80 protein-coding genes and 2 tRNA genes (1 of these 82 running past the window's edge) are annotated in these 115343 nt (G+C 69.4%); 26 read left to right on the forward strand and 56 right to left on the reverse strand.

Annotated elements, in window-relative coordinates; all coding sequences use genetic code 11:
- Positions 1–340: 340 nt before the first annotated feature.
- From DMH03_RS38455 to DMH03_RS38470, 4 genes are all read right to left on the reverse strand, one after another.
- Positions 341–1870, reverse strand: coding sequence for a S8 family peptidase (locus DMH03_RS38455; RefSeq protein WP_125796927.1), 1530 nt, complete (start codon positions 1868–1870; stop codon positions 341–343).
- Positions 1871–1897: 27 nt separating this feature from the next.
- A complete protein-coding gene (locus tag DMH03_RS38460; protein ID WP_125796928.1) occupies positions 1898–3358 on the reverse strand; it encodes a trypsin-like serine protease in 1461 nt (486 codons plus the stop codon).
- Positions 3359–3384: 26 nt separating this feature from the next.
- Entirely contained in the window at positions 3385–4926 is a 1542-nt protein-coding gene (locus tag DMH03_RS38465) for a S8 family peptidase (protein WP_125796929.1), read from the reverse strand.
- Positions 4927–5134: 208 nt separating this feature from the next.
- Complete coding sequence (locus tag DMH03_RS38470; RefSeq protein ID WP_233611838.1) at positions 5135–7882, reverse strand: AAA family ATPase; 2748 nt, start codon at positions 7880–7882, stop codon at positions 5135–5137.
- Positions 7883–8129: 247 nt separating this feature from the next.
- Between DMH03_RS38470 and DMH03_RS38475 the strand changes: the two genes are divergently transcribed.
- Positions 8130–9104, forward strand: coding sequence for a sensor histidine kinase (locus tag DMH03_RS38475; RefSeq protein ID WP_125796931.1), 975 nt, complete (start codon positions 8130–8132; stop codon positions 9102–9104).
- Positions 9105–9413: 309 nt separating this feature from the next.
- Here DMH03_RS38475 and DMH03_RS43085 read toward each other — a convergent pair whose 3' ends face one another.
- The 5 genes from DMH03_RS43085 to DMH03_RS38500 all read right to left on the reverse strand — a co-directional run bounded on the left by DMH03_RS43085 (position 9414) and on the right by DMH03_RS38500 (position 14701).
- The gene (locus tag DMH03_RS43085; protein ID WP_125796932.1) at positions 9414–10817 is read right to left on the reverse strand and encodes a WXG100 family type VII secretion target; all 1404 of its coding nucleotides are present in this window, start codon (positions 10815–10817) and stop codon (positions 9414–9416) included.
- Positions 10814–11152 (reverse strand): type VII secretion target, encoded by a 339-nt coding sequence (locus DMH03_RS38485; RefSeq protein WP_125796933.1) that lies wholly within the window; start codon positions 11150–11152, stop codon positions 10814–10816. Before DMH03_RS38485 ends, DMH03_RS43085 begins: the two co-directional genes overlap by 4 nt.
- Before the next feature lie 212 nt (positions 11153–11364).
- Positions 11365–11799 carry a hypothetical protein gene (locus DMH03_RS38490; RefSeq protein WP_233611839.1) on the reverse strand — a complete coding sequence of 145 codons (435 nt, stop codon included), beginning with the start codon at positions 11797–11799 and terminating at the stop codon, positions 11365–11367.
- On the reverse strand, positions 11796–13019 hold the full coding sequence (locus DMH03_RS38495) for a hypothetical protein (RefSeq protein WP_125796934.1): 1224 nt from the start codon (positions 13017–13019) through the stop codon (positions 11796–11798). Before DMH03_RS38495 ends, DMH03_RS38490 begins: the two co-directional genes overlap by 4 nt.
- A 92-nt stretch (positions 13020–13111) precedes the next feature.
- Positions 13112–14701: a helix-turn-helix domain-containing protein gene (locus DMH03_RS38500; protein WP_125796935.1), complete on the reverse strand. Its 1590-nt coding sequence runs from the start codon at positions 14699–14701 to the stop codon at positions 13112–13114.
- A gap of 254 nt (positions 14702–14955) precedes the next feature.
- On the opposite strand from DMH03_RS38500, the gene DMH03_RS38505 reads away from it, so the two are divergent.
- Positions 14956–16158, forward strand: a complete 1203-nt coding sequence (locus tag DMH03_RS38505) for a phosphatidylserine/phosphatidylglycerophosphate/cardiolipin synthase family protein (protein WP_125796936.1) — start codon at positions 14956–14958, stop codon at positions 16156–16158.
- Positions 16159–16368: 210 nt separating this feature from the next.
- Here the strand turns inward: DMH03_RS38505 and DMH03_RS38510 are convergent, their stop codons facing one another.
- The 5 genes from DMH03_RS38510 to DMH03_RS38530 all read right to left on the reverse strand — a co-directional run bounded on the left by DMH03_RS38510 (position 16369) and on the right by DMH03_RS38530 (position 29701).
- The gene (locus DMH03_RS38510; RefSeq protein WP_125796937.1) at positions 16369–18792 is read right to left on the reverse strand and encodes a glucan 1,4-alpha-glucosidase; all 2424 of its coding nucleotides are present in this window, start codon (positions 18790–18792) and stop codon (positions 16369–16371) included.
- A 179-nt stretch (positions 18793–18971) separates the two neighbouring features.
- Positions 18972–22268, reverse strand: a complete 3297-nt coding sequence (locus DMH03_RS38515) for a DUF6801 domain-containing protein (protein ID WP_125796938.1) — start codon at positions 22266–22268, stop codon at positions 18972–18974.
- Between the two features lie 557 nt (positions 22269–22825).
- On the reverse strand, positions 22826–23719 hold the full coding sequence (locus DMH03_RS38520) for an aminoglycoside phosphotransferase family protein (protein ID WP_125797046.1): 894 nt from the start codon (positions 23717–23719) through the stop codon (positions 22826–22828).
- Between the two features lie 111 nt (positions 23720–23830).
- Positions 23831–24952, reverse strand: coding sequence for an HAF repeat-containing protein (locus DMH03_RS38525; RefSeq protein WP_125796939.1), 1122 nt, complete (start codon positions 24950–24952; stop codon positions 23831–23833).
- A 1299-nt stretch (positions 24953–26251) separates the two neighbouring features.
- The gene (locus DMH03_RS38530) at positions 26252–29701 is read right to left on the reverse strand and encodes an indolepyruvate ferredoxin oxidoreductase family protein (protein WP_125796940.1); all 3450 of its coding nucleotides are present in this window, start codon (positions 29699–29701) and stop codon (positions 26252–26254) included.
- Positions 29702–29863: 162 nt separating this feature from the next.
- Here DMH03_RS38530 and DMH03_RS38535 point away from each other — a divergent pair, with 162 nt between their 5' ends.
- On the forward strand, positions 29864–30334 hold the full coding sequence (locus tag DMH03_RS38535; RefSeq protein WP_125787087.1) for an Lrp/AsnC family transcriptional regulator: 471 nt from the start codon (positions 29864–29866) through the stop codon (positions 30332–30334).
- A gap of 59 nt (positions 30335–30393) precedes the next feature.
- Here the strand turns inward: DMH03_RS38535 and DMH03_RS38540 are convergent, their stop codons facing one another.
- Positions 30394–31365, reverse strand: a complete 972-nt coding sequence (locus DMH03_RS38540) for a YafY family protein (protein WP_233611841.1) — start codon at positions 31363–31365, stop codon at positions 30394–30396.
- 57 nt (positions 31366–31422) lie between these two features.
- Between DMH03_RS38540 and DMH03_RS38545 the strand changes: the two genes are divergently transcribed.
- Positions 31423–33771, forward strand: a complete 2349-nt coding sequence (locus DMH03_RS38545) for an excinuclease ABC subunit UvrA (protein ID WP_233611842.1) — start codon at positions 31423–31425, stop codon at positions 33769–33771.
- Between the two features lie 62 nt (positions 33772–33833).
- Here the strand turns inward: DMH03_RS38545 and DMH03_RS38550 are convergent, their stop codons facing one another.
- The 3 genes from DMH03_RS38550 to DMH03_RS38560 form a co-directional block, all read right to left on the reverse strand.
- Positions 33834–34403, reverse strand: coding sequence for a hypothetical protein (locus DMH03_RS38550; RefSeq protein ID WP_125796941.1), 570 nt, complete (start codon positions 34401–34403; stop codon positions 33834–33836).
- 40 nt (positions 34404–34443) lie between these two features.
- A complete protein-coding gene (yidC, locus tag DMH03_RS38555) occupies positions 34444–35223 on the reverse strand; it encodes a membrane protein insertase YidC (protein WP_125796942.1) in 780 nt (259 codons plus the stop codon).
- Positions 35224–35292: 69 nt separating this feature from the next.
- Positions 35293–35649 carry a DUF6412 domain-containing protein gene (locus DMH03_RS38560; RefSeq protein WP_125796943.1) on the reverse strand — a complete coding sequence of 119 codons (357 nt, stop codon included), beginning with the start codon at positions 35647–35649 and terminating at the stop codon, positions 35293–35295.
- Between the two features lie 63 nt (positions 35650–35712).
- Between DMH03_RS38560 and DMH03_RS38565 the strand changes: the two genes are divergently transcribed.
- The 3 genes from DMH03_RS38565 (at position 35713) to DMH03_RS38575 (ending at position 39552) form a co-directional block, all read left to right on the forward strand.
- Positions 35713–37332 (forward strand): ABC-F family ATP-binding cassette domain-containing protein, encoded by a 1620-nt coding sequence (locus DMH03_RS38565; RefSeq protein ID WP_125796944.1) that lies wholly within the window; start codon positions 35713–35715, stop codon positions 37330–37332.
- 102 nt (positions 37333–37434) lie between these two features.
- Positions 37435–38448 (forward strand): YdcF family protein, encoded by a 1014-nt coding sequence (locus DMH03_RS38570; RefSeq protein WP_125796945.1) that lies wholly within the window; start codon positions 37435–37437, stop codon positions 38446–38448.
- A 282-nt stretch (positions 38449–38730) separates the two neighbouring features.
- Positions 38731–39552, forward strand: coding sequence for a class I SAM-dependent methyltransferase (locus tag DMH03_RS38575; RefSeq protein ID WP_125796946.1), 822 nt, complete (start codon positions 38731–38733; stop codon positions 39550–39552).
- Between the two features lie 4 nt (positions 39553–39556).
- Here DMH03_RS38575 and DMH03_RS38580 read toward each other — a convergent pair whose 3' ends face one another.
- A complete protein-coding gene (locus tag DMH03_RS38580) occupies positions 39557–41158 on the reverse strand; it encodes an ABC-F family ATP-binding cassette domain-containing protein (protein WP_125796947.1) in 1602 nt (533 codons plus the stop codon).
- 379 nt (positions 41159–41537) lie between these two features.
- Between DMH03_RS38580 and DMH03_RS38585 the strand changes: the two genes are divergently transcribed.
- Positions 41538–42335, forward strand: coding sequence for a DUF2382 domain-containing protein (locus DMH03_RS38585; protein ID WP_125796948.1), 798 nt, complete (start codon positions 41538–41540; stop codon positions 42333–42335).
- A 42-nt stretch (positions 42336–42377) separates the two neighbouring features.
- Here the strand turns inward: DMH03_RS38585 and DMH03_RS38590 are convergent, their stop codons facing one another.
- Both DMH03_RS38590 and DMH03_RS38595 read right to left on the reverse strand, forming a co-directional pair.
- On the reverse strand, positions 42378–44045 hold the full coding sequence (locus tag DMH03_RS38590; RefSeq protein ID WP_125796949.1) for a serine/threonine-protein kinase: 1668 nt from the start codon (positions 44043–44045) through the stop codon (positions 42378–42380).
- Positions 44042–44824, reverse strand: coding sequence for a hypothetical protein (locus tag DMH03_RS38595; RefSeq protein WP_125796950.1), 783 nt, complete (start codon positions 44822–44824; stop codon positions 44042–44044). The genes DMH03_RS38590 and DMH03_RS38595 overlap by 4 nt, the downstream gene beginning before the upstream one ends.
- 316 nt (positions 44825–45140) lie before the next feature.
- On the opposite strand from DMH03_RS38595, the gene DMH03_RS42745 reads away from it, so the two are divergent.
- Positions 45141–45791 (forward strand): hypothetical protein, encoded by a 651-nt coding sequence (locus tag DMH03_RS42745; protein ID WP_233611843.1) that lies wholly within the window; start codon positions 45141–45143, stop codon positions 45789–45791.
- A gap of 111 nt (positions 45792–45902) precedes the next feature.
- Here the strand turns inward: DMH03_RS42745 and DMH03_RS38610 are convergent, their stop codons facing one another.
- The 5 genes from DMH03_RS38610 to DMH03_RS38630 form a co-directional block, all read right to left on the reverse strand.
- On the reverse strand, positions 45903–46886 hold the full coding sequence (locus DMH03_RS38610) for a TerC/Alx family metal homeostasis membrane protein (RefSeq protein ID WP_125796951.1): 984 nt from the start codon (positions 46884–46886) through the stop codon (positions 45903–45905).
- A gap of 156 nt (positions 46887–47042) precedes the next feature.
- A complete protein-coding gene (locus DMH03_RS38615) occupies positions 47043–47846 on the reverse strand; it encodes an LLM class flavin-dependent oxidoreductase (protein WP_125796952.1) in 804 nt (267 codons plus the stop codon).
- A gap of 66 nt (positions 47847–47912) precedes the next feature.
- On the reverse strand, positions 47913–49163 hold the full coding sequence (locus DMH03_RS38620; protein WP_125796953.1) for a glycosyltransferase: 1251 nt from the start codon (positions 49161–49163) through the stop codon (positions 47913–47915).
- Positions 49160–49993, reverse strand: coding sequence for an SDR family NAD(P)-dependent oxidoreductase (locus DMH03_RS38625; protein WP_125796954.1), 834 nt, complete (start codon positions 49991–49993; stop codon positions 49160–49162). The genes DMH03_RS38620 and DMH03_RS38625 overlap by 4 nt, the downstream gene beginning before the upstream one ends.
- Positions 49990–51024, reverse strand: a complete 1035-nt coding sequence (locus DMH03_RS38630) for an alpha/beta hydrolase family protein (RefSeq protein ID WP_125796955.1) — start codon at positions 51022–51024, stop codon at positions 49990–49992. The genes DMH03_RS38625 and DMH03_RS38630 overlap by 4 nt, the downstream gene beginning before the upstream one ends.
- 447 nt (positions 51025–51471) lie before the next feature.
- Here DMH03_RS38630 and DMH03_RS38635 point away from each other — a divergent pair, with 447 nt between their 5' ends.
- From DMH03_RS38635 to DMH03_RS38650, 4 genes are read left to right on the forward strand one after another with little or no spacing between them, the layout of a single operon-like run.
- Positions 51472–52140 carry a hypothetical protein gene (locus DMH03_RS38635; protein ID WP_125796956.1) on the forward strand — a complete coding sequence of 223 codons (669 nt, stop codon included), beginning with the start codon at positions 51472–51474 and terminating at the stop codon, positions 52138–52140.
- A gap of 26 nt (positions 52141–52166) precedes the next feature.
- The gene (locus DMH03_RS38640; RefSeq protein ID WP_199749192.1) at positions 52167–53909 is read left to right on the forward strand and encodes a fatty acyl-AMP ligase; all 1743 of its coding nucleotides are present in this window, start codon (positions 52167–52169) and stop codon (positions 53907–53909) included.
- On the forward strand, positions 53906–58108 hold the full coding sequence (locus DMH03_RS38645; protein WP_125796957.1) for a type I polyketide synthase: 4203 nt from the start codon (positions 53906–53908) through the stop codon (positions 58106–58108). The genes DMH03_RS38640 and DMH03_RS38645 overlap by 4 nt, the downstream gene beginning before the upstream one ends.
- Positions 58105–59595: an MFS transporter gene (locus DMH03_RS38650; protein WP_125796958.1), complete on the forward strand. Its 1491-nt coding sequence runs from the start codon at positions 58105–58107 to the stop codon at positions 59593–59595. The genes DMH03_RS38645 and DMH03_RS38650 overlap by 4 nt, the downstream gene beginning before the upstream one ends.
- Here the strand turns inward: DMH03_RS38650 and DMH03_RS38655 are convergent.
- A complete protein-coding gene (locus DMH03_RS38655; RefSeq protein ID WP_125796959.1) occupies positions 59570–59989 on the reverse strand; it encodes a VOC family protein in 420 nt (139 codons plus the stop codon). The genes DMH03_RS38650 and DMH03_RS38655 overlap by 26 nt on opposite strands.
- Positions 59990–60078: 89 nt before the next feature.
- Between DMH03_RS38655 and DMH03_RS38660 the strand changes: the two genes are divergently transcribed.
- Positions 60079–60663, forward strand: coding sequence for a TetR/AcrR family transcriptional regulator (locus DMH03_RS38660; protein ID WP_125796960.1), 585 nt, complete (start codon positions 60079–60081; stop codon positions 60661–60663).
- A 147-nt stretch (positions 60664–60810) separates the two neighbouring features.
- On the opposite strand, the gene DMH03_RS38665 is transcribed toward DMH03_RS38660, so the two are convergent.
- The 7 genes from DMH03_RS38665 to DMH03_RS38695 all read right to left on the reverse strand — a co-directional run bounded on the left by DMH03_RS38665 (position 60811) and on the right by DMH03_RS38695 (position 69955).
- Positions 60811–60882, reverse strand: a tRNA-Val gene (locus DMH03_RS38665).
- A 35-nt stretch (positions 60883–60917) separates the two neighbouring features.
- Positions 60918–60992, reverse strand: a tRNA-Val gene (locus tag DMH03_RS38670).
- Between the two features lie 90 nt (positions 60993–61082).
- Positions 61083–62924: a serine/threonine-protein kinase gene (locus DMH03_RS38675; protein WP_125796961.1), complete on the reverse strand. Its 1842-nt coding sequence runs from the start codon at positions 62922–62924 to the stop codon at positions 61083–61085.
- A gap of 9 nt (positions 62925–62933) precedes the next feature.
- Positions 62934–64817, reverse strand: coding sequence for a serine/threonine-protein kinase (locus tag DMH03_RS38680; RefSeq protein WP_125796962.1), 1884 nt, complete (start codon positions 64815–64817; stop codon positions 62934–62936).
- A 46-nt stretch (positions 64818–64863) separates the two neighbouring features.
- Positions 64864–67092 carry a cation-translocating P-type ATPase gene (locus DMH03_RS38685; RefSeq protein ID WP_125796963.1) on the reverse strand — a complete coding sequence of 743 codons (2229 nt, stop codon included), beginning with the start codon at positions 67090–67092 and terminating at the stop codon, positions 64864–64866.
- 444 nt (positions 67093–67536) lie between these two features.
- Positions 67537–68652 carry a DUF6801 domain-containing protein gene (locus DMH03_RS38690; protein ID WP_125796964.1) on the reverse strand — a complete coding sequence of 372 codons (1116 nt, stop codon included), beginning with the start codon at positions 68650–68652 and terminating at the stop codon, positions 67537–67539.
- A 73-nt stretch (positions 68653–68725) separates the two neighbouring features.
- Entirely contained in the window at positions 68726–69955 is a 1230-nt protein-coding gene (locus DMH03_RS38695; RefSeq protein WP_125796965.1) for a DUF6801 domain-containing protein, read from the reverse strand.
- A gap of 487 nt (positions 69956–70442) precedes the next feature.
- Between DMH03_RS38695 and DMH03_RS38700 the strand changes: the two genes are divergently transcribed.
- Genes DMH03_RS38700 through DMH03_RS38710 form a run of 3 tightly spaced genes read left to right on the forward strand, consistent with a single transcriptional unit; the run spans position 70443 to position 72817 of the window.
- On the forward strand, positions 70443–71015 hold the full coding sequence (locus DMH03_RS38700) for a hypothetical protein (RefSeq protein ID WP_125796966.1): 573 nt from the start codon (positions 70443–70445) through the stop codon (positions 71013–71015).
- A gap of 46 nt (positions 71016–71061) precedes the next feature.
- A complete protein-coding gene (locus tag DMH03_RS38705; protein ID WP_125796967.1) occupies positions 71062–72276 on the forward strand; it encodes a lipase family protein in 1215 nt (404 codons plus the stop codon).
- A gap of 43 nt (positions 72277–72319) precedes the next feature.
- Positions 72320–72817, forward strand: a complete 498-nt coding sequence (locus tag DMH03_RS38710) for a GtrA family protein (protein ID WP_125797051.1) — start codon at positions 72320–72322, stop codon at positions 72815–72817.
- Between the two features lie 69 nt (positions 72818–72886).
- Here DMH03_RS38710 and DMH03_RS38715 read toward each other — a convergent pair whose 3' ends face one another.
- A complete protein-coding gene (locus DMH03_RS38715) occupies positions 72887–74083 on the reverse strand; it encodes a helix-turn-helix domain-containing protein (protein WP_125796968.1) in 1197 nt (398 codons plus the stop codon).
- A 281-nt stretch (positions 74084–74364) separates the two neighbouring features.
- Between DMH03_RS38715 and DMH03_RS38720 the strand changes: the two genes are divergently transcribed.
- The 4 genes from DMH03_RS38720 (at position 74365) to DMH03_RS38735 (ending at position 79727) form a co-directional block, all read left to right on the forward strand.
- On the forward strand, positions 74365–75585 hold the full coding sequence (locus DMH03_RS38720; RefSeq protein WP_125796969.1) for a helix-turn-helix domain-containing protein: 1221 nt from the start codon (positions 74365–74367) through the stop codon (positions 75583–75585).
- A gap of 342 nt (positions 75586–75927) precedes the next feature.
- Positions 75928–76917, forward strand: a complete 990-nt coding sequence (locus DMH03_RS38725; RefSeq protein ID WP_125796970.1) for an alpha/beta fold hydrolase — start codon at positions 75928–75930, stop codon at positions 76915–76917.
- Between the two features lie 339 nt (positions 76918–77256).
- Positions 77257–78447 (forward strand): helix-turn-helix domain-containing protein, encoded by a 1191-nt coding sequence (locus DMH03_RS38730; protein ID WP_199749198.1) that lies wholly within the window; start codon positions 77257–77259, stop codon positions 78445–78447.
- Between the two features lie 35 nt (positions 78448–78482).
- Positions 78483–79727, forward strand: coding sequence for a PucR family transcriptional regulator (locus tag DMH03_RS38735; RefSeq protein WP_125796972.1), 1245 nt, complete (start codon positions 78483–78485; stop codon positions 79725–79727).
- A 369-nt stretch (positions 79728–80096) separates the two neighbouring features.
- Here DMH03_RS38735 and DMH03_RS38740 read toward each other — a convergent pair whose 3' ends face one another.
- From DMH03_RS38740 to DMH03_RS42480, 12 genes are all read right to left on the reverse strand, one after another.
- A complete protein-coding gene (locus DMH03_RS38740) occupies positions 80097–80765 on the reverse strand; it encodes a hypothetical protein (RefSeq protein ID WP_125796973.1) in 669 nt (222 codons plus the stop codon).
- Between the two features lie 11 nt (positions 80766–80776).
- Positions 80777–81280, reverse strand: coding sequence for a hypothetical protein (locus DMH03_RS38745; protein ID WP_125796974.1), 504 nt, complete (start codon positions 81278–81280; stop codon positions 80777–80779).
- A gap of 5 nt (positions 81281–81285) precedes the next feature.
- Positions 81286–82386 carry an MCE family protein gene (locus DMH03_RS38750; protein ID WP_125787052.1) on the reverse strand — a complete coding sequence of 367 codons (1101 nt, stop codon included), beginning with the start codon at positions 82384–82386 and terminating at the stop codon, positions 81286–81288.
- Positions 82386–83363: an MCE family protein gene (locus DMH03_RS38755; protein ID WP_125796975.1), complete on the reverse strand. Its 978-nt coding sequence runs from the start codon at positions 83361–83363 to the stop codon at positions 82386–82388. The genes DMH03_RS38750 and DMH03_RS38755 overlap by 1 nt, the downstream gene beginning before the upstream one ends.
- Positions 83360–84364, reverse strand: coding sequence for an MCE family protein (locus DMH03_RS38760; protein ID WP_125796976.1), 1005 nt, complete (start codon positions 84362–84364; stop codon positions 83360–83362). The genes DMH03_RS38755 and DMH03_RS38760 overlap by 4 nt, the downstream gene beginning before the upstream one ends.
- Positions 84364–85374, reverse strand: coding sequence for an MCE family protein (locus DMH03_RS38765; protein ID WP_233611844.1), 1011 nt, complete (start codon positions 85372–85374; stop codon positions 84364–84366). The genes DMH03_RS38760 and DMH03_RS38765 overlap by 1 nt, the downstream gene beginning before the upstream one ends.
- Positions 85371–86384, reverse strand: a complete 1014-nt coding sequence (locus tag DMH03_RS38770) for an MCE family protein (RefSeq protein ID WP_125796977.1) — start codon at positions 86382–86384, stop codon at positions 85371–85373. The genes DMH03_RS38765 and DMH03_RS38770 overlap by 4 nt, the downstream gene beginning before the upstream one ends.
- Entirely contained in the window at positions 86381–87604 is a 1224-nt protein-coding gene (locus DMH03_RS38775) for an MCE family protein (protein ID WP_125796978.1), read from the reverse strand. Before DMH03_RS38775 ends, DMH03_RS38770 begins: the two co-directional genes overlap by 4 nt.
- Complete coding sequence (locus DMH03_RS38780; protein WP_125787047.1) at positions 87601–88440, reverse strand: ABC transporter permease; 840 nt, start codon at positions 88438–88440, stop codon at positions 87601–87603. The genes DMH03_RS38775 and DMH03_RS38780 overlap by 4 nt, the downstream gene beginning before the upstream one ends.
- A 4-nt stretch (positions 88441–88444) precedes the next feature.
- Positions 88445–89248, reverse strand: a complete 804-nt coding sequence (locus DMH03_RS38785; protein ID WP_125796979.1) for an ABC transporter permease — start codon at positions 89246–89248, stop codon at positions 88445–88447.
- Positions 89249–89250: 2 nt separating this feature from the next.
- Positions 89251–90024 carry a hypothetical protein gene (locus DMH03_RS38790; RefSeq protein WP_125796980.1) on the reverse strand — a complete coding sequence of 258 codons (774 nt, stop codon included), beginning with the start codon at positions 90022–90024 and terminating at the stop codon, positions 89251–89253.
- 304 nt (positions 90025–90328) lie between these two features.
- Positions 90329–91891 (reverse strand): DUF6801 domain-containing protein, encoded by a 1563-nt coding sequence (locus DMH03_RS42480; RefSeq protein ID WP_233611845.1) that lies wholly within the window; start codon positions 91889–91891, stop codon positions 90329–90331.
- A gap of 313 nt (positions 91892–92204) precedes the next feature.
- On the opposite strand from DMH03_RS42480, the gene DMH03_RS38800 reads away from it, so the two are divergent.
- Both DMH03_RS38800 and DMH03_RS38805 read left to right on the forward strand, forming a co-directional pair.
- Positions 92205–93149 (forward strand): ATP-binding cassette domain-containing protein, encoded by a 945-nt coding sequence (locus DMH03_RS38800; RefSeq protein ID WP_125796981.1) that lies wholly within the window; start codon positions 92205–92207, stop codon positions 93147–93149.
- On the forward strand, positions 93146–94000 hold the full coding sequence (locus DMH03_RS38805; RefSeq protein ID WP_125796982.1) for an ABC transporter permease: 855 nt from the start codon (positions 93146–93148) through the stop codon (positions 93998–94000). Before DMH03_RS38800 ends, DMH03_RS38805 begins: the two co-directional genes overlap by 4 nt.
- A gap of 147 nt (positions 94001–94147) precedes the next feature.
- On the opposite strand, the gene DMH03_RS38810 is transcribed toward DMH03_RS38805, so the two are convergent.
- The 5 genes from DMH03_RS38810 to DMH03_RS38830 are packed head-to-tail and all read right to left on the reverse strand — an operon-like array spanning position 94148 to position 106732.
- Positions 94148–95281 (reverse strand): glycosyltransferase, encoded by a 1134-nt coding sequence (locus tag DMH03_RS38810; RefSeq protein WP_125796983.1) that lies wholly within the window; start codon positions 95279–95281, stop codon positions 94148–94150.
- Positions 95278–96063 carry an alpha/beta fold hydrolase gene (locus DMH03_RS38815; protein ID WP_125796984.1) on the reverse strand — a complete coding sequence of 262 codons (786 nt, stop codon included), beginning with the start codon at positions 96061–96063 and terminating at the stop codon, positions 95278–95280. Before DMH03_RS38815 ends, DMH03_RS38810 begins: the two co-directional genes overlap by 4 nt.
- A 4-nt stretch (positions 96064–96067) precedes the next feature.
- The gene (locus tag DMH03_RS38820; protein WP_125796985.1) at positions 96068–96367 is read right to left on the reverse strand and encodes a phosphopantetheine-binding protein; all 300 of its coding nucleotides are present in this window, start codon (positions 96365–96367) and stop codon (positions 96068–96070) included.
- Between the two features lie 16 nt (positions 96368–96383).
- Positions 96384–100406, reverse strand: coding sequence for a beta-ketoacyl synthase N-terminal-like domain-containing protein (locus tag DMH03_RS38825; protein WP_125797053.1), 4023 nt, complete (start codon positions 100404–100406; stop codon positions 96384–96386).
- 8 nt (positions 100407–100414) lie between these two features.
- Positions 100415–106732 carry a type I polyketide synthase gene (locus DMH03_RS38830; RefSeq protein WP_125796986.1) on the reverse strand — a complete coding sequence of 2106 codons (6318 nt, stop codon included), beginning with the start codon at positions 106730–106732 and terminating at the stop codon, positions 100415–100417.
- 303 nt (positions 106733–107035) lie between these two features.
- Here DMH03_RS38830 and DMH03_RS38835 point away from each other — a divergent pair, with 303 nt between their 5' ends.
- Positions 107036–107836 carry an SDR family oxidoreductase gene (locus DMH03_RS38835; RefSeq protein ID WP_125796987.1) on the forward strand — a complete coding sequence of 267 codons (801 nt, stop codon included), beginning with the start codon at positions 107036–107038 and terminating at the stop codon, positions 107834–107836.
- 2 nt (positions 107837–107838) lie between these two features.
- On the forward strand, positions 107839–108804 hold the full coding sequence (locus DMH03_RS38840) for an aldo/keto reductase (RefSeq protein WP_125796988.1): 966 nt from the start codon (positions 107839–107841) through the stop codon (positions 108802–108804).
- A 167-nt stretch (positions 108805–108971) separates the two neighbouring features.
- Here DMH03_RS38840 and DMH03_RS38845 read toward each other — a convergent pair whose 3' ends face one another.
- The 3 genes from DMH03_RS38845 to DMH03_RS38855 are packed head-to-tail and all read right to left on the reverse strand — an operon-like array spanning position 108972 to position 112203.
- Entirely contained in the window at positions 108972–109532 is a 561-nt protein-coding gene (locus tag DMH03_RS38845) for a TetR/AcrR family transcriptional regulator (RefSeq protein WP_125796989.1), read from the reverse strand.
- Entirely contained in the window at positions 109529–110734 is a 1206-nt protein-coding gene (locus DMH03_RS38850) for an MFS transporter (RefSeq protein ID WP_125796990.1), read from the reverse strand. The genes DMH03_RS38845 and DMH03_RS38850 overlap by 4 nt, the downstream gene beginning before the upstream one ends.
- Positions 110735–110784: 50 nt before the next feature.
- Positions 110785–112203, reverse strand: coding sequence for an FAD-dependent monooxygenase (locus DMH03_RS38855; protein ID WP_125796991.1), 1419 nt, complete (start codon positions 112201–112203; stop codon positions 110785–110787).
- Between the two features lie 80 nt (positions 112204–112283).
- Here DMH03_RS38855 and DMH03_RS38860 point away from each other — a divergent pair, with 80 nt between their 5' ends.
- Positions 112284–112934: a TetR/AcrR family transcriptional regulator C-terminal domain-containing protein gene (locus DMH03_RS38860; protein ID WP_125796992.1), complete on the forward strand. Its 651-nt coding sequence runs from the start codon at positions 112284–112286 to the stop codon at positions 112932–112934.
- A 267-nt stretch (positions 112935–113201) separates the two neighbouring features.
- Here the strand turns inward: DMH03_RS38860 and DMH03_RS38865 are convergent, their stop codons facing one another.
- Positions 113202–115343, reverse strand: partial view of an exo 1,3/1,4-beta-D-glucan glucohydrolase gene (locus DMH03_RS38865; protein ID WP_125797054.1) — the 3' portion only. The gene runs 435 nt beyond the window's last position; 2142 of the gene's 2577 nt are visible here — the last part of the coding sequence; the start codon falls outside the window, past its right edge; it ends in the stop codon at positions 113202–113204.

A 115343-nucleotide genomic window follows, 5' to 3' on the forward strand; every position in this document is an offset into this window, starting at 1 on the left:
CTCGCGAGAGTGGCCGCCGAACTCAACGGCCGCCCCCGCAAAACACTGGACTGGCTTACACCCCAAGAAAAACTCAACCTGCTACTGTCCTAAATAGAGCATGTTGCGACGACCGCATGAATCCGCCGGCCCCTCACTACCTTCCGATGATGTGCTGGGCCCAGCCCAAGGCACCACTCACGGCTGACCGGTCACGCGTGTTCTCTCCGGTGCGCCCAATGTGGCATTGGTGGCGCTGAGCGTCCCCAATGCCACATTGGGGGCACCGCAACTCACATCGTGAAGGAGCGACGAAGTGGGGCCGGCATCGAGACCGGCCCCACCTCTCACCCCACCCTGGTCAGAACGTGAGGGTGAATCCGTCGATCGAACCGGTGTCGAACCTGTAGACGTCCTGGGCGCTCAGCTTCCAGGTCCCGTTGGCGTTCTCGCCGGAGGCGTCGACCGTGTAGGTCTCGTGCACTCCCGAAGCACTGCCCGTGCCGCCCGCGTTCTTGAGGCGGTAGGTCTTGCCGCTGGGCCCGATCAGGTCCAGCGCCAGGTCGGCGGTGTAGGTGTGGCTGATGTCCACCTTGACCGGCAGCGTCGAGGACGCCCTCCCGTCACATCCTTCCTGCGTGATCGAGCTCGTCACCGCGGCACCGGCGTCCGGAATCGCCACCGGGACGGTGTTCGACTTCGCGCCGCACGTCGGCGCCGGGCCGCCGCCACCGATGAACGAGACGTTCAGCAGTTTGTTCAGCGAGCCGCTGCCGGGATTCTTGACGACACCGTCGGACGCGTTGTTGACCAACGCGTCACGCACCTGCTTCGGCGTCGCGGCCGGGTTGGCCGCCAGGTAGAGCGCGGCCGTGCCGACGACGTGCGGCGTCGCCATGGAGGTGCCGTTCATGACCGCGGACCCGCCGTTGCTCGGGCTCAGCGACGTGATGTTGGAGCCCGGCGCGAAGATGTCCGTGCACGAACCGTAGTTCGAGAACGACGACCGGTTGTCGCTGGAGTCCGTGGCGTTCACCGTGATGGCTTCGGGAACCCTGGCGGGGCTGGTGTTGCAGGCGTCGGTCGACGCGTTGCCGGACGCGACGCCGTAGACGACGCCCGACGCGATCGACTTCTTGAGCGCGTCGTCACCCACACCGGGCGCGTCCATGGTGAGGCTCATGTTCGCCACGGCCGGCTTCTTCGCGTTGGCCGTCACCCAGTCGACGGCGTCGATGATGCCCGAGTCAGGTCCGGAGTTGTTGCAGCCCAGTACTTTCAGCCCGACGATCTTGACCTTCTTGGCGACACCGTAGGTCTTGCTGCCGATGGTGCCTGCCGTGTGGCTGCCGTGTCCGTTGCAGTCCTTGCCGTCACCGCCCATGAAATCCTTGCCGAGACTGGCCCGGCCTTCGTACTCCGGGTTGTCGGGGTTGATGCCGCTGTCGAGGTCGTACGCGGTGACGCCTTCACCGCTGTTGTTGTAGGTGTACTTCTTGTCCAGCGGCAGGGCTTTCTGGTCGACGCGGTCCAGACCCCACGTCGGGTTGGTCTGCGTGTCGGTGCCGCGAGCGGTGCCGTCCTGGTAGACGGCCTTGACCGACGGGTCCGCCGCGAGCCGCCGAGCCTGCTGCTCGGTCATCTTCTTGACCGAGAAGCCGTTCAGCGCCGCGGACCAGGTGGACCGCACTTCGCCGCCGAAGCGTTCGGTCAGCGAGACCGACGCCGCCTGCGCGGTCGCGAGGCCGTCCTTCAGTACCACGATGTACTGGTCGCCGTAGTGCTGCTTCGCCTGCACCACGACACCTTCGGCTTCGGCCGCGACGGCGTTTCCGATGCCCAGCGCCAGTAAGGGGGTCAACGCGCCCAGAGTCAGCAGTAATTTACGCATGGATTGTCACCTCGGTGATGAGTACGGTCACTGGACGGTGAGGGTGTACGTGGCGGTCGAGGTCTTGCCGGTACCGTCTTTCGCGGTGATGGTGATCGGGTAGGTGCCCGCCCGGTAGGGCGCGTAGATCCGCATCTCGGAACTGCCGCCGCTGGAGATGTTCTGCGGGGTGAAGAACGGGGCGATGGGCAGGCCCTGTCCCGAGGCCGAAAGAGCGATGGTGCCGCTACCGCCGGTCGCGGAAACCGTCGCGCTCAGGAATCCCGAGGCGCGAACGGTGCCCGACCCCGGGTTCACCGTCACCTTGAGGTCACCCGGCTGACTTCCGCCCTTCCCGACGGTCAGCGTCAGCGTGGTGGTCACGGTGTCGGTCGTCCCCTTGCCGGAGACGGTGATCGTGTAGTCCTTCTCCGGGGTGTTCGCGGCGGTCTCGATCGTCAGTTTCGCGGTGTCACCGGCGTTGATGGACGAGGGCTGGAAGGTCGCCTTGGCACCGTCGGGCAGCCCGGACGCGCTGAGCGCGACGTTCTCGCTGCCGTTCTTGCCCGGTTTGCTCGTGATCGACGCCGAAACATACTTGCCGGGGTCGACCTTCACCGAACCCGGAGAGGCCGCGAGGGTGAACTTGTCGGTGCTGGGCACCTCGCCGATCTGCTGCTTGACCCAGTCGCCCATTTCGTTGTTCAGGCGGCTGTAGACGCTGTACCACCGGAAGTCGCTGCGGCTCCACGACGTGATGCCGACGACGACGCCGTTGACGATGAACGGGCCACCGCTGTCACCGGGAAGGACGGTCTTGCGGCCGTCGGAATACCCGGCGCAGATCATCGTCGCCGGGTCGACGCCGTTCTCCACCCCGGTGCACTGGTTCGCGTTGACGATCGGCAGCGTCAGCTTCTGCAAAGTGACGTCGGCGGGGCTGTCGTTGTAGCTCTTCTTGCCGTAGCCCAGGCTGAAACCGTCCTTGCCCGGCGCCTCGAGGCCGGTGTCGGCGGAGGTGGCGACCTTCGCGTAGCCGCCGGCGGGGACGGGGATGTCGCCGTCGGTGGTGATGATCGCGACGTCGTAGCCGTTCCAGGGCTGGGTGAACTTCGGATGGAGCTGGTAGTCGACGGCCTTGAGCTGGGTGCCGCCGGTGCTCACCAGATCGTCCAGTCCATAGAGGACGGACTTCTCGCCTGCCAGTTCCTTGCAGTGCGCCGCGACCATCACCTTGCGGGGCGCCACGACGGAACCGCTGCAGCTCTGCCCCTTGGGCCGCGAGCCGCCCTCACGCAGGGCCGCGATGGCGAAGGGATAGTCCTTCACCGAAGCGGGCACGCCGCCGATGCCCAGGGCATGGGCACCGCCGGGAACCTGGACGTCACCGGTGGGAGCGATCGCCGACGCGGCCGGCTGGGGCGCCGCCCCGGCGGTTCCGCCGGCCACGGGTATCGACAGTGCCGCCACACCCAGTGCCAGCAGTCCGAGGACTCTTTTCCTTTTCACGGTATTTCCTTTCAGCAGGGAGGAAATCAGAAGGTCAGGCCGAAGCCGTCGAGCACGCCGGTGTCGAACCGGTAGACGTCCTGGACACGCAGCTTCCAGTCGCCGGAACGGTTCTCGCCCGAGGTGTCGACGGTGTAGGTCTTGGAGAGATCGACGGTGCTTTCGCCACCCGCCTGCTTGAGGTTGACGACCTGGCCGCTCGGCGTGACGAGGTCGATCTTGAGATCGCCCGTGTACGGGTGCTTGATCGCCACGGCCACCGAAGTGCCAGCGGTTCCCTTCGCATCGCAGGAACCGATGGTCACGGTGCTGCCCACGGCTTCACCGGCGTCCGGGACGGCGACGTCGTCGGTGCTGGTGCCGCCCGCGCAGGACGGCGTGCCTCCGCCGAGGAAACCGGTGTACAGCAGCTTGTTCGGCGACCCCTTCGGGTCGGAGATCTTGCCGGGGGTGGCGTTGTCGAGCAGTGCCTTGGTGACCTGCTCCGGGGTGGCCGACGGATTCGCGGTCAGGTAGAGCGCGGCCGCGCCTGCGACGTGCGGGGTGGCCATCGACGTGCCGCTCATCTGCTGCGTGCCGCCGCCGTTGCGGGTCGAGGTGATGTTGCTGCCCGGCCCGAACAGATCGGTGCAGGTCCCGTAGTTCGACGACTGCGAGGAGTTGAAGATCGACCGCTTGTCCTGGATGTCGCTCGCGGCGACCGTGATCGCTTCCGGCGTCCGGGCAGGCGAGACGTTGCAGGCGTCCTGCCCCTCGTTGCCCGCCGCGACCGTGACGGTGATCCCGGCCCGGACCGCGCCCTGGACCGCCTGGTCCACAGTGGACGTCGCACCGCCGCCGATGCTCATCGTGAGCACCGCGGGCTTCTTGGCGTTCTTGGTGACCCAGTCGATTCCCGACACGATCGTCGACCACGGCGCACTGGAGTTGCAGCCGAGCACGCGGACGGCCACGATCTTCACGCCTTTCGCGACACCGTAGGTCGTGCTGCCGACGGTTCCGGCGACGTGCGTGCCGTGGCCGTGGCAGTCCGAGGCGTCGCTGTCGTTGTCGACGAAGTCGTAGCCACTGCTCGCGCGCCCGCCGAACTCGGACTGCCGGTAGTCCGTGCCCGTGTCGAGCACGTAGACCGTGGCACCGTCGCCTTTGTTGGCGTAGCCGTACTTCTTGTCGAGCGGCAGATCCTTCTGGTCGACCCGGTCCAGGCCCCAGGTGGGATCGTTCTGGGTGTCGGTCGCGTGCGCGATGGCGTCCGGTTCGACCGATGCGACGGCCGGATCCGCGGCCAGCCGCCGAGCCTGCGCTTCGGTCATCCGGCTCGCGAAACCGCGCAGCGCGGCGTCGTAAGTGCGCGTGACCTGGCCACCGTATTCCGCCGCCAGCGACTCGGCGGCGGGCGACGGTCCGGTCTTCAAAGTGACGAGATAGGAACCTGGAATCGCGTCCGGCAGCCACGCCTGGACAATCGGCCCGGCGGGCGAGGCGATGGCGGGCACTGCCGGCAAGCCCAGGGCGAGTGCCAGGCCGGCAATGACCACGATCCTTCTTGGACGGAGACTTTCACGCATCGAGTCACTCCTGAAAGTGGGGAATCAACACCGGGAGACGTTGTGACAACAGTGAGTTCTCCACCGGACAGGAACAATAAGTATTGCACTCGGCGCGCTACTCAATTAAATGTCAACGCTTCAATAATCAGTGCCGTAAGCCCATTAAATAAGTGACCTCATCAAAGAAAAAACACATGCCAAGGCCAAATCGGAGCCGTTCGTCTGTTCAGGAGCGAGACAAATGCTCGCCGAGCACCGCACGCGAAGGCAGATCGAGTTTGTTCAACGCCCGGCTGATATGGACCTCGACCGTCCGCGCGGACAGAAAAAGCCGTTCCGCGATCTCGCGGTTACTGAGATTCTGCGCGGCCAGACGCGCCACTTCGAGTTCGCGCGGCGACAAGGCCTGGCCGTAGCCACGGCGACCACGCGACGGAGTGGTGGGATCGTGGCGCGCCAGGATCCGGCGGCATCGCTGCGCGTCGGCGACCGACTTCAAGGAACGGTAAATGGTTTCGGCCGAGGTCAACGCGCCAAGCAGTTTCCGGTGGTCGCCGAGTTCGGCATAACACTCACCGGCGAGTTCGCTCGCGCCGGCGGCGGCATAGGGGCGCGGCAAAGCCTGATAGGACAACGCCGCCTGGCTGAACAATTCGACCGCGTCGGCGGGCCGGGCCCTGGCGAGCATCCCCTGGCAGAAGAGAGCCGCCGCATGGGCGAGCGGCGCGTCCCGTCCGGCAATCCCCTCCTGGTACTCGGCGACCAGCCGTTCCGCCGCGTCGGTCTCCCCTCGGTCGACGAGAACCCGGACGGCGGGCGGGAGGAGTTCGGCCGCCCAGACCCAGTTGTTCTTTCGGCGCACACTCTCGAGTCCGCTTTCCGCGAGCCGTGCGGCGGCGGGAAGTTCCTTGGCCGCGAGGAGGACGGCCACCCGCCCCGCGAACGCCGACGCCCGCTGCGGGACGTTCCCGGCCGCGAGCGCGAAGGCGGTGTCGAAGTTCCGTGACGCCTCTTTGCGACGTCCGTTGCCCAGCTGGTACCAAGCCAGCGCGAGCAAGGGCTCCGCGGCGAGCGAACTTTCTCGGCCGACGCGGCCCACCAGCCCGAGGACCTCGGCCTCCACCTCAGGCCAGATGCCCATCGCGACGTCGAGCCGGAGGTCCGTCCCGGCCGCGAGCACTTCCAGGTAGGGCTGTTCCTCGTCGTGGACCAGCCGACGGGCGGTGGCGAGATACGTCCTCGCCACCGGGTAGTACCCGTTCCAGGCGGCCGCGTCGGCGAGGTTGATGTAGGTCCGGCTGACCTGCCTGCGCACCTCGGCGGACCGAGGCGAGGCCGGAAGCGTGCCGACGTCCTGCCAGACCCCGGGATCGGCCACCTGCATCCGTCCGGACACCCGGTTCGCGGTGACCGCGGCGATCAGTTCGACGTCGCGGGTGCCCTTGCTGGCCTGTTCGGCCTGGTCCAGCCAGCGCAGGTTCTCCTCGACCGGCACCGGCCCGACGTGCGGGAGAGCCAACGTGATCAGCCCGCGGGCGAGGAGCGCGCGCCGGCCGTCGAGATCCGCGATGGCCAGCTCGATCTCGGAACGGCCCGCGTCGACCTGCCCGATCTGGTTGATCAGGACCCGGCCGAGGTTGATCCGGATCTCGCCGCGCGCGGCCTTGCTCATCGGCCAGTCGTGCGCCGCCGTGCGCAGCAGCCGCAGCGTGGATTCGCCGATCAGTCCGTACGCGGTCTCCCGGCTGAGCCGCACGGCGAAGTTCTCCCTGCGCGCCCGAGAGAGCGCGGAGTCCCCGAGCGCGGTCTCGAGCAGCCGCACGGCTTCGTCCGGCCTGCCCTCGGCCGCCGCCTGGTCCACGGATTCCGAGACGTACCGCGCCCACTCGTCGAGCTCACCGGCCTCCCGGTGGTGGTACGCGACCCTCCGCGGTTCCGGCTCGTCCGAGCAGGCAAGCAGCCGCGCGGCGCCGGAGTGCAGCCGAGACCGCCGCGGGCCCGGGATGGCGGCGCGGACCGCGTCCGCGACCAGCGGACTGCGCACCGCGTACCGATCGTTTCCCAGGTCACGCAGGAACCCCGCGGCCATCGCCTGGAGCAGGTCGTCGACGATTCCGGCGCCGTCCGAGCCCGCCACGGCGGCGAGCGCCTTGCCACCCGCCGGCCTGCCGAGGATCACCGCGGCCGCCACGACCGCCGCGGCGCCTTGCTCCAGCACCGCGAACCTCGCGGCGAGTTCTGCCGCCCAAGCAGCGGGGGCGACCTTCTCCGAGAGCTTCATGGCGGCCTGCGCGTCGAGTCCGGAGATCGCTTCCAGTACCGCGGTGACCGCGGCGGCCACCCCTCCGGTTCGGCGATGGACCCGCTCGGCGAGCTCGCGCGAACCAGCCTTCGCCTCGACGTCCGCGATCCGCAGCGGCTTCAGAGTGCATCGCGCCGTCACCCCGGAGCGGGGAGGCCACCAGGCATCGCGAAGGGTCCGTTGCTGCAGCCGGAGTGCGGAGCCGGTCACGACGGCCAGCCGTTCGGACGGCCGGGCGGCCAGCAGCCGGAGGAGGTCCTGGGTCTCTTCGTCAGCCTCGTCCGCGTCGTCGACGATCAGGACCGTGCGCTCCGGCAAGGTCAGCAGTTCGCGGAGCGCACGGTGCACCAGGTGGCGATCCGAGCCGATCGGCTCCGGCAGGACGGCGCCGAGTTCGGGGAGCAAGGGGTGCAGGACCCCGGCGAGCGGCGACAGGCGACCGGCCATCCCCGTCCACCTGTCCGCGGCGGCTCCCAGCGCGTCGAGCAGCGGCGCGAGCGGCGCCGGATCGGGCTCCCGCACGCAGCGGAGCTCGATCACGGTCCGCTCCTGAGCAGCAGCGGAACGCGCCACCCGGCGGAGGAGGTCCGTCTTCCCGGAACCGGGTTCGCCTTCGACCACGACGAAGGCGAACGGCTTGGCGATCTCCCGTTCCACCCACGACAGTTCCACCACGGCGCCCCTTACTTCAGCGTGAACGACCCCGGCTCGGCAAGCATCACCCCGGACCACAGTGGTCGCCAGCTTGTGCGCAATAAGTCAGGGCACGTAGTGAATGAGCCGAGGGCGGACGTGCCCCGGTGTCACCGCCACTAGACTGGGTACGAAGAAGTCGGCAGTACGGGGTCAGCGTGGGTGCAGGGTTGGGACATGCCGGTGGCGCGCCGTGCGTCAACCTCCTGAACGGGGGTACCCGGTCATGGTGAAGGCGACCACGACAGCGGCGGGCACCGACCCGTTCGTCCACCCGGCGCTGTTCTACCGGGGGCCGGACGACTACCTGGCGGGCACTGTCCCGTTCATTTTGCGGGGTTTGGAGAGCGGCGAGCCGGTCGCGGTCTCGGTGCCCGGCCCCAACCTGGAGCTGCTGCGGACCGCCTTGGGCCGGGACGCCGAGCGGGTACGGCTGCTGGACATGACCGAGGAAGGCCGCAACCCCGGCCGGATCATCCCCGGCGTCCTCCGCGCCTTCGCCGACGACCACACCACCCGGCGGGTCCGCATCATCGGCGAGCCCATCTGGGCCGAACGGTCCGAGCTGGAGTACCCGGCGTGCGCCCAGCACGAGGCGCTGATCAACCACGCGTTCACCGGCCGCGAAGTCACCATTCTCTGCCCCTACGACGTCACCCGCCTCGACGCCCGCGCCCTGTCCGACGCCGAAGCCACCCACCCGGTCCTGATCGACTCCACCGGAGAGCGCGCCAGCACCGGCTACGACCCCGACCGCATCATCACCGGTTACAACACCCCGCTGCCCGTACCGGCACCGACAGAATCGGCCGGGTACAGCATCCTCGACGCCGTCACCGGCGAGGCCGCTTCCCTGGCTCACGCCCGCGCCGTGGCCCGTGACCAGGCCCGGCGTGCCGGCCTCACCGACGATCAAGTGGCGGACGTCCAGCTCGTGGTCGCCGAACTCCTGGCCAACAGCGTGGACCACGGCGGCGGGCAGGGACGGCTCGGCATCTGGTCCGAGGCGGGCGGACTGGTCTGCGAGGTCCACGACACCGGTCGCCTGACCGACCCGCTGGCCGGACGGCGGCCCGCCGCCCCCGGTCAGCTACGCGGCCGCGGGCTCCTGCTGGTCAACCATCTGTCCGACCTCGTGCGCGTCCACACCGGCCCGCAGGGCACCACGATCCGCGTCTGCTTCACCACGAAGCGTCACTGACTCTCGGCGCGACTTCGGGTCGTGTCTCGGGCGAGACGGTGGGCTGGGTGACGCGACACCGCACTCGCGTGCTCAGACCCGGATCTCGCGTGTTTAAAGACGTAACTCGCGTGTTTGGAGACGTAACTCGCGAGTGCGGCATCCAGACACGCGAGTTACGCCTCCAAGCACGCGAGTCACGCCTTACCTCACGCCGGCCAACCCGGGCGAAGTCATGCCGGGAGTGTCCCTTGTGGACGGTCGGGAAAGCGTCAGGCACCGTGGTGAGTCCGCCCACGACCCACTCGACCAGCGGGTACGCGGCGGGAATCAAGGGACCTCGTAGAACTTGTCGTAGTGACCCGGCGCGTAATAGAACTTGTCGTTGTCGTCCTTGACGATGCGGTCCGGCTTCGGCCTCTGGTTCTCCGGCAGCGGCTTTCCGCTGAAGTCCGTGTACTCGTCGGCGTCCCTGATGGGTTTCTTGTTTTCGTACCTCGGTGTCGGGTGGACGTCGAATTCGTAGTAGTTGCCGTCGTACGGTTTCGTGGGCTTGCCGTCAGGACCGAACGGTTGATCGGCGGGCTTGTTGCCGCCGCTCACCTTGCCGTTGTGCGGAAGCCTGCCTTCGTTCCCGACTTTGCCGCCTGCCTGACCGTGGTTCCCGTAGATCCTGCCGCCCCAGGTCGAGCCGGGGCCGGGGGTGGGCTTGTTCCCCAAGCCCAGCGAGTTGAGCTTGTCGTTGTCCACGCTGTTGTGCCAGGCGCCGAACTGGCCGCTGTCCTTGTGGTCGAGGATCCACCGTTTCATCTTGAGCGCGGCGTCTTTCTGCGCCTGGGTGAGCTCGTCGAAATTCCCGAGGTTCGGCGAAAGATCGGGCTGCGGTTGGGGCTGGGGCTTCTTCCCCTTGCCACCACCGCCTCCGCCGCGGGTGCTGCTGTACTCGCCGCCCGGTTTCGGACCGCGGGGTTTCCCTGCCGGTCCGGTCTTGCCGGTGTCGATCTTGCGGAGCGCCTTCTCCGCTTCGGCGAAGATGTTCTTCGCCTTCTTCATCAGCGGGGCGAGCGCGCTCATCGCCTTGACCAGCTTGGTGACGACGGTGGCGATCTTGGAAGCGGTCTTCGCGATGGCGGCGGTGACCTGCGGCAGCACCCAGGTCATGCCGAGGCCGAGCGTCGCCAGCACCTGCAGCGCCCAGCTGATCAGTTCGGCGATGGTGTCGCGGACCAGGGTGCGGACCGCGGTGACCACCTCACCGCCGATCCGGGTGCCGGAGGACGCGCCGCCGGCGGCCTGCTGGCACGCGCCGATCAAGGACGCGACATCCGCTCCCCTGGTGCGGTAGGCGTCACCGGCGTCACCGGCCCAGTTCGCGGTTTCGGCGACGACCATCGCGTCGAGGTCGGCGCTGATCGTGCCGAGTTCTTTGGCGACGTTCTGCCAGGTCTCGGCGTGCGCGGCGATCTCGTCCGGGTCTCCGGCGAGCGCGTCGAGTGCTTCCTTCAACGGTCCGACGTGCTCCATCAGCCAGCCGACCCCGGCGGCGAGGATGGTGCCGAACGGGTCGAGGGCGGCGGACACCGCGTCCATGGCGGCGCCGAACGCGCCGACCGCGACGGACGCCCAGTCACCGCTTTCGATGGACGCCTTGAGTTCGGTCGCGGATTCGAGCAGGGGAACGCCGGACACCGCGGTGGTGGAATCCTTCGGGGTGGCGACAAGGGGGTTGGTCATCGCGAGGCCTTCTCCATCGGAGTCGCCGGGATCGCGGCCTCGTACTGTTTGAACATGTCGACGCCCGCGGCGTCCTGCCCGGTGTAGGACTGTTCGGCGGTGCGCAGGTTGGCGGCGGTCGCCCGGACGCCGTCGATCGCGGCCTTGATCGAGTCGACCGTCTTCTCCTCCGCCGGATTGATGAACGGCGGGACGAACGCGCAGATCAGACCGTAGGCGTCGTCGGACATGGCCGCGGTGTTCGCCGCCGCCAGCACGGTGTCCAGCCGCTCGGCGATCCCGTCGACGTTCGCCGCGTGTTTGCCGATTTCCGCCGGTACGACCTGAAAGTTCATCCGTCACCCCTTCGAGACGTCCCGTATTCGGCACGCCGCTTCCGCTTGACCATCGTCACCCGGCCTTCGACGTTGGCACGTAACGGAAAACGCTCGTCATCCGTCGGGAGGCCGGGGAGTTCACGCGGCCACGATGCCATCGGGCTCCCGCCCGCGAGAAAGCTCTGTGCGAAGGGACAGCGTTCCTTGCACGAAAGGGCACCGGTCTTTTGTCAGAGTGGCTCCAGATAAGACCTCTCGGACCAATCGTCGTCCTCGTCGTCGCGAGGCGGACGGCTCGGCGCGGGCTGATCCTGTGCCACCGCGGAAAGCCCCTCGAGTTCGGCGACGACGGCGTCGACGTCCATAGTGGCCAGTTCGCCGACCTGCCGTTCCAAGGACGTCCAGGCTTCCGCGGCCAGCCGTCGGCGATCCTCGGCGGGCAGCGCGTCGATGACCTGCCACCAGCCTCGCGCCTCCTGGACGAACTCGTCCAGCACCGGGCCGTGCGCCAGCAGTTCGTACGGTTGCCGTCGCCCGGCGACGACCTCGCCCGCGAAGTCCCCGGCGGCACCGCCGGTCGCCGCCAGCAGCCGCATGACCGTCTGCCGTGCCCGGTCCCCGTCGGCGGAGTCGAACGGATCGTGGATCGTGCGTTCTCCTGTCACAGCAGCACACTCTTACGCTTGGCCGGGCAGTCGGCGTCCCGGTGTTCGTAGCCCTCCGGCCACTGCGGCGGATCGCCCATCGCGATGGTGGTCTCCAGCACCTCGTCGAGGGCCTTCTCCCCCGCGAACATGTGCGCCAGCCCGTACGCGGCGCTGATCAGCGTCTGGATGATCCCGACGATCTCGTTGAAGGACAGCACGAGATGGATGATGTCCAGCATCTCGCCTTCCTTCACGACTTCGACGAGCTTGCCGCGACGGCCGAGCTGGGACAGCGCTTCGCTGATGATCTCCACGACGCGCATCCCTTTTTCCAGGCCGAGTTTCTTGCCCTTGGTGAGGATCAGCAACGCGATGTCGATCGCCGAGCTGTAGCCGTGCCGGATCTCCTGCATCAGGTGGTAGGCGAGCTTCGCCAGCGCCTGGATCGCCAGGCTCGCGCCACGGAAGTACCGAGCCAGCTGCAACAGACTGGACCGGTAGGTGACCAGCCAGTTCTTGGCCCGATCGGCGCCCTCCCCCTCCCACGCGCCCTGGATCCCGAACCGGCCCTGGTCGATGTTGACCGCGGTGTTCTCCAGGCCGAGCGCGGCGTCGTTGTAGAGCACCGCCTGCCGCTGCAGCACGGTCCAGTCACCGACGAGCAGGTCGGCGATCATGGTGATGAAGTCCTTGTCGGAACCGGTGAGCATCTTGATCACTTCGGCGACGTCGCCGAGGGATCCGCCGAGATCGAGCAGTTTCTCGCGCTCCGCCTGTGCCTTCACCGGCCACCAGGCCGGGTCGGCGACGGCCGCCGGATCGGGCCCGCCGTAACCCACCGGGACGGCGTCGCGGAACGCCGCGGCACCGGCCGGGTCACGCACCTCGTCCGCGGGGACCCGCGCGGCGTCGGGCTCCGGGTTGAGCCGGTCCAGTAGTTCCGCCGCCCGCGCGTCCACCACGCCGTACCAGTGCGCCACACAGCGCAGTTCGTGTCCGCCGCCCGCGGCGAGATCGGCCGCGAACCGTGTCTGGCTCAGCGCCGTGCGCTGCCACTCGTCCAGTTTCGGCCAGGCGGCGGCGAAGAAACCCTCGCCGCTTTCGGTGTCGAATCCGGCACCGGCGCCGACCAAGCGGTCGAACCACTGGCGATAGGTGTCGACGCCCGCGCCCGCCCGCAGGACCAGGTCTCCGAGCGCGCGCACCGCGGCCGGCTCGACCGAGAACCCCTGCCCCATTCGTCCCCCTGTTGCTCCGAAGTACCCCTTCGACGTAGCTGAAGTTTGACAGGTTGCCGCGAAATGTCACATCACTGGAATGGAGTACCCGGTCAAGCGAGCCTGAGCAGGACCGGGCTCCCGGTGACGGTGACGTCGGCACCGGGCGTGACCGGCGCGCTCGTCCCGTCGAGTTGTTCGACCGAGGTGGTGCCGTTGGCCGCCGGGATCCGCGCGGACCGGTCGATGGTCCACCAGATCAGGAACGTCCGGCCGCCCTGATCGAACCGGCACTGCCACAGGTCGTCGGGCAGCCCCGCCGGGCGACCTTGTCCGCAGGAATGGATCCGGCTGCCCGCCAGCCACCGGTGCAGGCGCTCCACGTGGCGCGCCGCCTTCGTGTGCGGGCCGCCGACGGGCTGCAACACGATGGGGATCTTGGCGCTGCCCCAGTTGTAGAAGTACATGCGGCGGTATTGCGCGTAAAGCCCGGACAGGAAGAACCGGACCGCGTGCTGCGCGCCGCGATCGGCGTCCACCGGCCGCTGCCTGTTCACGTCGTACGCCGAGCCGGTGCTCCAGAGCCTGATGCCGGCACCGGCCTCGTGCAGAGCCTTCTCGATCTCGTTCGCCAGTGGCAGCATCGTCTCCGGCGGGTCGGAGTCGTTGCGGGGAGCCAGCTTCACCGCGCCGGCGTCGCAATGGTCGTAGCCGCCGAGCTTGGCGAACTGCCGCAATTTGTCGAACGCCACGGGATCCCAGAGCTCGCCCATGGACGGGCACACCACCGTCACCGCCGGGTCGACGGATTTGAGCACCTGGCTCGCCCGGCGTGTCATCTCCACCAGTTGCGCCGTCGAACCGCTGAAGAAGTCTTGGTGATTGGCCATGTCCCACAGCTCGTAGGCGTCGATCCGGCCGCGATACTGCTCGGCGACGGTGCGCACGAAACGTTCCCAATCCGCGAGGTCGTCGGGCGGGCCGGAGCGAGAGTCGTCGGTGTAGACCGATTTCGGGCTGTTCGGGCTCGCCCACGACGGGGTGCCGCCGAAGGTCAGGGTCACCGGGAGGCCCGCGCCGCGGGCGCCGGTCACGAGCCGTTCGAGGGTGTTCCAGTCGTACCGGCCACGGGCGGGTTCCAGGTTCTGCCACCGGGTGCGCGTGTTCCACAACCGGACGGACCCGACCTCGAAGGACGGCATCTGCCCGGTGTTCGAATTCGCCGTCACCCCGACGAATTCCGGATCGAGCGTGCGTGGCGCGTTCGTCCACATCGACGCCTGGATCGCGGCGGGCACCTGCCGATCGGTCGGGGTGGCCATGGCGCCCCCGGCGAGCAGGACGACCCCGAGTACCGCGACGAGCGCGAGGTTCGCCAGTGGCCGCCTGCGATCGGGCGACGTCGGTGTGTCCGCCGGCGCGTCGGCGTGCCGGATGACGGTGTCCGGGATGACGGCGTCACCCAGGTCCGCGCGCTCCCACAACCGGTACAGCTTCGCGAGTTCCTCCCGGTTCGCCCCGCACGCGGTCGCGATCGCCTCGATCGGCGCGAACGTCGCCGGAACACTCCGCCCGGTGCAGTAGCGGTGCACGGTCGACCGGCTCAGATGCACTTTGCGTCCGAGCAGTTCGTAGCTCAGCCCGCTCCGCTCTTTCCGCTCGGTGAGAAGTGCCGTCAGCGCGGCAACCGCCTCGCTCGCCATACCGCTGAGCCCCCTCCGCGTGACGTGCCGGTCTCCCGATTCAGCCGCCTGCCGGGAGCCCCTGAACGGAGAACAGTGTCCCACCGCCTGCCTCTCATCGCCGTGGGTTCACGCGATCGCATCTCCCGGCTCCGGCGTCACCGCAGGTCAGCGGCCGGGTTTCGTCCCACCGTCTCGTTTCCGGTGTTTTCGCTTGCCCGGACACCTCGCGCTGAGCAGCGTGGACCGGGAGGCAAGACAGGGGAGGAATCGGGATGAAATCGCACGGGAAACGGGTCGGCGCGCTGGCGGCCGCGCTGCTGATGACGGGCGCGGCAGGCGTCCCGGCCGCCGCCGCGTCCGCGCCGCCACAACTGACGACCAGAGCGGATTTCAACACTCCGGGCGGCGGGCAGATCGTCGAGCACCTGCGAAAGCTGATCGATGGGGCACCCGCGAACTCGACCATCAGGACCGCGCAGTTCCTTCTGCGGGACGAGCCGATCACGGACGCGCTCGCGGAAGCGGCGGAACGTGGGGTGCATGTCCAGGTCCTGGTCAACGGGAAGGCGACGGATCATCCGAACTACCAGGACCTGAAGAACCGGCTGAAGAAGACCGGCGACGAGAAATCGTGGGCGAAGAGCTGCGGGGACGGCCGAGGGTGCAACGGCGGGAACGCGATGCACAACAAGTTCTTCCTGTTCGAGCGAACGCTGGGCGCGGCGGCCGTGGTCGCGACCGGATCGGCCAACTTCAGCGAGAACACGACGGGCGGCAACGGTGGCTGGAACAGCTACTACACCGACGTCGGGAACGCCGGCCTGTTCGCAAGGTACAACGACTACTTCACCGACTTGCGCAAGGTCGCGGAAGGGGCCACGGCGAACCCCGACTACTACGAAGCCAACCCTCCCGTAATCACCGGGAACACCAAGAGCTACTTCTACCCGAGGCTCAAGGACGAGGGCAACGACACCGTCGAGAACTCCTTGAAGGAGGTCGGCTGCTTGTCGGAGAAGAGCAAGATCCGCATCGGGGTATGGTCACTCACCCGGATGAAGATCATCGAGCGGCTGCGGTTCCTGGCCGCCATGGGGTGCACCGTGGACATCGTCGCTTTGCGGATGACCGCGGGCGCCTGTGAAACGCTGATGAAGGGCCAGCCGGATCGAGTGCGGCTTCGCGGTTTCAAAGCCGGGAACGAGCATGGCATCCATGAGAAGAACATGATGATCGAGGGCGACTACCTCAAGCCGGGCACCAAGGTCGTCTTCACCGGCAGCCAGAACTTCAACAACCCGTCCTTGCACGAGAACGACGAGAACGTCATCCGGATCTTGGACAACGACGGGATCTACCGGAGTTTCGTGAAGAACTTCGAGCAGGTGGCCGACGCCTCCGACGAGGAGATCAAGTCCCCCGCGGACTGCGTGAAGATGCTCCCACCCAACGACCCCGACCCCACCGAAGGGTAAGCGGTTCTACCAAGGGGTCGTGAGTGGCAAAGGTCGTTCTAACGCTCTTTGCCACTCACGACCCCCTCTCGCAGCTGCGCAACGCACCCAAATCGGGCACCCTGATCCGAACTAGCGTCCCGTGTGGACAGTCGTGCCCCTCGGGTCCACCGCCGGTGACTTATCCGGCTTGATCCATTGAGGGCATCGGCTACCCGGTGACCGAGAGGGTCAGGGCCGCCAGGTGTCGTTCAGCGCCAGTGTGCAGCCACCCGAAGCGGTGCCGGCACGATTCGCGCCCGACTCCCAGACGACGTTGCCGCCTTCCTTGCGGATGTACTTGTACTGGAAGGCGGCGTCCTTCGGCAGCGTGACGTTCGCCGTCCACAAAGGATAGTCGGCCGAGGCCATCGGGACGGCGTTCGCCGGGTTCCACGCACCGAGTTCGGCGCGGTCGCCGACGACGAAGATGTTCTGGCCCCATGAAGTGGTGGCGTTCACCGTGAACTTCGCCGCCACACCGGTGCAAGCGGTGCTGTACCGCTGCTTGACCACCGTCGGTGTCTCGACCGGGGCGCCCGCGTCGATCGAGTGCGCCAGCCGGACGAACTGCGCCATCGACCAGGCCAGCGGCGTCGCCCCGCCGGTGCCTTCGCCGAAGGTGAAGCCGCCCGTGCTCGGCCGGTCCCAGACCTGTTCGGGGATCAGGTAGCCGGGATTCGCCGCGGCGGCCATGGCGGCGAGATGCGTTGTCGCCTGGCGGCCGTTGGCCAGTTCGTACTCGCCGCGTTCACCGGTGAGCAGCGGCCACAGCCGTCCGACACCGGCACCGGTGTAGGGGCCGCCGGAAGCGGTTTCGCCGTACCCGTCGTGGTTGTACCGGTACCACATCGGACCGTTCGGGGTGTTCACCTTGAGCGTCGAGTCCACCTCCGGCAGCGAGGCGGCGACGTCCGGATCCGCCGCCGGTTTCACGCCAAGGCGCACCAGATCGAGGAAGCCGGCGTCGATGATGGCGCGCTCGTCGTGGTTGCCGCCCCCGTTCTGCAGGAAGATGTTCTGGCCGTCGTCGGGATTGCCGTTGCCGTCGATGCGGTGGAAGTACCGGCCGTCACCGAGCGGCCCGGATTTGGTGAACGTCCAGGCGCTGACCTGCGACTGCCATCGGTCGGCGGTTTCGCGGTAACGAGCGGCGCCGTCGGTGTCCCCGTTGCGTTGGGCGATGTCGGCGGCGCAGATCAGCCCGGCGATCTCGGCGGCGATGGTGGACGGCGAGTAGCCGCCGTTCTCCTCCCAGCGTTCCTGCGGGGTGGACGGGCCGCGGGCGACGAGGAAGTCCGCGGACTTCTTCACCTTCGCCCACATCCCCGCGTCGAACCGGCCCAGTTGCCACGCGAGCACGATCGGGAAGGCGACCTCGTCCATCTGCAGGCTGGTCCAGCAGTTGGTGCCGTCGAGCCGGGTGTTCTGCGGGAACGAGCCGTCCGGCCGTTGCTGCACGGTGAACAGATAGTCGACCGAACGGTTGGCCGCAGCCGAATCGCCGGCCGCGATCTGCGCGGTCGAAACCTGGTAGAGATCGCGGGACCAGACGGCGTGATATCCGCAGTCCCCGGTGGTGTTCGCGTTCTTCGCCTCACCCCACGGATTGGTGAGCGACGCGACGTTCGCTCCCGGATACGTCTTGTCCTCGTGGGCCTTGAGGGTCATGAGCGCGACGTTGTACTGCGTGGTCAAGCCGGCTCCGATGATCGAACGAGGCACCGCGGCCAGCGAAGACAGGTAGCCGTTCCAGCCGGACCGGTACGCGGTTTCCGCCGCCGGGAAACCACCCGCGAGAGACGCGGACGCGTTCGCCGACGCGGCGCCGCGATCGCCTCCGAAACCGACCGCGAGGGTGAAAGTCGTGTCCGTACCCACGGGAATCTGCCCCAGCTGCACCAGGTTCCCCGGCGTGGAGGCCGAGTCGTACTGCGTGCCGAGGACGTGATCGGCGCTCAGGTCGACATAGCCGTCGCTCGCGGAACCGCTGTAGCCGCTGGTCGCCTTGACGAAACCGGTGGAGGCGGCCAAGGCGCTGGACACCGGCCCGTCCGAAGCGACCAGCTGCCCGCCGGAAGTGGCGCCGGTGTCCCCCATGCCGCTGTTGTTCAGGGACGGGTTGTACAGCGCGTACAACTGCAGCGGGCCTCCGCTGAGCACCTCGAACCGGGTCTGGATCAGCACGGTGGAGCGGGCCGGGTCGGCGGTGTGGGTCTTGGTGATCCGGTAACGGCCGTTGGTGGCGGTGTTGATCTGCCGGTAGCTCAGCGAACGCGGGTCGGTGAGCACCAGCTGTTTGGTGGTGTGATCGCGTTCGAGCTGGGTGAAACCGGCGCCGTCGGACACCACGTACTGCAGGTCCTGGACGTTGGCGACGTCCACGGTCGGGTAATAGATCTCGTGGCTGATGCCCTGGCCGAGGGTGAACCACACCTTCGACGCGGCGTCGGTGGCGGTCCCGAAACCTTCTTTACCCCCGGTCGTCCAGGCCGCTCCGGTGCCCGGCGCGCCGGGAGCGTCCGCCAGTGGCGCGGCGCTCGCCGGTACGGGTGCCACGAGAGCTGCCGCGGTCACCAGCGCGATCGTCGCGCGACGCCGCTTCGGAGATTTCATGTCGATCCTTCCCACAGGCTTCATCGACGGCAGGATTTGTTGTTAGCGGCAACTTATTCGCTGGCCGTCTCCACCGGCAGGGCCGATCGGAGTAACCCGGACCAATCGCGAGGGTGGTCCGGTCATGGATCCGGCCCCGCCGCGACATGCGACGGGGCCGGATCAGGGGTTCCGAGGGATCAGCCGACCGGGCGCGGCTTGAGGTTCACCTCCACCGTGTTGCCCGGACCGGAGGCGACACCGCTGACGATGTCGTTGAGGAATCCGCAGCCCTGCAACGGCGGCAGGGTGTAGGAACCGGTGAGCTTGCCACCGGCCAGCGGGTCGAAGCCGGCCTTCGACTGGAGCGGGATCTGGGCCGGCGTCTTCGTCTGGCAGGCCGGGCTCGCCGAGACCGGGAAACCGAAGACGCTGATCCGCGGCAGTTTGACGGTCACCGCCGAGGTCGACTTGAGCACCCCGGCCGCCAGCGTGCCGGTGGTCTTGCCCGCCGACGCGAACTCGATCTTCGCGTTGACCGGGACGAAACCCCAGAGCGTGAGGTTCGCGCTCGTCGGGTTCAGCGTGAGGTCGGCGTCGAAGGTCCCGTTCGCCAGCGTGATCGCGGCGTTGATACCGCCACGCAGGTCGATCGGGCCGGCGAGCTTCTTCAGCTGCGTTTTGCCGGTCAGGTCGTAGCTGTACTTGACGACCGGTGACGTGTTCGGCTGGGTTTTCGCCGTGACCGGCGAGGACGCGGCCGACTTGTTCCCCGCCGCGTCCTTGGCGACGACGGTGAAGGTGTACTCCGTGCCGGAGGCGAGACCGTCCACGGTCGCGGACGTCCCCGTCACCGTCTTGACCAAAGCGCTGCCGTTGTAGACGTCGTAACCGGTGACGCCGACATTGTCGGTCGCGGCATCCCACGCGAGGCTCACGCTGGTCTGCGTGGTCCCGGTGGAACGCGGGTTGGCCGGCGCACCGGGCGCCTCCGTGTCGGGCGCGGCCTGCGTCCGGACGGTGATGGCGGCGCTGGGGGTCGACAAGTTGCCCGCCGCGTCCTTCGCGACCACGGTGAACGAGTACTCCGTGTTCGCGGTGAGACCGTCCACCGTCACGGAAGTCCCGGTCACGGACTTCACCAAGGTGCCGCCGTTGTAGACGTCGTAACCGGTGACGCCCACGTTGTCCGTCGCCGCGTTCCATTCCAGGCTCACGCTGGTCTGCGTGGTCCCGGTGGAACGGGGGTTGCCCGGCGCGACAGGAGCCTGTGTGTCGGGCGCGGCCTGCGTTTTCGCGGTGACCGCGGCACTGGGAGCCGACGCGTTGCCCGCGGCGTCCTTCGCGACCACGGTGAACGAATACTCCGTGTCCGGCGCCAGACCGTCCACGGTCGCGGAAGTCCCGGCCACCGTCTTCACCAAGGTGGTGCCGTTGTAGACGTCGTAACCGACGACGCCCACGTTGTCGCTCGACGCGTTCCAGGACAGCGCGACGCTGGACTGGGTGACGTCGGCCGCGGTGAGACCCGCCGGGACACCGGGTGCTTCGGTGTCCGGGACCGTGGCCGTCCGAGCGGTCACCGGCGCGCTGGGCGCCGACTTGTTCCCGGCCGCGTCCTTGGCGACGACGGTGAAGCTGTACTCGGTGTCGGCGGTGAGCCCGTCGACCGTGGCGCTGGCCTCAGTCACCGACTTCACCACCGTGCCGCCGTTGTAGACGTCGTAACCGACAACACCGACGTTGTCGCTCGAGGCGTCCCACGCCAGGCCGACGCTGGAAGCCGAGGTGCCGGTCGCGTGCAGGTTGCCCGGCACACCGGGCGCCTGCGTGTCCGGCGCGGCCTGCGTCTTCGCCGTGACCGCGGCGCTGGAGGCCGACGCGTTACCGGCGGCGTCCTTCGCGACCACGGTGAAGGCGTATTCGGTATCGGCCGCCAAACCGTCGATCGTGGCCTGGGGTTCCGTGACCGACTTGACGACTTCGGCGCCCTTCAGCACGTCGTAGCCGGTGACACCGACATTGTCGCTCGAAGCGTCCCAGGCCAGCGTCACGCTGGTTTGGGTCGTTCCGGTCGAGTGCACGTTCGCGGGTGTCGTCGGCGCCTGCGTGTCAGGAGCCTTCGCGGTCTTGGCGGTAGCGGGCGCGGTGGCTGGCGAGACGTTGCCCGCCGCGTCCTTGGCCTTGACGGTGAAGGCGTACTCCGTGTCCGGGGTCAGGCCGTCGACCGTGGCCGACGTGCCGGTCACGGACTTGACGAGATCGGCTCCCGCGTAGACGTCGTAGCCGGCCACGCCGACGTTGTCGGTGGCGGCGCCCCAGGACAACGCGACGCTGTTCTGAGTCACTTCACCGACCGTCACGGCACCGGGTGCCGAAGGAGCGGTCGTGTCGGCGGCGGCAGTGACGGTGAAGGTGTGCAGGACGTTGGCCTGACCGTTCGCCGGAGTGCAGTCCGCGACGAACGTGCCGAGGCCGGTCTCCGCACCGGAAGCCGTCAACGGCGTCATGGTCAGCACCAGATCGTGCACCGAAAGCGTGGCCGTCCCCGGCTGGTCGAACCGCAACGCCGGCGCGGAACCGCTCGCGTTGACGATCAGATCGTTGCCCTTCGGCGGAATCGGCTGCTGCGGGATGGCCGTCGGCACGCCGACCGCGAGATGTCCCTGCGGACTGGAAACCAGCGAGGTGGCCAGCGCGGAGCCCTTGAGGGTTTCGGCGCCGACGAGCCGCAGCCCTTCGGTCGCGGTCTTCCCCGCGTTGGACACGGCCGTGATGTCGATCTTCGGGGTGAACTGGCCAACCGGGATCGTGTCGGGCAGCGTCGCGTTGACGTCGACCGTGACGTCCTGGTTGCCGATCAACGGGAACGGGCAGCTGTAGATCTGCCGCAGCGGCGGGTGATTTCCCGTGCCGACAACGGCTTCCGGGGCGACCGGCGAACCGGTCACCGTGTAGGTCTGGAGGACGGTCTCCTGCCCCGGCGCGAGGACGCAGTCCGAGGTGAAGGTGCCGAGGCCCGTCGGGGTTCCGTCGGCCTTGAGCGGGGTCATCACCAGCTGGAGGCCGGTCACGGCGAGCGACGCGGTGCCCGGCTGGTCGAACCTCAGCGCGGGAGCACTGCCCGTGGCGTTGACGACGAGGTCGTTGCCCACCGGCGGAATGGGCTGGTTCGGCACGTCGGAGTCGACCTTCACCGTCATCGTGCCCTGGCTGCCGGGCATCGTGACGGTCGAGGTCGCCTTCGCGGTGCCCTTGATGGTTTCGGCACCGACGAGACGAAGGCCCTCCGTCGCCGTTTTGCCCGCGTTGGACACGGCGGTGATCTCGATGGCGGGCGTCAATTTCCCGGCCTCGATCGTCGAAGGCTGGGTGGTCTTGATGGTGACCGAAACGTTCTGATCACCGATCAACGGAAATGGGCACGAGTAATTCTGGGTGAGCTCACCCGGAGCCGCGGCACTGGTGCCCGAGCCTATCGTGAGACCCAGCGCCACCAAGGCCGCCGTACTGACGACGGCGATGCCCCCAGTGGCCAGTCTTCGACTACGTCTTCTGTGTTTCACAGGTCCCTCTCCAACACATAGACCACGCTCGCCGAAATCGCCGAAAACGAATGACACCCGCTTCCGCGGGGTTCTTCTTCAGCGGGCGCGTGTGCACGTTTACGGTTATGCCACAGGGAATTAACACACCCGTCGGACACGCCAGGCAAGCTAAATCACAAAGCCCGTGAGACCATTCGATGTCTTTGTCACACGCGATCGATTCGCCCTTCGCGAATCTGTCAGGCGCGCATCCAAAACGTCCGCCATCACGTCACTGAAGGTGGTTACTGACCAACAGGAGCACGATCGGGTCGGAACTTCGGCCCCGCTCAACAGGTGCCTCACAGACCCCACTGGTCACTCCTGCCACACGAGGTGGAGCGCCGGTCGCTCGGCCGGTGCCCCCAATGTGGCATTGGAGACGCTCAGCGTCCCCAATGCCACATTGGGGGCACCCGAGCATTGTCCACAAAGGACACGTCACGGTGAGCCCGGACCGGCGGCGGTCACGAACCGGTCGAGTACTCCGAGAAGATCTCGCCCAGAACGCGCCGCGCGTCCGCGGCTTCCTCGTCGGCGCGACCTCTTGTCCGTGCGCAGGCGACCAGCGTCTTCCACAGGGCCCAACCCCGCCCTCGCGCCCACGCCGCGTCGTCGACCGAAAGCCGGTCGCGGAACGCCTGCCTGCCGTCGGCGCTCAGCAACGTCCAGGCAATGGCCGTATCGCAGGACGGGTCGCCGACACCGCAGGTCCCGAAGTCGATGACGGCCGCCAGCTCCCCGCCGTCGAGCAGCAGGTTTCCCGGCGCGACGTCGCCGTGGAACCAAAAGTCCACACCGTCCCAAGGAGCGTCCAGCGCCGTCTTCCAGATCTCCCGGGCCAAGCCGACGTCGATGTCGCCGTCCAGCGCCGTGAGTGCGCGCTCGACCGACGCGTCATAGGTGCGCAGGGTGGCGCCCCGGAACCAATTGTGCTTACCCGGCTGCGGGCCGTCCGCGGCGTCGACCTTCCGCAACGCCGCCAGGAAACCGGCCAGGTCGAGAGCGAACCGGACAGGGTCGGAAATACGGTCCGCGCTCGCGGGTTCGCCGTCGAGCCACCGGTACACCGACCACGGGAAGGGATAGCCCGCGCCGGGCCGTCCTTTCGCCAGCGGCACGGGAACGGGCAGCGGCAGCCGGGGCGCGAGAGCGGGAAGCCACCGCTGTTCCTTGTCCACCGCCAGTGCGTACTCGGCCGCACTCGGCAGGCGCGCCACCATTTCCTCACCGAGCCGGAAAGTGACGTTGTCCCAACCGGATTCGGCCACGGCCCGAATCGGGAGCCCCGCCCACCGCGGGAACTGCTCGGCGACCAATCCGCGCACCTGCGCCATATCGACGGCGACTCGCCTCGGCATCGGACCGAGATCCGGCGTACTGCTCAACACGACATCCTTGTTCGACGAGGTCTTGACCGGTCGCGCCCGCCGAATCACAGCTCGGCGGACGCGACCGGGACCGTCGAGACGTTAGTCGAGTGTCCAGTAAGCCGCGTGGGACTTTCCGGCAGCGGTGCCGGCGACACCGACGACGCGGCCGTTGTCGCTGATCCGATACGCCTGGCTGCGGGTGCCGCCGGGCAGCTTGCCGAGTTGCCTGCGTTCCCCGTTCTGGAACCAGACCGTCGCCTGACTTCGGAAAGTGCCCGCCGCGGTGCCCTGCGCGTTGACCGCTTCGACGTCGGCGCCGAGGCCGTCGTCGGCAAGGATGGCGACGTCACCGGCGGGATCCCAGATCACGGCCGAGCGGCGAGGCGGATTGAGGTAGCCGGTGCCGACCACGTAACCAGTGGAGCTGACCCCGTAGACCCAGACGGAGTGCGGGCTGGGCCATTCCAAGGGGTGAACCACGCCGTCCCGATCCCATTTCGCCGGAATCGGCGTCCCGCCGGCCTGCCGCATGGTTCCAGCGGCGACCCCGTCCTCGTTCATCCGGCTCGCCCCGCTGCTCACGCCCAGTGGCACCAGCTCGGTGATCGGCCCTCCGTTCACCCACCGAACAGCCTGGTTCGCCGCGGAGCGGACGGCGCTACCGACGATGATGGTGCCGTCGGCGGAGATACCCTCGGCCATGCTCCAGGTCTCACCGGGCAACGTACCCAGATCCGTGGCCACGCCATCCGGATCCCAGCGGAAGCCGTGATAGTGGTTGTCCGGCGTCAGCCAGTTGCCGACGACGACGCCGGTGTCGCTGATCGCCCACCCGGTGGCGTTGTGGTAGCCCGGCGGAAGCAGTAGCGCGGTCGCCTGGCCCGCGGCGTCCCAGCGAACCGGCACCGCGGTGGTCGCTGTCAGCACGTAGCCGACGGAAACCCCGTGACTGTTGATGTCACGCACCTGGCCCTCGGTGCCGCCCGGCGTGGGCAGCGCCATGATCTGGCCGTCCGCGCTCCAGCGAACCGGATGACTGCGCTTCGGGGTCGGGCCGAACAGCGACAGGCCGATCATCTCCCCCGCCTCGTTGACCGCCAGGACCGTGCTCTCGTCGTCGCCGGGCAACGTCCCGAGATCCACCGGCCCCACCGTGGTGGCCTGCGCGGTCCCCGTCACCGCGCCCGTGATCACCACAACTGCCGCTACCAGCGACAACATCCGTCTTCGACCCGTCGGCACACGATTTCTCAGCACGATGACTCCCCAATCCCGATCCGGTGGTGTGCGATGCGCAGCCCCCGACGCGACAGTAATGCATTTCCTTCACGAATTGCTCGCGTCATGATGTCGTTACACACGAACAGCCGACCGATTCCGGCGGGAAGTCGACCCTTGTGGCCTGTATGCGAAAAGTGCTATCCGGATGCCGCGCCCACGAAAACCACGCAAGTTCGTGATACAAGAAGCGCGGGAAATCCGGAAAACGCTGCCGAAAGCATAAAACAATGACGAAGTCCGCGATTTTCCTCAATCTTCGATTATGCGTCTGTTCTTCTCCGCCGGAGCGGGTTACAGCCCAATGCCACGTAGCTTGAGTTGATCTTGAGCGACTGTCGGCCTGCTCGATCAAGCCGGACAAGACACCGGCAGCGAACCTGAGGCGCGACTGTCCACACGGGACGCCAGTCCGGATCCGGATGTCCGATTTGGGTGCTTTGCGCAGCTAAGAGCTTTCGCTACCGTCAGATGTGATCCCTGGTGACAATGGGACGGCCGTGACCTCGACGGCTGGTCGTGAAGTACATGAAGGCCCCCTTCCTTGCGCCTAGCGCAAGGAAGGGGGCCTTCATGTACTTAGGCGTCAGGGTCCCGGCAAAGTCGCATAACCGCTGGTCGGCTCCGCCGCTAGAGCGGGACAAGGCGAACGTGTCGCGGTGGACCCGACAGGAGCGGGCTCCCGCAAAGAGCCTCACCCGGCCCTTGACTGTCCACAAGGGACCCTTTACGACACAGAGACGCCCGATTTGGGCGACTTGCACGGTTTCGCAAGGAGGTCGTGGGTGATTTGTGTCGTTCTAACCCTCATTACCACTCACGACCCCCCCTCAGAACCGCACATAGCAGCATCAATCGGACACTCAATCGCCCTGCGGTGTCCCTTGGACACCGAAGCCCCACCGGCGCCCAGAAACAAGCCCCACCACCGGCACATGCGGCCCCGCGACAGTGCAGGAACAGTCGCCTGACCTGCAGACCTCGACTTTGCCGGGACCCTGACCTAGGCGCCTGGGTACAGAAAGGGGTCCTTCACGTACTTCGGCAAGGCGTGACTCGCGTGTTTACAGACGTAACTCGCGTGCCTGGACGCCGCACTCGAGAGTGCGGAGTCTGAACACGCGAGTTACGTCTGTAAACACGCGAGATCCGGGTCCGAGTACGCGAGTACGGCGCCGCGTCACCCAGCCCGCCGTCTCGCCCGCGACACGCCACCTTCGCCTTACCCCTCAATAACCCCCGTCAGCCGTTCACGCCGAGCCGGTCCCCCGGCGCGAGCTCGGCGAGGAGCGCGGCCTGTTCCCGGCGGTAGGCCTCGACATTCGCCAGTTTGACGTCTTCGTAGCCGCGGACCAGATCGGGCAACTCGGCCAGCGCCAGGAGCCTGCCGCGATCGGCGTCCTCGGTTCCGAAAGCGGCGAGAATCGTTTCCCGGTACTGCGTGACGAGTTCCCGCTCCACCTTCCGGACGTGTGCCTTGCCGAACGGGTCCCAGCGCGTGCCGCGCAGTCTCCGCGCGGCACGCAGCGCGACGAACACCGGGCGGAACTTCGGGCCCAGCGCGATCTTCCGCTTCATTCCCAGCGCGCGGAGCACGGGCGGGTGCAGACGGTAGGCGTAGCGGCTGCCCACCCCGAACTCCGCCTCGATCCCGGCGAGCACGGCGGGATCGAGCGAGAGCCGCGCGACCTCGTACTCGTCCTTGTAGGCCATCAGTTTGTGCAGGTTGCGAGCCACCGCTTCGGTGACGGCGCTCGACTCCCCTTCCAGCACCCGGACGCGCTCGACGAACCCGGCGTATTCCCGCGCGTAGCGAGCGTCCTGGTACTGGACGAGTTCGGGCACGCGGATGTCCAGCAGGCGCGCCAGTTCCGAACCCGGCTCCGCGTGCACGAGCGCGCGGGCACGCAGGGCGGCCGCCGACGGGGCCGGTGTCGCGGCGACGGCGGGAGGGGCGACAGCGGCGTGCAGTCCGTCGGGATCGGCGACGAGCTGCCTGCCGCGGCGGAACGCCTGGAGGTTGCCCGCGACGGCGACGCCGTTGAGTTCGATCGCGCGTTCCAGGCTCGCCGCGTCCAGCGGGATGGCGCCGGTCTGGTGTGCCGCGCCGAGTTGGAGGATGTTGGCGAACTGGTCGTCGTCGAACAGGGTTTCCGCCAGTGCCCGCGCGTCGAGCGCCACGGTGCGCGCCGCGCTCTCCGAGATCGCGCCCCGCACGGCCGCCGCGTCGGGGAAGGACACGGTGGTGTCGACGACCATCCGGCCGGTCGGCACCTCGGTCGTGGAGACCACGGCGGTGGTCCGGCCGGGGTCCGTCACCGTCAGATTCGCGGGGTCCGCGCCGACGAGGACGTCACAGGACAGGTAGAGATCGCATTCCCCGGCCGCGAGTTTCGGGGCCTGCGGTGTCGGCTCGGCGGTGATCTTCAGATCCGAGACGACGGCGCCGCCCTTCTGCGCGAGCCCCGTCTGGTCCAGGGTCCGGACCTGCCTGCCCTCGATCACGGCGGCCGTGGCGAGGATCTGCGCGACGGTGACCACGCCGGTCCCGCCGACACCGGTGATCCGCACGGTGAAGTCGGTGCCGCTGGTCTCGGGCTCCGGCAGTTCGGCCGCGGTGATCTCCGCGAGCCGCGCCCGGTGTTTGCGCCCGGTGGGCAGCACCGTCATGAACGACGGGCAGTCGCCCGCCAGGCACGAATAGTCCACATTGCATGACGACTGGTGGATCGCGGTCTTGCGGCCGAACTCGGTGTTGACCGGCTGCACGGACAGGCAGTTCGACTTCTCACCGCAGTCGCCGCACCCCTCGCACACCCGCTCGTTGATCACGACCTTGGCGGCCGGGGTCTCCAGCTTGCCGCGACGGCGTTTGCGGCGCTTTTCCGCGGCGCATTCCTGGTCGTGGATGAGCACGGTCACCCCGGGGACACGCGCGAGTTCCTCTTGGGTGCTCAGCAGTTCGTCGCGGTGACGGACCTCGACGCCGTCGGGCAGCCGGACGCCGCGGAACCGCTTCGGCTCGTCACTGGTGATGACCACCTTGGCGACGCCTTCGACCAGCAGCAGCGACGCGAGCCGCTCCACCGGCAGCCCGCCGACGGCGTCCTGTCCGCCCGTCATCGCGACGGTCGCGTTGTAGAGGATCTTGTAGGTGATGTTCACCCCGGCGGCCACCGCGGCCCGCACCGCCAGGCTGCCGGAATGGGTGAACGTGCCGTCGCCGATGTTCTGCACGAAATGCGAGGCGTCGACGAACGGCTCCATCCCGAGCCACTGCGCACCCTCTCCGCCCATCTGGGTCAGGCCGACCACGTCCCCGACCTGTTCCGGTTCCATGAACAACGCCATCGCGTGACAGCCGATGCCGCCGCCCACCACCGTGCCCTCCGGCACCTTGGTCGAGGAGTTGTGCGGGCAGCCGGAACAGAAGTACGGCGTCCTGGTCAGCAACGGCACCGAGATGCGCTCACGGCGTCGTCGCTGCCGCCACGCGGTCACCGACGGGATCTCGTGGTGCTCGCTCAGCCGCGCGGCCAGCACTCTCGCGATGGCGTCCGGGTCGAGTTCGCCGAGTTCGGTGCACAGGGTGCGGCCGTCCGGACCGGTCTTGCCGTGCACGGCGGGCGCTCCGGCGGTGCCGTACAGCACCTCCTTGATCGCCGACTCGACGAAGGAACGCTTCTCCTCCACCACGACGATCTCGCTCAGGCCGTCGGCGAACCGGCGGATGATCGACGGTTCGAGCGGGTGGATGACGCCGAGTTTGAGGATCCGGATCCCGTGCCGGGACAACGCGCCGGCGTCCAAGCCGAGCAGCCGCAGCGCCTGCATCAGGTCCAGATAGGACTTTCCGGCGGTGACGATGCCGACGCGGTCCGCGGGTCCTTCCTGGACGATCCGGTTGACCCCGCTCGCGCGCACGTACTCGACGGCCAGCGGCAGGCGTTCGGTGTACAGGCTGCGTTCGAGCGCCATCAACGTGGTGCCGAGCAGCCGGGAGCTGGGCTTGTGCCGGTACGCGGGCATGGCCAGCTCCGGCGCCGTCCACCGCGGCCGGACGTGCGCGGTGCCCGCGGCGTCGGCCACGTTCGCCACGAGTTTCATCGACGACCACAGCCCGCTCGCCCTGGACAGCTCGACGGCGTGCAGGCCGAAGTCCAGCACGTCCTGCGAGTCGGCGGGGAAGAACACCGGCATGGCAAGGTCGGCCAGCGCGAGCTCGGAGGCGCAAGGCACCGACGAGGACTTGGCGTTCGGGTCGTCGCCGACCAGCGCCACCGCGCCGCCCGCCGGATCGGTACCCGCGAGGTTGGCGTGCCGCAGGGCGTCGGTCGCCCGGTCGAGGCCGGGTGCCTTGCCGTACCAGAACCCGGTGACCCCGCCGCGCGACGAGCCGACCGACGCGGTGAGCTGGCTGCCCATCACCGCCGTCGCGGCGATTTCCTCGTTGAGGCCGGGGCGGTGCACGACGTCGTGCTTCTCCAGCAGGACGGAGCGGCGGCCGAGCTCGAGGTCGTACCCGGCCAGCGGGGAACCCTCGTACCCGGAGACGAACACGGCGGGGGACGCCCCGGCGGCGCGGTCGTGCCGCACCCGGTCGAACAGCATCCGGACCAGGGCCTGGACCCCGCTGAGGTAGACGGTGCCGTCTTCCCGCAGATACCGGTCCTCCAACGTGAACTGCTCCACCAGACCTGCCTCCTTCGGCACCCCCGTGCGACGTCACGACAGGAGACCCGACCGCGCGGGCCGTCGCAACAAGCGGCAGTCTATTGACCCTCAGCACGCAAAAAATCCGGCCTATCCTCACCGCTGGCCGATATCTGTTGCGTCTGCGTACCATCCTGGCTCATGGCGGACCAGCTCATCGACGAGACCGATCGCGAAATCCTCGAACTGCTGCGGGAGGACGCCCGGCGCACCCTCGGCGACATCGGGGCCCGCGTCACGCTCTCGACCGCGGCGGTCAAACGCCGCATCGACCGCATGCAGGAGGCCGGCGTCATCGTCGGCTACACCGTCCAGATCGACCACGCCAAACTCGGCTGGGCCATCGAGGCGTTCACCGAACTGCGCTTCACCGGGACCACGAAGGTCGGCGAGATCGTCCGCACCACCACCCGGATGCCCGAAGCCCAGGCGGTGTTCACCATCGCGGGCGACCCCGACGCGCTCGTCTGGCTGCGGGTGCGGGACATGGGCCACCTGCAGCAGACCATCGACGAGATCCGGCGGCACCACCAGGTGACGGGCACGAAGACCCTGATGGTCCTGGACTCCTGGACACGCGGGCAGCAGTGGCCGCACCCCGGCGACACCTGAGCCGCCGTGTTCGCTCTCCAATCACGCGAGTTCCGCCTCTGATCACGCGAGTTACGCCTTCAATCACGCGAGCTACGCGAAAGGCTCCCCCGCAGAAGCCGTTCCCCGGTCCGCGCGAGGTACTCACCGAACTCCGCCGGTTCCTCCACCGTGAACTCGATGTCGGTGAGGGTCAAGACGACAGCCAGCCATTCGAAGGAATCGACGTACGCGACGTAGCGGCAGCGGTGGTCGCCGAGGGCTTCGAAACTCCCGTCGATTCGGTGGAGCCGGGCCGCGGCCTCCTCCGCGCCGACGTCCAGGGTCAGCGTGACCCGGAGCGATTTCGGGCTGTGGAAGCGTTCTTGGAGGTGAGCCGCGACGTCGTCGACGGGCAGTGCGCGGGGCTCGAAGGCCACGTCGGTCGTCTTCGGCTCGGCGATCCGGTCGAGGCGGAAGCTGCGCCAATCCCGTCTGCCGAGGTCCCACGCGTAGAGGTACCACCGCCTGCCGAGCTGGACGAGACGCATCGGCTCGACCGTCCGTGACGACGGGCCGTCCTTCGCCGTGTACGCGAACTCGAGGCACCGTCGGGCCGCGATCGCCGCGGCGAGGACGTTCAGGACATCCTGAGTGACCCGCAGTGGTTCACCCGTCCCGAATTCGACCGCGGCGAGCATCGCGTCGGTCCGTTTTCGCAGCGCCGCGGGCAGGACACGCCGGAGTTTCGCGGCGGCGCGGTCCGCCGATTCGGCGGTCAGGTCGACGCCGGTTCCGCCGGCCGCGGCGAGCCGCAGCCCGAGCACGGTGGCGATGGCCTCGTCGTGTTCCAGCATGAGCGGCGGCAGCGCGGTGCCCGCGACGAGACGGTAGTTGCCGCCCGGGCCACGGCTGCTCTCGACGGGATAGCCCAGGCCGCGGAGGTGGTCGATGTCGCGGCGAAGCGTGCGGGGCGGGACTTCCATGGCCGTCGCGAGTTCGGCGGCGGGCCACTGGCGGCCGGACTGCAGGAGCGATAACAGCCGCAGCATCCGTTCCCGTGGTGCCGTCATGACGCCTCCCGTTAATTGTGGCCGTAAACCGGCCACATCTCATCGTAGCCTCGGTTCATGGCGAAAGTTCGAGATGAGCGTGGCCGGTGGATCACGGTGGAAGGGGCCCGGACGAACAACCTCCGCGACGTGTCGGTGCGGGTGCCGAAACACCGGCTGACGGTGTTCACCGGCGTGTCGGGGTCGGGGAAGTCGTCGCTGGCGTTCGACACGATCGCGGCCGAAGCCGAGCGCCTGGTCACCGGGAGCTATCCCGCCTTCGTCCGGAACCGGCTCCCCCAGCATCCGCCCGCCGACGTCGACCGGATCGACGGGCTGGTCTTCACCACGATCGTCGATCAACGGCGGTTCACCGGGAACGCGCGGTCCACCGTGGGCACGGCGAGCGACATCGGGCCGCTGTTGCGCGTGCTGTTCTCCCGCCTCGGCAAGCCGGGCGCCGGGTTCTCGCCCGCCTACTCGTTCAACGATCCCGCCGGGATGTGCCCGCGCTGCGAAGGGCTCGGCATGGTCGACGACATCGATCTCGACCGGCTGCTCGACCGCTCGCGGAGCCTGCGCGAAGGCGCCGTGCGCTTCCCGACCTTCGCCCCCGGGACCTACCGGTGGAAACGGCTCGTCCACTCCGGACTCGTCGACCCCGATGTCCCGTTGGGACGGTTACCGGCGGCGAAGCTCGACACCCTGCTGCACGCCGAAGGACTGCGCCTCGACGATCCCGGCTCCGACTACCCCAAGCACGGCGTTTTCGACGGCATCGTCCCGCGGCTGCGGGACTCGTACCTGCGCAAGACGCCGTCGCGCCTCACCGCCGAGGAACAGGAGGGACTCGCCGGCGTCGTCAGCCGTGGCGTCTGCCCGGAGTGCGAAGGAACCCGACTTTCCGAGGCCGCGCGCGGCAGCCTGATCGACGGGCGGTCCATCGCGGACTGGTCGGCGATGCCGGTCGGCGATCTGCGTGACGTCGTCGCGGCGATACGCGATCCGTCGGTGGCGCCGCTGGTGCAGGCGATCAAGGAACGCCTCGACGCGCTGGATTCGGTCGGCCTCGGCTACCTCAGCCTCTCCAGGGAATCGAGGACGCTTTCCGGCGGCGAAGCCCAGCGCGTCAAGATCGTCCGTCACCTCGGCAGCGCGCTCAGCGACGTCTGCTACGTGTTCGACGAGCCCAGCACCGGCCTGCATCCGCACGACGTGCACCGGCTGCTCGAACTGCTGGCCGAACTCCGCGACGCGCACAACACGATCCTCGTGGTCGAACACCATCCCGCGGTCATCGCGGCGGCCGACCACGTCATCGATCTCGGACCGTCCGGCGGCGACGGCGGCGGACGCGTCCAGTTCGAAGGCGCCCCTCGCGAGCTCGCCACGGCCGGCACCGAAACCGGACGGATTCTCGCTGCCCCGCTCCACTTCCGCGAGCGGCCCCGCACCGCCCGCGGAGCCGTGACGATCTCCGGCGCCCGCAGCCACAACCTGCGTGACATCACCGTCGACATTCCGCTCGGTGTCCTGACCGTCGTCTCGGGTGTCGCCGGATCCGGAAAGAGCACCCTGATCACCGGCGAACTCCCCCGGCGGCATCCCGATTTCCTCGTCGTCGAACAGGCTCCGCTGCGCGGTGGCATCCGCTCCACCCCGGCCACGGTGCTCGGTGTCGCCGAACCCGTCCGCGAAGCCTTCGGCAAGGCCACGGGGAAGAATCCGTCGTGGTTCAGCGCCAACGGCCGGGGAGGCTGCCCGGTCTGCAAGGGAAAGGGCGTCATCGTCACCGATCTCGCGTTCCTCGACGACGTCCAGACCGGCTGCGACGCCTGCGGCGGCACCCGGTTCAACCCTGCCGCGCTCGACGCGCGCCTGAACGGCCGGACCATCGCCGACGTCCTGGCGATGAACCCCGCCGACGCCGCCGCCCTGTTCGGCGAGGGGTCCCCCATCGCGCGGCGGTTGCGCTGGCTGGACCGGGTCGGGCTCGGCTACCTCACGATCGGACAGGGCCTCGACACCTTGTCCGGCGGCGAACGGCAGCGGCTGCTGCTCGCCCGTCACCTCGCCGACGCGGGTCCCGCGGACGAACTGCGCCTGATCCTCGACGAACCCACCGCCGGACTGCACGGCAGCGACGTCGACCGGCTGCTCACCCTTTGCGACGAGCTGGTCGACGGGGGCGCGACGCTCGTCCTGATCGAACACGACCAACGGGTGATCGCGCACGCCGACCACGTCATCGACATCGGACCGGGCGCGGGCGCCGACGGCGGGACGGTCGTGTTCGAGGGCACGCCGTCGGCTCTGGCCGAGGACTCCGCGTCGCTCACCGGCCGTCATCTGCGAACGCGTTCCCGGCGCCGGACGGCGCCGGGAACACCCACCCGCCCGGGAACAGTTCCCGGGCGAGCGCGATGATTCCCGATCCTGCTTTGCCCGACACGCCGGTACCGAACAGTTCTTCGCCCGAATTCGCGTTACTAGCCGACAAGCTCGCAGGCTTTGTTGGCCTTCATCGCCGGGTCGAGGCCGGGAACCTTGCCGGTCTCGACGACGGACCTGTGCGAAACCAAGTCGATCCCGATCACGTGGAGGGACGACTGGGCGTAGTCGACACCACCCTTCGGAAGCAGCGCCAGCGACTCGGTGACCTGTTTCCGCACCTTCCGGTAGAAGGCAAGCTCGCCGGCGGCGAGCGTGTTGGCCTCCTGCGCCGGCGGGGCGGCCGGTGGCAGCTTCTCCAGTCCTCCGATCGCCGCCGCCAGCGTGGTGTCCAGTTTGGTCAGCGAAGCCGCCGCCTTCGGCAGATCCGCCTCGGTCTTGATCTCGAACCCCTTGGCCAGCGTGTAGACGATCAGTCGCATGTCCTTGACCGCACCGCAGTAGCCGCCCGCCCAGGAGACGAGTGCGGGATCCGGACCGGTCGGGGACGGCGCCGCCGTCGACGGGGCGAGCGACGGCTCCGGCGGATTCGCACCGCACCCCGCCAGCAAGCAGCCGGCGGCAAGCGCCATGGTCACTCGAATTCGCGCTTCCGCCCGGATCTTCATCCGGCCGAGGGTAAACCGGTCACGCGGGACCGGTCCCCCGCTACTCGATCGCCGCCCTGTCGACGACCTTGGTGAGGAAATGCTGCTGCCCCAGCGTCCACACGTTGGTGGCCAGGAAGTACAGCAGCACCCCGATCGGCACCGGGAAGAACGCTCCCGAGACCAGCATGCCGACCGGCGCCAGGTACATCATCAGCTTGGTGATCCCCGCCGTCTCCGGGGCGGTCGCGGTCTGCCGGGCGAGTCCCGAGCGCAGCGAGAAGAACGTGGCCAGGCTCGCGATCAGCATCAGCGGCACCCCGACGGCGATCATGTGGACGTGGTCGGTGCCGAACGCGGCCAGCTCCGCCGCCGGTTGCGAAAGCCAGTTGCCGAGCTTGGCGCCGAACAGGTCGGCGTTCAAGAACGACTCCACCCCGGCCCGGTCGAAGACGTGGTTCGACGTGGCTCCCGGGGTGAAATCGCGCAGAACCCAGTACAGGGAAAGGAACACCGGCAGCTGGATCAGCGCCGGGAGACAACCGCCCAGCGGGCTCACACCGGTTTCGGCGTGCAGCTTCTGGATCTCTTTCGCCATCCGTTGGCGATCCTTGCCGTACTTCTCCTTGAGCTGCCGCATCCGCGGCGCGAGCGCCTGCATGCGGCGGCCCGCCCGCAGCGCGCTGAGAGCGGGTTTGACCAGCAACAGGCGCAGGGTGAAAACGAGGAACACGATGGACAGCACCCAGGCCACGCCCGAGTCAGGACTGGAAACAGCGCCGAAAACCTTGTGCCAGAACCAGAGAATGGCGGAAACGGGGTACAGGAAGACATCGAACATGACCGGGTCACTCCGTCGGTTGAAGGTGCGTGGGCAGGAGTGACTGCCTCACCTTCGAACGAGGAGAGATCAGGCAGCCACGATGCCCGGTGACGGAGCACGGGGACGGACGCGGCCACGCGCGTCGGGATCGCGCAGGCTCAAGTACAGCTGCGCGCGTTCGCGCAGGCTGATGGCGCGCACCTTCATCGCCGCGGCCGCCGGTTCGAGGCGGAAGTGCGCCGCGAACGCGAGCAGGATGACGGCGAGCGACGCGGTGAGAGCGGCGGCCAGCCCGAGCGGGTTGGCGACCGCCACCGACGCCGTCAGCGCGGTGGCCAGGCTCAGCGGGTTCACCCCGCCGACGACCGGGAGCACGATGAACAACTCGGGCAGGAACAGCGCAAGCATCAGCTTGAGCCGCACGCCGAAGTAGGTTCGCTCCACGTCACCGACACTACCGGAGATATTGCGTTGCGTGATTGCCGCGGCCGCGGGCAGTCTGTCGAAATGGGCCACGTCGAAGTCGCGCACGTCGAGTACTACCTACCCGACGGGCGCCTGCTCCTCGACGACGTCTCGTTCCGGGTCGGGGAAGGCAGTGTCTGCGCGCTCGTGGGCGCCAACGGTGCGGGCAAGACGACCTTGCTGCGGCTGATCTCGGGCGAGATCACGCCCGACGGCGGCTCGGTGACCATCAGCGGCGGGCTCGGCGTGATGCCCCAGTTCGTCGGGTCGGTGCGTGACGAACGGACAGTGCGGGACCTGCTCGTGTCCGTGTCGTCGGAAGCGCTCCGTGCCGCCGCCCGCGCCGTCGACGAGACCGAACTCGCCTTGATGGAACGCGACGACGAAGCGAGCCAGATGGCGTACGCCCAGGCGCTCGGCGACTGGGGTGACGCGCGCGGCTACGAGGCCGAAGTCATGTGGGACAAGTGCACGACGGCGGCGCTCAGCCTGCCGTACGAGAAGGCGCGCTGGCGCGAGGTGCGCACCCTGTCCGGCGGCGAACAGAAGCGACTGGTGCTGGAGGCGTTGCTGCTCGGCGGTTCCGGCGTCCTCCTGCTCGACGAGCCCGACAACTACCTCGACGTCCCCGGCAAACAGTGGCTGGAAGAGCGGCTGCGTGAGACCCAGAAGACCGTGCTGTTCGTTTCGCACGACCGGGAACTCCTCGCGCGCGCGGCGAAGAAGATCATCAGCGTCGAACCCGGGCCCGCCGGCGGCGACGTCTGGGTGCACGGCGGCGGCTTCGACACCTACCACCAGGCACGCGCGGAGCGCTTCGAACGCTTCGAGGAACTCCGCCGCCGGTGGGACGAAAAGCACGCCCAGCTCAAGAAGCTCGTCGCCGACATGCGTCAGTACGCCGCGCGCAGCGACGAAATGGCTTCGCGCTACCACGCCGCGCAGACACGTTTGCGCAAGTTCGAGGAGGCCGGAGCGCCTGCCGCTCCCCCGCGTGAACAGAAGATCACCATGCGCCTGCGCGGCGGCCGGACCGGTGTCCGCGCCGTCACCTGCGAAGGGCTGGAACTCCGTGGCCTGATGAAACCCTTCGACCTGGAGGTCTTCTACGGCGAACGGGTCGCGGTGCTCGGCTCGAACGGCTCCGGCAAATCGCATTTCCTGCGCTTGCTGGCGGGCGAAGACGTCGCGCACGACGGACTGTGGAAACTCGGCGCCCGCGTCGTCCCCGGCCATTTCGCGCAGACACACGCCCATCCCGAACTGCTCGGGCACACACTCGTCGACATCCTCTGGACCGGCTACGCGCGCAGCCGCGGGCCCGCGATGAACATCCTGCGCCGCTACGAACTCGACGGCCAAGGCGACCAGCGGTTCGAGAAGCTGTCCGGCGGGCAGCAGGCGCGGTTCCAGATCCTGCTGCTGGAGATCGGCGGCGCCACCATCCTGCTGCTGGACGAGCCGACCGACAACCTCGACCTCGCCTCGGCGGAGGCATTGCAACTGGCGCTCGAAGCGTACGAAGGCACCACTGTCGCGGTGACGCATGACCGGTGGTTCGCGCGCTCGTTCGACCGGTTCCTCGTGTTCGGCTCGGACGGGCAGGTGCGAGAGACGCCGGAACCGGTGTGGGACGAGCGGCCGGTGCAGCGGGCGCGGTAACACCCTGTCGGGCAAGGAAAGGCGACACACCCACCGACGGCACCACCGGTGTCCGCGTCATATGGTTCAATGCCGCCGCATCGTCCGAAGGCTGGAGTTCTCGTGAGGGCCGCCGCAATTCCCTTCGCCATCGCGGCCTTGTGCTGCGCGGCTTTCCTGGTGAGCTTCCTTCGCGACCGGCGTCGGCTGCGGAACGGCTTCTACCTCTTCTTCGCGCTTCTGTTCCTCGGCGTGACCTTCATCGCGCTGCTCGCCTCGGTGTCGCCGGAGGCGGCGGGCTTCGTCGCGGTCGGCGTGATCCTGCTGATCATCCCGACGGTCCTCGCGCTGACGGTCTTCCTGATCTGCAACGGGATCACCATGCTCCGCCGAGAGGGACGCAGGCTGGCCAACGTGCTGTCGCTGCTGACCGGGGTCGGCATCTGCGCGCTGATCGTGTTCAACGCGACGGTCACGCAACTGGCGTGGGAGCCTCTCGACATCCTTCGCGGCAGCCTCAACGGAATCGTCGTCTACGTCTCGTTCCTCTTCGTCTGCTTTCTCCTGTACTCGATCGTCTACGGCCGCATCCGCACCGAGAAAGGCGTGGACTTCGTCGTGGTACTGGGCTCGGGACTGCTGGACGGTCACCAGGTGCCACCACTGCTGGCCGGTCGCCTGAAGCGGGCCAAACGCGTCGTGGAGGCGGAAGCCCGCCGCGGCGGAGAGCCGATGGTGGTCACCTCGGGCGGGCAAGGGCCCGACGAGGACCTGCCGGAGTCCCACGCCATGGCCGGCTATCTGGTCGAGAACGGGCTGGAGAGGGAGCGGATCCTCCTGGAGGACCGGTCGCGGACGACCTTCGAGAATCTCACCTTCAGCGCCGAGATCATGGAGCAGCGCAAGCCGGACTACCGGTGCACAGTGGTCACGAACAACTTCCACGTGCTCCGCGCCGCCCTCATCGCCCGACGCGCGAAGGTGAACGGCCAGGTCATCGGGTCGCCGACGGCGTGGTACTTCTGGCCGAGCGCCACCATCCGCGAATTCGTCGCCATCCTGGTCGATCACAAGTACAAGAACCTGGCCTTCTGCGGGCTCATCGTTCTTTCGCAGGTCTCCCGCGCGTTCTCGTGAGGCCTCTTTGGGGTTCGCGGTCGTGAGTGTTTCGGGTCGTTAGAACGACACATAACACTCACGACCCCCACGCGAAACCGTACATATACGCATCAAATGGCGCCTAGCGTCAAGAAGGGCGCCCTCACGACCGAACGCGCAGGCCGTTATCGACCAGCTACCCCAGCTCGCCCGAAGAATTGAGACTCCGGAACGAATTCCCGGCACCACCACCTGGAGCGAGATGACAAAACCCCGGCATCCGTTTGACAACGCCGTTTTCGCCGGGTCATCGTCCTGCGCATGAGCGCTTACACGCGGCAGGCGATGGCGCGGCTGTTCGACCGGACCGCGGAGACCTATGACGCGCTCGGCGTCGACTTCTTCGGCGTGTTCGCCACGGAGCTGCTCGACCGGGTCGGGCTCGTCCCCGGTGAGCGGGTGCTGGACGTCGGCTGCGGACGGGGCGCGGTGCTGTTCCCGGCGGCCGAGCGGGTCGGCCCCGAAGGATCAGTGCTGGGTATCGACCTTTCCGCGGAAATGGTCGAGCGCACCGCGAAGGACATCGAGGCGCGCGGAGCCAACGCCTCGGTTTCCCTTATGGACGCCCAAGAACCGACGCTGGACGAGGCCGCGTTCGACGTCCTCCTCGCGTCGTTCGTGGTGTTCTTCCTGCCGGATCCGGTCGCCGGTCTGCGGTCGTGGCATCGTCTGCTCGCGCCGGGCGGCCGGATGGGCGTGACCACGTTCGGCGCCGACGATCCCCGGTGGGCGGCCGTTCGCGAGGTGTTCAAACCGTTCGTACCACCGGAGCTTGCCTGGACCCTGGCCGTCAGGTCCGGCCTGTTCGCCACCGTCGAGGGTTTCGGCCAGGCCGTGGAGTCGGCGGGCTTCACCGGTGTCACGTCCGTGGAACGTGTCTATCCGGTGAAGTTCGCCGACCCCGGGCACTGGATCACCTGGTCCTGGTCGCACGGCCAGCGGATGTTCTGGGAGCTGATCCCGGAAGACCGCCTCGACGCCGTGCGCAGGGCCGTGCTCGCGGAGCTCGAGCCGCTACGCGAACCCGACGGGAGCGTGGTGCTGGCGCAGACCGTGCGCTACATCCTCGCCCACCGCGATTGACGGCTCACAGCGCGAGCCTCGGCCAGGACTCCGTATCCCGCGACAGCTGCCTGTCGTGCGTGGCGATCACCACCGCGGCCGGAGTCACCTCGAGTGCGGCGGTCAGCTCGTCGACGAGTGTGGCGGACAGGTGGTTGGTCGGCTCGTCCAGCAGCACCACGTGCGGACGGCGGGCCAGCACCAGTGCCAGGTCCAGCCGTCGCCGGGCACCGACCGACAGTTCGGCCACCGGACGGCGCCGGTCGTAGCCGCCGAGCAGACCCAGCTCGCCCAGCCCCGGCCCCGGGAGCCCGGCCCTGGCGAGTTGTTCGTCGTACAGCTCGATCGCCGTGCGCCTGGCAGGCAGGTCGGACTCCTGCCCCAGCCTGCCGATCCGCGCCGACCGGGAACGGGTGACCGTGCCGGTCCCCGGCTCCAGTTCCCCGGCCAGCACGGCCAGTAGCGTCGATTTGCCCGCGCCGTTGGGGCCGGTGATCACCAGCCGGTCGCCGCTTTCCAGCGCCAGCTCGACCGGTCGCGTGAGCCGCCCGGCCACTGTCACCCCGGCGGCACGGAGCAGCGTCGCGCCGCCGTGCGACGGCAGTTCGGGCATGGCGAACCGCGCGGGCGGCGGCGGAACCGCCACCACGTGCCCGGCCAGCTCTTCCTGCCGCCGGTGGACCGCGCGGACCAGCCCCGGCGCGCGAGTGGCCCGGACATGCCTGCCGGTGCCCTTGGGCGGCCGCCAGTTGTCACGCAGCCGGTTCCGCGCCGCGGACAGATCGTCGGCGAGGCGTTGCCGCTCGACGATCTGTTCGGCGTGCGCCGCTTCCCAGCGGGCACGTTCGGCTCGACGGGCCTCGACGTAGGCGGCGTAGCCACCGCCGTAGACCCGCGGCCGGTCGTCACTCGACGGATCGAGGTCGATCACCGTGGTGGCCACGTCCGCGAGCAACGCCCGGTCATGGCTGACCAGGACGACCACGCCAGGGTGAGCGCGCAACCGTTCGGTGAGGTGGTCGAGACCGGCGGCGTCGAGGTGGTTGGTCGGCTCGTCCAGTAGCAGGACGGGATGTCCCGCGCCGAGCAGGCAGGCCAGCCGCACCCGGTGCCGCTGCCCGACCGAGAGTGTCCCGAGTGGACGGTCGCGGTCGTCGACGGCGTTCAAGGCGGCCAGTGACACTTCGACACGCCTGTCGGCGTCCCACGCGTCGAGGGCCTCGGCCTCCTCCAGCGCGGCGGCGAAGGCGTCGTCCGCGCCGGGACGGCCGTCGCTGAGCGCCTCGGTGGCGGCCTCCAGACGAGCCAGCGCGGCGCGGACGGCGGCCAGTTCGAGATCGATCAGAGCGCCGACGGTGGCGTTCGCGCCGAGCGGGATCTGCTGGTCGGCGACACCGGCCGAGCCCGAGCGGTGCGCCTCGCCGCGGTCGGCGGCGAGGTCGCCGGCGAGCACCCGGAGAAGGGTGGTCTTGCCGCGCCCGTTCTCCCCGACGATGGCGACACGCTCACCGGCGGCCGCGACGAGGTCGACCCCGGAGAGCACGGGCCGTCCCCCGAAGGAGAGGTGGACGCCGGACAGGCGGACGTGCGCCGCGCGCACAGGCGCGGGCGAAAGAGGGGATGACATGAAGGAACTGCCTCCAGCGAAAAGTGATGAGCAGGAAGAACGAACTCCGGTACCGCGGCTCGCGGTACCGAGGGAGGCGTCGTTCCTCAGAGGAACAGCAGTTGCTGCATCACGATCACCAGGGTAGGCCAGACCCGGAGCTCCCCGCATCCGGTTTTCGGGCGGCGGGGAGATCCACACCTTCGCACCAATCCAGACCCGGCGGTCACCCCGCGCAGACCCCCTTCCACCTGCGACGACACGCCGTTCCTAGCCCGTGAGAACGCCTTCAAACCACCACTTTCGGGGGTCACCCACAGGTGCACCACGTCGGTTGCCATGATCACCGGTCCGGCTGACGGTGGCCTTCTCAGCAGCATCGTTCGAGAGGAGCACGCCGATGGCGAAGACCATGCAGCCGCAGGAACTCATCGACAGCGCCGTGGTGGACCCGACCGGGAACAAACTCGGGAAGGTCGGCAACGTCTATCTCGCCGACGCGACCCGCCAGCCGGAGTGGATCACCGTCAAAACGGGTCTGTTCGGCACCAAGGAGAGTTTCGTCCCGCTCTCGGGCGCCCACGCGGACCGCGACGGCGTGCACGTCCGCGTCGACAAGGAGGCCGTCACCGACGCGCCCCGGATCGAGGCCGACGGGCACCTGTCCGCGGAGGAGAGCGCACAGCTCTACAAGCACTATGGGCTGCCGATGCCGCGGACGTCGCCGGACGGCCGGATGGGCGACCGCGCGCAGGCGCCGCGACCGGGCGGCACCGGTCGCGACAAGGCCGCGATGAACGCGGGCGCCGGCATGAAGGATCGGGACACCGAGCCCACCATGACTCGCTCCGAGGAGCGGCTGAACGTCGGCACCGAGCAGGTCGAGACCGGCCATGTCCGGCTGCGCAAGTACGTCGTCACCGAGGACCAGCAGGTCACCGTTCCGGTCAGCCACGAAGAAGTGCGGATCGAACGGGAACCGATCACGAAGGCCGGCGGCGAGCGGGCGGAAATCGGCGAGGACGAACAGGAAGTCGTGCTGCACGCCGAGAAACCGGTGGTGAACAAGGAAACCGTCGCGGTCGAACGGGCGAGGCTCAAGACCGAGACCGTCACCGAAGACCAGACGATCTCCGGCAAGGTGCGCAAGGAACAGTTCGAGGTCACGGACGACGAGGCCAAGCACCGCAAGTCGTGACCCTGGAGCGGGGGCGGCCGTCGATGGCCGCCCCCGGGGGTTTCACCGCGAGCGCCGTGCGCGGGCCGCCGCGACCACGAAACCCGTCGCCACCGCGCCCGCGATCGAGCAGCCGGCGCCGAACGACACCGCGGGCTCGTGCACTCGCAGCACCGAGACGCACAGCCACGCCGTCGCGCCGAACAGCAGGCCGAGGACCGGCCCGCCGACGAGCGCGCCCCGCCACCGATGTCCGTTGCGGATGGTCCGCAGCCCGGATTCCAGGTACGCCAACGCGAACAGGGCGAGGATCAGGCTGCCCGCGCCGAGCGCGCTCGCGAGCGGATGCTGCCGGGTGACGACCGTGAAGGCCCGCGGGACGCCGTCCGTCGTCATCGTCGCGGTGACCGCACCACCGACGATCCATCGGGTGAGCCCGGGGAACTGAAGGTCGGCACGGAAACCCTCGCCGTCGGGTTTCGGTACCGCCGACGCGGATCCGAGCGGAATCCCGGCGGCCGAAAGGTCCAGGGTGACCTGTTTCGGGCTGCCCTCACCGGTCACGGTCAACGTCTTGCTGAGATCCACGGGCGCCGACGAGGCGGCGGCACCGTCGATTCTCACCGTTGTCGCCTCGTGCGGCAGCCGTTCCGGCGTGAGCAGGGTGAGCACCACGAGCGCGATCGCGGCGGCCGTCGCGGCCAGCCGGAACCAGAGCACCGCACCGGACTGCGACTCGGGCTGGAAGCTCGCGCGGGTCGCCGACAGCGTCGGATCCGGTGAGGCGCGGTGAACCGGCCGTGTCGGGCCGTCCCCGGCCGGGACCGGCGTGCTGAGCGCGGAGATCACCCGCGGGGTGAGGTGCCGGACCGGCACCCGGGAGCGTTCCAGCCAGCCCGGTCCGTACACGGAGGTGGCGGCCGACGCGAGGTCGGCCGCGAAGGTTTCCGCGTCGCGGTAACGGGAGTCGAGTTCGCGCGCGAGGCTGCGCATGACGACGTCCGCGAGCGGTGACGGCACGCCCTCGATCGGGCGCGGATCGGTGAACATGTGCTGGCGCATCATGCTGATCGCGCCGCGGGTGTTGTCGAACGGCAGTTTCCCGGACAGCAGTTCGTAGAGCACCGTGCCCGTCGAGTAGACGTCGGCGGCCGGGCTCAGCGCGTTGCCCATCGCCTGTTCGGGTGCGATGTAGGCGGGGGTGCCGAGGACTTCGCCGCCGTGCGTGACGAGGGTGGCGCCCTCGCTGATCACCTTCGCGATGCCGAAGTCGGCCACCTTCATCACGCCTTGCGTGGTGAAGAGCAGGTTCTTCGGCTTGACGTCCAGATGCAGCACGCCCGCTTCGTGCGCCGCGTGGAGTCCGGCGAGCGTCGCCAGCCCGATCGCGCAGGCCTGTTCCCCGCTGATCGCCCCGCTTCGGAATCGGCTGTGCACCGTGCCGCCGTCAAGGCGTTCCATCACCATCAGATGCTCGCGGCCGGTGCGCACGTAGTCGTACACCGGCACGATGTGCGGGTGGTCGAGGCTGGCCAGCACCCGCGCTTCACGGTCGAAGAGCTCGCTGCTGACGGCGTGGTTCAGCACGTCCCACGGCAGCTGCTTGATGGCGACGTCACGGCGCAGCGAACGGTGGACACCGGCGAAGACGACCCCCATCCCGCCCTGGCCGATCGCGGCCCCGATCTCGTACTGCGGCAGTGCGGCGACGACCTCGGCAGGTGCGCTCATCGGTTGAATTCCTTGGTGGCATCGGGAAAGCGCACCGTTTCGTCGGCACCGGGCGCCGGATGCGGGGTCAAGTAGCCGAGCAGGAACGCGAGGACGGCGGCGCCGAGGACCACCGGGATCTCGATCGACGGCTCCGGTGGGACGAGCCGCAGCACCGACAGCGAGACGACGGCGACGAGTCCGGTCCCGAAACCGGCGGGCAGGAAGCGCAGGCCGCGGCGCCACCGATTGGCGGGGAGGCGGTGGCGGGCGAGCGCGAGCAGGGCGGTCAGCCACGCCAGCACGGTGAGCACGAGCATCGCCAGCCCGAAGGCGCCGTAGACGGACCAGAAAGATCCACGGATGTCGGCGACCGTGGACGCCTCGCCGAGCGTGCCCCGCTGGGCGTCCAGCAGTTCGACGGTCGACGGGAGCAGCCCGATCGCCTGGCCGGACAGGTCGGCCATGTCCAGCACGAAGGTCCGGGTGACCCGGCTGTGCGCGGGGACTTCGAACGGTGCCGTGGTGTCGTAGGCGAAGAACGTCAGAGCGAGCGCGACGCCGGACACCCGCACACTGCGGACCCTGACCGAGGTCCCGCCGCTGTTGGTCGCCGTGACGGTCAGTTCGATCTGCTTCGCCGGATCGATCATGACCGTGGCGTTGGTGATCGGCCGGTCGTCGAGGGTGACCGCGAGGTCGAGCCTGCCGTTATCGACACTTCCCGCACTGGCCGGTGGTGAGCCGAGGAGGACCGCGCAAAGACCCAACGCAACCCCTGCCGCGATGACACGTCCCATTTTGCGCATCCCCTGTTTGCGTAATCCGACTGGTCCGGAATGCTACAGCGAGTGCTTACCGGAGAGGGACGTCCCAATGCGTATCGTGGTTCGCCTGATATTCGGCACCGTGACCGGGTTGTTGTTCCTGGTTTCCCAGGTGGGAGCGGGAAACGCCCAGCAGTCCCCTTATCAGTCGACGGTTGGTTTGAAACCTTCGAGCGGTCCCGCGGGGAGTTCTTTCACCATTTCCTGGGATTTCTCCCCGTGCAAAGGACCGATTTCTTTCTCGTGGGACGGGGCGGCCATTACCTCGGTCAGCGCCCCCAGTGGACAGGTGGCGGCGACGGTGCCGGGCAACGCGGCACCCGGCAGTCACACGGTCTCCGGCACCTGCACGAACGCGCGGACCGGTCAGCCGCTGACCGGCGGCGCGAACTTCCGGGTGACCGGGACCGTGACCACGGCGCCGCCGACGACGAAGGTGCCTCCGACGACGAAGCCGACCGTCCCGGTGACCACACCGACCCGGCCGGGGACGACCACCACCCCGGTCACCACTACCGCCCCGCCCACGACGACACCACCGTCCACAACGGACACTCCCCCGCCGCCGACCGGCGTCCCGTCGTCGAGCAGCAGCACGCCGCCGGGGCCGAACGACCTCGTCCTCGACCGTCCGAGCGTGCAACCCGGCGACCGGCTGTCCGCGACGGGCAAGGGCTGCACGCCCGGCGAACGCGTCACCCTGACGTCGGACGGCGCGCGCGTCGGCGGTGCCTACGCCGACGGCACTGGCGCCTTCACCGCGGACGTGGAGTTCACGCGGATCGAAGCGGGCAAGCACACCGTCGTCGCGGACTGCGGCGTGCGCTTGACCGGCGCCGTCGAGCAGGTCGTGACCAGTTCGTCCGGCGGGCACAGCGGCACCATGGTGGTGCTGGTGTTCTTCGTGCTGGCCGGGATCACCGTGATCCGATTCCCCTGACCCTCAGCGCGGTGGCCGCATCGCCGCGAAGACCAGCAGCAACGCGGCGAGGAAGAGGGCGGCGGCCGCCACGTCGATCAGGAAGCCGACGACGAGTCCGGTGATCATCGCTCACTCCTTTGCCGTCCGGGCGGCTTCGCGACGTCGTGCGTACAGGCTGGTGAACGAGACCGTGGCGAGGACGGCGACGATCACGCCCAGCGAGACCGGGGTCGGGACCTGTGGCACGCCCGGCCAGATCCCGTGCGCCCAGTGCAGGACCAGCTTCACCCCGATGAAGGCGAGGATGATCGCCAGGCCGTGGTTCAGGTGGATCAGCTTCGCGAGCGCCGAATGGAGCACGAAGTACAGGGCACGCAGACCCATCAGGGCGAAGGCGTTGGTGGCGAACACGAGGTACGGGTCTTCGGTGATGCCGTAGACGGCGGGCACCGAGTCGACCGCGAACACGACGTCGGTGGCGAAGACCGCGACGACCACGACAGCCAGCGGGGTGAGCGCGCGGCGCCCGTGTTCACGCACGGTCAGCCGGGTGCCGCGGTAGTCGTCGGTGACCGGCATCAGCCTGCGCAGCAACCGGACCGACCGCAGCTGCGAAAGATCCATCTCGGCCGGGCCGTCGGACATGGCCTCGCGCAGGATCTTGATCGCCGAGACCAGCAGGATCACGCCGAAAACGAGGAAGGCCCAGGTGCCGGCCGACAGCATCGCGGCACCGGCCGCGATGAACACGCCGCGGAGCACCAGCGCGCCCACGATGCCGTACAGCAGCACACGTTGCTGCACGGCGGGCGGGACCGCGAAGGCGGCGAGCAGCAGCATGAAGACGAACAGGTTGTCCACCGACAGGGACTTCTCGACGACGAAACCCGTCATGAACTCGAGCGCCTGGCCGCCACCGAACTCGAGCCACAGCCAGAGCCCGAACACGACCGGGAGCGCCAAGTAGAAGACCGACCAGCCGACAGCCTCCCGCATCGACACCTCGTGCGGGCGGCGGGTGACGGCGAAATCGGCGACGAGCAGTCCCAGCAGGACGGCGATGCTGATCGCCCACAACCCCGGCGATCCCACGGTTGCCACGGACTCGGGCATGAAGCCTCCTCGAACTCGAAGTTCGAGGTCTCCTTCACCCGATGGGCGGCCTCCCGGGGACACAACGGAGTGTCCGTATTGACCGGGCAGACCCTTGGGAAGTACTCCCCTCGCCGGTCCAGTATCGCACTTGGTAAAGAGTTATTAAAGACCGGGTCAAGCGGGGCCCTCCCGCAGCACGCCGCGCACCGCGTCGACGGACAGGTCGTCCCACGGGAATTCGGCCATCCACCAGGTCGCCCCCGCCCGCTCGTACGGCGCGAGATCCGTGCCCGCGGGGACACCGATGGCGAAGTCGTACGGCTTCTCCGTGTCCTCGCGCCACCCGGTGATCGTCTCGACCACTTCGGCGAACTCGTCCGCGTGCGGCAGGTGCACCGGGAAGAACCCGTCGTACCGCGCGGCCCTGCGCATCGGTTTCGTCTTCCCGGGGAAGCCAGCCAGCCAGACTGGGATCGGGCGCGCGGGACGAGGCAGGAAGGTGATGTCGTCGACCGTGTAGTGCGTGCCGTGATGCCGCACCGGCTCACCGGACCAGGCGGCGGTGAGGATCTCGAGCGACTCGTCCAGCATCTCGCCGCGTTTGCGGTCGTCCGGCTCGTCGCCGGTCTTCGAGAACTCCCCGCCGAAGCGGTCGCTGCCGAGCCCCGCGCCGAGGATCAGCCGTCCGTCACCCAACCGGTCCAAGGTGGCCGTCTCGCGGGCGAGCTTGACCGGGCGGCGGCGGGCCAGTGGCGTGACCATCGGACCGAAGACGAGGCTCTCGGTGGCGGACGCGACGGCGGCGAGGGTGATCCACGGATCGGCGACGGCGCGCACCGGCTCGCGCCAGCGGACGTGGTCCCAGACGAACAGACCGTGCCAGCCCGCCTCCTCGGCCTCGGCGGCGAGGCGCGCGATGATCACCGGATCGGCCAGTTCGTCGAAGATCGGCAGCCAGAGAGCTGAGCGCAGGTTCATGCCTGCGACCGTACGACTCGTGAGTTACGCCTTCAATCACGTGAGTTCCGTGTCTGGACACGCGAATCACGCCTTCCGGCGCAGGAGGGGAGAACCTTCCCGCAGCACCTCCCGGGCTCGCGCCACCCCGTCCTCCTCGCGCAACCGGCCGGCGACGTACTGCGCGCCGCGGCGGAACAGGAGGTTGCCGGACAGTTCCAGCAGCCGCGCGGTCAAGGAGTCCTCGGTGAGTTCCCGTAACGGGAGCGGACGTGGTCCGGCGCCGAGCCGGAAAACCCGGTCACCCCAGTAGGGCTGGTCGGAGAAGACCGGGCAGACCAGCAACGGGACGCCGGCGCGCAACGCCGCCGCGGTCGTGCCCGCGCCGCCGTGATGCACCACCGCCGCGGTGCGTGGGAAGAGCCACGCGTGCGGCACGTCCCCGATCGTCAGCAGATCGTCTTCGTCGGCCACGGCATCGGTGCCGAGCAGCCCGCGCAGCCCTACGCGGCGAAATGCCGTGCGGACGGCGGAGAACGTCCGCTCCGCCTCCGACGGCCGCATGCTGCCGAAACCGATGTACACCGGCGGTGGCCCGGAGGCGAGGAAGTCCCGCAGTCGCGGGTCCGGCCGCCACTCGGCGGGGGTGTCGAGAAACCAGTACCCGGTGACGTGGACCCTGGCGGGCCAATCGTTCGGCCTGGGCACCACGGCGTCGGAAAATCCGCACAGCACCGGGGTTTCCGTCCGGCGGGGCCCGCGTATGCCTGCCCTCGGCAGGCCGAGTGACCGTTCCCGCCACCGGTCCACTTCGGGACGCAGCACCTGCCACGCGACGGTGTCGACGGCGCGAAAGCTCAGCCGGCGGCCACACGGCCCGGTCTTGGCCGCCCACGGCAGCAGCGGATGCGCGAACGCACCCGTCGGCACGCTGGGCTGATAGTGCAGTTCGACGTCGGGGACGCCGAGCGAGGCGCCCAGATGCGCGCCGAGGAATCCCAGCGTCGGGGCGAGTACGAGGTCCGCGCCCTCCGCTCCTCGGTGGACGTCGGCCAGCAGACGCTCCAGCACCGGGGCCAGCGCACCTCGCAGTCCGCGCAGGAAGGCCGCGGGATTGCGCCCGCCCTCGGTCCATTCGCGTCCACCGGCCGAACCGAGGACCTCGCCGGGGTCGGCCGAGAGCGGCGCGAAGTCCAGGCCGTGCCCGGTCACCAGCGTCCGGAACCGCTCGGCCGCCAGCACGCGTACCCGATCACCGTCGAGACCACGCCCCAAGGCGATACACGGCTGGACGTCGCCCCGCGAACCGGGAGCGACGATCACCACGAGCCGGGTCACCGCTTCGCCGCCGTCAACCGGTAGCGGAGGCGGAACGGCAGGTTCGCCAGCACCGCCGCGACACGCGCGTCCCGGCCGACCAAGTACCGCGGCGCGGGACGACGAGCGGTCAGCGCGTGGACCACGACCCGCGCCGCCCGCTCGGGCGGCACACCGTTCCGAGCGGATCGCTCCGCGCTGCGTTCGGCTTCCTCCAGTTGCGCCCCATACCTTTCGCGCGCGGCCTCCGGAAGGGCGGCGCGCACCTCCTCGGCGGCGGCGCGGGCGCGCGGCCAGATCGAGGTCGCGACCGCGCCGGGCTCGACGAGGACGACGCCTATCCCGGACGGGACCAGTTCGGCGCGCAGGCTGTCGGTCAAGCCGACCAGGGCGAACTTCGACGTGTGATACGGCCCGACCATCGGCCCGGCGATGCGCCCGCCCATCGATCCGACGGTCACCACCCTGGCGGCGGACGCGGCACGCAGCGCGGGCAGCATCGCCTGCGTGACGGCGAGCTGACCGGTGACGTTGACCTCCAGTTGCTGCCGGAAATCCTCGAGCGGCACGTGTTCCAGCGGTCCGGGCCTGGCCATCCCGGCGTTGTTCACCAGTCCCCGCAGCGGACCCGCCGCCGCGACCTTCTCCCCGCAGGCCGCGATCGACGCCGCGTCCCGGAGATCCATTCGCAGCACGGTGACCGCTTCGCCGTAGGTGCGAGCAAGGTCCGTTTCGTCCGCATCGGTGCGCACACTGGCCCAGACGTGCGCACCCCTCCGGACGAGTTCGGTCACGCAGGCGCGGCCGATCCCGCTCGACGCCCCGGTGACCACAAAGGACGGACGGGTCACGACGCCTCCCCAGTCTTCACCGGCGCCGAGAGCGCGCTCAGCATCCGCGGCCAGGTCTTGTGCAGCTGGTCCTGCCAGTACGCCCAGTGATGCGTGCCCGGACCGTAGAAATCCGTCTTGACCGGGACGCCGAGCCGGTTCAGCCGGTCCGCCATCGCGGTGGTCTGGCCGGCGCAGAGGAATTCGAGCAGCATCGCGCCGGGCAGCACGTCGACCGGGAGTTTCCCATCGAACGGTCCCGGCAGGCCGTTGCCCGTCGACAGGTACAGCTCGGTGCCGCGCAGGCGGTCGGCGTTCACCAGCGGATCGTGCGCGTCCCAGCGGGACGCCTCGCGCCGCCGATCGCCCCAGAGCGCTTCGGGATCCTGCCGGGCCGAAGCGACGATCGCGCTGGTCAGCAACTCGCCGTACGGACCGGTGGGGTTGAGATTCCCGCTGAACGACCCGGCGAAGCGGAACACTCCCGGCCGCCGGGCGGCGAGTTCCACCGCGCCGTATCCGCCGAGGGAGAGGCCCGCCGCGACCCGCCGCCCGTCCCCGCGATAGCCGCGGTCGATCAGCTGCGGGATCTCGACCGCGGTGAACGTCTCCCACTGGTTGAGCACGACGTCCTTGCCGTAATTCCACCAGTCGGAAAAGAACCCCGCGGAACCGGAGCCCGGCATCACCACCAGCACGCCGGAGTCGTCGGCGAGTTTCCGGATGTCGGTGTTGGCCGTCCAGCCGCGATAGTCCTGCAACCGCGTCTCCCCGGCGAGCAGGTACACGGCAGGCCACTTGCGGTCCGGTTCGGCGGCCCATCGCGACGGCAGGATCAGCCGGACCATCGCGTAGCTGCCGACGCCGACCGAGCGCACGGTGAGATCCAGCGTCCGCGGGTCACCGTCCACTGTGGTCTGGGCGACGACGTGCGAGCCGTCGGCGGGGCGGACGTCCGGGACGCCGCTCTCGGCCCGCGCCGGGGCAGGCAGCAAACACGCCACGGCCGCCAGCGACGCGACGGCCCGCAGCCGCCTCGAAGTAGTGCGCATACGCAATCCTTTGTCCCGGTCGTTCGATCGAATTCGAAAATGTGACGGCGATTACCCGCAAAAGAAATCCGGAGGTGCCGACACATTAAGCGGACGGGACCCTTCCAGGCAATTGTCCTGCCCACAATCCGGGAGGACAATGTGAATGCCAGGGAAACAAGAAATGTGTCCGCCTCCCCCATCAGGGTGACCCGCCACTCACGGACAGTGAGCGAGTGTGGCACGGTGGTACCAAACTTGCTCGCGCACCAGCGAGAACCCCGGAATACGCAGGTCACCCCCTGTACACGAAGGACATTTACGTTCTCTTGACGGCTTCCGGTATTCGATTTCCCGTCGTAGCCTTCGTCGTGCCGCCCGGGTTCGGCGTCCACTGACGTGACCCCGGCGCCTGCGTCCCACCGAGGGGACCACGACTCCATCAGGACCCTTCCGAAAGGGCTATTCATGGCTGCCCGAATTCGCGCGCTCATCGTCTCCGCCGCCGCGGTCGCGACCATTTCCGGAGCATCGGGAGAATCGATACAGGCGGCCGCGGCGCCGCCCGCACCCGCCGTTCCGCCCGCCGCGGTCCTACCACCGGAAGCTGTCCCGCACGCGTCCGCGCGTGACGGCTTCGACCTCCGCGCGGCACTGTCCACTTCGGACCCGAAGGCTCGGAAGGAGAGCCGGATCGACGTCGACGGCTGCGAGGACGTCGTCCACGGCAGGCTGGTCGGCACCGACGCCACCGGCCAGGGTTTCCAGTCCGCCGTGCCCGGCGGGCAGGTCTCCGAACTCGTCGCGCGCACGACGAACCCGCCCGATCTGACGGCATGGGCCGCGCAGGCCGGGCGGTGCTCGAAGGTGACGGTCGACGACGCGGCCGGTACCGCGGTGTCGACCGTCACCGTCCACCCCGCTCCCGCCGTTCCGGGCGCGAAAACCCTTTCCTATCAACAACTCCTGACGCTCCCCGGACAGCCCCCCGAACTGCCGGGACTGCGTCTGCGCACCGTCGCCATCGCCGCCGACGACGTACTGGTCGTGCTTCGTGACGCCGGGACCACCGGCCTCGATCTCGACGCCCTCGCCGTCGCCGCCTGGCGGCACGCCGCCGGACCGCTCGGCCGCTGAATCCCCCGAAAACCTGAGGAGACGCCATGTCCCTGGCCCCCGAAAACCTGCCGGCCACGGCCGGCCCCACCCTCCCCGCCTGCCTCCGGCATTGGGCGGACACCGACGGCGACCGCCCCGCGGTGACCTTCACCGACTTCGCGACCGACCGCGCCGGGCGGCGGCGGACCCTGACCTGGAAGCAGCTCCAGGAACGTGTCGACGCCGTCGCGGGGGCGCTGCCGGTCCGGCCCGGTGATCGGGTGGCGGTGCTGTGCCCGCAGAGCACCGAGTACGTCGTCGCGTTCCTCGGCGCGATCACCGCGGGGGCGATCGCCGTCCCGCTGTTCGACCCCGGGCTGCCGGCGGCCGCCGGACGGCTCGCCGCGGTGCTGACCGACTGCTCCCCCACCGCGGTGGTCACCACCGCCGCGGCCGAGGACGCGGTCCGCGAGTTCCTGGCCGGTCTGCCCGGCGGCGAACGCGTCGCCGTCGTCGCGGCCGACAAGCCCGCCGCGGGCCCGGTCCGCGCGTGGCCCGCCCCGGCGCCGTCACCGGACGAGGTGGCGTACCTGCAGTACACGTCCGGCTCGACCCGCAGCCCGGCGGGAGTGGTGCTGACCCACGCCAACGTGCTGGCCAACGTCAGCCAGGCGGTACACGGGCTCGGCATGGACGCGTCGGGGACCACGGTGTCGTGGCTGCCCCTGTTCCACGACATGGGTCTCGTGCTCGGCCTGATCACGCCGCTGGCGTTGGGCATGCGGTCGGTGCTGATGGATCCGCTGGCCTTCATCGAGCGCCCGGTGCGCTGGCTGGAGTTGCTCGGCGACCACAACGGGAGCTGGAGCGCGGCCCCGAACTTCGCGTTCCACTACGCCGCGAGCCGGGTGCGCGAGGAGGACCGCGCCAAACTGCGCCTCGACCGGGTCGCCGCGATCGTCAACGGCGCGGAGCCGATCAACCCTGACGTCCTCGACCGGTTCCACGCGGCCTTCGCCGATTCCGGTTACCTGCCGGAGAAGACGCGTCCCGCGTACGGGCTGGCCGAGGCGACGGTCTTCGTCACCACCGGCCCCGCCACTCCCCCGCGTGTCACGACTTTCGACCGTGCCGCGCTGGGCGCGGGGACGGCGCGTCAGGCGGAAACCGGTCTCCGGCTGGTCGCGTGCGGCGTCCCGGTGGGTCAGCACGTCGCGTTGGTCGACCCGGAAACCGGTGTCGCGCTGGAGGACGGCTCGGTCGGCGAGATCTGGGTCCACGGCCCCAACGTCGGCACGGGCTACTGGCAGAAGCCCCTGGAAAGCACCGAAACCTTCGGCGCCCGGCTGACCGGGGACCACAGTGGACTACCCGGCGGGCCGTGGCTGCGCACCGGCGACCTCGGTGTCCGGCACGACGGCGAGGTCTACATCGCCGGCCGGATCAAGGATCTGCTCATCGTCGACGGCCGCAACCACTATCCGCAGGACGTCGAAGCGACGGCGGCCTCGGCCGACCGCGACATCCGCCCCGGCAGTGTCGCCGCGTTCGCCGTCGAAGGCACCGACACCGAAGCCGCGGTCATCGTCGCCGAACACCGCGGTCACACCGCACTGACCACCGAGGACGAACGGGCGCTCGCCGCGGTGATCCGGCGACTTGTTTCGGACGCGCACGGCCTCGCGCTGCGCGCCGTCGTGCTCGTCCCCGCGGGGCTGGTCCCGCGGACCTCCAGCGGCAAGATCGCGCGCGCCGCCTGCCGCGACCGTTACCTCGCAGGCGACTACGGAAAGGCCTTGGTGCGATGAGAAACCCGACGCTCGACACCCCCGCACTGCGCCGCTGGCTGCTCGACACCGTCGCCGAACACCTCGGCGTCGACCCGGCGCGGCTCGAAGCCGATCGCCCGCTCAGCGACTACGGCCTGTCCTCCCGTCAGGCCGTCGGTATCGCCGGCGATCTCGAAAACCTGCTCGGCACCCCGCTCCCGGCGACCCTGCTGTGGGAAAGCCCGACCCTCGACCACCTGGCCCGCTCCCTGACCGGTGGCACCGAACCGGAGCCGGAATCGCCGGGCACGGACCGGCGCCGGACCGACCCGATCGCCGTCGTCGGCCTCGGCTGCCGCTGGCCTGGAGCGGACGGGCTCGACGAGTTCTGGGACCTGCTGCGCAGCGGACGGGACGCCGTCCGGACCGCGCCGCCGGGCCGGTCGGCGGCCGACGCGGCGCCGATCGTCGGCGGTTTCCTGGACGACGTGGCCGGTTTCGACGCCGAGCATTTCGGCATCACCCCGCGTGAAGCGTCCACAATGGACCCGCAACAGCGGATGCTGCTGGAGGTGGCCTGGGCGGCGCTGGAACATGCCGGGATCGCCCCGGCTTCCCTGCGCGGCAGCCGGACCGGCGTGTTCACCGGGATCTCCACTCACGACTACGGGCACCTCACGATGGCGGGCGGCGGAGTCGACCTGTGGACGGCGACCGGTGCGGCCGGGAGCATCTCGGCCAACCGGCTCTCCTACGTCTACGACCTGCGCGGGCCGAGTATGGCGGTGGACACCGCCTGCTCCTCGTCGCTGGTCGCGGTGCACCACGCGGTGCGCGCGCTGCGCGACGGCGAGGCGGATCTGGCGCTGGCGGGTGGGGTGAACCTCATGCTGCTGCCCGGACCGACGGCCGCGTTCGCCGCCGCGGGACTGCTGGCGGGGGACGGCCGGTGCAAGACCTTCGCCGCGGGCGCCGACGGTATCGCGCGTGCCGAAGGCTGCGGCGTCGTCGTGCTCAAGCGGCTGGCGGACGCCGAGTACGACGGCGACCGGGTGCTGGCGGTGATCCGCTCGACCGCGGTCAACTCCGACGGCCGTTCCCAGGGCATGGCGGCGCCGAACCCCGTCGCCCAGCAGGACATGCTGCGCACGGCGTACCACGGCGCCCGGCTCGATCCGTCCACTGTGGACTACATCGAGGCGCACGGCACCGGCACGCTGCTCGGCGACCCGATCGAGGCCCGCTCCCTCGGCGCCGTCCTCGGCAAGGACCGCCCGGCCGACGCCCCGCTGCTGATCGGCTCGGTGAAGACGAACATCGCGCACGCGGAGGCGGCGGCGGGGATCGCCGGGCTGATCAAGGTCGTGCTCGCGATGACCCACGACGAACTGCCGCCCCAGCTGCACTTCACCGCCCCCAACCCGCACATCCCGTTCGACGACCTGCGCCTGAAGGTGGTGACCGAACCGACGCCGTGGCCACGCCGGTCCGGCCGCGCCACGGCCGGGGTGTCGGCGTTCGGGTTCGGCGGGACCAACGCGCATGTCGTCCTCGAACAGGCCCCTGCCTTGGAACCGTCCCCCGACCGCGAGGACGTCCGGATCGGGCTGCTGTCCGCCCGTACCCGCGACCGTCTCACCGAACGCGCGACCCAGCTGGCGAATTGGCTGGAGTCCTCGGCAACGCCGTCGCTTTCCCTCGCCGACGTCACCCACACGCTGTTCCGGCGCGACAACGGCGGACCGCATCGCGCCGCCGTCGTCGCCGGGGACACCACCGAGCTCGCGGTGCTGCTGCGCGCCGTCGGCACCGGCGCCGATCCGCTGCCCGCGGGCGCTGTCGCCGGCACCACGCGGAGCGGCGACGGGCCGGTGTTCGTGTTCTCCGGCCACGGCTCCCAGTGGGCGGGGATGGGACGCGGGCTGCTGGCCGCCGAGCCCGCCTTCGCCGCCCAGGTCGACAAGCTCCACGACCTGTTCACCGAGCACACCGGCCGATCGCTGCGCGCCCTGCTCACCAGCGCCAAGCCGCTTTCGCTGCCCGGAACCCAGGCCGCCATCTTCGGGACGCAGATCGCGCTGGCCGCCCAATGGGAGGCGCTCGGGGTCCGGCCCGCGGCCGTCGTCGGGCATTCGCTCGGCTCCGCGGCGGCCGCCGTGGTGAGCGGCGTGCTCACTCCCGACGAGGCCGTCCACCTGGTCGCGACCCGCGCCCGGCTCCTGGGCACCATCGGCCCGGGAGGGGCGATGGCCGCGGTGGAACTGGCGCCGGAGGAACTCGACCTGTACCCGGACATCGAACTCGCCGTCGAATCGGCGCCGGGTCAGCTGACCGTCGCCGGGGACGCGACCGTGCTCGAATTGCTCGTCGCGGAACTCGAAGCCGCCGGGCTGACCGCGCGGCTGCTGCCGGTCGAGGTCGCCGGGCACTCCGCCCGCGTCGACCCCATCCTGCCCGCGCTCCGAGAAGCGCTCGACGAGCTGGGCGGCCGCCGTCCGACGGTGCCTTGGTACGACACGGTTCTCCCCGATCCGCGGGAGCTGCCTGACTTCGACGCCGGGTACTGGGCCGCGCATCTGCGCCGTCCGGTGCGGTTCCGGCAGGCCGTGGCGGCCGCCGCCGCGGACGGGCACCGTGTCTTCCTCGAGGTGTCGCCGCATCCGATCCTGCGGGGTTCGGTGGCGAGGACGCTCGAAGCCGAGGGGATCCACGACGCCGTCGTCACCGGAACGCTGCGCCGGGGCCAGGACGAGGTCCGCGCGCTGGGCGCCGCGGCGGCCGAACTGTACTGCGCGGGTACCCGGATCACCCCCGCCGCTCCGGACGACGGCGCCCGCCTGGTCGACGTCCCGCCGATGCCGTGGCGGCACGAACGGCACTGGTACACCGCCGCCGGGGAACCGCCGTCGTTCGCGGCACGCACGCCGGAACCCGAACCCGTACGAAGCGGCGGAGGTGACCGGCTGACCGAGATCGTCGCCGCCGTCATGGGACTGCGGCCCGACCGTATCGACGCCGACGTCCCGCTGGTGGAACTCGGACTGGACTCCCTGATGGCGAACCGGATCCGGGAGGCCGTCCGCCGGGAGTTCGGCACCGAACCCGACGCCGTCAGCGTGCTCCGCGGTGCCACTCTCGCCGATCTCAGCCGCGACCTCACGCCGCGCGAGGACGAAGAACCGCTCCCGGCCCGCGGCCGTGCCTGGGACGCGGCCGACCGACTGGTCCTGCGCCTGTGGCAGGAGCACACCGGGATCGACGCGGGCGGCACGCAGGTCCGGCTGACCGAGACCGGCACCCCGGACCGGCTGGCCGAACTGCTCGCCGAGGGGCTCAGCGCCGAACTCGACACGCCCGTCAACGCCGCCGAACTCCGGCGGCACGACTCCCTCGCGGCCATCGCCGACGTCGCCCGCGCCGTCCTGGACACGAGGGAGGAGCGGGGGCCGGTCCACGTCCTCACTCGTGGTGAAACCGGGGTCGCGCCGCTGCTGCTGTTCCACCCCGGAGGCAGCACCTGCACCGTGTACCGGCCGCTGCTGGACCGGCTGCCTGCCTCGGTGCCGTGCGTCGGCTTCGAACGCGTTCCCGGTGTCGGCATCGAGGAACGCGTCGAACAGCTCCTGCCGTTGGTACGGGAACAAGGTCGCGACCGGCCGTACCGGCTGGCGGGCTGGTCGTTCGGCGGAGCGCTGGCCTACGGCGTCGCCGCGCGACTGGCCGAGGAAGGCGAAGAGGTCGAGTTCGTCGCGCTGATCGACACCATGCTCCCGCTTCCGGAGCCGGATCTCGATCCGCGCGCGTCGTCCGCCCGGCGTTTCCTGCGATTCACCGGCTACGTCGAAGGGACCTACGGCCGCGAAGTCCGACTCGGGCACGAGGAGCTGGCGCCGCTGCCCGAAGAGGAGCAGATCGAGCTGACCATGCGGCGGGTCGCCGAAGCGGGCCTGCTCAGCCCCGGCGTGCTCCGGCACCAACGTCAGTCCTTTTTGGACACACTGGCGGCCGAACGCGGTACGCCCCGCCGCTACGACGGCCGCGTCGTGCTCTACCGGGCGATCGAGCAGTACGCGGCCGGGCTGGCGATGGAACCCCGGTATTCCCGCACGGATCTCGCGGCGGGCTGGGCGGAACTGTGCCCAGGGCTGGAGATCGTGCCGGTCGAGGCGCATCACCTGTCGGTGGTCGACCCGCCTCACGTCGACGTCGTCGCGAGGCATCTGACGGGACTCCTGTGACCACGGCCCGGGCCGAGCGAGCGGTCATCCGCGCCTGGCCGCTGCTGGCGGTGCTCGGTGCCGGGCTCTTCCTCGTGGCGGTGGACGCGACCGTGCTGCACGTCGCGTTGCCCGACCTCGTCCGGCAGCTACGGCCCGGCGCGGCGGCGCAGGTGTGGATCGTGGCGATCTACCCGCTGACCGCCGCGCCGCTGCTGCTGCCGTTCGGCACCCTCGGCGACCGGTACGGGCGACGACGTGTGCTGGTCTCCGGGTACATCGTGTTCGGTGTCGCGTCGCTCGGCTGCGCGTTCGCGCCCAACGTCCCGGTACTGCTGGGTTTCCGCGCGCTGCTCGGCTGCGGCGGCGCGATGATCATGCCGGTGACGATGTCGCTGCTCCGCGAGCTCTTCCCGGAGCAGCGGCACCGCCGCACGGCGATCGCGGTGTGCAGCGGGATCGCGGGCACCGGCTCGGTGTTCGGGCCGATCCTCGGCGGGGTGCTCGTCGAGGCGTGGGGCTGGCGGGCCACGTTCCTGCTGAATCCGCCGGTGATCCTGGCGGCGGTGGTACTGGCGCTGCGGTGGCTCCCCCGCAACCCGCCGGGGCGGCGGCCGTGGGACGCGCTCAGCGCCGCCCTCGCGGCGGGCGGTGTCCTCGGTATCGCGTTCGCCGTCGGGCAGCCGGGCTCCTGGACGACGGCCGCGGTTTCGGGCGTGACCGGCTGTGTCCTCATCGGACTGTTCCTGCGCCGCCAGCGCCGGACCGATCCGCCGCTGCTGGACCTCACCCTGTTCCGGCGGCCGGGAGTGCGGGCCGCGGTCGGCGGGGTGCTGCTGGTGATGAGCACGCTGGTCGGGCTCGGTCTGCTGTTCGCCCAGTACCTCCAGGTGGTGCTCGGTCTCTCGCCGACGGCGGCGGCGTCCCGGCTGCTCCTGGTGCTGGGCGCGTCGGCCGTCGGCAGCGTCGTGGCCCCTTCGCTGCTGGGACGGTTCGGCAACGCGCGGGTCCGCACGGCCGGGTTCGCGGTGACGGCGGTGTCGTTGCTGGTCCCGGCGGCGGGTTCGGCCGCGCTGACGTCGCCGGTGCTGCTCGGCATCGGCATGACAGGACTGGGACTGGGTATGGCGCTCGCGCTCACTTCGAGCACCGACACCCTGCTTTCGGCGACCTCGGCGGACCAGGCGGGCGGCGCCGCGGCGGTGGAGAAGACGGGCTACGAACTCGGCGCCGGTTTCGGGACGACGGTCTTCGGTTCCCTGGCGGCCGCGGTGTACGCGGGGCACCTGGCCGTCCCGGCCGGGGTGCCCGAACCGGCGCGGGCGCTCGCCTTGTCGGGGCCGGCTCAAGCCGAAGCGGCTGCCTCGGGCTTGACGTCGCGTTTGGCCGGCGAAGTGCTCGACGCCGCTCGGATCGCTTGCACCACCGGACTGCAGGTGTCGGCGGCCGTCGCTTGTGGACTGTTCGTGGTGGCCGTCCTCGTCAGCTCGGGCGTGCGTCGTCGATGAACTGCTCGGCGAACTCCCCGGTCGGCGGGATCTCCTGGATCACGTCGATCAGCACGCCGTTGGGGTCGGCGACGATGAAGTGCCGCTGCCCGAACTCCTCGCTGCGCAAGGAAAGTGCCTCGGGCAGCCCCGCCTCCACGACCAGCCGCCGGTGTTCGGCGTCGACGTCTTCGACCTCGAAGTTCAGCAACAGTCCCTGCACGGGTTTGCCCGCCCCCGCGGGAATGGTGTCGTGCCCGGAAGCGAGGATCGCGAGCTCCCACTCGCCGCGTTTGAGGCTGACGTACCAGTCGGCCTCGAAGGTGAGCTCGAAGCCGAAGTGGCCGCAGTAGAAGTCCCGCGTCTCGGCGATCTTCTCGGTCATGAGAACGGGATAGAAGCTGGTCAGACGCATGATGCCACCTTGCCTCGTGAACAATACCGACTGTCGGTTTGTTTTGTCGAAGTTAGCCAACCGACGGTCGGTATGTCAAGATTCGGGTCATGGCCCGCACGAAACAGCAGCAACGCGAAGAGACGATGGGGGCGTTGACCGCCACCGCCCGGCGACTGTTCGCCGAGCACGGATACGGCAAGGTCGGACTGGAGACCATCGCGCAGACCGCGGGCGTGAGCAAAGGCGCGCTCTACCACCATTTCAGCAGCAAGGCCGACCTGTTCCGGCACGTACTCGGCGTCGTCCAGCACGACGTCGGAGAGCAGATCGCGCGGGCCGCGGACGCCGCGCCGGACTCCTGGGCGGGACTGCTGGCCGGATGCCGCGCGTTCCTCGCCGCGGCGACCGATCCGGAGATCCAGCAGATCATGTTGCTGGACGGTCCTTCGGTGGTCGGCTGGCAGGACTGGCGCGAACTGGACGCGGAGTCCTCCGCCCGGCACCTCGCCGAGGCGCTGACCGGGCTGATGACCGAGGGCGCCCTCGCGAAACGGCCCGTGGAACCGTTGGTACGCCTGCTTTCCGGCGCGATGAACGAGGCCGCCGTCTGGCTCGCCCACTCCCCCGACCCGAAGGCCGACCTCGCCGCGACGATGGACACACTCACGCCGATGATCGAGTCGCTGCGCTGAGCTCTTATGTCGTGAAGGGCCCCTTTGAGACGATGATCGTCTCAAAGGGGCCCTTCACGACATCCCCACGACCGCGACCACTCACGAGACCAACGCCCCCCGCAACGCGAAAAGCCCCACCCGAGCCGGGTGGGGCCTTCACTGCGGTGGGCGATACTGGGATCGAACCAGTGACCTCTTCGGTGTGAACGAAGCGCTCTCCCCCTGAGCTAATCGCCCGCGGTACGAACTCCGGTTCACCGGGGAAGTGAACCTGGTGCGCGATACTGGGATTGAACCAGTGACCTCTTCCGTGTCAGGGAAGCGCTCTCCCGCTGAGCTAAACGCGCGTGGTGAAGTTGTTCGTACTGAAGCTAGCTTAGCGGACCCGTTTCCGGGCGCGCACAGGGGTTCCCCTTCTCGATCGACACCCGGTCGGCTCAGGGTTTCGGCAGCTTCGAGGCGACCGAGACCGCGATCTCCTTCGCCCGATCGCAGGGGCTTCCGCCCTCGCGTGCGAGCAGCCGGACGGCGACGTGTTCGGCCTCGCGGTCCGGCAGCGGACGGTGCTGCCACGTCACGGCGCAGTTCGAGCCGCCGAACTCCCGGATGTCGCCGGTGACTCCGCTGCCGAGGTCCACCGGCGAACCTTCGGGCGCGTATGCCCCCCGCTGGACCTCGACGGTCAGCGTGTCCCCGCCGCCCTCCCACTCGCAGATCCGCAACGTCCGCGGAGCCGCCTGCGCGCCTGCCATGTTCTTGCCGAGCACCGCCGGATCGGCGGCCGCGCACGGGTCGAGCGGCAGGATGCTCGCCGCGTCGCCCGCGCGGTCGGCCTCGTGGGTGCGCAGCCGGGTGATGGCGGCGGTGAGCATGTCGTCGGCGCCCTTGCAGCGATCGCCGTCCCGGCCGAGATGGGAGACGACGACACCGAGCCGCCGGTCCGTCGGCAGCTGCGCGATCGAGTCGCATCCGCCGCTGATCGTGCTGCGCAGCAACGGAAGTCCCTCGACGGTGCGGTCGGTCCGTTCGAGACTGCCGGCGGTCACGCCCTCGCCGAGCCGCAGCTCGAAGGTGACGCCATTGAGGCCGGAGTACTTGCAGCGGGCCGGGTGGGTCAGATGCGTGTCCGGTTTCAGCGTGCCGAACTCCTGCACGAACCGGCCGGCGAGCACCTTGCACGGGTCCACGAGCCGCAGGCGTTCCGGGCCGAGTGCGTCGGTCGCCGACAGCGAAGTCGTTCCGGGGTTCTCCGGCTTGGCGTGGTCGGCGATGGTGAGACCGAGCGCGACCATCGCCGACATCAGAAGCAGAACGACCGCGGCGAGCGCGCCGAACAGGATCTTCTTCGTCTTCGGTGCCATCTTCTTCGGCGTCGGCCGCAAGAACGGCAACGGCAGCGCCAGCACCGAGCGCACCTCGGCGTCCTGCCGCTGGATCCGGGCGTGCACGGCGGGCGGCCAGGGCGCCGCGCCGGGCGGGACCGGGCCGAGGAAGTCCAGGATCTGTTCCGGCGTCGGCCGTCGCGCCGGGTCCTTGGCAAGGCAGGGCTCGGCGAGCCGCCGGATCTCGTCCGGAACCACGCTGAAGTCCGCCGCGCCGTGAACGACGTTATACAGCGTCTGGGGTGCGGTCGGGCCGGTGAACGGGCCGCGTCCGGTCGACGCCATGATCAGGATCGCGCCGAGGGAGAACACGTCGCTCGCGCCGGTGACCTGCCCGCTGCCCGCCTGTTCCGGCGACATGAAGGCGGGCGACCCGATGATCGCGCCCGTCCCGGTGAGTTCCTGCGCCTCCTCGGCCACCCGCGCGATGCCGAAGTCGATCACCCTGGGGCCATCACTCGTCAGGATGATGTTGCTGGGCTTGAGGTCCCGGTGGATCAACCCGGCACGGTGGATCTCCGTCAACGCCGCGGCGAGTCCGGACGCCAGCACCCGGACCGACTCGGCGGGCAGCGGCCCGGCGGCGTCCACGGCCTCCTTCAGCGACGGACCGGTGACGAAGACCGAGGCGAGCCACGGGGTTTCCGCTTCCGCGTCGGCGTCCATGACGGCGGCGGTGTAGGCGCCGGAGACCAGCCGCGACGTGGCGACCTCGCGCCGGAACCGTTCACGGAAGCGGGGATCGTGCGCGAACTGGGCGTGCAGCTGCTTGACCGCGACGAGCCTGCCGTCCGGGGCGAGGCCGAGCACGACGCGCCCCATACCGCCTTCGCCGATCTCGGCGATGATCCGGTACGGGCCGATCTGCCGGGGTTCCCCGGGGTTCAACGGTTTCACTGGTCAGCCCTAGGGTTTCGGAAGTTTCGGCAACAACGCCCCGGCGAAGGCCTTCGCCTTCTCGCAGGCTTGCTCGGCGGTCTTCTCGGCACCGCTGGTCCCGACGGTCAGCTCGACGTTCTCCCCGTCGCGGTCGCTGACGGACCGATGCTGCCAGGTCAGCGAACAGGACGAGCGGGCGGCGCCGTCGTCCCTTCTCGCCAGGTACACCTTGGCCCCGCCGAGATCCAGGGTGGCGGTCTCCGTGTAGTACGAATCCTTCGATTGGGCCGGCGGGTACGCCCGCACGAAGCTCAGCCGGACACTGCCCGTCGTGTCGTACCGGCATTGGTGCAGATGTTCGCGGATCGTTTCGACGACCGGGCCGATCAGCCGGTCCGTGGTCGCCGGGCCGAGCAGCGCGCACGGGTCCAGTGGAGCCAGGGTGCCCGCCGGAAGCGCGCGCTCGTGGCCTCCGGCGCGGATCCGCTTGACCGCGTCGGAGAGCGCGGCCTTCACCACCGAACACGCCTCGTCCTTTGTGGACATCGAGTTGACGTCGACGCTGAGTTTGGTGTTCGGCAGGCCGGCGACAGGGACGGCGACCGCGCACGCGTCGTCGGAGCCCTTGACGCGCAGCGGAAGCCCTTCCAGCTCGCCGCCCGCCACGCCTTCGACCAGATCGCCGCCGATCTGCAGGTCCAGCCATTTCCCCGTGGGCGAGGAGTACGTGCACGAGTCGAAATGGATGTCCATCTCCGTGCTCAGCTTGCCGAACCCTGGCACGTCCCGGCCCGCGAGCACCTTGCACAGGTCGACCCGGCGCAGGTTGTCCGGGCCGAGCGGATCCTGGTTGACCGGGGTGGCGACCGGTTCGTCCGGCTGCGGCGAGGAACTCGGCGCGATGGCGGCCGGAGGCGGGTCTTCCCCGGACAGCGAGACCGCGGCGACGGTGCCACCGGCCAGCAGCACCACGGCGGCCGCGGCCAGTCCCGCGTACAGGCCGCGCCGGGATCGCTTCGGCGGAGGCGGGTTCAGCAGCCGCCGGACCTCGGCCTGCTGCGTCTCGATGAGGTGCGACACCACTGGTGGCCACGGGCTGGTCACCGGCGGGATCGGGCCGAGCCGCTCCAGCACCCAGGCCGGGGACGGCCGGTCCGCCGGGTTCTTCGCCAGGCACGGCTCGACGATCTGCCGCAGCTCCGGCGCCAGATACCGCAGATCGGGCTGGACGTGCACGACGTTGTACAGAGTGTGCGGAGTGGACGTCCCGGTGAAGGGGCTCTTCCCGGTCGCCGCCAGCACCAGCAACGCGCCGAACGAGAACATGTCGCTCGCCGCGGTCAGCGGCTTGCCCTCGGCCTGCTCCGGCGACATGAACCCGGGCGAACCGATGACGGCGCCGGTGTGCGTGAGTTCGGAGTCGCCTTCGACCGCGCGGGCGATCCCGAAGTCGATCACCCGGGGGCCGTCGCCGGCGAGGATGACGTTGCTCGGCTTCAGGTCCCGGTGGATCAGCCCGGCGCGGTGGATGTCGCCCAGCGCCAGCGCGAGCCCCGCGGCGAGATGCCGGACCGCCATCGGCGGCAGCGGCCCGCCCGCGGAGACCGCGTCGGACAGCGCCGGTCCCGGGACGAACACCGAGGCCAGCCATGGTGTCGGCGCGTGCGGATCGGCGTCCATGACCGGGGCGGTGTACGCGCCGGACACCAGACGGGAGGTTTCGACCTCCCGGCGGAACCGCTCGCGGAAGCCGGGATCGTGCGCGAAACCCGGGTGGACCTGCTTGATCGCGACCAGGCGCCCGTCGGAGGAGACCCCGAGCAGCACCCGGCCCATCCCGCCCTCACCGAGCGCGGCGAACACCCGGTAGCGCCCCACGCCGGTGGGTTCGCCGGTGTTCAACGGCTTCACGAAGGCCCCCTTGTCCGGGGCGATGGTACAAAACCACCCGGAAGTGTCACGCAGCGCGTCGGTCCGCACGGCCGAAGTCCTTGAGCCGGAGGCTGTTGGACACGACGAGCACGGAGGACAACGACATCGCGGCACCGGCGATCAGCGGGTTCAGCAGGCCCAGCGCGGCCAGCGGGATCGCGGCGACGTTGTAGCCGAACGCCCAGACCAGGTTCCCCCGGATGATCCGCAGGGTCCGATCGGCGAGCCGGATGGCGTCGGGGACCACGCGCAGGTCTTCGCGGACCAGCACCATGTCGGCCGAGCGCAACGCGATGTCACTGCCCTGTGCCATCGCCATGCCGAGATCCGCGGTGGCCAGCGCCGGACCGTCGTTGATCCCGTCGCCGACCATCGCGACCCGCGCTCCCCCGGCCCGCAGCTCTTCGATGACCGCGGCCTTCTCCGCGGGCAGCACGCCGGCGCGCACGTCGGAGACGCCGATCTCGTCCGCGACCACGCGAGCGGCGGCTTCGTTGTCGCCGGTCAGGAGCACGGTCCGCAGGCCGAGCGCGTGCAAGGCGTCGACGGCTGCCCGTGCCGACGGCTTCACGACGTCCCGGATCGCCAACTGTCCGGCGACCCGGCCGTCCACGGCGACGAGGATCGCCGTGGTTCCGTCCTCCGACGTGAAGTCGCCGGGGACGGTGATCCCCCGATCGGCGAACAGCCGCGCGTTGCCGACAAGGACCTCGTGCCCCTCGACCTCGCCCTTCGCGCCCAGCCCCGGCAGGGCGCCGAAGCGTTCGACAGGGGGCAGGTCCGGCAGTTCGGCCCTCGCCGCGGTCACCACGGCCGCCGCGATGGCGTGCTCCGAACCGGACTCCACGGCTCCGGCGAACCGCAGCAGCTCGCCGATGGTGAACCCGTCGGCAGGACGGCACGCGGTGACGGTCATCTTCCCGGTGGTGACGGTGCCGGTCTTGTCCAGCACGACGGTGTCCACCGTGCGGCTCGCCTCGAGCGCGTCAGGTCCCTTGATGAGGATGCCCAGCTGCGCGCCGCGGCCGACCCCGGCCATGAGCGCGGTCGGCGTCGCCAGCCCGAGCGCGCACGGGCAAGCGATGATGAGGACGGCGACGGCGGCCGCGAACCCTTCGCGGACAGGCGCCCCGCCGAGCAGCCAGGCCGCGAGCGTCACCACCGCCACGCCGAGCACGGCGGGGACGAACACCGCGCAGATCCGGTCGACCAGGCGTTGCACCGCCGCCTTGCGGGCTTGCGCGCGTTCGGCCAGCGCGGTCATCTGGGCGAGCTGGGTGTGCGTGCCGACCGCGGTCGCGCGGACGACCAGCCTGCCGTCCCGGTTCACCGAAGCGCCGATGACCCGGTCTCCTTCGCCGGCCTCCGCGGGCACCGGCTCACCGGTCACCGCGCTCACATCCACAGTAGACAGTCCGCTGTGGACGACGCCGTCGGCGGCGATCGACTCCCCCGGCTTGACCACGAACAGCTCGCCGACGGCCAGTTCGCCGATCGGCACCATCCGCTCCGCTCCGTCCCGCAGCACCCGGACGTCCTTGGCAGCCAAGGCGTCCAGTGCCGCGAGGAGCCCGGCGGCGCTGCGCCGGGACCGGCTTTCGAAGTACCGGCCCGCCAGCAGGAAGGTGGTCACCCCGGCGGCGACGTCGAGGTAGATCGCGTCGGCACCGGCCGCCGTCGGGCCGAAGCCGATCCAGTACCCGGGTTCGGAGCCGCCCGCGAAGGCGGACCACGCCGACCACGCGAACGACGAGAGCACGCCCAGCGAAACCAGGGTGTCCATACTGGACGAACGATGACGAAGGTTCCGCAACGTGGCCCGGTGGAACGGCAGTGCGGACCAGAACACCACCGGAACGGCCAGCGCGAGGCACAGCAGCTCCCAGCCGGGGAACCGCAACCGCGGCACCAGGGCGAGCGTGATCGACAGGTTCCCCAGCGGGATCGCCAGCAACGCGGCGACGACCAGCCGCCGACGGAGATCCCGCACCCGGGCGAAGCCGCTGTCCGGATCCTCTTCCCCGCGGACCTCCGCCGTGTAACCGGATTTGCGGACCCGCTCGATGAGCACTTCGTCGGCCAGCGTTTCGGGCACCTGCACGGTGGCTCGCTCGGTCGCGTAGTTCACCGACGCGCGCACACCGTCCAGCTTGTTCAAGGTGCGTTCGACCCGCGCCGAACAAGCGGCGCAGGTCATCCCCGACACGGTCAGTTCCACCGTGCGGACGGCGGCCTCCGGCGCGGAAATCGTCATTTCGTGGCACTCCCGGGTTCACCAATGGTTCCTTGGTGGTGGAACAGGTGCCCGGGTGGTGTCGCGAGGCAGATTACCGCCGCCGGGAACCGGACCCGCCTCCGGCCCGACTACTGCGATGGTGGTGGAAACAGGTGTCGGTAGAGCCGGTCGTGAGTGTTCGGGTGGCAGTGTGTGCCGGCGGCGGTTTCACGTGTCTGGACGGACGACACACGTGTTGGGTTGGACGACACGCGTGATTGGACGGACGACTCGCGTGAGAACCCTGGACGCGCGTGTGTCGTCCATCCAGTCACGCGTGGCGTCCGTCTGATCACATGTGTCGTCCCATCAGTCACGCGAAACCTCTGTGTGAAGGCCTCCTGAGTACATGAAGGCCCCCTTCCTTGCGCCTAGGTACAGGAAGGGGTCCTTCATGTACTTCACCCGAGCGCAGGCGCGTGACTAGCGCGGGGTCAGCGTGAGGTCGAAGGTGTTGCCGTCGCCCTGGACGAGCGAGCTCACGTATGAGGTGAAGGCGCCGCAGCCGGTCAGCGGTGCCAGCGAATAGGTTCCGGTGAGCGTGCCGCCTGCCGCCATGGTGAAACCGTCACCGGTGCGCAGTTCCGCCGTCGACGGGGCAGACGTCCGGCAGCCCGGTCCGGTGCTGACCGGCATGCCGACGAGCGTGACGAGCGGCAGGACGGTGGTGAACCGGGGCCGTGCGACGAAACCGGTCCCGGCGAGATCGCCGCCCTGCGGTCCGTCGGCGACGAACTCCAGATCCGCCGAGCCCGGCAGGAAGCCGAACAGCCGGAAGTCGGCGTGTGCCTTGTCGAACACCGGGCCGCCGCTGAACACCGTGGCCGCGGTGGGGCTCAGGTCGAACGAGCCTGCCAGCGGCGCGGCGGCGCCGAGTGCTTTGAGTCCGGTCTTGCCGGCGACCGTGTAGCGATGGCCCGCGGGCTTGTCGCCGAGTTCGAACGACAGCAGAACCGGGTCCTGGCCGGGGTCGAGCGTGCAGTCCGAAGTGAACGAACCGATGCCGGTGAACGAGCCGTCGGCCTTCTTCGGGGTGAGGCGGGTGGTGAAGTCGCCGATGGTCAAGGTGGTCTTGCCCGGTTTCGCCAGCGTGATCGTGGGCACGGAACCCGTCGCCACCGTGTTGAACGTGCCGGACGGCGGGAGGTCGGTCTTGGCGACGTTCAGCGGAAGGCGCACCGGGAGCGGGTTCGCGTCACCGTTGACCAGCGTCACGCCGGCGGCCGCGGTGCCCTCGATGGTGGCGGCGCCGACCAGGTTCAGCCCGCGCGCGGCCTTGTCCGGCACGGTCACGGTGATGGTCAGCCCGGAGGTCGTGAGCGTGCCGCCGGGCGCCGTCGGGACCTCGAAGTCGGCCTTGATGTCCACGTCGAGCTTCTGCAGCCCGATCAGCGGGAACGGGCAGGTGAACGACAGTTTCTTGGCCACGGGAGTGCCCGCCGCCGCGCTCCGCACGGCGACGAACAGCAGGCTGCCGGCGGTGAGCAGGACGATGAGGCCCGCCGCGAGGAGCATCCGGACGTTGATGCGAAGGGGCATGGTCGCCTTCCTGGACGGCACGGAAACGGCACCGGTCCCCGTCACGGAACGCGACGGGGACCGGCTGCCTGACTTACTTCTTGGTGAGGTTCAGATCGAGCGTGTTGCCGTCGCTCTTGGCGAACATGCTGATCATGTCGTTGAACGAACCGCAGTTCTGCAGCGCCGACAGCGAGTAGGTACCGGAGAGCTTCCCGCCCTTGAGCAGGTCGAAGTCCGGACCGGTGGTCATCTCGCTGGTGGACGGGCTGACCGTGCCGCACTTCGGGTCGCTGCTGATGGGGATCCCGAAGACCTGCACGCTCGGCAGGAACACGTTGAACTTGATGTGCGCCTTGAACCCGGTGCCGACGAGCTCACCGGTCTGCTTGCCGACCTGCTCGACCTTGATCTCCGAACGTCCGTCGACGAACCCGAACAGCTTGAACTGGGTGGAGGACGGGTCGAGCTTCAGGTCACCGGTGAACGTCTTCGACGCGAGGTCCACGTTCGCGTCGAAACCACCGTTGATCGCGGCCGTGCTGCCGAGCGACTTCAGCGCGGTCTGTCCCTTGATGCCGAACGCGTACTTGATCCCGCCGCCACCGGGCGTGGTGGTGGTAGTGGGCGGGGTCGTCGGCGTGGTCGGCGTCGTGGGGGTGGTGGGCGTGGTCGGGGTGGTGGGCGTGGTCGTGCCGCCACCGCCGTCACCGATCTTGATCGTGGCCAGGGTGTTGTTCTGGCCCGGATCCTGCTTGCACGGCGCGTCGATCGTGCCGTCCGGCGTGATGCCGGTGACCGAACCGTCGGCCTTGCGCGGGGTGACCTTCAGCTGCAGGTCGCCCACGGTGATCTTCGCTTCGCCGGGCTGGTTGAAGGTCAGCGAAGGCGTCTTGCCCGCCGCGTTGATCGTCATCTCGCCCGAGGTGGGGATGTTCTGCTTGGCGATGTCGTTCGGGACGTTGACCGGGAGGTTGAGCCCCGGCGCCGCCACGGTCGCCGCCGCGATGGCCTGTCCTTCCAGCGTGGTCGCACCGATCAGGTTGAGCCCGCTGACCGTGTCCGCGTTGATCGTGGACACGGCCTTGATGTCGAACGTGCCGGTCGGCTGACCGGTCTTGACCGACAGCGGAAGATCGGTGTTGATCACCACCTTCAGCGACTGTGACCCCACGAGCGGCAGGTCGCAGTGGTAGTTGAGGGGCAGCGAGATCGGATCGGCGACACTGGACTGTGCCCCGACCACGAGTACCGCGGCGGCAAGCCCCACGGCACCGGCAGCGGCGGCGGCGACCGCCTTCTTGGTTCCTCTACGGTGACTCACGATCGTCCTTCCGTGGTATCAACGATGATACGAAACGGCGTACAATTCCCCAGAGCAATGAATATCGGCCCGAGAGAATTCTCCGGGTAGCGACGATGTCTGACGGATCGCAACCGAACAGTAAACTAACGACGCGGCAGTCCCGCTATCAAGTGGTTCCCCGGAAAAGTTGACGCGCCGCCGGTAAATTGTCACCCTGGCACGGTGCGTCCGGCCGGTTCCTAGTAGCGGCACATGGGTTTTCCCAGCACAGAGCCACATCACGTCCCGCGCGGAACCGCTGACGAGGGTGACAATCGCGCGGCGGGAAACTATCTCGCGCGTGCCAATCGCCCTTTTCCGGGCGCCAGCCGCCTTGCCTGCCGGAATCTTTCGTGAGTAACCTCGCGTTTCAGCAAGCCGGTCACCGCCGACCACCGCGGAATCCCGCTCCTCGTGCCACGGCCGGCCCTCTTTCGCCGAATTCGACGGGGAAACCATGAAAAGAATGCGCCGCACGGCAGCGCGAATCGCGTTCGCCACCGTCTCCCTGACCGCCGCGGCGGTCCTGCTGAGCGCCTGCGGGTCCGACGAGCCCGCCGACACCGGCAGGCACGCCGACCCCGCCGCGCTCGCCTGGGCGGACAAGGTGTGCTCCGGAGTCGCGACGGGCTCGGCGAAACTGACCCAGCCGCCCGCGTTCGACCCCAACAACCCGCAGGGTGCGAAGACCGCCATGGTGGGCTTTCTGAACTCGCTCACCGTGGCGCTCGACGACATGGCGGGCGGGATCCGCAACGCCGGGGTGCCGCCGGTCCCGGATGGACAGTCCGCTGTGGACAAGGCCACCACCACGCTCGACGAGACCAAGTCGAAGGTATCCGCGACCCTGGTGAAGATGCAGGACGCGAAGGTCACCGATCAGGCGAGCCTGCAGAAGGTGGTCGCCGACGCCGACACCACGATGAGCGGGTTGAGCGAGCCCGAAGGCCCGATCAAGCACCTGCGCGCCAACCCGGAACTGGATCTCGCGTTCGCCGAGTCCAAGACCTGCCGCCAGGTCTACGGCGGCAACGCCTGAGTGACGCTCTCCCCTCAACCTGCCCACCCGTTCTGGAGGCCCGGCCGTGCCGACCCCGTTCCCCCGCCCGTCCCGCCGGATACTCGCCGCCGCACTGGCGATCGTCCTGTCCGCCGGTCTGCTGACCGTGCTGAGCGGGAGCCCGGCGAACTCCGCCGTCACGGCGGCGTCCGACGATGCGTTCTACACCCCGCCGTCCCCGCTCCCGGCGGGCAAACCGGGCGACATCATCCGCTCGCGGATCTCGAAAGCCGGTCCGCGTAAGGATTCCGTCAACGCCTGGCAGGTCATGTACCTGTCGACGGACGCCCTCGGGCGGCCGGACGCGGTGACCGGGACCGTGCTGGTGCCGAAGAACGCCGACCCGGCGAAGGCACCGATCGTCTCGTTCGCCGCCGGTACGCACGGTCCGGCGTTCGACTGCACGCCGTCGAAGATGATCGACATCGGCGCGTTCTACGAGCAGTCGGGCCTCGACGACGCGCTCGACGCCGGATACGCCGTCGCGCTCACCGACTACGAGGGCTACCGCCAGGATCCGAAGACGACGTACGTGGTCGGGCGTTCGGAGGGCCCGGCGGTGATCGACGCGGTCCGGGCCGCGCAACGCCTGCCGGAGGCGAAACTGTCCACCGACGCCAAGGTGCTCTTCCGCGGGTACTCGCAGGGCGGCGGAGCGGCGGCCTGGGCCGGTGAACTGCAACCGGCCTACGCGCCGGAGATGAACCTCGTCGGTGTCGCCGCCGGCGGTGTGCCCGCCGACCTCGTGCAGGTCACCCTGCAACTCGACGGGAAGGCAGGCTTCGGCGTCTTCGCCTACGCCCTGATCGGCCTGGACAACGCTTATCCCGAGCTGAAGCTGGACTCGTTCCTCAGCGACAACGGCCGCGTGAAGCTGGCGGAGATGCAGAAGAGCGCTTGCACGTTCGAACTGCTCACCACCTACGCGAACCAGAAGATCGCCGACTACACGACCAGCGCCGGCTACGTGCGGCCGGAATGGGTGAAGCGGCTCAACGAGAACAAGCTCGGCGGCACACCGCCCAAGGTCCCGGTGCTCCTCTACCACGCCACCCAGGACCAGCTCGTGCAGTTCGCCCAGGCCGACGCGTTGCACAAGACCTACTGCACCGCCGGGGTCAAGACGACCTGGAAGACCTTCGAAACCGACCACATCACGGCGGTCTACACCGGCAACGCCGACGTGCTCGCCTTCCTCAAGGACCGGGTCGCGGGCGCTCCGGCGACGTCGAACTGCTGAGCCCGCGGTGCTCAGAACCGCGCCTTCGTCCTTTGTGGACGGCATGGCCGCCGTCGGTGCGCGGGCCGGGAAGCGGCGTGAGCTGCTCCGGTTCGCCACCGTCGGCCTCGCCGCGTTCGGGCTCACGCTCGGCGTCAACTACGGGCTGAAACTCACCGTCCTGCAAGAGAAACCGGTCACGGCGCTGGCCATCGCCACCATCATGGCGACGGCGTTCGCGTATCTGCTCTCCCGGCGCTGGTCGTTCCACACCCGCGGCGGCAGGCGCCGGTTCCCCGAGGCGGCGTTGTTCTTCGCGGTCAACGCCATCGCCGTGACGATCAACCTGTGCCCGCCGCTGATCTCGCGCTACGTCCTGCGGTTCGAGGTCCCCGAAGTCAGCTTCCTCGCACAGGAGATCGCGGACTTCGTCAGCGGCATGCTGCTCGGCACCGCGGCGGGTTCGGCGTTCCGCTGGTGGGGTTACCGCCGCTGGGTGTTCCCCGTCGCCGACGCCCGTCAGCGCGTCCGCGAGGTGGTAGTGAGTGGCCCCGGTCCGTGAAGGCCTCCTTGAGGGACCCTGGGTCCCTCAAGGAGGCCTTCACGGACTCGACAATCGCCGGTGTAAGGGTCAGGCTTCGGCGGGCCGCAGCCGTTCGGCGCGCAGCGCCAGCTCGATCCGCAGCCGCTGATCCGGATCGTCCAGCCGTTCGCCGAACAACTCCGTGAGCCGCCGCAGCCGGGCCCGCACCGTCTGCGGGTGCACGGCGAGCTGCCGGGCGATCTCGGGCGCGCTCCCCCGCGTCTGCACCTGCGTGAGCAGGGTCGCCGACAACTCGTCGTGCTGGCGCGGCGCCAGCCCCGACAGCGGCTCCAGCGCCTCGACGGCCAGCCTGTCGAGCAGGAACTCGTCGGCGAGCAGCAGCAGCGTGGTGATGTGCTCCTCGCACCACAGCACCGGCCCGACCGCGGTGATCATCCCCCGCTGGGCCAGTTCGGACGCGCGGCGCGCGATCCGGAACGATTCGGCGGCCTGCGCCGTCGGGACGGACACCCCGACCGTCGCCGACCAGCCGGAAGGCAGTTCCCGCAGGCCGCCGAGGTCGGCTTCCGGACAGGCGACGAGCGCACCTGGCGCGTCGGAGACGAGGTCCACGGGAATCGCCGACGGCAGCAGACCGGAGGGGAACGCGGGCGCGCCGGGCGCCGCGGTGAAGACGACCGCCGTGATCCGCTCCGGGATCCGCCAGCCGATGGCGACGGCGAGCGCGCCGGCGTCGGCGCGGGCGTACCCGGCGCCGGCGGTCAGCAGCCGGAACAGCCGGGCCCGTTGCTCCGCGGGGCCCGTCGCCTCGGCCCGGGCGGCGTTGTAGCCGTCGGTCAGCGCCATCGTCACCTCGACGACGTCGCCGAACAGGCATTCCGCAGCGCCGTAGAGAACGTCACCCGGCAACTGGAGCTGGCGCCCGGCCGAGGCGATCGAACGCCACAGCACCCGGCTCGAGACCCTGAACGCCGCCTGCGCGGCCTCCCGGCTGAGCCCTTGATGGAAGGCGATCCGGCCCTGCGCACGGAAATCCGCCAGCAGGTCGTTCTGCAGCAGTTCGGGAACGCCGATCCGGTCGATGGCGCGTTCGATACCGCGCCTGGTCAGCTCGACGGCGGCGGCACGCGCCTCGCTGTCACTGAACACTTCGGCGCATTCACCGATCTCGGACGCCACGCCTTCGACGCAGTGCCGGGCGATCGCCGGGATCCGCGGGCGGACGGCGTCACCGAGTTCCCTCGGCAGGCGTGCCCACAACGCGCCGACGGGCTGCCAGCTCACGTGTGTGATCCCCCGTAGTGAAGTAGGCCGACGATTCCGGGCACGAATTCCCTTTCGTCCGCGCGCCACCGGCGCACTCGAATGCACGGAGCGTAGAACCGTCGCCACAGCCGTGTCAAAAGCCGCCACATCGGCGGCTTTTCGTTGCCCATTCAACGTCACATTCGCGGTACACGCCGTCGGCCGATCCAGTAGAAACACTGCGGCACCCGTCCCGTCGATCCGACGCGGTTGTGCAAAGGGATTCACGTTTCCCGTCCTCGGTTCGAAGAAAATCAAAGGTGGTCTCGGTGGTCCAGTACCGCGGTTTCGACATGCTGGCGACGTTGCCGCGTTCGCTCGGCGAAGAACTGCGTCCGTATACCGGGCACGCCGCGGCGGCAATGGTCAACCAGGTACAGCGGTCCGTCCCCGCGTATTCACAACCGCTGCGCGGCGTCTTCGGCCGTGTCCTGGTCGTCTCGTGCGATCGCGCGGTGCGGCATTACGTCGACTGCATCGGCGATCCGGACGTGCCCCACGACCGCTGGATCGACTTCTACCGCATGCGCGGGCGGATCGAGTTCACCGAGGGCCGGAGTCTGGAACCGTTGCACGACAGCGTGACGGTCGGCGCGCGGGCGGCTTGGCGGGCGATGCGGCCCATCGTGCGCGGGCTCGGCGTCGGCCTCGACGTCATCGCGCTCGCGGCCGAGTCCGTCTTCGTCTACGTCGACGAACTGTGCGCCACGACGATCGAGGGCTACCAGGAGGCGGAGGCCAGTGCGGCGGGCGCCATCCCGCTCCGGCGCCGCCGTCTGCTCGAACTGATCGCGCAGGCGCCGGAAGGGTCCGCGTGCAGTATCGCCAGCCTGGCCGACGGCGCCGGCTGGCGGGTGCCGGGGACGGCCGCCATGGTCGCGCTCCAGCGCGCTCCCGGCGCGCCCGCCTTCCCCGTCCACCTGCTGGACGACACCGTGCTGGCCGACCTCGACACCGCCGAGCCGTACCTGCTCACCGCGGATCCCGACGCCGACCTCGCGCCGCTGAAGGACGCGCTGGACGGCTGGCGCGCGGCGGTGTCCCCCGTCGTGCCGCTCGCCGACGCCCCGGCCGCGCTCCGCACCGCCCGCCGCGCCCTGCTGCTGAACAGCGAAGACGCGCCCGGCCCGGTCGTCTGGTGCCGGGACCACCTCGCCACGCTGTGGTTGCTCGCCGAGGACTTCCTCGGCGCCGAACTCGCCAAACAGAGCCTCGACCCGTTCACCTCGCTGAGCGAGAAACAGCAGGAGCGGCTCAGCGAGACCCTGCTGGCTTGGCTCGAAACCCGCGGCGGGGCACCGGAGATCGCGCGACGGCTCGGCGTGCACCCGCAGACCGTGCGCAACCGTCTCCGGCAGTTGGAGGAACTGTTCGGCGACCGGCTCAGAGACGCCGACGACCGGCTGAACATGCAACTGGCGCTGCGCGCGCAGCGGCTTATGCGCGCCCACCGCCGCGACGAAGGGCCGCCAGGGAACTGACGCGCCGGACCCGCCGTTCCGGTGGCGGCACGGTGGGGAGCACCCAGCGGAGGCCGCGGCGGGCACGCTTCGCCCTCGGCTGATCGACGTGGAAGTCCGCTCGGCAGGCCATCGCTTTTTCTCCCCGTGGTGACGGGTGTTTACCGACGCTTTCCTGAATACCGGGACGGTGGGAGAATGTCGATGCGCGATTGCCCGGCGGTCCCGGTTTTGGCATCCGTCTCGGGGTCCGCCCCGGCATTCTTGTCACCCCGGTCGCAAATACCGGACGTGTCCCGCGACACGCTGACGGACCGGCCTTTCTTCACGTTATTTTGACGCCTGACAACCGAAAGGCGGGACATGGCCCTCGAAGCGCGCACACTGACCCTGCACGGGCGGGAAATCCGGCTGCGGGAATACCTTCCGTCCACAAAGGATGCGGAGGGCGAGCCGCTCGTGCTACTGCACGGGATCTCGGGCAGCGGTGAGACCTGGGCGCCGTTGCTCGACCATTTCGAGCGGACCGGGTTCGGGCGCCGCGTCCTCGTCCCCGACCTCCCCGGCCACGGCGATTCCGCCGCCCCTCGGGCCGATTACGGCCTCGGCGCGATGGCCAGCGTGGTCCGTGACGTCCTCGCGCTCACCCGGAACCGGCACGCGACCATCGTCGGGCATTCCCTCGGCGGCGGGATCGCGATGCAGTTCGCCTACCAGTTCCCGGAGATGTGCGCCCGGCTGGTGCTCGTGGGCAGCGCCGGACTCGGCCCGCAGGTGACCCCGGTGCTGCGCGCGACGGCGCTGCCGGGTGCCAACGCGACACTCACCCTCGCGGTCAACCCGCTCACCGTCGCGATCGCACGCGGGCTCGCGGCGGCAGGCCGCTCACTCGGCGGGAGGTTCTCCGCCGAAACCCGCGAACTGACCCGTCACCTTGCGTCACTGGCCGACCCTGGCAGGCGGCGGGCGTTCCTGTTCATCGCGCGCAGCCTGATCGACCTCCGCGGTCAGCGCGCGAGCGCGATCGACAAGCTCTACCTCGCCCGCGAAGTGCCCACTCTCGTCGTCTGGGGCGCGCACGATCCGCTCATTCCGGTCACGCACGGCCGTAAGACGGCCGAAGTGCTGCCGGACAGCCGCTTGACGGTGTTCGAAAATGCGAAACACTTTCCACATGTGGCCGACCCGGCCCGGTTCGGCGGCGAGCTCGAACGCTTCCTCACCGAGACCGCGCCCGCCCGGTTGACCCTGGACGTAGTCGTCGAGGTGCTCATCCGCGCCAGCGAGGCGGCGGAAGAGCCCGAAAACGCCCCGGAAAAGTTGTCATCCGGACGCCATCTCAGGCCCGCCTAAATGTCACTCACCGCCGGAATGGACCACCCGTTCGGGTGTAGTCCATCCAGGTGGCCGATCAAGGTCCCGCCAGCCGTTGACAGTTCTCTCAGCCGGATTTTATGTTGCGTGAGCCACAAAATCTGGATCGGCTTCACCGTTGAAGAGGCTGATTTTGTTGCTAACAAGGATAAAAACATGACCGACTTGGATACCGGGTTCTCGCGGAACGATCTGCGGACCGCACGGCCAGACCCCGACGTGCGTCATCCCGCCACCCCGCACCGCCAGCCGCCGGGTCCGGTCCAACGACCGCGCGCCTTCACGCCGGCACCGAGAACCCCAGTGGAGAACCGACCTGTGCGCAGCACCGGCGCGAATGGACTGTGGGCGTCACTGCCCAGAGACCTGGGCGAGCGGTTCCGGCCGCGGGCCGACCCCTTGGCACGAGCCATCCTTCAGGAGGTGCAACGAGCCGTCCCCGAATACGCGCAGCCACTGGAAGGCGCGTTCGGACAGATCATCACGCAGGGTATCCGGCAGGCGATCCTGCACTGCCTCGATACCATCGGTCAGGGGACGACGTCGCTCGACAAATGGTCGGCGGTGTTCCGCAACCTCGGCAAGGTCGAGTTCAACGAAGGCCGCAGTCTCGATTGTCTCCAGACGGCCTACCGCGTCGGCGGCCGCGTCGCCTGGCGGCACGTTTCGGAATTCGGGCAGGCGATCGGAGCGGACGCCGATCTCCTGTGCACCGCGGCCGAAGCGATTTTCGCTTACGTGGACGAGATTTCCGCACTTTCGATCGAGGGCTACACGGCCGCGCAGGAACGGGCCGCGGGCACCAGGGCGAGACGCAGGCGAAGGCTGCTCGAACTGATGCTCTCCGATCCGCCGTCCTCACCGCAGTCGATCGCGTCCCACGCCGCCAACGCCCAATGGGCGCTGCCCACCGAGATCACGGTCGTCGCACTGGAGCGACGGCTCGGCCCACTGGACCCCGACAGCGCCGACCTGGACGCCGACGTCCTCGTCGACTTCGAGGGTCCCAAGCCCTGCCTGGTCACCGGCGACCCCGAAAAGCACCTGAAGGACCTCGCCGAACGGCTCCCCGGCTGGCGCGCGGTGATCGGCCCTGCCGTGCGGCTCACCGAAGCGCCGCGCTCCCTGCTGTGGGCCCGCCGCACGCTGCGGCTGGTCCAGCGCGGGATCCTGCCGGACAACCCGGTCACGCGGTACAGCGATCACCTCTCCACCCTGTGGCTGCTCGCCGACGAGTTCCTGGTCCGTGAGCTGTGCACGCGCAGCCTCGCCCCGTTCGACGACCTCACGCCCAAACAGCGGGCGCGGCTCGGGGAGACGTTGCTGATCTGGCTCCAATCCCGGGGCAGCGCTCCGGAGATCGCGAAGAAACTCAAGGTCCACCCGCAGACCGTCCGCTACCGCATGCACCAGCTCATCGATCTCTTCGGCGACCGGTTGAACAACGCCGACGACCGGCTCGACATGGAGATCGCGCTGCGCGCGGAGGCCTTGCTCGCCGAGGACTGACAGATCAGCCTTCCCACTCACAACGAGGTGACGAGGTGACCCGACCGCAGGATGCCCGCAGCGGGGTCGAGGCGACGTACGGCCCGCTCCTCACGCCCGCTCGGCCGGGCGGGTCGAGCGGGCGCCCCGTCCAGCTCTGGGCGCTGCTGCCGAGAGAGCTGGCGACCGTGTTCCGGCCGGTACTGGCCGACGTGGCCGGGGAGGTGGTCCGCGAGATCCAGCGGACCATCCCCGACTACGCGCGGCCACTGGACGGAGCTTTCGGCAAAGCGCTCAAGACCGGTGTCCAGATGGCGTTCCTGCAGTTCGTGGAACGGATCGGGAATCCGGAGGCGCCGTCGGAAGACCGCCGGAGCGTGTTCCTGAGCCTGGGTGTCCAGGAGTTCCAGCAGGGCCGCAACGTCGACGTCCTCCAAGCGGCGTATCGCGTCGGCGCCAGGGTGACCTGGCGCCGCGTCGCCGAAGCCGGCCGCCGCGCGGGGGTGCCTTCCGCGACGCTGTGCCTGCTCGCGGAAGCCATCTTCGCCTACATCGACGAGCTGTCGGCGCTGTCCGTCGAGGGCCACGCGGAGGCGCGGGAAAAGGCCGCCGGCGCACTCGAACGCCGGCGGCACCGGCTGATGGAACTCCTGCTCGCCGAACCACCGACGCCGCCCGACGTCATCAAACACGCCGCCGACCTCGCCCGCTGGCAACTCCCCGACCTGCTCGTCGCCGTCGCGCTCGAGCAGTCGCCGGACGAAACCCCGGCGGTCGCGTCGACCGCGCTGGCCGACTTCGAGACCACCTCTCCCTGCCTGCTGCTCCCCGCACCGGAACCGGACGACCGGGAACAATTCGCCGAAGCACTGGCGGGCAGGCGCGCCGCGATCGGCCCCGCCGTCCCACCCGCTTTCGCGGCGCGCTCCTTGCGAGCCGCGCGAGAAGCCCTGCGGCTCGTCGACTCCGGCGCGCTCCTCGACGAACCCGTGACGTGGTGCGTCGACCATCTTTCGCGCCTGTGGCTGCTGAAGGAACCGTTCCTGGCCGCGGAGCTGGTCCGGGAGCGGCTCGGGCCGCTGACCGGGTTGACCGGCAAGCAGCATTCGCGGCTGGCCGGGACCCTGTTGGCGTGGCTGGAGACCTGCGGGAACGTCCGCGAAGTGGCGGAACGGCTCGCGGTGCACCCGCAGACGGTGCGGTCCCGCGCTCAGGAACTCGAGACGCTGTTCGCCGACGGGCTGCGGGACCCTGAGCGGCGGTTCGAGATGATCCTGGCCCTGCGGGCCGCGCCCTCCTGAGGTTTTGCGCGTGATGGCCCCCTTCCCTCGGCTGAGCCGAGGGAAGGGGGCCTTCACGCGCTACGGGGGTCGGTTGCGTGAGCCGGAGCTGTCACCCGAGCATGCCGGTGCCCCCAATGCGGCATTGGAGTCGCTCAGTGCCTCCAATGCCGCATTGGGGGCACTCGGCTCAGGGCCGAGAGCGCCGCAAGGCCCCCTAGCCCGATGTCCTGAAGGGACCCTTTGAGACGTTGAGCGTCTCAAAGGGTCCCTTCAGGACGCATAGCGAGCGGCCGAAGTAGCGAAGGCCTCCTTCCCTACCTTGAGAGTAGGAAAGGAGGCCTTCACGGAACGACGGCACCAGCAAGTAGGCGACTACTTGCGGAAGCGCTAAGCGGCGGCCAGAGCGGTCACCCGCCACCTACCCTCGGAGCGCTCAGCGGTGACGCTCAGCTGAGCCGCACCTGTACTGCGTTGCCCGTCCCCGCGCACGCCGGTCTGGTCCAGGAACACCAGTAGCGACGCCCGGTCCCCGTCGAGGACCTTGACCCCCGAGACCACCGGAGTCGAGGTCACGACCAGTTTCTGCTCCGCCGCCAGTCCCCTGACCTGCGCGAACAGTTGGTCATACTGGCCAAGCGCGGGCCCGGTGAGGACCTCTTTCGCGGCTTGTTCGCTCTTGGCGGGGTCGTCGTAGCGGTAGGAGAACACCGTGCCGAGCGCCTTGCCGATCTGGTCGCTGACCTCCGCGGTGGTGGCGACGTCGGTCAGCGCGGTGTTGTGCGCCAGTACCGCCGTGGTGTCCCGCGCCTCGATGGCGAACCACCCCGCGAGGCCCGCCATCACCAGCGCGACCGCGCCGAACACCAGCGGGAGACGGCGACGTCGCACCGGCTCGACAACCTCATCGGCAGGCTCGGCGCCCGGATCGGCTGAGTCGGCGGACTCGGCGGACTCGGCGGACTCGGCGGGAGCATCGAGAACCCGAGTGCTCCCGCCCATTTTCCCGGCCACCTTCACGGTGCGCCGCGCCGGTTTGACGGCTCGTTTCGTGGTCATCCCGTCCTCCGTCAGGGCTTTCCGGTGTCGGTCACCGGCACCTGGCCGAGCGACGTGACGCGCCACCCGTCCGGCGTGCGGTTCAGGCCGGCGCGGAACCGGTTGTGTTTGGTGACGGCTTCCCCGCCTTCGGGCCGGACTTCGAGTTCGACCGAGGCGATCACCTCGGCGGTCCCGCCGCCACTGTCCACTTCGGTCACCGCGGCGTCGACGACCCGGCCGGTGGTGACGGTCTTCGCCTGGTTGATCCGGCCGAGTCCGCCCTCGCGGTCGCGCGCCAGCTCTTCGTGCAGCGCACCGCCGGACAGGTTCAGCCAGTTCTGGTAGCCCTGTTCCGCCTGCCGATAGTCCAAAGTGGTCAGTGCGGTGACCGCCTGCCTGCCCACCTGCAACGCCTCCTCGCGGACCGTGGCCCGCGCGACGCCGTCGTCCCGGCTCGCGTCCCACCAGGAGTGGCCGAACCAGGCCGCCAGCGCCGTGGCGACCACTGCGAGGAGTGCGGCGATTCGAGTCATGGCCTTCACCTTCCCGGCACGTTCTGCGAACCGCGCACGTTCGTCGGGTTGCCCTTGGGCAGGGCACAGCGCGCCGCGGTGTTCAACGGGCGCGGCGACGTGTCGAGTCCGTCGCGGTAGCCGGTTCCGTAGCCGGTGACGCAAGGCGGCGGATCGAAGAACGTCAGCGAGAGGCCGACGCGCGCGCCGTCCGGCCCCATGATCGCGTGCCCGGCGGCGACCGCTTTCGGCGCGGTGACCAGCAGTTGCTCGAGGCCGTCCTGTCGTGTTTCCAGTACGTCCGCGGTGGTCAGCAGGTTCGCCAGCAGGATGCCGAGGCTCGGGCCGGTCTCCCGCAGAAGCGTGCTGACCTCGTTCGCGGCCGCCGGGACGGCCGGGATCAGCCGTCGCAGATCGCCGTCGGAGCTCTTCAGTGTCGCGGCGAGCAGTTTCGCGTTGGCGCCGAACGAGCGGATCGCGTCCGCCTGCGACATCTGTGTGTCGAGCACGGTCTGCGCGTCGGTCACGAACCTGGTCAGCGGCCCGACGTGCGCGCTCGCTTCCCGCACGAACTCGATCCCCCGCCCGACGAGCTGGTCCAGCGCCGGGCCCGCGTCGGACGTCGCGTTGTACAGCTCGTCGACCACGGTCCGCAGGGCCGGTTTCGGCACCGAGTTGGCGAAAGAGTCCACACTGGACAGCACGACGTCCACCGGCAGCGGGATCTTCGTATCCGCCTCGCTGATCACCGAACCGTCCTGCAGCATGGCGCCGTCGCCACGCCGAGGCCGCAGGTCGACGTACTGCTCGCCGACGGCGGACCGGTTCGCGACGACGGCTTCGGTGTCCGCCGGCACTTCCGGGGCGCCCGGATCGATTTCGAGATCCACCTCCATCCCGGAGGCGGTCAGCCGCAGTTCGCCGACCCTGCCGATCGGCACGCCCCGATAGGTGACCTCGGCGTTGCCGAAGATCCCGCCGCCGGTGGCGAGCCGCACTTTGACGGTGTACCCGCGGTCCAGCACCAGTTTGTCCAGCCCCGCGTACGTCGCGCCGACATACGCGACACCGAGGACCGCGATCACCACGAAGACCACCAGCTGGGCGCGGACGAATCTGGTCAGCATCAGCGGCCACCACTGTTCTTGAAGGTCAGGAAGGTGTTCAGGTAGTCACCGCGGATGGCCTCGAGCGCGGCGTCGGGGAACGGGAAGGTGAAGATCATCTCCATCGCCTTCGGCAGCTTGTCCCCCGAGTCGGCCAGTTTCCGCAGCAGCGGTTCGAGTGCCTTCAGATCCGCGACGAGGTCATCCTTGCTGCGGTTCACCGTCTCGACCGCGACCGAAGTGAGCCCGTCCAGCGACTTCAGCATCCCGACCAGCGCCTGACGCTGCTGGTTCAGCACCTCGATCCCAGGGGTGAGCCCGTTCAGGGTCGCCTTGATCTCCTCGGTGTTCGCGTTCAGTGTCACCGCGAGTTTGTTGACGCTCTCGATGGCCCGGGTGATCTCGGCCTTGTGTTCGTCGAGCCCGCGCACGAACTTGTCCAAATTGGACAGGAGGCTGCGGGCCGCGCTTTCCTTGCCGCCGAGCGCGTCGTTGAGTTCGCGGGTGATGTTCTGCACCTGCGCGACGCCTCCACCATTGAGCAGCAGGGAAAGCGCGCCGAAGACCTCCTCGATCTCCGGGGTCAGCGACGAACGCGCCAGCGGGATCACCGCGCCGTCGGCCAACCGCCCGCTCGGGGTGCCGTCGTCCGGTGGCGCGAGCTCGACGAACTTCTCGCCGAGGATGCTCGCCTGCCGCAGCCGCGCGACGGCGTTGGCAGGCAGGTTCACGTCCCCGTTGAGCAGCAGCCCGACCACCGCGCTGCGACCGTCCGGCGCCAGTTCGACGGTCCGCACCTGGCCGACCGGGACGTCGTTGATCTTCACCCCGGATTGCGGCACCAGATCCAGCACGTTGCTGAAACTGGCCGTGACGTGGATCGGCCGTTCGCCCAGCGCGGCGCCGCCCGGCAGCGGGATGTCGTAGACGTCGACACCGCCGCTGCACCCGGTGGCGGCCAGCACGAGGATCAGGACGGCAGCGAGCCGGGTTTTCATTTCGCCCCCGAGAATTCGGTGAGGTTCCCTCGGCCGTCCAGTGTTCCGGCGCCCGGGTTGTACGCGCCGAGGACGTTCGCCAGCGCGTTCGGCGCCGCGTCGAGCGCCTCGCTCAGCGAAGCCTTCTGCTGGCTGAGCACCTTGGTGATCTCGGCGAGTTTGTCCACATCGGACTTCACCTTCCCGCGGTTGTCCTTGATGAAGCCCTGCACGACGCCGAGCGCCTCGGTGAGTTCGGTCATCGCACCGGAGAACTGGTCCCGCTGATCGGCCAGGATCTTGCTGATCGAGGAGATCTGCTGGATCGCCTGCTTCACCTGGCCGTCGTTCGAAGCGAGCATCGCGGTGAACTTGCTGATGTTGTCGACGGTGTTGAACAGATCGTCCTTCGAATCGCTCGCCGTACGGGCGAATTCGCCGAGGTTCTTGATCGCCTCGCCGAGTTTGCCGCCGTTGCCGTCGAGGTAGGCCGCGGCCTTGGTCAGGACATCGCTGACCGCGCCGTCCCGGTTGGCGCCCTTCGGCCCCAGCGCGGTCATCAGCTGGTTGAGGCTGCCCAGGAGTTCGTCGACCTCGACCGGGGTCACGGTGCGCTCCGGCGGGATCCGGGCGTCGCCGCCCAGCTCCGGCCCGCCCACGTACACCGGCGTGAGCTGCACGTACCGGTCGGCGACCAGGCTCGGCGTGATCACGACGGCGCCGACGTCGGCGGGCAGTTTGACGTCGGGCCGGACCGTCATGGTCACCTCGACGTTCGTTCCCCGCGGCTCGACCTTGGTCACCGAACCGATCGGGACCCCGAGCACGCGCACCTCGGTGTTCGGGTACACCCCGACGGTCGCGGTGAAGAACCCGGTCACGACGCGGTCGGCCTGCCGGGTCAGCAGCGGCCAGGCGGCCGTGACGAGAAGTGCGACGACGACGGCGAACGCGAGCCGCCGCACCCAGGACCGTCGCCGGGCCTGTCCGCCGAGATCGGCCAGCGTGAAGTGGCGCCCCATCAGCGTCCTCCCTTCCTTGACGGCATGCAGCTGCCCGGTGTGCCACCGGTCGGGACGAGCCCGCAGATGTAGGTGTCGATCCAGCGGCCGTTGCCGACCGCGTTGCCGAGCAACCGGTAGAAGGGGCCGGCCAGCCGCAGGCTCTCGGTGAGCTTGTCCTGGTTGCGGAGCAGCACGGTGGCCACGCGATCGAGCTGGTCCAGCGCGGGGCCGAGCGTCTTCTGGTTGTCCGCAACCAGTCCCTTGAGCTGCACCGACAGGTTCTTCACGCCGCTGAACAGTTTGGCGATGGCGTCCTTGCGCGCGTTCAGCTCCGTGAGCAGCGTGTTGCCGTCGCGGATCAGCGCCTCGATCTGCTGTGACCGCTCGCCGAGGGTCTGGGACACCTTGTTCGTGTTCTGGAACAGCTTCACCAGCTCCTCGTCGCGCGACGCGAGCGTCTTGGACAGCGCGGTGATGCCGTCGAAGGCCGTCCGGACCTCCTGCGGGGTGGAGGCGCCGAGCGTTTCCGACATCGTCCCGAACGCCTTCGCCAGCTGGTCGGTGTCGATCGCGCCGACCGTGTTCGCGAGGTCGTTGAACACCGTGGTGACGTCGTAGGGCGAACTGGTGCGCTGCACCGGGATCGGCTCGTCCGGATCGAGTTCCCCGTTGCCGACCGGATCGAGGACCAGGTTCTTCTGCCCCAGCAAGGTCTTGATCTTGATCGCCGCGGTGGTGCGGTTGCCGATCCAGGTGTCCTTGACCCGGAACAGGACCTTGACGCGACCGCCGTCCAGCAGGACGTCGGACACCTCGCCGACCTTCACCCCGGCGACCCGGACCTCGTCGTTGCGTTTGAGCCCGGCGGCTTCGGTGAACTCGGCCGCGTACGTGGTGCCGCCGCCGACCAGCGGGAGGTCGTCGGAGAAGAAGACGGCCGAGCCCGCCGCGGCCATCAGCACCGCCGTGACGGTGCCGACGACGATCGGGTTGCGACTGCGGAAGGGTTTGATCCTCGGCGCTTTCACCGGCACCGTCCCTGGGTCGACGGGATACCGACCGGCGGGCCGCCCGGTGCGGGTGGCGCGTCCGATTTGACCGAGCACAGATAGAAGTTGAACCACGAGCCGTACGAGACCATCGCGCCGATGCGGTCCAGCTTCTTCGGGAGGTTCGTCAGGAACTGCTCGAACACGGGGGTGTTGTCGGCGAGGTTCTTCGACAGGTCCCCGAGGGTGTCGATACTGGCCTTCAACGGCGCGCGGCCGTCCTGGAGCAGGCCCGCGGTGGCGGTGGTGAGCTCGCCGAGCCCGCCGATCGCCTGCCCGATGGGTTTCGCGTCACCGGCCAGCCCGGAGACCAGCTGCGCCGTGACGTCGACGAGTTTGTCGAACTGATCGCCTTGGGAGTTCAGCGTGTCGAGCACCGTGTTGAGGTTCCCGACCACCTGGCCGATCAGCTCGTCCTTGCCCGCCAAGGTGCTCGTGAGCGAGGCGGTGTGTTCGAGCAGGCTGTCGACGGTGCTCCCCTCGCCCTGCAGCACCTGGACGATCTCGAACGACAGCTGGTTGACGTCGTTCGGCGACAGCGCCTGGAACAGCGGTTTGAACCCGTTGAACAACGCTGTGAGATCCAGTGCCGGCTGTGTCCGCTCCGGCGGGATCAGCGCGCCCTCGTCCATTACCGCCGGCCCGTCCGGGCCCGGATCGATCGAGAGATACCGCTGGCCGACGAGGTTGCGGTACCTGATGGTGACCGTGGCACCCGACGTGAGCCGTCGCTTGTTCTCGATCGAGAACCGCACGTCCGCCAGCCTCCGCTCGACCACCCCGACCGAATCCACCTGGCCGATGCGGACACCGGACATGCGGACCTCGTCGCCGGGGTTGACCGACGTGGCGTCGGTGAACCTGGCGGTGTAACCGACCGTCGTGCCGACACCGGAGTTGGCGATGGTGATGGCCAGGATCCCGGTCGCCACCACGGTGATCACGAAGAAGATCAGGCCTTTGATCGCAGGCCCCGCGACACCCCTCATCGGACGGTCACCTCCGTACCGCGCAAGGCCGGGCCCACGAGCACGCTGCTCCAGTCCGGGACCTCGGCCGGCTTCATCCCGAGCGACGGCGCCAGCAGTTCGGCGACCAGCCCCCGCTCCCCCTTCGAATTGGCCGGGCCGAGGTCCCCATCGGCGGCGAACGCCACCGCCGCCGAAGCCCCGCCGCCGCCGTAGCACCGCGGGCCGCCCTTCTGGTCGAACCGCGGATCGTCCCGGCCGGGCACGTATTTGTCGCGCGGGTCGTGGACGGACAGCGTCACGTGCAGCCCCGGCTCGCCGGTGCCCTTGCCCAAAGCCTTCTCCATCACCGGTTTGAGCCGGTTCACCGCGTCGAACAGGCAGGGCAACTGGGGTGAGTAACGGGAAAGCAGCTCCAGGGTCGGCCTGCTCTTCACGCTGACGCCGATGATGTTGTCCTTGTTCTGCACCAGGAACTTGTTCATGTCACCGCTGGCGGTGGTGACGCTGCTGTACAGCTTGTCGAGATCCGCACGAGTGTCCACAATGGTCTTCGCCGTCGTCGAGAGATCCGAAAGGGCCTTGAGGATGTCCGGCGCCGCCCCGGTGTACAGGTCCGCCACGTCGGCGAGGCCGCTGATGTCGGCCTTGAACTGCGGCATCAGCGGGTTCACCTGGCCGAGCAGGTCGTTGAGCTGGACGATGCTGTCCCCCAAGGATTTCCCGCGGTTGTCGAGGGCGAGCGAGATCGCGCCGAGTGAACTGTTCAGCTTCTGCGGCTGCACCGCCCGCAGCAGCGGCAGCAGATCGCCGAGGACGCGTTCCAGTTCGATCGCGTTGGAAGACCGGTCCTGGCCGATGACGTCGCCATCTTGCAGCGAGCCTCCTTCCGGCCGGTCCGGAAGCACGAGATTGACGTAACGCTCACCGAAGACCGTCTTCGGCAACAGCCGGGCCGAGATGTTGCGTGGCAATTGATCGATCTTCGCCGGGTCGATCGCGAGGTCGATCTCCGCGCCGTCCGCACTGCCCCGGACCGCCCTGACCTCGCCGAACGGGACCCCTCGGACCTTGACCTCGGCCGGCGGGGCCAGCTGATTGCCGACCCGGTCCGTCTTGAGCGTGACCAGTTCCGCGCGGTCGAAGTCCTTGTTGAAGATGGCCACGGAGAGCCAGCCGAGCAGCACCAGGATGACGAGGAAGATCACCCCGGCCGCCTGTGTCCGTGCCCGCGCGCTCATCCGGAGACCTTCACCGTCGTGGTGGCGCCCCAGATCGCCAGGCTGAGGAACAGGTCGAGCACGCTGATCAGCACGATCGACGTCCGCACCGCGCGGCCGACCGCGACCCCGACGCCCGCCGGGCCGCCCGCGGCGCGATAGCCGTAAAAGCAGTGCGTGAGGATGACGCCGACGCTGAACACGAGGACCTTGACGAACGACCACAGGACGTCTTCAGGCGGTAGGAACAGCGAGAAGTAGTGGTCGTAGGTTCCGCCGGACTGCCCGAAGAAGACGACCGTGGTCACCCGCGAACCGAGATACGAGATCAGCAGACCGATCACGTAGAGCGGGATGATCGCGATGAACCCGGCCACGATCCGGGTGGTGACCAGGTACGGCATGCTGCGCACGGCCATCACTTCGAGCGCGTCGATCTCCTCGGAGATCCGCATGGCGCCCAGCTGCGCGGTGAACCCGGCGCCGACCGTCGCGGACAACGCGAGCCCCGCCGAGAGCGGCGCGATCTCGCGCGTGTTGAAGTACGCGGTGAGGAAGCCGGTCATCGCGGAGATGTTGATCTGGTTCAACGCGCTGAAACCCTGCAGCCCCACCGTGATCCCGGTGAACACGCACAGGCCGACCATCACGCCGACGGTGCCGCCGATCACCGCCAGCGCCCCGCTGCCGAAGGTCACCTCGGCGAGCAGGCGCACCACTTCGCGGAAATAACGGGTGACGGCCATCGGGATCGCCGCGAGCGCGCGGATGTAGAACAGCAACTGGTCGCCCAGCTCGAAAAGACTGTTGCCGGGGCGTTTCAACGCTTCCTTGGCCCGTTCGGGGACGCTGGTCACGGGATCAGGTTCCCTTCGCCGGGACGAGCTGCAGGTACAGCGCGGTCAGGATGGTGTTGACGAAGAACAGGAGCAGGAACGTGATCACCACCGACTGGTTGACGACGTCACCGACGCCTTTGGGGCCACCCTTGGGATTCAGCCCCCGGTAGGCCGCGACGACGCCGGCGAGGAAACCGAAGATGAACGCCTTGATCGAGCTGACCACGAGGTCGGGCAGCTGGGCGAGCGCGTTGAAACTCGCGAGGTACGCGCCCGGGGTGCCGCCCTGCACGATGACGTTGAAGAAGTAGCCGCCGAGCACGCCGACGACACTGACCAAACCGTTCAGCAGCACCGAAACGCCGATGGCCGCCTGCACACGGGGCACGATCAGCCGGTGGATCGGCGAAACGCCGAGCACCTCCATCGCGTCGATCTCCTCGCGGATGGAGCGGGCACCGAGGTCCGCGCAGATCGCCGAACCACCCGCGCCCGCGATGATCAGCGTGGTCACGATCGGGCTGGCCTGCTGCACCACGGCGAGGACACTCGCGGCGCCGTTGAACTGCTGCGCGCCGATCTGGCTCGTGAGCGAACCGAGTTGCAGCGAGATCACCGCGCCGAACGGGATCGACACGAGGATCGCCGGCGTGATCGACACACTGGCGATGAACCAGAACTGCTGGATGAACTCGCGAACCTGCACCGGACGGCGGAACATCGCGAGGACGACATCGATCCCCATGGCGCACATGCGGCCGAATTCGCGCAGTCCCGCGGCGGCCTTCTCCGGCGCGCGGGCGAGCAGGGCGACAGGATTGGCCATCGTCAGGCTCCGCATCCGTTGGGGGGCGGGCCCGAGCCGACGCACCGCAGCACGAGGTTGGTGACCAACGTGTTGCCGGGGCCGGAGACCAGGCCGGTGAGCAACGGGCTCAGGTCTTCGCGCACGCCGCACCCGCTGAACCCGGGCGTCGTGAAGGTGCTGGTGACCTTCACCGGCGAGGCGGGAAACGCGAGCGGCACCAGGGCTTTGATGTTCACCGATACCGACTGCGCGGTCCGGCAGTTCGGGCCGACGTCGAGGACCTTGCCGTCCACTTTGACGTTCGAGAGCTTGATGAACACCTTGTTGGTGACGTCGGTGTGCGCGCAGATGTTGGTGCCGACCTCCTTGCAGTCGCCCGTGGCGCCGGTGTCCACGTCGACGACACCGGTCGCGTCGCCGTCCGGGATGAGTTCGACGGTGCCGGTGGCGGGCATGAACCGGAAGGAGATGAAGTAGCTCGACGTCGACGGGATGGCGAGTTTGCCGGTGATCGGCGATGTGTCGCTGAAACCGAGGATCGACCCGTCGAACCGGCCCTGCGGGAACGTGATGTCCGAGCCGAGTTTCGCGACGCGGCTCGTCGTGGGCTGCTTATCGTCGCCGACGTAGAAGCCGAACTTCAATCCGGCCTGCGCGGCGGCGGGCGGCTTTTCGGGTTCGGCCTGCTGGATCCGCGCGGGTTCGGCGGAGGCGGAAGCCAAGGAAAGCGCCCCCAGCCCCAGCAGCACCGGGAGCAGGAAGGCGCGCGGAACGCGCCCGGTCATCACTGACATTCGGGCTTCCTCACTTCGACTTTCTCCGGCCGAACGGCCAACTCGTGCAGCACGCTACTGGCGGAAGATCAGGGACACAAGTAATGCGGGAATGGACGGGCGGAACCGCGGAAATGTTGTAATGGGCGTAACTGTTTCGCGTCGGGACTCGTGAGTGGTAATGACGGTTCTGCAGCCGGATAAGTCGTGAGTGGCAATGAGCGTTAGAACGACCTTTGCCACTCACGACCCTGGCTTCCGTCGGGCAGGGCAACCGAGCGCTTGACCTGCGGCAACCGTCGCCACTTGCGATCAAAGCCCCGGCCTACTTCTTGAGGGTGATCTCCAGGCTGTTCCCGTCGCCGGACACCATCGCGCTGATCATCGGCGTCAGCAGGCCACAACCGCGGAACTGCGGCAGCCTGTATTCAGCGGTCAGCTTGCCGCCCTTCGACGGGTTGAAGCCGTGCGACGAAACGAGCGGGATGTCGGCGGGCCGGGCGGTCTTGCACGTCGAGCTCGCCATGATCGGGAACCCGAACAGCCGCACCGTGAGCAGCTTGACGTCGACCTTCGCGTCGGCCTTCACCGCGCCGGCGTTGACGGTGCCCGTCACGTCGCCGACCTGGTTGATCTTCACCGTCGCCGAGGCCGGGAAGAAGCCGAGGAAACGGAACTGCACGTTCGACGGCGGCAGCGACAACTGCCCGGTGAACTTGCCCGACTGCGCGTTCAGTTTCGCGCTGAACTCACCGGGACCGAGCGGGAGTCTCGCGTTCAGGCCGGCGATCGTGGTCTTGCCCTTGACGCCGTAGGTGATCTGGGTGTCGCCCGGCGGCTGTGTCGTCGTGGTTGTCGTGGTGGGCACCGTGGTCGGACTCGTCGGCTGGGTCGTCGGGGTCGGCTCCGTGGTCGGCGTCGGCTGGGTGCTCGACGTCGGGGTGGGCTCGGTCGTGGGAGTCGGCTGCGTGGTGGGTGTCGGTTGCGTGGTCGAAGTCGGTTGCGTGGTCGGGCTCGTCGGCTGGGTCGTGGTCGGAGTGGGTTCCGTCGTCGGCGTCGGCTGGGTCGTCGGCGTCGGCTGGGTCGTCGGCGTCGGCTCCGTGGTCGGAGTGGGTTCTGTGGTAGGAGTCGGCTGAGTCGTGGAGGTCGGTTGCGTGGTCGGCGTCGGTTGAGTCGTGGGCGTCGGCTGAGTCGTGGTCGGGGTCGGCTCCGTGGTCGGAGTCGGCTCCGTCGTGGGAGTCGTCGGCGTCGGCTGCGTGGTGGGCGTCGTCGGGGTGGTCTGCGTCGTGGTGCCACCGCCCGCGGGCTTGATCTCGAACGTCCCCAGCTGCTGGTTCTGTCCCGGCTGGACGACACAGTCCGAGGTGAAGGTGCCGAGGTCGGTCGGCTGTCCCTGCGCGTTCTTCGGCGTCATGGTGGTGCTGAAGTTCCCGACCGTCACGAAAGCCGTACCCGGGCTGGGGAAAGTGACCGCGGGCGCCTTGCCGCTCGTCTTGACGTGGAATTCGCCCGATTGCGGCACCGGCGTGACCGGGATGACCAGTGGAAGGCCGAGGTTCAGCGTCTTGTCGACCGGATACTTCAGCACCGCGGCGGCCTTCGCGCTGCCTTCGACGGTGGTGGCGCCCACTAGCGCGAGTCCCGCTGTCGCGTCCGCGGGGACGGTGACGTCGACGTCGAACGTGATCGGGGTGGAGGTCTTCCCGGCCACGGCGTCGTCCGGCAGGACGGTGTCGACCTTCACGACCAGGGTCTGGTCGCCGATCAACGGGAACGGGCAGGTGTACTTCAGCGTCAGCGACGCGGGTGCCGCCTCACTCAAGCCGGAACCGACGACAGCCAGGGTGGCCGCGACGGCGGCCACCGTACCGGCTGCCAAGGCTTGCACGGATCTTTTCGACTTCAGTGGGAACTTCACAACGGTCACTCCCGGGAATCGGAGAATTGCGTGATCCGCCGAAACGGCGCGGACACGGAATCGACAAATTACCCGCGCCCACCCGCACCGGCAAGGACACCGAATCCGTCGCTTTTTCTTTGTCATACGCATGCGGTCGGCCAGTGAATTCACTGGCATCGGCAGCCTCGCGAAATCGTTTTTGTCACCTCCGTCAGCAGCCGGGAACGAGGAACTGTCACGCGCGCCCGGAGTCCGCTCACGTTCATTGCGGCCGTGTCGGAACAGCCGCTACGTTCGGCGAATGGAGCAGGCTGCCATCGAGGTGACCGGCCTCGCCAAGCACTACGGTGACGTGACGGCCCTCGCCGGCATCAGCCTTCGTGTCGGCCGCGGCACCGTGCTCGCGGTGCTCGGCCACAACGGCGCGGGCAAGACGACGTTGATCGACATCCTGAGCACCCGGGTCAAGCCGAGCGGCGGCAGCGCCAAGGTCTGCGGGTTCGACGTCGTGCGCGCCGGGCATCACGTCCGGCGGCGGATCGGGGTCACCGGCCAGTTCGCGGCGGTCGACGACGCGCTCTCCGGCCGCGGCAACCTCGAACTCGTCGCCAGGCTGCTGGGCGCGAACCGGCGCCAGGCCAGGGCCCGCGCGGCCGAACTGCTCGCCATGTTCGGCCTCGACGACGCCGCGGACCGTCCGGCGCGGACGTACTCCGGTGGGATGCGGCGGCGGCTCGATCTCGCCGCCGGGCTCGTCGGTTCCCCCGAAGTCCTCTTCCTCGACGAACCGACGACCGGCCTCGATCCGCTCAGCCGGGCGGGGCTCTGGGACGGCGTCGAACGGCTCGCCGCGCGCGGCACCACCGTCGTGCTCACCACGCAGTACCTCGAGGAGGCGGACAGGCTGGCGGATCACGTCATCGTGCTGGGGCTGGGGCACGTCACGGTTTCCGGGCGGCCGTCGGAACTGAAGGCCCGGCTCGGGGAACGGACCGCGACCCTGACCTTCGGCACCGACCTCGCGGCCCGCCGCGCGCTGGCGGCGCTGCACCGGCTCGGCATGGGCTGCACGACGTCGGCCTCCGGGCTGGTGGTCGGCGTCGCGCTTTCCGGGCCCGCCGACATCACCGTGCTGGTCCGCGCGCTCGACGCGGCGGGCGCGCCGATGAAGGACCTCACCGTCGCCGAGCCGACGCTCGACGACGTCTACCTTTCCCTGCACCGGAATCCGGCGGTCGCGACATGACCGAGGCACGCCACCGCGCGCCTTCGCCGTCTGCGCTGACCGATCCCGCGGCCTGGCCGCCGAGCACCTTCGCGACCCAAGTCCGGGTGCTCGCCGCCCGGTCGCTGAAGACCGCGTTCGGCGACCGGCGGCTGGTGTTCTTCGGTCTGCTGCAGCCGATCGTGCTGCTCCTGCTGTTCAGCCAGGTCTTCAACGGGGTCAGCACGCTGCCCGGGGTCGCGGCCTATCAGGGCTACGTGAATTTCCTCGTCCCGGCGACGCTGGTGAACATCGCGATGACCACGGCGATGAGTTCCGGCGCCGGCCTGCTCGCGGAGATCTACAGTGGTTTCACCGGACGTCTCCGGTGCATGCCCATCAGCCTTTCCGCCGTCCTGGTGGCGCGCACGATCTCCGACTCCGCCAGACTCGGCGTGCAACTGCTGGTGACCGCGCTCGCCAGCGTGATACTGCTGGGTTTCCGGCCCACCGGCGGCGTTTTCGGTGTCACCGCGGCACTTCTGCTCACGCTCGTCGTCGGCTGGTGCCTGAGCTGGATCTTCGTCGCCATCACGACCTGGCTGCGCAAGGCCGAAACCCTGCAGATGGCGTCCTTCGTGGTCATGTTCCCGCTGATGTTCTCCTCCAGCGCGTACATGCCGCTCGAGACGATGCCGGCCTGGCTGCGGGTTGCCTCGGCGCTCAACCCGCTGATCTACGCGATCGACGCGACGAGAGCGCTCGCGCTGGGCCGGCCTTCGGGCTGGTCGATCCCCGTCTCGCTCGCGATCGCCGCCGTGGCGGCGCTGGCGGGCGGATGGATCGCGGCGAGGACGTTCCGGACACCGCGGGACGTCACCCCGATGGCCTGAAACCCGCCACTCGCGTGCTTGAAGCCGTAACTCACGTGATTGGAGACGGAACTCTCGCATCGTGTGAGATACGGCCCGAAACACGCGAGTTACGGCTCCAGACACGCGAGTTACGTCTCCAGACACGCGTGATCCGCCTACCGGGCGTCAGTGCGGCAGGGACTCCAGGTGGTCCGCCGCCGTCACGACTCCCCCGGCCGCCGCGAACGATGCCCGGACACGCGCGGCCGCCGCGGCGTAGGCGGGGTCGGTCAGCACTTCGGTGACCGTGCGGCGGATGTCGGGTGCCTTCACGCGGTCGAAGCGCAGCCGCAGCCCGGCACCGGCGGCCTCGACCTGCTGAGCGAGCATCGATTGGTCGTCCCGGATCGGCGCGATCACCAGCGGCAGCCCGGAAGCGAGGGTCTCGCTGACGGTGTTGTGCCCGCCGTGGCAGATCACCGCCGCCGCCTTCCGCACCAGCTCCGGCTGTGGGATCCGTTTGGCCAAAAGCACTTCGTCGCTGATCAGCTCGCCGGTGGGATCGACGACCAGACCTTGGACGTCCGGCATCCCGGCGAGGGCGTCGACGCATTCGGACAGGAAGCGGCGGCCGAGGGCGGCGTTGGCGGTGCCGAGGGTCGCGAGGACGAGCGGACGGCCGTCGAGCAGGTCCCACGAGAACCCCAGCGGGGGCGCGGGGGCCAGCGCGGGGCCGACGAACCGGACCGCGCCCGCGTCGGCGATCGGCCCCGTCAGGGACACGGTCGTGAAGGCCAGGACGAGATCCGGGGAGAAGCGCAGGTCGCCGCAGGACACCTTGTGCCGCTCGCGAAGACCGTCCTGCAGGCCGTCGACCCAAGCCGCGATCTTCGGCATGGCACCCAGCGGATCGCGCAGTTCGGTCGACGTCGACGCCGACGTCACCCACGGCAGAGCGCGGCGGCTCGCGACGAGGGCGCCCGCGAAGGCCTGCTGATCGGCGATCACGACGCCGGGACGGAAGGCGTCGACCGCCTTCTCGACCCCGGGCACCATCGCGTCCGCGAGCGGAACGAGGTACTGCTCCCACAGGAACTTCAGCGCCGCGAACCCGCGCAGGCCTTCGGGACGGCGCTCCACGGCGAACTCCAGCGCGTCGCCCGCCGCGTACACCCGGCCCGCGCGCGTCAGCTCGGACGTCGTGGGTTCCGGGCCGCACCAGGCGACGTCGTGGCCGCGCCCCACCAGCTCGGCGGCCACCGCGCGCAACGGCGCCACGTGCCCGGTGAGTGGCGGGACGACCAGGAGAAACCGGCTCATCCGCGTGGCCTCCCGTGCCGGGAGATCCAGTTCAGCAGCAACTCCCGGACTTCCCGGTGCTGCTCGACGAGCACCGAATGCCCTTGGCCTTCGAACACGTGCAACTCCCCGCGGGGCAACAAGGACGTCAGCGCGGTGAGATCGTCGGCCTGATAGCCGTGGCTGCCCAAAATGGACAGTACGGGGCAGTCGATCCCGGCGACCTGGTCCATGGTCAGCAACGGGCCGAGCGGGACCTCCTCGGCCATCGACGTCGCCATGATCCGCTCGGCCGCCATGCGCGCGAGCCGCCGGTGATGGGCGCTGTAGTTGGCCTCGATCCAGTCGAAGCTCTCCTCGACCTTCAAGAACCGCACGGTGTGCTCGAGGATCTGCGCCATCTTGTCGGCCCACAGTTCGGTGGCGGGCTCCGATTCGATGCACACGATGCTGCGCACACGGTCCGGTTTCGCCACGGCGTAGCTGTAGGCGAGGGTGCCGCCGAAACTGTTGCCGACCAGGTGGACCGGCCGGTCGAGATCGAGCTGGTCCAGCAGGTCGTCGAGGTCGGCGAGGCGGCCCGCGATCGTGTACCCGCGCTCGGGGCGTTCGGTCTTGCCGTGCCCGCGCAGGTCGTAGCTGATCACGTCCACGCCGGCGGCGGCGACCGGCGGGGCCAGCGTGAGGTAGAAGCTCGCGAGGCTGTCGGTGCCCATGCCGTGCAGGAACACCACGGTCTCCGTGCCCCCGCCGGGCACGAGCTGCACGTTCGTGCGCAGCCCGTTGACGGTCATCGTCGGCACCGCTTCAGCCCCGTTCGCCGAGGCGGGCGGCGACGTAGTCCGCGATGTCGCCGACGCGGAGTCCGATCACGTCGTCCAGGTCCTTCTCCGCCAGGAATTCCGCGAGGTTCACGTCCGCGCCGAAGAACTCGGCGAGGATGCTCGCGAAGGTGACCAGGTCGATGCTCTCCAGCTGGAGATCCTCGTGGAAGGTGGTCTGCGGGGTGATCTCGATGCCGAGGACGTCGGTGTCCCCGACCAGTTCCGTCAGCAACTCGGCCACGGTCCCGAAGACCGACGCCGGGCTCTGCTGTTCGATGGTCATGCTCTGCTCCTTGCTCTTACCCGCGGTTCCAGGCCACCACGTGCCCGGGGATTCCGGCGAATTCCGCCCCGATACCGATCTCCTCGGCGAGCCCGGCAGGCTCACCTTCCGCCCGGATCGCGATCCGGGGCGGCGTCGCGGCCGGCTCGCGGACGAGGGCGACCGCGACCTCTCCTGCCGACGCGACGGCCACCGCCAGCGCCGGCACCGTCCGGCCGTGGAGGCCGGTCACCCTGGTCCCGTCGGCGCTCACGCGGAGCTCCGCCGGATACACCCCGTCCCAGCCGAGTTTCGCGCGGACGGCGTCCTTGATCGCGATCCGTTCCAGCAGCCAGCCGCGCTGCCGCCGGGGCGCGCAGGCGGCGAACTCGGCCCGTTCCTCCGCGCCGAGGTAGACCCCGGCGTAGATGTCGCGCGCGGCCGGGCTCGGCCAGCGGTCGGTGACCAGGGTCCAGCCGCCGTGGTGATCCTCGGAAAGCCGGTGCCGGTCCGGGAAGGCGTAGACCCGGTGTGCCGGCCGGTCGCACGGGAACCGGATGTCCCGCCACTGTTCGATCCTGGCCAGCACGGTGCCGTCGCGCACGAGTTCGGCGTCCATCTCCAGCACGTCCGGCCGCGGCAGCCGGACCCGGACCACGCACCGCAACCGGGTGCCCGGCGCCGGTTCCGGCCCGTACCAGGTGATCCGGCCCATCGACGTCGGGAAGGCCAGCAGCGCGTCCGCCTTGGTGGCCATCAGCCAGCAGCCGAGCAGCTGGCCGACGTTGTCCAGCAGCGCGCCGGGCGCCGACGGCACGACGAGGTCGCCGCGGATATGCCGTTCGCCCAGCCCGATGAGCTTCGCGAGCCCTTGGTACGCGGGGCCGTGGAACATCTCGCGGCGCGTGTAGATCTCGGCGGCGCTCAGCGGCGGCGCGGTTTCCGGCCCCGGGAGCGGAGACGGCCGGGGCGCCGTCGGATACCGCTGCGCCAGGTGGACGTCCATACTGGCATGCGGTCCTATCTGGACACTGATCCGATCGCCTTCGCGGGTCATCGAAAGCGGCACGCGCACCGCCGGCGCGGCGATCAGCCATCGGGAGAACGCGGCGTTGCTCACGCCGGTCGCGACCGAACCCGGCCAAGCCCGTTCCGCCGCCCGGCAGGCCAGGTCGACCAGCGTCGTCGCCGGGACGGTGGGGCGGAAGTCCGCTTCCTCGGGCCAATCCTCGCGCTGGCGGAAGAACCGGTGATCCACCAGGTACGGCATCGTGGCGAGTGAGGCGTCCACAGTGGACTCGAAGGTCCGCCGTGCCGCCGCGTTGACGACGCTCGCCGCCGCCTGACGGGTCTCGGAAAGCAGCGCGGTGAACTCGGCGACGATCGCGTCCGGCACGCCGTCGACCAGCTCGGGAACCGCGCCGTCGAACATCCCTTTGACGTCGCCGTCGACCGAGAGCAGCGTGCCCGCCGTGTCGATCCGGGTCCGGCGTGGTTCCAGGGCGTCGAACGCGGGCCGTCCGCCTTCCACCCAGACCGCGGTGGCCACCCGGCGCAGCTGCGCGAGACCGGGCCGCGTGCCGGAGGACGCCGGGATGACCAGATGCGGCCGCGAACCGAGTGTGTCCGTCACGAACGAACCGAGCTGACCGGCTCCCGCCTGCACGAAGACCCGGGCGCCGTCGGCGTAGAGCGCCTCGACGAGCTCCCGGAACCGGACCTTGCGCACCAGATGGGCCAGGTACAGCTCGCGGACCTCCACCGGATCCGCGGGATACGGCCGCGCCGTGGTCGCCGACCAGACCGGGATCCGCGGCGGCTTCAGGTCCAGTTCGGCGGCGAGCCGGGTGAACGGGCCGAGCCGGGAGCGCATCAGCGGGGTGTGGAACCCGGACCGGAACGGCAGCGTCCTGGCGACGACGCCGTGCTGGGTGCACAGCTTGGCGAGCCGGGCGGCGGCCGCCGGATCCCCGCATACGATCGTCTGCCGCGGCGCGTTCTCGTGGGAGATCATCAGCTCCGGTTCGGCGGCGAGCAGTGCCTCCGCGCGTTCGGCGGAGCAGCCGAGAACGAGGAACTCGGCGTCGGGCAAGGTGAATCCCTGTGGCCAGTACTGGGCCAACATGTCCTCTGTGGACTGTCCCGGGTACATCCCCGCCGCCTGCATCGCGGTCCATTCGCCGACGCTGTGCCCGGCGAGCAGATCCGGGGTGATGGCGAGCCGTCGCAGCGCGGTGTCGAGCAGCAACCCGACCTGGGACACGCTGGAGGCACGCGCGAGCACGCTCGCCGTCGACCACTCGGGCCGCTCCAGGCCGAAGTGCCGGGCGACGTCGGAGCAGCGCGGTTCCGCGTCGGCCTCCAGGCCCGGGTAGACGAACGCGGTCTTCGCCCCGTTCTGTTGCAACAGAGGTTCCGTGCCGCACCAGATGTCGTTGGGACCGCGCCAGGATTTGCCCTCGGCCGTGACCTTCGCGAGCACCCTCCGCGCGACTTCCAGCCGTTTCCCGGTCGGGCCGACGATCCCGATCCGGCACGGGCCGTGTCCGCCGGATTCCGGCTCCTGGCGGTCGAGCAGCGCGCGCAGTTCGTCCGGTGTGGACGCCGCGAGCCGCAGGACCCGCTCGGGCTCCGCGATCACCTTGGCCCGTTGTGGCCGCGCGGGTGCCGGGTCGGCCTCCTCCAGCACCACGTGCGCGTTGACGCCGCCGAAACCGAAGGCGTTGACCGCTGCCCGCCGCGGGACGTCGCCAGCCTGCCACCGCTCGGCGGCGGCCAGCGTGCGAAACCGGGTCTTGTCCAGCAGTGGACTGGGATCGGCACAGTTCAGGGTGGGCGGCAGGATGGCGTGGTGCAGCGCGAGCGCCGCCTTGATCAACCCAGCGGCCCCGGCGGTCGGCATGGTGTGCCCGATCATCGCCTTGACCGCGCCGATCGCGGCGCGCGGTCCGTCCGGCGGGCCGAACACCTCGGCGAGGGTGGTCAGTTCGGCCGCGTCCCCGGCCGGTGTCGCGGTCCCGTGCGCCTCCAGCAGGCCGACCGCGCCGGGCGCGGTGGGATCGAGGCCCGCCGACGCCCACGCGCGGCGCAGCGCCAGGGTCTGGCCCGCCACGGCCGGGCTGAGCAGGCTCGCGCCCTTGCCGTCGCTCGACGTCCCGGAGCCACGCAGCACCGCGTAGACCCGGTCGCCGTCGCGGCGTGCGTCGTAGAACCGTTTCAGCACCAGGATCGCGGTGCCCTCGCCGATCAGCAGGCCATCCGCGTCGCGGGAGAACGGGCTGATCCGCTGGCTCGGCGACAGGGCGCCGAGCTGGGTGAACATCGACCAGAGGGTGTCGTCGTGGCAGTGGTGCACGCCGCCGGCCAGCACGACGTCGCAGCGGCGACGGGCGAGTTCGCCGATCGCCTGGTCCACGGCGAGCAGCGAGGACGCGCAGGCGGCGTCGACCGTGTACGCGGGGCCGCCGAGGTCCAGCCGGTTGGCGACCCGCGACGCGGCGAGGTTCGGCACCAGCCCGATCGCGCTGTCCGGCCGGAACTCGCCGAGCGGTTCCAGCAGCGCGTCGCGGAGCCTGTCGAGCATCTCCGGACGTGCCGACGGGAGGAGGTCCCGGACGGCGCCGGTGATCTGACGGACCGACCGGACGCGCTGGTCGAACCGCTGGAGCCCGGGCGAGAGGTAACCGCCCCTGCCGAGGATCACGCCGACGCGTTCGAGGTCGCCCAGCCGCCGCAGACCACCGGCGTCGTCGACGGCGGAAGCGGCCACGGCCAGCGCGACCAGCTGGTCTGGTTCCATCCCGGCGACGGAACTGGGCGCGATCCCGAGCGCCGTCGCGTCGAAGTCCAGGCTGTCGGCGACGAACCCGCCGCGACGCCCGTAGGTGCGGTCGGGAGTGCGGCCGTCACCGTCGTGGAAGCTCGGATCCCAGCGATGCGGCGGGATCTCGGTGATCGCGTCGGTGCCGGAAACGATGTTCTGCCAGTACTCGTCCACAGTGGACGAGCCGGGAAGGAAGACACCCATCCCGACGATCGCGACCGGCTCCTGGTGCACCACGGCCTGATTCACCACAGTGACGCCGTGTACAGCACGGAGCGGACGTCGGCCGGGCCGAAGGCGAGCTCACGCAGGAGCGCGGCCGTGCCTTCGTCCGGGTCGATCAGCGCCACCTCGCGGCGTTCGTACTCGCGCGCCAGTTCCGGCGACACCATGCCCGCGTGGTCTTCCGAGGGGGCCCACGGTCCCCAGTGGACGGTCAGCGCCCGGCAGCCGGTCCGTTCCGCCCACTGTTCGCCGAGGGTTTCCAGCGCGTCGTTCGCCGCCGCGTAGTCGGTCTGGCCCCGGTTGCCCAGCACCGCGGCGATGCTGCCGAAGAACGTCACGAATCCGGGCCGCACCCCGAAGTGCTCCAAGGCGTCGAGCAACGCGCGCGCACCGTCCACTTTGGTCCCGTAGACCGTGCGGAACGACTGCTCGTCCTTGTCGGCCATCAGTTTGTCGTCGATCACCCCGGCCGCGTGGACGACGCCGTCGATCCGGCCGTAGCGGGTGTGCAGGTCCTTCACCACTTGCCGGACGGCGGCGCCGTCGCGTACGTCGAGCGACCGGTAGGCCGCGACACCGCCCGCCGCGCCGATCTGGTCGAGGGTTCTCGCGATCTCACGCTGGGCCAGCACGGTGCGCACCCGGCGTTCGATGTCCGCCAGCGAGCCACCCCGCGCCGCCAAGGCCGAGCGCATTCCCGGCGCGTCACCGGGCAGTTCGTCGTCGCCGGGTTCGGCGGGCCACGGGGTGCGCCCGGCCAGTTCGATCCGGCATCCGCTCGCCGCCAGCGCGACCGCCGCCCGCGCGGTGATCCCGCGGGCACCGCCGATCAGCAGCAGCACCGAATCCTGGTCGAGGCCGAGCGCTTTGACCTCGCCGCCGCCAGGGCCGGCGCCCGCGTACGCGATCGAACCGAGAGAGCCCGCGGACGGCTCGAACGCCGCGCGCCCCGCGGTGTCGTAGCGGACGGCCACCGGCCCGTCGGCGATCGCCTCTTCCAGCACTATCCGCGCCAGGTCCACTGCGGACTCCAGCTCGACCAGCCTGGTCGGCTCGGTCCGCTCCCGCGCCGCGGCACGGACGAGGCCGCGCAGTCCGGCGGTGTGACCGGCGCCCGGCCTCGCCACCACGACCACCGCGCCCTTGGCTTCCTTCAGCAGGCCGAAGACCTGGGTGGCGATCGGTTCTTCCGCGTCCGACAACGGGTTCAGCACGAGGACGAAGTCGGCCTCGGCGCGCTCCCCCGGCACGGCACCCGCGTCGATGAACACCGCGCGGACCGACTCGGCCAGTTCCTCCTGGCCAGGTTCGAAGCTCACCGAGACCGTCTTGCCGTTCACCCTGGCGAGATCGGGTGTCGGGAGCGGCGCGGACACGCGGCTGAGCAGGTACCGGCCGGGCGACGTGCCCGCGGGGGCCGGTGCCACGGCGGCCGGGACGGCCGGTTCGAGCCACTTCCGCAGCCGTGCGGCCAGCGCGCTCGCCGTCCGATCGCGGCTGAGCTGATCCTGGGCGTCGTCGTGCACCCGTCCGGTGAGGCCGAGCTTCGCGAGCAGCGTGCCCGCGATCTCGGTGCGTTTGATCGAGTCGATGGAAAGATCCGCTTCCAGGTCGAGATCGGCGTCGATCATCTCGGCCGGATAGCCGGTGCGTTCGCTGATCGCGCCGATCACGGTGGCCAGGACGTCGGTGCTCGGGGCTTCTCGTGACGGCACCGCGGCGACCGGTTCCGGCTCGACGGCCTGGAGGTCGACGGGCGGCAGCACGGAAGGCACGACCGGGACCTGCACCGGGGCCGGGGCGAGCGGCGCGGTGCCGAGGTAGCCCAGCATCACGTCCCGTTGCGCCGCCAGCATTTCACGGCTGGTGCGGAGGAATTCGACGACGGCCTGGTCACGACCGGGCACGGGCTGGTTCATGGTCGTCCTCGGGATTCGTCGGGCGGGCACGAGCCCATGGGCGGGGACCTCGCCACCGGGCGCGCGGACGGTCTGGCCGTCCACGGTCCAGGCGGGCGCGGGAAGCGGGCCGACGCGGACGCGGCCGTGGAAGAGCCGTTCGGTGCGCACGTCGACGCCCGTGAGCGCCAGGCGCGCGAGCGCGGTGAGGAACCCTCGCAGCCCCGGCCCACCGGGATCGCAGGCGATCACGGTATGCGGCCGGTCACCGAGGATTTCCTTGGCCAGCCGGGAAAGCACCTGCCCCGGGCCGGCCTCGACGAACGTGCGCGCGCCTGCCGCGTACATGTCCTCGATCAGCTCGACGAAGCGCACCGGCGACCCGATCTGCGCGGCGAGCTCCGCGCGTACGGCTCCGGCGTCGTACGGCCGGGCGGTGCGGTTCGACCACACCGGTGCGCCCGGCTCACCGATCTCGACGTTGTCGAGATCGACGGTGAACACGTCACTCGCCCCGGCCACCAGCGGACTGTGGAAGGCACAGGCGACGGGGATCCGCTTGGCCGCGATCCCCTGGCCCCGCAGTACGCGAACGGCCTCCTCCACGGCGGCCGTCGGTCCGGAAAGGACGGTCTGACCCGGCGCGTTGTGGTTGGCGAGCACGACGTCCGGGTGGTCGAGGGCGTCGGCCAGTTCCTCGCGGGACGCCTTCACCGCGGCCATCGCGCCCGGATCGGCGCCCGCGACTTCGGCGATCGAGCGGGCCCTCGCCCGGCTGAGCGCCACCAAGGTCGGGGTGTCGAAGGCGCCCGCGACCGACAGCGCGGTCAGTTCGCCGTAGCTGTGCCCCGCCAGCAGGTCCGGCCGGACACCGAGGTCGGCCAGCAACCGGCACACGGCCGACTCGACGAGCCCGAGCGCGGGCTGCGCGACCCGCGTGTCCTTGAGCGCCTCGTCCTGGGCGGCACGTGCGTCTTCGGTGAACGCGCGCGGCGGGAAGGTGGTCGCGGCGACGTCGGGAGCGAGCCTCAGCATGTCGGCCAGCTCGGGGAAGTGCACGAACAGCTCCGCCAGCATCCCCGTACGCTGGCTGCCTTGGCCTGGGAACAGGAACGCGACCGCACCGGCCTCGATGTGCTCCGCAGTGAGCCCTCCACCGTTCTCGGCGGCCTCGCGCAGCTCCGCGAGATCACTCGCGACGACCGCGAGCCGCACCGGCTCGGATCCGCCGCGTTCGGCGGCGAGCGCGGCGATCTCCCGCAGCGGACGGCCTTCGTTCGCCGCGAGCAGGTCACGCAGCGCCTTCCGGGAACTGTCCACATCGGGCCCGCGGAGCAGGACCAGCTCGGCGTCCCAGTCACGCGGGCCGTGCCGCCGACCCGGCGGGACCCCAGGGGCGGCGAGGACGGCGTGGAAGTTGGTCCCACCGAACCCGAACGCGCTCACTCCGGCGAACTCGCGGCCGCGGCGAACCGGCGTCGGCCGGGCTCCGGCGGAGAAGGTGAAGGGACTGCGCTCGGCGTCCCAGGCGGGGTTCGGTGTGCGCAGGTGCAGTGTGGGCGGCACGACCTCGTGCCAGAGCGCCAGCGCCGCCTTCATCAGGCCCGCCAGCCCCGCCGCGCATTTCGTGTGCCCGATCTGGCTCTTCACCGAACCCAGCGCGCACTGGCCCGGTTCGGCGCCCGCGTCGAGGAAGAACTCGGTGAGCGTGGTCAGTTCGGTGGCGTCGCCGACGACCGTCCCGGTGCCGTGCGCTTCCACCAGCGAGACGTCCGCGGGCGATACCCCGGCGTCGCGATACGCCCGGGCGAGAGCGCGCCGTTGCCCCTCGGGACGCGGCGCGGTGAGGCCAAGCGCCTTGCCGTCACTGGCGGCGCCGACGCCCTTGACCACGGCGTAGACGCGGTCGCCGTCGCGTTCGGCGTCGGCGCGTCGCTTGAGCACGAGGCATGCGACGCCCTCGCCGAGCGCGATCCCGTCGGCCGACGCGTCGAACGGGCGGCACCGGCCGGTCGGCGACAGCGCGCCCGCGGAGGTGAACATGAGGTAGTCGTTGACGCCGTTGTGCAGGTCGACGGCGCCGCACAGGACCATCGAGCTCGTGCCCGCACGCAGTTCCTTCACCGCGAGGTCCAGCGCCGCCAGCGAGGAGCCGCAGGCGGCGTCCACGGTGTAGTTGGTGCCGCCGAGATCGAGCCGGTTGGCGATGCGGCCGGAGATGACGTTGGCGAGCGTGCCGGGGAACGAGTCTTCGGTCAGCTCCGGTAATTGCGCGAGGAGCTCTTCCGGGACGTCTTCGAGATAGCTGGGCAGCAGCGCACGCAGCACACCGGCGTTCGCGAGGTCTCCCCCGGCCTCGGCGCCGAAGATGACGCTGGTGCGCTCGCGGTCGAAACCGCCGTCGCCGTAGCCCGCGTCTTCGAGGGCACGCCGTGCCGTCTGCAGGGACACCAGCTGGGCCGGGTCGATGCTGCCCATCGAGTTGGGCGGGATGCCGTACGCGAGCGGGTCGAAGTCCACGGCAGGCAGGAAACCGCCCCACTTCGACGTCGACTGGTCCGCGTAGACGTCGGTGTCCCAGCGCTGATCCGGCACCTCGGTGACGGCGTCCGCGCCGCGCAGGACGTTGGACCAGAAGGCCGGGAGGTCGGGTGCGCCGGGGAACACGCACGCCATGCCGACGATGGCGACGTCACCGTCCACAACGGACTCCTCAGGCGGAGTGCGTCCGGCGAGCAGTTCCGCCGCGCCCTCGGTGACATCCCGGTGCAGAGCGGCGATGTCGGTGCGCCGCTCGCGCAGAACCGCCACCTGACCCGCCATGTACATTCCCTCGGCGAGCTGACCGAGCGCGTCGACCTCGACGAGGGCGTCGCCTTCCCGCCGGATGCCCTTGCTCGCGATCCGCAGCCGTCCGGTGTTCAGCTCCTCCAGCCGTTGCCAGCTCTCCTGCGGCGGAACACCGTCCGCGCGGAGCCCGGCCTTCAGCGCGGCGAACTCGTCGGTGTACGGGCTGGGCAGGCAGCGGGTCAGATGCCCGGGCGCGGTCTCCAGGGTGACCGTGGACCCGGCGTCGAGCACCCGGTCCTGGAAGACCTCGGTGATGGCGCCGTGGGTCACGGCCTCCTCGGTGAACAGGTACGCGGTGCCCATCAGGACACCGATCCCCGTCAGCGGCCCCGCCATCGCCGAGACCATGGCCGCGGACCGGGCGTCGTGGATCCCGCCCGCGAACAGCACCTCGACGTCCTCGGCGCCGTGTTCGCGCAGGACGTCCAGCTGCTGCTCCCACAGCACGAAACTGGACCGCGGGCCGATATGCCCGCCGCATTCGGCGCCCTCGAAGACGAACCGGCGGATGCCGGCGTCGAGGAACTGCCGCAGGAGGATCGGGGACGGCACGTGGAGGAAGGTCGCGATTCCGTCGGCCTCCAGCGCCTTGGCCTGCGCGGGTTTCCCGCCGGCGATCAGCACGCAGCGCGGACGCGCCGCCCGGACCGCCGCGAGTTGTTCGGCACGCAGCACCTCCGGGACGAAGCCCAGGATGCCCGCACCCCAAGGCCGTTCGCCGAGCGCTTCGGCGGTGCGGCCGAGCAGTTCGGTGGTCTTGGCGCCGTTCGCGGTGGCCACCGCGACGAACGGGAAGCCGTCGTGCGCGGCGACGGCGGCGGCGAAACCGGGCTGGTCGCTCACCCGCGTCATCGGTCCCTGCACGACCGGCAGGCGGGTCCCCAACGTGCGGCACAGCCGTACGCCTTGGTCCGAGGGGCTCGCCGAAGACGGCGCGGCAAGGGACCGCACGACCGATCGGACGGCGCTTTCCGCGTCCTCGAAGCGGTTCGCGAACAACGCGGTGAGTCCGTCGTCGGCCCTGGCCAGTTCGGCCCGCGCGGTCGCGGGCACGTCGGCCTCCGGGAACAGGCCGAGCCCGTCGAGCACCACACCCGCCGCTCCTCCGGCGATGGCGGCCACCGCCGTCCGCGGCCCGATGCCCCCGTACGCCCACACTGGGACGTCCTCGCCGAACCGCTCCAGTAAGCGCTGAAGCAGAACGAACGTGGTGAGGTCCGAGCCACCCGCCTCGGCTCCCTTCGCCACCAGACCGGTGGCGCCGGTGTCGAGCATCCGGACGGCCTGCTCGACACCGGTCACCTCGGCCAGCACGGGAAGATCGACCCTGCCCCGCCAAACCGCTCCCTCGGCCAGGAGAACGAGCTCCGCACCGCTCTCCCGCACCTCTTCGTCCCGCCGGTGGCGGCCGGCTGGGACGCGGAGGCCGAACGGGAACCTTCCGTCCGATGTGGACATTGTGGACATGGTGGATCCGATGTCCACGATCCCGAGGCCGCCGCCCCTGGCGACGGCGGCGGCCAGCCCGGGATCCGGACGTCCGAGCGGGTTGACGCCGAGTACCCGCGTGCGCGCCGTCGCATGACTCACCGGCGGACCTCCTGTTCGGCTGGGGCTGGTCGAACCTCGCCGGGTTCGGCGATCTTTCAGCGGGATTCCCAAGAAATAACCTACTTGCCGCAGAGAGCGCAATACTCCCGCACGAGAACTCGGAAAACAAGAGATCACATGCTAAAGTCCGGCGCCGGAAACAAATATGTCGACACCTTAAGAACAAGCTCTTGACCTGCACTTTTATCACCTTCGTCGCAGTTTCACACAAGGCGTTGCTCACCGGCATAACAAAACAGAAGAATTGTCATCAAAAGCAGAATCGATAACCATGGAGCGCATGTGGAAGTGACAGGACGAGTCGTCGTGCTGACCGGCGCGGCACACGGTATCGGCGCCGCCATGGCCCGGCGGTTCGCCGCCGAGGGCGCCGCCGGGGTGGTGGTCTCGGATCTCGACCTCGAGGCCGCGGAGCAGGTCGTCGCCGGGATCACGGCCTCGGGTGGCGCCGCGATCGCGCGGCACGCCGACGCGTCGTCCAAAGAGGACCTGAAGATGCTGGTGACCGAGGCTCGCACCGAGTTCGGGCCGGTGGACCTCTTCTGTTCCAACGCCGGTGCCGCGTTCGGGACGGGCGTGCACGCCGCGGACGAACAGTGGACACGCTCGTGGGCGATCAACGTCATGCAGCATGTGCACGCCGCCCAGGTCGCGCTCCCCGCGATGTTGAGCCGGGGCAACGGATATCTGCTGATCACGGCCTCGGGAGCGGGTCTGCTGGGCACCCCCGGCGACGCGCCGTACTCGGTGACCAAGCACGCGGCCGTCGGCCTCGCCGAATGGCTGGCCATCACCTACCGGCCGCGCGGGGTGCGGGTCAGCGCGCTGTGCCCGCTCGGCGTGCGGACCGCGCTACTGGAACCGGGCATCGCCGCCGGACACCCCGCGGCGCTCGCGATCGCCGCCGCCGCGCCGCTGCTGGAACCGGAGGAGGTCGCGGAGTCCGTGGTGCATGGCCTGGCGTCGGAAGAGTTCCTGATCCTGCCACACGAATCGGTGCGGGAGACCTACGCGCGCAAGGCGGCTGGTCTCGACGAATGGATCGACCGCACCATCCTCGAAACCGGCGCGCGGAAGAGGTGACCATGGAGTACCGCAGGCTCGGCGCGAGCGGGCTTTCCGTCAGCGAGATCTCCTACGGCAACTGGCTCACGCACCGCGACGGCGCGGAATGCGTCCAGGCCGCGCTCGACGCGGGCATCACGACCTTCCACACGGCCGCGGCCTGGGACGGCGGCGCCGCCGAAGAGAACCTCGCCACGGCACTGGCCCCCGCGCGCCGCGACGATCTCGTCCTCTGCACCGGCGTCTTCTGGCCGGAGGGCCCGGGTGTCAACGACGCCGGCCTCAGCCGCAAACACCTGACCACGTCGCTGCACGGGTCGCTGCGGCGGCTGCGCACCGACTACATCGACGTCTACCAGTTGCTGCGGTTCGACTACCGCACACCGTTGGAGGAGACGTTCCTCGCGCTGTCGGATCTGGTGCGGCAGGGGAAGATCCTCTACACGGGCACCGCGGAATGGACGGCGGAACAGCTACTGGAGGCGCGGCCGATCGCCGAGCGGCACGGCGTCCCGCTCATCGCCAACCAGCCGCACTACTCGATGCTCTGGCGGGTCGCCGAAGCGCAGGTGATGCCGGTCTGCGAACGCGCCGGGATCGGCCAGTTCGCCTCGGTCCCCCTCGCGCAGGGCGTCCTGACCGGCAAATACCGGCCGGGCGAGATCCCAGCGGACTCCCGGGCCGCCAAGTCGACCGAGGCACGGCCGCTGCTCCTGCCGGACCTCCTCGAACGAGTCGGCATGCTGCGCGGCGTCGCCGACGAGGCCGGGTTGACCATGGCCCAGCTGGCACTCGCCTGGACGTTGCAGCACAACACCGTCGCCTCGGTGGTGACCGGCGCGAGCAGCGCCGCCCAGCTGACCGAGAACGCGAAGGCGGCCGGGGTGGTGCTGGACCTCGACACGCTGACGCGGATCGACCAGCTGCTGGGCAGCTTCGTGCAGACGGATCCTCGGCTGACCTGGTCACCACCCGCGATCACGTAGGCCGCGGTCGTGAGTGGCGAGTGTCCTTGCCCGCCTGAGTACATGAAGGACCCCTTCCTTGCGCCTGGCGCAGTGAAGGGGTCCTTCATGTACCTCGGCAAGGTGTGAAGGTCGAGTTTCCTCGGCTGAGCCGTGGGAAGGGGGCCTTCACGGACCCGAATCGCCACTCACGACGCCAAAGCGGTCCGCAAGATGGCCTCGAACCGTTCCGCCGTCGGCGGTTCGTCGCGCAGCAATCCCTGCAGCAGCAACCCGTCCACCAGCCCGACCAGCATCTCGACCCGCACCGGATCGTCGGTGTAGCGGCGGGCGAAGTCCGCCAAGGCGGCCATCCAGCGATCGGTCGACTCGCGGAGCTTCGGCTCCCGCGCCGCCAAGAGGTACAGCTCGTACTCGGCCAGCAGATGCCCGGGCTTGGCGACGACGTCGGCCATCAAGGTGGCGAACCTCCGCAGCGCGTCCACACCGCCGTCGGCCTCGGCGGCGAGGACGCGCATCCGCTCGGCGTCTTCGTCCATGCACTGGGTGAGCGCGGCGGTCAGCAGGTCTTCGATCCCCCGGAAGTGGTACGCGGCCGCCGTCGCGGGCAGCCCCGCCTCACGGGCGACGGTGCGGTGGCTGACCCCCGACACGCCGTCCCTCGCGACGATGCGCAGGGTGGCCTCGATCAGTTCCCGTTTGCGTTGCTCGCCCTTGGCGAGACGGCCGTCGGTGCTCGGCTCGTTCAGCGTGCCGCCTCCTCGCTGATCGTGGTCTTCCTGCTCAGCAGAGGATACGAGAGCAGGGCGATCAGGATGATCAAGCCACCGGCGACCACCGCGACGGCGAACCCGCCGTCCGGCCCGAAGCGGTCGACGGCCTCACCGGACACCGCGGCGCCGAGCGCGACCCCGATGCTGAGGCCGGTGATCGCCCACGTCATCCCCTCGGTCAGCTTCTCCGCCGGGACGATCTTCTCGATCATCCCCATGACGACGATCATCGTGGGAGAGAAGAACAATCCGGCGACGAACACCACCGCGCTCAGACTCACGACACCGTCCACGACCAGCAACGGCACCACGCTCGCGGCCGTACCCGCGGTGCCGATCAGGAGCAGCCGAGGCGGAGTCATGGCGAGCTTGAGCGTCCCGAAGACCAGCCCCGAGATCGCGGAACCCACCGCGTAGATCGAAACGACGATGCCCGCGGCCGACGGCGACCCGGCGTGCCGGGCGAACGCCACACTGACGACGTCGACCGTGCCGACGATGACGCCGCCCGCCACCAGCGTCAGTACCAGTACCCGCACCGCGCCCAGCCGGATCGCCGAACTCCCGGAAGATCCGCTCTGCGGCAGCACGGGCGGTTCCGTCTCGCGTTGCGCGACGAACAGCAGCACTCCGACGACGAGGAACGCCACGGCGACCAGCGGCCCGGCTTCGGGGAAGACGACGGTGCACAACGCGACCGACAACGCGGGCCCGATGACGAAGGTCAGCTCGTCGACCACCGATTCCAGCGCGAACGCCGTGTGCAGCCGGGGCGACCCGCGGTACAGCCGCGACCACCGGGCCCGGACCATCGCCGCCATGCTGGGCATGAACCCGGCGAGGATCGCGGACACGTACAGCGTCCAGACAGGCGCCCCGAACCGCGCGCAGAGCAGGAGCGCGCCGAGCGCCATCACGCTGATCCCGGTGACGGGCAACAGGATCCGGCTCTGCCCCCGGCGATCCACCAGCCTCGCGACCTGTGGCCCGAGCAGCGCCATGGACAGCGTGAACGCCGCGGAGACCAGTCCGGCGAGCCCGTAGTCGCCCCGCGTCTGCGCCAGCATCGTGATGATCCCGATCCCCATCATGGGGACCGGGATCCTGGCGACCAGCCCGGCGGCGGAGAAGGCGAGAGAGCCCTTCGCGGAGAACAGCTCTCGATATTGGCCTGGCAAGACGCCCCCACAACTTGAACACTCGTTACATTTTGAGCGGTCGTTTCACTTTATACACGCGCTCCGTCAGTTCCCGCAACGAGTGCGAGTGCTTCGGTCAGCCCTGCCGTCTCGCCGTGCGGCGCGGCCCAGGCCACGTAGCCGTCCGGCCGCATCAGGAAGGCCTGATCGGAGTCCGCCTCAACGAGCCGAACCCGCCCGTTCGCGGCGGCATGGACCTCGCCGGCGCGGGCCACCAGCAGCGCGCGACCGTCCTCGGACACCAGCGGCAGTGGAGCGAACCGGCCGATCAGCGGATGCGCGGCGTCCGGCGCGTAGTCGATGTCGGCGCCGTTCCCCATCGCGATGAAATGCCGTCTTGCCGCCGGGATCGCCAGGGTCTCCTCCATCACCTGTCGGAGCGCGGCGACCTGCGGGCCGGGACGCAGCAACGCGACCTGAGCCCGGGTGTTGCGCAGTACGCGCTCCCCGACCGGATGCCGCTCCGCGGTGTAAGTGTCCAATAAGGACTCCATTGCCCGTCCGCGGACGACCAGGCCCAGTTTCCAGCCGAGGTTCATCGCGTCCTGGAGCCCCAGGTTCAGCCCCTGTCCGCCGATCGGCGAATGCACATGGGCGGCGTCGCCCGCCAGAAGGACGCGCCCCTGCCGATAGGTCGCGGCCTGACGTGTGTTGTCGCTGAAGCGGATTCCACCGCCGAAGCGGACAAGCTCGACATCGACCCCCGCGACACGGTGGATACTCGCGCGCATCTCCTCGGCCGTCAGCGGCGCGTCCCGGTCGCCCGGTCCGCCGTCGAACTCCATGGTGGAGATCTCGCCCGGCACCAGCGACGTGTGCACCATCCCGCCGGGGCCGTGCATGGTCGAGTGCACCGCGCCGGGATCGGCGACCTCCGCCGCCGCGACCCGGCCGGTCATCGTCGCGTCCGTGCCGGGGAACGCGATCCCGGCCCGCTTCCGCACGACGCTGCGGCCTCCGTCGCAGCCCACCAGGTAGGCGGCCCGCTCGGACCGGCCGTCGGCGAGCACGGCGCGGACCGCCGAATCCTCCTGCACCAAGTCGACGACCTCGCAGTCCGTCCGGACGCGAACGCCGAGCCCTGTCGCCCAGCCGGCGAGGATCCGTTCCAGCACGTGTTGCTTGAGCACGAACCCGCCTGCCGCTCCCGACGGGACCTCGTCCTCGACGAGAGGTAAGCCGGCGAAGTGCCCTCTCGCGCGATTCCCCTTCAGCAGCCCGGAAACGCCGGATGACTCCTTCTGCGCCTTCGAGAACTCCCCGGTCAGACCACGCAGCCGCAGGGACTGCGACGTGCGGCCGTTGATCCCGCGCAACCCGAAGCTCCGATTTTGGCGGACCGCACCGTCGCCCGCCTCCAAGACGAGCGGATCAGCTCCGGCCAGCCGGAGTTCGCCTGCCAGCAGCAGGCCGACCGGTCCCCCGCCCACGATGATCACGTCGTTCACGACACCCCCGTGTGTACAGTGTACATATACGCTGTAAATATGATAGATACACCGTAAACCTGTCAAGCGAAGGGCGCGGGATGACGCGGAGAGAACCGTTGAACCGGGAGAAGGTCCTGGACGCGGCGCTCGCCTTGGCAGGCGAGGAAGGCCTCAAGGGGCTGTCGATGCGCAAACTCGCCAAGACGCTCGGCGTGGAAGCGATGGCGCTGTACAACCACGTCCGGAACAAGACCGACATCCTCGACGGCATCGCGGAACGCGTCTACAGCGGAATCGAACCGGCCGACCCCGGCGCACCGTGGCCGGACCGGGTGCGGGTCACCGTGCTCAACCTCTATCGCGCGCTCGCCCGGCATCCGGTCGTGCCGATGGCGTTGGCCACCGACGAGGCCAATCCGAACTCGCTGCGCTCTTTGCGGCCGGTCGAAGATCTCGTCGGCGCGCTCTACGAAGCCGGCTTCGAGGACGACGGGATCCGTCAGACGCTGGGCGCCCTGAACAGCCTCGTTTTCGGCTCGCTGCTGCTGACGACCGCCGGTTTCACCGCGACGCGCCACGACGAAACCGGACAAGACCTCTACCTGCGGCGGATCGATCCGGCGGCGCTGCCGAACTTCAGCCGCGCCTTACCCGCGCTGACGGCCGTGGATCCCGAGCGGGACTTCACGCGCGCGCTGGACCTGCTGATCAGCGGGATCGTCGCGGCCGCGCCGTCGGACAGGTCGTGAGTAGTAGCGAGGGCCTCCTTGCCTACCCTGACGGTAGGGAAGGAGGCTTTCGCTACCGTCAAATGTGGTCCCTGGTGACCGTGGGACGGCTGTGACCTCGGCGGCCGGTCGTGAAGTACATGAAGGACCCCTTCCTTGCGCCTAGCGCAAGGAAGGGGTCCTTCATGTACTTCCGCAAGGCGGAACACGCGAGTTACGCCTACAAACACGCGAGTTCCGGGTCTGAACACTCAAGTGCGGTGCCGCGTCACCCAGGCCGCGACCGGATCAGCTCAGACTCGAGCAAGGCCTCGCATCGGGGTCCTGAGCTCCCTTGGGCACCCACCGCACGTTCGCGATCGACGCGGAGAACCGGCCGTCGGTGTACACCAGGAACGGCGTGTTGACGTTCTCCAGGTCCAGCCCGGTGGCGAAACAGGACACCGGGATCTTGACCGTCGACTTCGGCGCCCCCGCGAGATCGGTGAACAGCTTGGTCGCGTTCACCTCGGAGAAGCACGGGTACACGCAGTGCATGCTGATCACCGTCCGGCCGGCGGGCGCCTCGTGCACGACGGTGTCGAACTCCAGCGCCGCGTCGGCGTTCAGGTAGCCCCGCAGATCGTTGGTACCGGCCGGGTTCTGGAAGTAGAGCTGGGCCGGGCCGGTGCCGGTCCAGGTCGCTTTGAGCCCGTCCTGCTGGACGTTCACATCGGACTGGACGACGCCGATCTCGGCGTGTGAAGCGGCGCCGTCCGGGCCGATCTCGGTGCCGCCCCAGTTCTCCGCCGAGCCGATGAAACCCTTGTACGGCGCGACATCGGTGCGGTTGAAGACCTCGAGATCCTCGGTCGCGGTGCCGCCGCCACCGGTCGAGCCACAGGTCACCGGGCCTGCCGTCTCGTCCAGCTGTCCGACGGTGACGCGCTGGCCGGCCTTGAGGCCGTAGCCGAGTTTGAACAGCGGGTCGTACTCCGCCGAACCCGCGTTCAGCGGCGTCTGGCACGCGCTCTTCGGCCACGAATACGGCAGCGTTCCCTTGAAGCCGCCCTTGACCAGGACGTCGGCGACGCCGCCGCCTTCGGTGCCCGGCAGCCAGGCCGCGACGAACGCGTCGGAGCGGTTGATCTCCTTGTTCATGTACAGCGGGCGGCCGCCGACGTAGACGGTGACGACCGGAGCGCCCTTGCCGCGGACCTTGTCCAGCACGGCCAGATCCTCGGGGTAGAGCTTTGACGCCTCCAGTGTCTTCCGGGTCAGGTCGCCGACGCCTTCCGCGTACGGGGTCTCACCGATGACGGCGATGACCGCGTCGTAGCCCTTCGGGTCGGTGTCGCCCTTCTCGTCGAAGGTGACGTTGACGTCGCCCAGCTGCTGCTTGAGCCCGGCGAGGATCGACGTGGCGTTCGGGAAGTCGGCGTTGGTGTTGCCGGTCCCCTGCCAGCTCAGCGTCCAGCCACCGGTCTGGTTCTGGATGCTGTCCGCGCTCTTGCCGACCACGAGGACCTTCGACTTCGGCTTCAGCGGCAGCACGTTGCCGTTGTTCTTCAGCAACGTCTGCGACGAACGGGCGGCGTCGCGCGCCAGCCAGGTCTCCTTCAGCGCCTCGTCCGAGTTGGCGTACGACCGGTCCGACGGCTTCTGCGATTCGTACAGCCCCGACCGCAGCTTGACGCGCAGGATGCGGGTCACCGCGTCGTCGATCCGCGAGACCGGGATCCGGCCGTCGCCGACCTGGGCGACGGTGTTGGCGATGAACGCCTTCCAGTCGTTCGGCACCATCACGATGTCGATGCCGGCGTTGATCGCCTGCGGGCAGGAAGCGTTGGTGCAGCCGGGAACCTGGCCGATGCCGTTCCAATCGGACACGACGAGGCCGTCGAAGCCCATCTTGCCCTTGAGGATCTGGTTCAGCGCCTTGTCGCTGCCGTGCAGCTTGCCTTCGTCGATGCCGAGTTCGGCGTTGGTCCAGCTGTTGAACGACACCATCACGGTCTGGGAACCGGCCGCGAGCGCGCCGTAGTAGCCCTGTCCGTGGACGTTGATCATCTCGGCTTCGGAGGCGGGGTTGACGCCCTGGTCCTGTCCCTTGAGGGTGCCGCCGTCACCGATGAAGTGCTTGGCGGTGCCGATCACGCCGTTGTAGCCGATGCGTCTGGTCGAGCCGTCCTGGAGCCCGTTGATCGCCTCGTAGCCGTAGGCCCTGGTGATCCGCGGATCTTCGGAGAACCCTTCGTAGGTGCGGCCCCAGCGGTCGTCCTTGACGACGGCCAGCGTCGGCGCGAACGCCCAGTCCTGGCCGGTGGCGCGGATCTGCCGGGCCGTCGCCGCGGAGATGTCGCGCACCAGGCACGGATCGTGCGCGGCGCCGAGACCGATGTTGTGCGGGAAGACGGTCGCCCCGTACACGTTGTTGTTGCCGTGCACCGC

It is taken from the genome of Amycolatopsis sp. WAC 01376 (genome assembly GCF_003947415.1).
GTDB lineage: Bacteria > Actinomycetota > Actinomycetes > Mycobacteriales > Pseudonocardiaceae > Amycolatopsis.

Bases quoted from the DNA above. Each gene is read 5' to 3' on its own strand.
- DMH03_RS38595 (WP_125796950.1), bottom strand. From the start codon at position 44,824: ATGGGACGTGTCATCGCGGCAGGGGTTGCGTTGGGTCTTTGCGCGGTC.
- DMH03_RS38500 (WP_125796935.1), bottom strand. From the start codon at position 14,701: ATGGCGAGCGAGGCGGTTGCCGCGCTGACGGCACTTCTCACCGAGCGG.
- DMH03_RS38860 (WP_125796992.1), top strand. From the start codon at position 112,284: ATGACGCGGAGAGAACCGTTGAACCGGGAGAAGGTCCTGGACGCGGCG.
- DMH03_RS38575 (WP_125796946.1), top strand. From the start codon at position 38,731: ATGAGCGCTTACACGCGGCAGGCGATGGCGCGGCTGTTCGACCGGACC.
- DMH03_RS38630 (WP_125796955.1), bottom strand. From the start codon at position 51,024: ATGCGCACTACTTCGAGGCGGCTGCGGGCCGTCGCGTCGCTGGCGGCC.
- DMH03_RS38785 (WP_125796979.1), bottom strand. From the start codon at position 89,248: ATGGCCAATCCTGTCGCCCTGCTCGCCCGCGCGCCGGAGAAGGCCGCC.
- DMH03_RS38525 (WP_125796939.1), bottom strand. From the start codon at position 24,952: ATGTTGTCGCTGGTAGCGGCAGTTGTGGTGATCACGGGCGCGGTGACG.
- DMH03_RS38690 (WP_125796964.1), bottom strand. From the start codon at position 68,652: ATGCCCCTTCGCATCAACGTCCGGATGCTCCTCGCGGCGGGCCTCATC.
- DMH03_RS38760 (WP_125796976.1), bottom strand. From the start codon at position 84,364: ATGGGGCGCCACTTCACGCTGGCCGATCTCGGCGGACAGGCCCGGCGA.
- DMH03_RS38455 (WP_125796927.1), bottom strand. From the start codon at position 1,870: ATGCGTAAATTACTGCTGACTCTGGGCGCGTTGACCCCCTTACTGGCG.
- DMH03_RS38550 (WP_125796941.1), bottom strand. From the start codon at position 34,403: ATGAAGATCCGGGCGGAAGCGCGAATTCGAGTGACCATGGCGCTTGCC.
- DMH03_RS38700 (WP_125796966.1), top strand. From the start codon at position 70,443: ATGCGCCGCACGGCAGCGCGAATCGCGTTCGCCACCGTCTCCCTGACC.
- DMH03_RS38510 (WP_125796937.1), bottom strand. From the start codon at position 18,792: ATGAAATCTCCGAAGCGGCGTCGCGCGACGATCGCGCTGGTGACCGCG.
- DMH03_RS38770 (WP_125796977.1), bottom strand. From the start codon at position 86,384: ATGAGGGGTGTCGCGGGGCCTGCGATCAAAGGCCTGATCTTCTTCGTG.
- DMH03_RS38545 (WP_233611842.1), top strand. From the start codon at position 31,423: ATGGCGAAAGTTCGAGATGAGCGTGGCCGGTGGATCACGGTGGAAGGG.
- DMH03_RS38800 (WP_125796981.1), top strand. From the start codon at position 92,205: ATGGAGCAGGCTGCCATCGAGGTGACCGGCCTCGCCAAGCACTACGGT.
- DMH03_RS38660 (WP_125796960.1), top strand. From the start codon at position 60,079: ATGGCCCGCACGAAACAGCAGCAACGCGAAGAGACGATGGGGGCGTTG.
- DMH03_RS38725 (WP_125796970.1), top strand. From the start codon at position 75,928: ATGGCCCTCGAAGCGCGCACACTGACCCTGCACGGGCGGGAAATCCGG.
- DMH03_RS38565 (WP_125796944.1), top strand. From the start codon at position 35,713: ATGGGCCACGTCGAAGTCGCGCACGTCGAGTACTACCTACCCGACGGG.
- DMH03_RS38520 (WP_125797046.1), bottom strand. From the start codon at position 23,719: ATGCCGAGGCGAGTCGCCGTCGATATGGCGCAGGTGCGCGGATTGGTC.
- DMH03_RS38775 (WP_125796978.1), bottom strand. From the start codon at position 87,604: ATGAGCGCGCGGGCACGGACACAGGCGGCCGGGGTGATCTTCCTCGTC.
- DMH03_RS38840 (WP_125796988.1), top strand. From the start codon at position 107,839: ATGGAGTACCGCAGGCTCGGCGCGAGCGGGCTTTCCGTCAGCGAGATC.
- DMH03_RS38475 (WP_125796931.1), top strand. From the start codon at position 8,130: ATGGTGAAGGCGACCACGACAGCGGCGGGCACCGACCCGTTCGTCCAC.
- DMH03_RS38645 (WP_125796957.1), top strand. From the start codon at position 53,906: ATGAGAAACCCGACGCTCGACACCCCCGCACTGCGCCGCTGGCTGCTC.
- yidC (WP_125796942.1), bottom strand. From the start codon at position 35,223: ATGTTCGATGTCTTCCTGTACCCCGTTTCCGCCATTCTCTGGTTCTGG.
- DMH03_RS38615 (WP_125796952.1), bottom strand. From the start codon at position 47,846: ATGAACCTGCGCTCAGCTCTCTGGCTGCCGATCTTCGACGAACTGGCC.
- DMH03_RS38540 (WP_233611841.1), bottom strand. From the start codon at position 31,365: ATGACGGCACCACGGGAACGGATGCTGCGGCTGTTATCGCTCCTGCAG.
- DMH03_RS38750 (WP_125787052.1), bottom strand. From the start codon at position 82,386: ATGCTGACCAGATTCGTCCGCGCCCAGCTGGTGGTCTTCGTGGTGATC.
- DMH03_RS38640 (WP_199749192.1), top strand. From the start codon at position 52,167: ATGTCCCTGGCCCCCGAAAACCTGCCGGCCACGGCCGGCCCCACCCTC.
- DMH03_RS38505 (WP_125796936.1), top strand. From the start codon at position 14,956: ATGAAATCGCACGGGAAACGGGTCGGCGCGCTGGCGGCCGCGCTGCTG.
- DMH03_RS38495 (WP_125796934.1), bottom strand. From the start codon at position 13,019: ATGGGGCAGGGGTTCTCGGTCGAGCCGGCCGCGGTGCGCGCGCTCGGA.
- DMH03_RS38710 (WP_125797051.1), top strand. From the start codon at position 72,320: ATGGCCGCCGTCGGTGCGCGGGCCGGGAAGCGGCGTGAGCTGCTCCGG.
- DMH03_RS38485 (WP_125796933.1), bottom strand. From the start codon at position 11,152: ATGAACTTTCAGGTCGTACCGGCGGAAATCGGCAAACACGCGGCGAAC.
- DMH03_RS38655 (WP_125796959.1), bottom strand. From the start codon at position 59,989: ATGCGTCTGACCAGCTTCTATCCCGTTCTCATGACCGAGAAGATCGCC.
- DMH03_RS43085 (WP_125796932.1), bottom strand. From the start codon at position 10,817: ATGACCAACCCCCTTGTCGCCACCCCGAAGGATTCCACCACCGCGGTG.
- DMH03_RS38745 (WP_125796974.1), bottom strand. From the start codon at position 81,280: ATGACTCGAATCGCCGCACTCCTCGCAGTGGTCGCCACGGCGCTGGCG.
- DMH03_RS38635 (WP_125796956.1), top strand. From the start codon at position 51,472: ATGGCTGCCCGAATTCGCGCGCTCATCGTCTCCGCCGCCGCGGTCGCG.
- DMH03_RS38535 (WP_125787087.1), top strand. From the start codon at position 29,864: ATGGCGGACCAGCTCATCGACGAGACCGATCGCGAAATCCTCGAACTG.
- DMH03_RS38740 (WP_125796973.1), bottom strand. From the start codon at position 80,765: ATGACCACGAAACGAGCCGTCAAACCGGCGCGGCGCACCGTGAAGGTG.
- DMH03_RS38820 (WP_125796985.1), bottom strand. From the start codon at position 96,367: ATGACCATCGAACAGCAGAGCCCGGCGTCGGTCTTCGGGACCGTGGCC.
- DMH03_RS38580 (WP_125796947.1), bottom strand. From the start codon at position 41,158: ATGTCATCCCCTCTTTCGCCCGCGCCTGTGCGCGCGGCGCACGTCCGC.
- DMH03_RS38755 (WP_125796975.1), bottom strand. From the start codon at position 83,363: ATGAAAACCCGGCTCGCTGCCGTCCTGATCCTCGTGCTGGCCGCCACC.
- DMH03_RS38465 (WP_125796929.1), bottom strand. From the start codon at position 4,926: ATGCGTGAAAGTCTCCGTCCAAGAAGGATCGTGGTCATTGCCGGCCTG.
- DMH03_RS38585 (WP_125796948.1), top strand. From the start codon at position 41,538: ATGGCGAAGACCATGCAGCCGCAGGAACTCATCGACAGCGCCGTGGTG.
- DMH03_RS38790 (WP_125796980.1), bottom strand. From the start codon at position 90,024: ATGTCAGTGATGACCGGGCGCGTTCCGCGCGCCTTCCTGCTCCCGGTG.
- DMH03_RS38810 (WP_125796983.1), bottom strand. From the start codon at position 95,281: ATGAGCCGGTTTCTCCTGGTCGTCCCGCCACTCACCGGGCACGTGGCG.
- DMH03_RS38610 (WP_125796951.1), bottom strand. From the start codon at position 46,886: ATGCCCGAGTCCGTGGCAACCGTGGGATCGCCGGGGTTGTGGGCGATC.
- DMH03_RS38805 (WP_125796982.1), top strand. From the start codon at position 93,146: ATGACCGAGGCACGCCACCGCGCGCCTTCGCCGTCTGCGCTGACCGAT.
- DMH03_RS38590 (WP_125796949.1), bottom strand. From the start codon at position 44,045: ATGAGCGCACCTGCCGAGGTCGTCGCCGCACTGCCGCAGTACGAGATC.
- DMH03_RS38685 (WP_125796963.1), bottom strand. From the start codon at position 67,092: ATGACGATTTCCGCGCCGGAGGCCGCCGTCCGCACGGTGGAACTGACC.